The organism is Paenibacillus sp. FSL H8-0034, assembly GCF_038000305.1.
Lineage (GTDB): Bacteria > Bacillota > Bacilli > Paenibacillales > NBRC-103111 > Paenibacillus_S.
Map to the genome: position 1 here is coordinate 57,501 of NZ_JBBOBS010000001.1, position 115,343 is coordinate 172,843.

Sequence of the window (115,343 nt, forward strand, 5' to 3'; positions counted from 1 at the left end):
TGATTTTGATCACGATTCCGTCGATCAGAAAGTCATAGGTATGGCGCATGGCTGTGATGCTGTCCAGTTCGCCTGCTGCGGCTTCAATAGAATCAAACACCTGTATCAGCGGGCTGACCTTGAAGCGATTGTTACGCAAAAATTCAACCATGGCTTCATGGTTCTCAAAGCGGAGTCCATCTGTGTAGCCAACCTGGTAAAAATAGGCGTTAAGCTTACGGCTGTCTGTCACCTTTGGATTCAGGTTGCGCAGAGCACCTGCCGCGGCATTCCGGGCATTTTTCAATGGTTCTATCGCTGTCTTGTTGTATTCCTCCAGTACGGACAGGTTCATAATGCCTTCGCCCTGAACCTCGATAATTCCATCACGGTATGAAATTTCTGATGGTATGGACCGAATTGTTTTGACCTGCGCCAGAATCCCCTCGCCAATGACGCCATTACCGCGCGTTGAAGCCTGAACCAACTCCCCATGATCATAGGTTAAATTCAACGTCAGTCCGTCAAACTTTAACTCCATGACAAAGCTAAGCGGCGGCAGCGGATCCTCGTCATTCTGATCGTTGTATTCATTGACCAGCTTGGAGGCTCTTGTATACCAGATCATGAGTTCGTCTTTATTTTGTGCCTTATCCAGACTCCACAAACGTGATTTGTGCCGATGCGGGTCAAAACCTTTTAATATCTGGTCTCCTACGCGCTGAGTAGGCGAATTGGGCAGGGTAATGCCCGTAGCCTTTTCCATTGCGACCAAACGGTCGTAGAGGAGGTCGTAATCCGCATCACTGATGCTCGGTTGATCCATGGTGTAATAGAGGTGATTGTGGCTGTAGATTTCTTCAATGAGAGCCTTCATCGTCTCCAGAGAATCCGTCATATAAGTAAAACCATCCTTTCAAGGTTCGACTATGTAAAAATCGGCGCCTCATTGTTGCGAAGCGCCTTGATGTAAATACTTTTATTCATTATGCCTGGTGATAGGTGCAAACTTGGCAAGGAGACGCTTCAAACCCGTAGGTGCCGGAAAAGCAATCTGCAGTTCTGTATCATCACCTGAACCTTTGATCGTCACGACGGTGCCAATTCCCCATTTGCCATGTGCTACCTTGTCGCCTGTTTTGTAATCAGTCACCTGAGCACCACTGCCCGCTCCCGTTTGATCGCCCGGAATGGTTGAACGAACGGTAACGCCGGAAGAAGGGGTGCCTGTTCCTGTGCGGAAAGTAACGCTTTTACCTGCTCCAGGGGCGGCCGCTCCGCCACCATAACTGCTGCTTGAGGAGCCGAAGCCTCCGCCAGTGCTTCCATAACGACCTTCTTTATTCCCCCAGGAGGGACTGCTTGAACGACCGCCAATTACACCGGCAGGCGCCGCCATTTCCAGCAATTCCTCAGGAATCTCTTTGAGAAAACGTGAGGGTGCATTCATATTGGTCCGTCCGAACAATGTACGCATTCTCGCACACGTTAAGAACAGCTCCTGCTCAGCCCGAGTAATGCCCACATAAGCAAGTCTGCGCTCCTCCTCCAGCTCCTCGTAATCGTTAGCCGCACGGCTGTGAGGGAAGACACCTTCTTCCATACCAACAATGAACACAACAGGGAATTCCAATCCCTTGGCACTGTGCATGGTCATGAGTACAACGGCATTGCCGGAATCGGCTTTTTCCTCCTCAGTTTCGTTCATTGTATCGATGTCGGCAATTAAGGCGAGGTCCGTCAGAAAAGCAATCAGGGTTTTATCTTCATTGCGCTTTTCGAATTCCATGGTTACGGATAAAAACTCATCGATATTTTCCAGCCTTGCGGTGGACTCGATCGTTTTTTCACGCTGCAGCTCGATTCGGTACTGCGTCAGCTCGAGCAGCTTTTCTGTAAGCTCGGTAACGGATAAATAATCAACCATCCGATGCATATTGTCGATCATTTCGCGAAAATCGGTTAACGCATGCTTGGCTTTGGCACCAATTTCCATGCCATCGATGTCCTCCAGCTGTGCAAACAAGGAAATCCCCCGGCGAGCGGCTGCTTCCGTCAATCGTTCTACTGTTGTGTCTCCGATACCACGCTTGGGCACATTAACAACACGGACAAAGGAAATATCATCATTTGGATTGGAAATCAACCGCAAATAGGCGAGAATATCTTTGATTTCTTTACGGTCATAGAACTTGATGCCGCCGATGATCTGGTAAGGAATATCGGATTTAATCAGTATTTCCTCAATGACCCGCGATTGTGCATTGGTACGGTACAAGATCGCATGATCCTGATATCTTTTGCCCTTATCCACACGTTTCTTGACTTCACTTGTAATGAAGTAGCCTTCCTCATGCTCGGAATCAGCCTGATAAAAACGGATTAGGGCGCCACCGTCCTTGCTCGTCCACAGGTTCTTCGCTTTGCGTCCTGCATTGTTGGCAATGACTTTATTGGCCGCATTCAGTATGTTCGAGGTGGAACGGTAATTTTGCTCAAGCAGGATCGTTGTGGCATTTGGATAATCGTTCTCAAAGTTCATAATATTGCTAATATCGGCACCACGCCACCGATAAATCGATTGGTCACTGTCACCTACAACACAAATACGCTTATGCTTGTCCGCCAGCATTAAACAAAGCATATACTGCGCTTTGTTCGTATCCTGATATTCATCCACGTGAATATATTGAAATTTATTTTGATAAAAATCGAGTACATCCGGCTCTTCCTTGAACAGTTGGATCGTTACCATTATCAAATCGTCGAAATCGAGCGAGTTGTTATGCTTAAGCTTTTTTTGGTACAGCTTGTATACCTTGGCCACGACACCGTCAAAATAATCGCCGATTGTATTTTCGACCATCTCTGGTGTTTTCAATTCATTTTTGAAAGCTCCCATTGCAGCCTGAACCGCTTTGGGCTCGAACTTTTTGGGATCAAAGTTAAGTTCCTTCATGCATGCTTTAATGACAGACAACTGGTCGCCGGAATCCAGAATCGTGAAATTGGACGTAAAACCAATTCGGGAAATATCCTTGCGCAGCATCCGCACACACATGGAGTGGAACGTCGACACCCAAATATCGCGACCACTTGGGCCGACCAGCTTGCTGACCCGATCCTGCATTTCGCGAGCTGCTTTATTCGTAAATGTAAGGGCAAGAATGCTCCATGGAGCCGCTTTGCGAGTTGCAATTAAATAAGCAATCCGGTGCGTCAGCACACGGGTCTTGCCGCTGCCGGCTCCAGCCATTATCAGAAGAGGTCCATCAACCGTCTCAACGGCTTGCTTTTGCGGGGGATTCAAGGTTTGTATCGAAGCAAAAACATCAATCGTTTCATTCATTTCGTATCTACTCCTTTATTACGGCTAGCTGCTGCTGTTAACGGTCTTTAACCGCCTGTACGGTAGCCAGCGCCTGTTCAAATGCATCATACACCGCGTTGCCTACAACTATGGTATCCGCAGCCTTAGCGGCCTCACGGGCCCGATCCGGGCCATCAATTCCCCCGCCGTAGAACAACCGTGCATGTTTAATAACCTCGCGTGCTTTAGACACAAGCCTCATATCGCCGAACATTCCACTGTACTCCATATATACAATTGGGCACCGGAACAGCTGATCTGCCATTCGCGCAAAAGCCTCTACATCTTTGACATCCAAATCAGTGTCGGCTTGTGTGACCTGTGCAGCCGTTGATTCCTTATTCATCATAATGTAGCCTTCCGTCACAACCTGCTTCCAATCCAGCAGTGCACCGTATTCACGCAGAGCCTGATGATGATGCCCAACAATCCAATTCGTATCCCGGGTATTCAGAACAATAGGAATAAAAAATAAATCAAAGCCAGGTACAATCGCTTCCTGAGTGGAAATTTCCAGTACACAAGGCACTTCATATCTGCGAATTCGCGCCAGCAGATCGACTGTGTTATCAAAGGTAACACCTGAAGAACCGCCTACCAAGATGCCATCTGTTCCGGACAAGCACAAACGATCCAGCTGTTCGTCCGACAGCTCCCGATCCGGGTCCAGCTTGAAAGTATGCTTCCACTGCTTCATATCTACTAGCAAAAGGCCGTGCCCCCTAAGCATTCGTTCTATAATTAGCTGCGCTATCATACTCGATTATGACGCTATAAAAATTAGTCTATGCTACACAACCACAGGTGTCAAATGGCTATTACCGGATCACCAACTGATCCCAGGCCATCCTGAAGACTACTCATGCTGCGATAAAAATTACATGGAGAGGTGTGAACATAATAGGAAAAGAAATCGAAACATATACGCAAAAAGAGTAAGCGTTAAGTGTGATATAGATTTCATTATACAGGAGCGATCATATGTTCTCAATGAAAAAAAGACCCCGCTAGCTCATAGCCGGAGTCTGCCTTGTTATTAAGTAAATTACAATATATATTTGCCGCTCGAATCGTTTGTCCGATTGGCCGTTGACTGCGACGTTGATCCCTGTAAGGAGCTGTCACCTTCCTGATTATCTGTCCAATTAAAGCTATTGCCCCCGCGTGTGGCTTCATGACTCTCAGAGCCTGCAAACTTGGCGCTGGAAGCTCCTGTGACCGAGGAAGCGGTTGAATAAGAAGTCTGGTTCTGCCCGTAGCCAGACCCGCTGCTTTGCGTTGGGTTCATACCCGAATTGGAGTTGATATTCGAGTACCCGGACGAATAACCTTGTCCATAGCTACTTGAACCAGAAGAGCTGTTCGTCCCCTGAGATCCGTAAGAACCTTGATTCCCTTGATTGCCCGAATATGCGGAATTGGACGGGTACGAGTAGGCCTGCGTCTGTTGGTAAGGCTGATAGGATTGATAGGCCTGCTGCTCTGCTTGCTGCTGGTATAAGCCGGACCCAGAAGTATTTGCTTGCTGCAAGGCTTGCTGTACATTGGAGTGCAGCTGCTCCACTTTATTGCTTTGCTGCTGCAGCTGCTGCTGGACTTCTTGCTGCGGGGCCATTTGGACAGAACCGTAGCCGTTCATTTGTGAAAGCACACCGAACAGCTGGGCTTGATCCTGCATCGTTTCATTCGCAAGCTTTTGAAAGGTTTGACATAGAACTGGATTGACCGCTTCCAAAGCCGCTGTCGTATACTCGCGCGCGCATCGCTTCAGCTCGGATAATAACAGGTTACCCCAATCCAATTCCTCCAGTACATTACCCTGTTGATTTTGTTGGCCTTGTTGATTTTGTTGAGCTTGTTGGCCTTGTTGATTAAACACCTGTTGGTTCCCATAGTTTGATTGGTACATGGATTCTAACACCTCCTATCGGTTTAGTGGGTCAAATACGTTTGCTGCTGCAGGGCACTCAGCAATTGGTCGGAATGATTGAGGCGGTCTTGAGCGATCTGCATAAATTGCTGCTTCAGCTGCGGCGTAAAGGCTTCAGTAGCTGCTTGTGCAGCCAATTTGGCCAGCAAGTCCTCGTTCTTCAAGCAATCTGTTACGTATAACAGCTCCTTGGTGCTAATCTTTCCAGCCCCGGATTGTTGTTGGTTGTTCTGCTGTTGTGTGTACACAGGCATTCCCTCCTTTCATAGGTTACAAAAGGTAGGTTGTCCAGTATGTGGAAATGTTATGTATGTCTATTTAAAAAGTAGTCACCCCCAGCCATTCCTGTAACCGGTACATCCATTCTTTGATCCACACACTCTTGTCCTTGAAGGCCTCATAGTCCAATGTGTAAGGAGCACCTTCGTTGTTCCACAGGCGATTAAAGTATTGACGAAGCTGAAGGGCCAGCTTGCTGTCTCCGGGCGCGTTAATCCCCAGATTGGTCTCCAAATTCAAATCATCGAGATTACGTTCCGTGAAATTGGCGGAGCCGTTATTGACCACAATTCGATTCGTTTTATCAATAAATAGCAGCTTGGTATGGTACTGCTCGTTTGTGCCATTATACCAACGAATTTGGATTCGATTGTCTGAAGCGTTCAACAGCTCTTGAGCCACAGGCCGATTGGGTACTCCGATTTTATCTCGACCAAAAGCATTCTGGTTCGAGTCCAGGATGAGACGAAGCTCAGCTCCGCGTTTGGATGCTTCAATCATTGCCTTGATCACCTGGCGATCTGCCAAATAAAACATACCCATCCATACCTGATCACCAACTCCCGCTTCGGACAACGACTGTATTACATGCTTATATATTTTCCCTTCGGTCAATAACTGAACTTCAATGTCTCCCTCCTCCAGGCCATTAGGCGTGTATTGAGGAAAAGGAATCTCTTTCCCGCCGCTCGAAAAATTAATTACGGCCTGTTCGCTTGCCAAGGCATCCCCGATGATATCCCCACGAACTAAAAAGGCTGAGTTGGAATTATAGGCACTGGCATCATGGGCGTTGGCTGATGGAACTATGAGTGCTCGTTCCGTAGCAATCACCTTTCGATGGTTTGCTTTGACGTTGATAAGCTTCAAATAGGAACGCAGCGACATGGAAGGTGCTGTATCCACCATTGGGTTCGGCAGCCAGCCCTTGCCAGTTTGACCAAACCATTGAACGAATGTACGCCAGACGGCTGAATAGGAAGGGATCGAATCACGCAGCGGATTAACATCACTGATCACAACTTCTATCCCCCCTGCCTTTAATCGCGCCAGCTCCGGAGGCATAGCAGAGCCATACATCGTATTGACCTCATCCGTGATAAAAATAATCGGCATCGTAGGATGTCGCTTTTTCTGCTCAAGCAGCTTCTCGGTCATCAAACCGCTAAGAGGCGTATATAAGGTTCCCTCCTTGTAGTAGCTGTTAAATAAAAACATATCGATCACAATAAACTGCTCCGCTTCGTCTATAACCTGGAACACTCTATCAAAAATCATCGTTTCCTGCACGGGCAGCACTGTTTTTTTGTAGGTCAGGTCGTAGAGAAACTCCACATCCTTCACATAATGCACAGGACCTTCCATTGAAAGGCCCGGAGGAAGCTGTTTATGTGTCTGATAAATCATGACGATGGTTAGCCATAGAATGAGTACACAAAGTAGAACAAGATACAATCTTCGTTTATTACGTATTCTCCGGGATCTTGGTGGAACTGGCTCCAAGGAGGCGATGTTCAGATCATGATGAGTAGTTGATTGCTGCTGGCTATTATCCTCTTCCATCGAGCCTCTCTCCTTCAGTTATGATACTTTCTAAAATATTGAGCTCCACTGATCAGGAGGGCAGTATTCATACTTACATACCTTTCTAAGCATCCTTCTGAAACATACGTAAATCCTCGATAACCAAGCAAGTCCTCTTCCAGTCGGTCTGCCATACGCATACAAAAAGCAAGGTTTCATTTCCAGAAGAGCGGGTAAATACATAGTGCAACGAGCGTTACAAAGCACAACAAGGTATTCAAATGCAGCATATTGAATACCGGTTAAGAGACCCTCTAGTAGGAACTTAAGCAATGAAGTGAACGGGTTTAACCGATTCAGCAACCATAATCCAGGGAGGTAATAATCATGAATAACGAAAAGAAAATTATTGGTGTTTTCAAGTCGGAGCAGGAAGCTGTGAAAGCGATCGAATCTTTGAAACGTCAGGGCTATACATCGGACGATATTTCAATTATTGCCAGAAATAAGGATGATATTGCTGCTGTAACGGATCAAACCGGAACAAAAGCTCCAGAAGGTCTGGCGACTGGTGCGGCTACTGGAGGTTTGTTAGGCGGAGCTGCTGGCTTACTGGCAGGTCTTGGATTGCTGGCTATTCCCGGAATCGGACCGATTCTTGCAGCGGGTCCTATAGCAGCTACACTTACAGGTGCAGCCGTGGGAGCAGGAGCAGGAGGACTGGTTGGCGGATTAATCGGTTTGGGCATTCCTGAGGATGAGGCTCGGCAGTATAACAATTATGTCGATGAGGGCAATATCCTCGTGCTGGTCGATTCTGATGCCAATCGTGATAACTATACGTACGACACATTCCGTGAAAATAATTCTTTGAACTCCAATACTTATGATCGATCCATGAATACGACAGGCAACCGATACAATTAACTGTAAGCCTGAAGTTACTATTCGTAGTTTCAACACTAAGCTGTACTCATCTACTGGGTACAGCTTTTGGGTTGAGCAAGTATACAGCGTCTGATCCTGTTTCCAGCAGAGTATTTCTTTAATCGAACAAGCTTGATCTAAACAGAAAGAACCCGTATACGACCCTGATGGGCGATACGGGTTCTATTCAGGTTTTTATTTGGATTCGTCAAGATTCCTATTGAGCCGCTTTGGGCTGCTCTGCCGTCGGCTGTCCCTCTGTCTGTGCTGGCGGATTGCCTTTGTCTGCGAGCTCCTGGATGGAAGCCGCTGGAAGGGCATAAGCCCACTCACTGCCTTCCTTACTGAACCATACGGTGTCCTGCTGCTGCTTGCCAACATAGACCTCTGTCGTTTCCTTCTTCGCTGAATCAACCAGCTTGACCTCTACACGAAGCTCAGGCGTATCCAGCTTAATCTCTGCTGTGTGTTTGGCCGGTTGCTCGGTACTGATCATCTGCAGCTTGTCGATAACCTGAGTCGCATCTGCAGCCTTAAGCGTCTGTTCACCAAGCTTCCAGTCGGACTCGTACGATTTTTTGTCAGCATCGACCTTGGTCAAGGTCCATTTCTGTTCTTTCCAATCCACAGTCATGGCTCGCAGCTGCTCATAATCAAGTTTAACCGGATTTTTATCCATAAAGTCGATTTGGCTCAGGGTAAGCGGCTGTGTCTTCGTATCACTGAGCTGGAATACCTCTGGTGAGCCGCTGAACATCGCATAGTGGAAACCTTGAATCGCTACAGGATCACCTACACTAAGCGTATGGACAGTACCATTTTGCAGCGTGACCTTGAACTCCTGCGCTGGCTTGGCAAGTCCGAATGGCGCCAAATCGGCCGCATTTGCATCTACTGTTTTATCTTTGCTGAGGGAAATGAAAGATTCAACCCAACCATCTGCGCTAAACTTATCGAGTGGCAGAGGGGATGGCTTCGTCATCGTCCAATTCCCGTCTTTACGCTGCATTTCAATCTCGTTATCGCCATTTTTTATTGAATAGCTTGCTACTTCGTCCTTATTGATTGTGGCAAGTGCTACTGATGGTTCCGGCTTCTCCTTGAAAAAATCCTTGCTCTGAGCATACCAGAAGCCACCAATACACAAGATCACAAGTATAAGCGTCGGAATGAGTCGCTTCATCCTTTTCTCCTCCTCAACCAAATCGTTCCGCCAACGACCAGGAAGAGTAATGGGAATGCAAATAAAGTACCGTACAAAATCGTATTCGCCTGACTTCCTGTTATCAGTGCTTGCTGCAGCGCATCACCTTCACGAGGACGAATCGTTACTTGATCCTTCTGCTCCTGCAGCCAGCCTACGCTGTTCAGTGCAAAATCACGATTGCCCTGCTGCTGAAGAACCTCATCAACGAAGAATGAGGAACCGCCCAGTACGACAGCCTTAGGCTTTTGCTCCTTCGTTTCAACAACGTATCCCAGATTAAGCGGGCCCTTAATGTCCTTATCGTCCTTGGCCGTACGATTGCTCATGAGCTGAACGATATCGGTTTCCCCATAAGCCGCATCCGTCGTCTTAAGAATCGCCGTAACTGGAAAATCAGCTACAGGTTGGTCCGCATTGATTGATACAGCCAAATTCATCATCGTTAACAAATTGTAATCCTGCAGCTTCTTGGTAATTGCATGGAAGCCATATTCAGGTATGATCGTGAGTGGATCGTACAACTGGCTCTGCTTCGGTTCAATCGCTATCGCATGCTGATCCTTGATTCCGTATTGCGACAGCAAGCCGTCGATATTTTTCCATTGGGTTGCCATATCCTTGTTGAAGCCAAGCGCGATATACAGCTTGCCCTTGCCCTTCAAGTATTCATTGATAACACTCGTTTCTTTATCACTGATATCCGTTGTCGGACCGATGACGAACAGCACCTCGGCATCGTCGGGAATTTTGCCCTCACGCAGCAAATTCAGATCAGCGATCTCGTAATTCTCGCCTTCCAGTCCGTTTTTCCACAAATTCATTTGATTAAGCGGAATTTCATTATGACCAGACAAGAAATAAATTTTGCTTTTGGTCTTGGCATTCAAATTAACCAACGCTTGAGTCAGCTTCTCTTCTCCGCTAAATTTATACTCACCCTGCTGCTGTCCAGGCAGAAACATGTCGGAATAATACAAGACTTTCTTCTGCGTACCGCTTTCCAACACGAGTGTTCCCCCCGGGTCAACGTCGTACTGCTTGGCCATTGCTGGCTGCTTTACGATATCGTAATCATCGGAGACGATTTTGGCATTGCGTTTCTTGTATTCTTGAATCAGCTCATCCACCTGGCGTTTGATATACGGATTGGTCTGATCACTCGTCAAGGTGATGAAATGAACGTCACTATCAAGTGATTTTAACGTTTCCGTCGTTTTATCGGATAGGGTGAACTTTTTATTTTGCGTTAAATCAACCTGCAAATTTTTCGTGGAGTTGAGAAAAATGGTCAGGATGATGAAAATACCAATTACCGCAAGCGATAATACGACGGCATTCGTACCGCGAATCCACTTATTCACTTAGACTTTCCCCCTTCGAGTTTCGTTTTAGCGAAACAAACTTCGTAAGCATGAGCTGAATTTTGCATAGCAAAATGATGCATGTAGAGACTGCTTGTTTCACTGATTATCTCCAGCGTTTTCTCTCCAGCACTTGGATGCTGAGCACGATAAACACGATAATCAAGGTAACATAAAACAAAATATCAGCGAAATTCAGTACACCCTTCTGCAAGTTCATACCACGGCCGATTATGGAAAAGAGACCGAGATAGTCCTTAAGCTTACCTCCAAGCAAATCACCTAACCATTCCACCGTCCAAAACATCAACAGTATGGCAAAAGCGACAATTCCGGTAACCATCTGATGAGCAGACAAGGAGGAAGCGAACAGTCCTACGGACATCATAGCCGCTCCTATCAGGAACATGCTCAGGTAAGATAGCCAAAATATAGGCTGATCCAGCGTTCCGTAAGCGCTCATAATCCAAGGGTAAATCAGGCAGCCTACCACCAGCATTAATTGGACAACAGCAGCAGCCAAGTACTTACCAATGACAATTTCAGTGATGCTCGCTGGTGATGTCAGCAGCAGCTCATCCGTCCCTTGACGCAGTTCGTCTGACATCAGTCTCATCGTCAGCAGCGGAATAATCAGCAGAAAGACAAACGTAACCGTACCAACCACCGGGCGAACATCAACAATATTAGGCGGGTTTAGGAAATTGGCGCTAAAGAAATAGCCTGAAATCAGAAAAAAGAAAGCAAACGCTGCGTACGCTGTTGGTGAGTAAAAGTATAGCTGCAGCTCTTTTTTGCAAATGGCCCCTATTCTACGCATTTGGATTCCCCCTCTTATCCTCACTTGAAGAAGCTGTGATACCGCTCTCGTTCTTCAAATGGGATGTAGTAGAAGAAAGGCTATCTGATACACCGTTACTTGAAGCGGTGGGATCAATCGTTTCATTCGTTGTGAGCTTGAGGAAAATATCCTCCAAGCTCAAGCTTTCCTTGCGCATTGCAAGGATGGGATACCGCCGCTCGGCCATGCGGTAAAAGATCGCTTCGCGAACGTCCACACGGTCCGTGGCGGACACAAGTACCCGCACGGTCGGCTCCGCCGCGACCGTGGAAGACAATGCCTGCCCTGCCGCAGGCTCGGCTGGCACAGCTTCCGCGCCCACACCGTGCTCGGGCGCGTCTGGATTCGGCTGCGGGGCAAGCGCAGCCGAATCGGTTGCTGCCGATCCTCCGGCAGCGAGCACATCCGCCAGCGGCTTTACGCTGGCGATCTGCGGCAGGCTGCGCAGCTCGGCCAATACCGCGTCGCGCGGCCCTTTTACTTCAAGCGAGACCTCAAATGTCTCGCCCATCGATTGCGCCAGCTGATCAGGATGTCCATCCAATACGATGCGCCCTTGATTGATAATCAACACCCGATTGCATAACGTATTGATCTCGGGCAGGATATGAGTACTGAGCAGCACCGTATGATTTTCACCCAACTCGCGAATGAGCTGACGAATTTCAATAATCTGCTTGGGGTCCAATCCCGATGTTGGTTCATCCAAAATCAATAAATCGGGATTATGCAGAATCGCTTGTGCCAGTCCCATCCGTTGTTTGTAGCCTTTGGACAAGCTGCGCATAATCTGACGCTCCCGTCCCTGTAAGCCAAGACGTTCGATGACCTCACCAATCCGGTGTTTTTGCTGCTTCACAGGAATTCCGCGCAGATCGGCAATAAATTGCAAGTACGACTGTACCGACATTTCCGGATACAGCGGTGGCGTTTCCGGCAAATATCCGATCTTCTGCCGGGCCTTCCGTGGATGATCGGACATCGATAAGCCATCAATTGCAATGGACCCATGGGTCGGATTCAAATAGCCGGTAATCATCCGCATGGTCGTGGTTTTACCCGCCCCGTTTGGTCCCAAAAACCCGACAATTTCACCGCGGCTCATGGAAAAATCGATGCTGTGGACCCCTCTTTGGTTCTCGTACAATTTGCTAACCTGTTTTACCTCAAGCACCTCAAAACCTCCATTCAAAACGAATTATACCTTCTTCAAGCCATGTCCACTTTTCTGTCTGCTTAACCAAAGCAACCATAATATACAAGCCCAACAATAAGCCCAGCTTAAACGAATCTGAAAATTCGCTTAAAAAAATGTGTCTAAAATGTGAACAAACAGGTTTGATCCCTAAAAAACAAATAAAAGCTGTAAAATGGGGTCCGCTCTGCGCAAACCTCATTTCACAGCTTTCTTTAATACTTTATATCCGTTCATTCAGCAGCTTCCTTAAGCCTCTGCATGATGGTATATTCATCAGGATATACCATCGCATATTGTGTTAAGCCAACGATTCGAAACAATCGTTCCAGATACGTAGATAAACCGCACATAAAAGTGTAGAGATTACCTATTGCCCGTTCACGAATAAGCCGTAGCAGTACAGCTATCCCTCCGCCACTACTGGAGCTAACACGGTAAAAATTCAAAATTAATGCCCGCTGCTCAGTCTCCAAGCCTCGTGGGGAATCGCGGAATCTAGACAACAAAACGTCAAACTGAATCGTCAAATCCCCATTCAGCTCCAATATTATCACTGAACCTGAATATCTGACCTTCATCGATAAAGTTTCCGCTATCGGAAGTACCATCTCGTTCGTTCCCCCTGTCGGTTCACTTAGTTAATACTTATCGGAAAGGCTATTTACATCGTTTCAGCTTCCTCATCACCTGTGGAGCTTCCCCCAGAAACCATTTTACTCATTGCTGAAAAAGGTACCCAACCCAACTCTTTGCGGCATACCTGCTCCCATTTACCATACCAGCGTCGAGCTTCAGGTTCTCGACCAGTTGAAATCAAAAACTCGATAAATGCCTGGTATCCTTCTTCTTCTAGTGGCCGGATCTCAATCCAATGGCCATAGTAAACTTCCGCAAGTTCACGCTTATCTTGGGTACTATAATACAGTGCCATTTTCCGCAAAATACCGACCTGTTTGTCAACTAAAGATTCCCGGTAAGCCTCAAGCCAATCTACATAGTGCAGCTCGGGAATCAGATCTCCATACAACTGCTTTGCTTGATTGTAGAAATCGATTGCAAGCTCATAATCCGTTCCCCAGGCCTGATCCCCCATCCGTATCAGGTTGTGATAATTGACTAAATCGACCTGGCCCAGCAATTGTTTATTAAAGCTGAGTGTCCCGTCCTTGATGACAATAGCCGACTCCATCCGCAGTTCTTGTTTCAAGGTTTGCTTTAGCTGATGAATGATGACATACAGTTGATTACTCATTTTATCTGCGTCGACTTGCTGCAGCAGCACTTCCATCGCCCGTTCCTTTGGCGCTGACAGATCGGGCTGTATGAGCAAATAAACAAAAAGCTCCAGCGCCTTTTTCCGCTTCCATTTCACATTTTTAACTTCTATATCGGCATTGTTGAATGTCAATGTTCCAAAGCAGCTAATATTCCAGCTTCGCTCTGTATTAGGCTTAGTTACGTTCTGTACCCGCTGCCGCGACTCCCATCTGCGCTCCCACTGCGCTATCCAAGCCGAATAAGAAGAGTTATTGACCAGTTCCAGCCATGCCTGGAGCTTAATATGCAAGTGATCTGCGTCTATGCGGCCTCCCCGCCATTTGGCTTGCAAGTATCGAATACCACATACCTGAAGCTGAATAGGCATATCACTGCTCAAAGCAGCCTCCAGACGATTCAGTTGGTTCCACAAGCTATCACCGATCTCACGCTCCGCCAGTAGCGCCGCTTCCATTCTCCGTATCCAATACAAAGCAGCGTATTCATACGACAGCTCATCGCTTTTCACGGTAGAGAATGCACTAAACGCTTGCTCCCATTGCTCACGTCGGCTATGTATAAGGCCTTTAATGAATTGTCCCCATGTATACAGCGCTGGATCGAGCCTCGATTTCTGCTCTGCATGTATACCCATTCGCTCCAGTTCCAATTCGCTTACATCCGATATCGGATCCAACAGACGGTCAGCATATAACTGCATACAGCACAGGTTGGCACCTGCTTGTATAAAAAGTGCCTCCGCCTCCTTGTATGCAGAGACTTCGCCCTCTAGTGTATCAATTAAATATGAGCCCCGAGCCAGTACATGAAGAACCTTCCCCCCCACGAACGACTCTTTCCTTTCCCACTCCATATGTAAAAATCTCAGTAATGTCTGAGCATCCTGCCATTCTCCGATCCGTAAACAAACAGCAGCCAACTGCGCCATCGAATCCAACATCATGAGCTGTAAACCCATCCTGGCAAAGCCTTGAACAGCTTGTTTCAATAAAGCATAGGCTTCAGCCAGCTCACCCTTGTGTGCACATTGCTCACCTTGAAGCTGCAGCAGCAACGCAGATTTGCAGATCCATGTATTTGGTAGCTGATCAACCAGTTCCAAGCTTACGCTGCCACCGTCCATAAGAATCCTTTCCATACTCCAAACCGTTTCCTCGTACCGCTGCTCATTCATGAGTTGAACTATTGTTTGAGCTGTCGTAATCAATTATTCACCCACTTACTGGCTATTTTTTTGAAATTCTGAATGAGCATTTCTATAAACCTGAGAGATTGCTTCTATACTATCAAAACCTGATTAAAACAAATTAATTAGAACATTAAGCGTTTATTTGATGGATGACACTTGAGTTTGCATGGCAGCAGCCACTTGTTCGACTTCAGTACGGCCCTTCGTATTCTGAGGTGTTTTTTGCAAATATACTTGCAGTTGTTCGACCGCTTGATCATACTTTTGCTGCTCCCGAAGACATAGTCCCACAAATCGATAGGCCTCAACATAATTAGGGTCACTGCTGAGCGGCTGTAAAACTGCAATCGCCTGCGCGTAATCCTTCTTTACATAAAGTAGCTGCCCTTTTTTGAATAGCAGATCTTGAAATGCAGGATTATGTTGAAGTCCCAACTCAATAGTCGCCAACGCCTCATCCGGTTTATTTTGCAGCATCAAAATTCCGGCTTTGTTGTTATAGGCTTCTGTTGTCCCAGGCGTCTTTTGAATGGTTTGATTATATTGAGACAACGCTTCTTCCAGCTTATTTTGCTGCCGGGCAATGTTGCCAAGCGCAAAATGGTATTTACCTTCCCCAGGTTCTTTGTTGATTCCTTTCATTAACAGCGGCTTGGCCTCTTCCAGCTTGCCTTCTTTGATCAGCTTCGTTGCCTGCACATATTCTTGACTCGTACTTTCCACCTGCTTCGGAAAAAGAATCGGATATATATACCAGATCGCCGCTACAAGGATGATGCCGATTAGACCCAGGACCCATTTGTTTTCTTTCATCTCCAGCCTCCAATCGGCAAATTCTTCCTTTATTTTCGCCGCAAATAGAAAAAGAGTCAACCCTAAGGTTGACTCTGGCTTGGTAAAACTAGTCTTGATACACGTAAATGGTTACTGTAGGTATTATGCTGCTGTCCGAACTTTTCTTAAGACCAGCAATTTGTATTTCATATACACTGCCTGATACCCTTGGACTTGAATACCGGAATCCAAAGTATGTGCTATTAATTACAGAATAAGTATTAGCAGTAGCAGATGGATTGGAAGTAACCGTTACCCCAAGAAGATCATTTGAATCAGCCGACAATGCATCACTAAATCCAACGATTAAGAAGTCAGATGCATTAGCTCCTGCCACATGGAGTGCAAGATTTGTATCATTAACATTATTAGCACCGCTCACGCCACTATAAACCGAATTCGTAACCGAAGCCGTCGTGTTGTAAGTTAGATAAGTTACCGTAGTTACTGAAGTTGAAGCTTTAACAGTAACTTCGAAAGCTTTAGTACCAGAGTTGCTGCCGCTGCTAACAGTAGCTGTTAATGTTACTACGGTGTCAACTGCTGGACGTACTACAACACCTGTATTGCTAACCACAGCCGTGTTCGAGGAAGACCATGTAATGGTTGTTCCATTTGCTGCGTCTGTTGTTGCGAGAGTAAGGTTTTGTGTAACCGAAGTAGCTGAATCACCAATTGCATAATCAATTGCTAGCGCATTGATACTTGCAGCCACAGCTGTTTCTGAATTTCCAGTAGCTTTAACAACTGTTACTGTAAAAGTTTTTGTAGCAGTGGATGTACCTTTACTGATTGTCGCCGTCAACGTTACTGATGTGTCAGCCGTCGGACGTGTAACAGTACCGTCGTTGTCGACTACAGAAGTGTCCGAAGATGACCATGTAACGGTTGTTCCATTAGCACCTGTTGTTGGCAAGTTAAGACTGCTTTTAACGGATGTGGCTGAATCACCATTTGCATAACCAATTGTCAATGCGCTTTGAGCTGCATTTACATCTGCAATATCAGGTGATACCTCTACTGTACCGCCTCCAGCTTCGATGGTTATAGTGATGCGCGCAACTGCACCTGTATCCCCAGTCAATTTGACTGTGAACGTTACTGTGATCTTTACAATATTGACAGTCGAAGTTACATCTAATGCAAGGCTTGTTACTGTCGAAGCAACGGATACATCAGAAATAGCACCCGCCCCATCCAACGATACCTTGATATTTGCTGTAACTACCAAAGATTTTAATGTAGAGCCTGTCTGCGTTTTTACATTCGTGTTTGCACCCAGGTTCAATGCTGCCACGGAAGTGCTGCCACCACCGGTTGTTGGAGCATTTACATTAATAGTTACACCAACTGCAAGACTAGTCACGTAGACTGCATCTGTAATCGTACCTCTAAGCTGAACTTCTTTGCCTGCAGCTCCCGCTCCGATATTGATATTACCAAAGCTACCTTTAGTCGCTTCAATAATGGCACCGGAACCTACATAAGTGCTAGCTATTACTGTAGTTCCCTCTGTTACAACACGAACCAATGCTGTTTGGGACGCATTAGTATCAATTTTCAATTCTACTACAATAACAATATTAACTAATTTAATAGAATTAGGGCTACCTGAAGCAACAACGATATTGTCCGCTTCAATATTTCTGAGCGTAATTTCGCCTGTCTCACCAGGATCAAGCGTCAAAGTCCCTTTAACTATGGTCTTGGAACCATCAGCAGGACCATAAGTATCACTTGCAGTTAATCTGATATCTTTATACGTGATACCGCCGTTTGCAAGCAACTGTTTATCTGTTACTGAATTATTGGAGCTACCATTGCTGCTGCTTCCACTTCCTCCAGTTGCTGCACCAGTTACCGTAATGCCTGTGTCTTTGCCTAAGTAGCTGAGCTTATACACAGTTCCACCTGCTTGCACGCTAGTTGTTAAAACAACTACCGTTGTGCTTCCGGATTTCAACTCTGCTTTGGTAACTGTCAAGTTGTTATCAAATGTGAAATCGGATGCAGACACGGTACCTACTGCTTGATTGAAGGTCACTTCTACTGTTGTATTGTTCGTTACGACAGCAGAGCTAACAGCCAATGTTCCAACAGCAAGTGCTTTTGCCTTATTGATGATAGAGTCCTTGTTGTTCTTGAACTCATAGGCCAGACGAGCAACCGCTTGTCTTTCCGAATTGTCTTTAGGACTGAATTTGACAGAGCCTGCTCCATCGTCAATACCTTGCAAGAAGCCTACTTTGAAAGCAAGCGATACATCCGCTTTAGCCCAATCGGAAATCGTATTCAGATCGGATACGTTGGCATCAGCAGCAACCTTGGTTGCTGTTTCTTCAAGACCTAGTGCGCGTATAAAAAATACGGCTAGCTCTTCTCTTGTTACTTTCGCGTCAGGAGCAAAAGTAGTAGCTGAATTTCCTTGTGTGATTTTGGATTGAACCAAAGCTCCGACAAAACCTCTGTACCAGCTGTTTTTGTCCACGTCTGTGAAGGCAGCCGCTTGGTCAGGATCTTCTTTCAACCCCAGGGACAACACAAGAATTTTGGCCAATTCGGCGCGGGTGATCGATTTACGCGGTTGAAAGCTTCCATCCTCGTAACCACTGATTATCCCACTATCGACCAAGCTTTGAATTTCCTTTTGCGCGTAGGAATCCGCGATGTCCTTCAGTGGCACTGCTGCAGCGCCCCAAGCTAATGCAGGCAAAAGCAAACTGAACAACAGCGTGAACACAAGAACAGAGCTGATCTTACTGCGTGCTTCTTTCAAAAACATTGTTTCTCCTCCTCTTATTCTGTTGTCAATGAACATGGATCATCCAGTAAATGTGCAGCCTCCGAACAAACAAGGATTTACACATATTTACATGAATACATACATTATCTGTATCATACAATATTGAACCTTACAAAATTCTTACAAAAATCAACAAAAAAGCAGTCAGGACCTAGTACCAAGGGCCTAAACTGCTTCATATTAAACGTGATTTAATTGTTATTTTTTTAAAAGCTGTCCTCTAGTGACACCCAGTTGATTGGTTGCCTTCAACGTTTTCCATACTTGAGTCCCACTGATTTCGCCGTTCAAGGCACGCTCGTACAAAGAAATAACCTCTTTGACCTTATCCCCGGTCTCTTCCAAAAACTCAATACGGAAGGAGGAAATTCCTAAATCCATGAAGTTCCGCACATACTCAGCTCCAGATTGATCTACCGCATTATACACCGTATTCCGACAGCCTTCGTCAACCCGTACCGGATGTGACATGCCGACACGATCCTGAAGGGAAATACTGTGGTCCTCGCAGGGACGTCCGCAGTTCGTATAATCCGTTCCTTCACTGAGGAATGTACAATATACACAATGCTCCGTATGGAACATCGGCATATGCTGGTGAATAACGACCTCCAGCTTGGAGGTATCAGTCGCATGCAGCAGATCGACCATTTGCTGAATATTCAAATCATAGGATGGTGTCACTTTATTCAAACCAGCTTCGAGGAACAGAGCCGCTGTTTTATGATTGGAGATATTAAGGGAAAAATCTCCGATCAGCTCAGGATGCTGCTCATTCGGCTGTTCGAGACGCTGCTTTAAATAGAAATAAACAGCTCCTGTATTGCGAACCAGAATCGCATCCGGCTTCAGCTTCGAAATATTACGGAAATATCCCGTTTCCCCTGGCATATGAATACGCGGAGTAGCAAGCGCAATACGCTTGCCTGCGCGACGAGCTGCTTCTACAGCTGCGGGAAATTGCTTAATAAACTCAAAATCGGCGATCACCATATCGACATTGGTAGCAAGCGCCGCTTCAACCTGCTCCAGACTGCGACATAAAGCGGTCATGCGTACCTGTGGAATCGCAGAAGAAATCTGCTTCTGCTGAGCAGCGTGCTCAGGAACGTCTGCATAAGCATCAACACTGCGCTTCACGTATGCCCGCGGACGCTGACGCTCAGTCTCCAGCAGCTCTACAGCACTACGGCGCATGCTGTTAAGCTCGCGCATCGGTACGATGAGTTCCCCTTCCAGCTGTACATCAAGCTCTCCAAGCTCTAGAATCGTTCCGCCCAATCGACCCAGCTGCTCTGCGAATAACGCTTCATCCATCGGCCGCTTTTGTGCTTGTACCAGCGGCAGCTCCGACTCTACGTAGGCAGTATGCCCGGTTCGCGTATCGGTCCACCAGCTGCGAAGCGGTTCGCCCAGCGTTCCAGTTACTTTAATATTCACCGGAAAAGTACGGTAAGGCCGATCATTTTCGAACGATTGGCGCAGCCTTTTATCCAGATGCGGATCATTCGTTTTCCATATCCGGTCCCCTACATGCAGGCGCTTCAAGTCAACATCATTGCGTCCGGCAATAATTTCGATCAGTCCACCTGCCGCTTCACCCTCCAGCTTCACACCTCTGCGGCGAATATCGTAGACACGACCGCCTTCTTCTTTTTTGGTCGGATCCCCCGCGTCAAAGCAGATGCCATCACCACGTTTAACAGGAGCTTCAAGCTCACAGACCACGCCATCACGCAAAATTTGCTTTACACGACCCAGATAAATACCGCGGCTTTTCGGATAGGTGCCTTCTACGAGCTGCTTGTTATTCGTACCCTTCAGAAACCCGTACGTAAACCCGCGGGAAAAGCTTTGCTCCAATTCACGCAGCTCCTCCTTGCTCGGTCTTACATCGCCACCGTCAAAGTAGCGGTCGATCGCTAGCCGATACTTGCTAACTACGTTGGCCACATACTCAGGGCTTTTTAAGCGGCCTTCGATTTTAAAGGAAGTCACACCCGCTTCGATCAGCTCCGGAACCAGCTCAAGCGCCGCTAAGTCCTTTGGTGACAGCAGGTAGGCGATATCGCCCATCGGCTTTTGCTCCCCATCGACCATCAAATCATAGGGTAAACGGCAAGCCTGCGCGCATTCTCCACGATTGGCCGAACGGCCGCCCCACATTTCCGAGGTCAGACATTGTCCCGAATACGATACGCATAAAGCGCCATGCACGAACACTTCCATCGGCAGCTTGGCCTGATCACCGATTTGCTTGATCTGCTTAAGATTGTTTTCACGCCCCAATACGACCCGTTCGATATCCCATGGCTTCGTAAACTCGACCGCCTCTGGCGAGGTGATCGTCATTTGCGTCGAACCATGAATAGGAAAATCCGGTGAAATCTCGCGGATCATCTTCACGAGGCCAAGGTCCTGCACGATAACCGCGTCCACGCCCGCCTCGATACAGGCTTCAATCAGCTCTTGTGCTTCTCTCAGCTCTTCCTCAAATACCAATATATTAAATGTCAAAAATCCCTTCACGCCATACAAATGAAGAAAGGACATAATATCCGGCAAATCATCCATTAAAAAATTGTTCGCTCTTGCCCGCGCATTGAACTTCTCCACACCGAAAAATACAGCATCAGCCCCATTGGCCACTGCTGCCCGTAAACAATCCCAGTCTCCGGCGGGTGCCAGTAATTCAATATCCGATCGTTTAATTGTTGTCATGCTTATATGCCTCCGAATGTTGTTCCATTTGCAAGTACCGGTAAACGGAGTACCTGCAGTGATCTTTCTAAAATAAACATGCTCCCATATGCGTGCAGCTCAATACGAGCTTCTATATATACAGTGTAACAGAATTGTCAAGTCTAAAGCCACTGGAATTGCCTTCATAAACGGCAAAATTCATATAAAAATGCTGTGAATCTACTCTTTTATTCAACTTTGACGCATCTTCACCCAAGTCTCTCATAAGTTAACAAAGGTCTGCATCCATGATATACTATTTGAGTAGTTTAACCGAATGAAAATTGAGGGGTTTTTTTGAAGTTAACCAAAGTCCGGATTACAGGTGCCGCTGTCGGTCTCCTGCTAATCCTTGTCGCGTTTGTTTGGCTGTTTGTTTCCAATAAGGATTTGTCGATTCGCATGGTCTATGTCACAAAGGGCGACAGCTTCGATACCGCGGCATTCGGACAGCTGAACCAGTCGTTAATTGCCAATTTACAGCTGGATCGACAGCCCCTTGAGAAGCTAAGCTTAAGGCAGTTAAAAGCTTTTCATACTGTATATGTAGATCCTTCTTTACATGGAGCTTTATCCGTACAGCAGGTCGATATGCTGCAAAGCTATGTATCCCAAGGCGGACATTTGTTTCTTGAAAATGGGTTGGCATCCGATTTTCCATTAGATTTTATAGGTGCCAAACAATTGGTCGGACTCACTCCACCAGATAAGATGAAGGCAAGTACACAGCCTCAAGAGGCGGGCTGGTCATCCTTCCAGTATCCCGAGGTCGAGCTGAATTTGCAGGCTATCCAGCAGTTATTCCGTCAGTTTACTGATAACTACCTGCAGCATGACGGATTGGCTGATCTCGGTCGTTTTTCATGGGGACAAGGCTTGCTCGTATCTACGGCTGAACCGATCGTGACACTGAACGATACGACATTGTTTGCCTTGAACCGATATGGACAAGGGACCGTATTGGTCAGCAGCGCCCTGCTGCCTAATCGCTATTATATTACAGGTTATGATTTGGCTGGCGGTATGGACGCAGCACTGGGTTTTACCAAGCTTGCCGAGACGATGAACAACAGCAGTAAGCCTGTTCCTGGCGCCTTATATTTTGATCGCAGCCAGTTGCCCTTAGCGCCTTACTTTCATTTCACCTTCTCTACAGGCAGTGCGCTGCTTCGCAGTGAATATGCTGCGTTTGTGTCCAAGGAAACGTTCGGCTACAGTGTAAAAAAAGTGCTCGGTCCTTATGGCCGGCCTGCGATGGCCCATCAAAATCATTTTGAAGCCATTGAAGCGATTCGGGATGGTGAAGGCATTCAATGGGCGGAATTATTGAAGAAATACAATCAGCTTCCGTCGTTTTCACTCGTTCGCTCCTCTTTCCACTGGGGGCTATGGCAGGAATCCGTAGCCGTTCATTTAAATGCAGGCACGAACGAAAAGCCTGCCTTTGTTGGTGAAACGGTGAATTCGTTTTATTCCAGCGGCACGCGTCTCATCAGCGAAGGACGTCCCATTCAGCTGGCACGTGATCCCAATTATCACTCGCTGGGCGATGCCTTCCAAGAACCGTATCGCGCCTACCCGGCGCTTGCCGATCTTAAAGGCAATGGGCTTCCGGATCTAATAGTCGGATCATCCGATGGATCGATCTATGTCTACCCTAACTTAGGCGCGCAGCCTGCGGCTTATGCCGGGCAGGTGCTGCCGGAAAACACAGGCGCGGGTGAAGTGCAAAAGGGCAGCAGCATCGCGGCGCCAGATGCCTTCGGCAAGCGGGAGCCACTTCGGCTGCTGAATGGGCAGCCGCTGCAGACCGGGTCCAACGCAAGTGTAACCGCGTATGACCTGAATGCCGACGGTAGGCCGGATCTGATCCTCGGCCTATCGGACGGCACGCTTGCCGTCGCCTATGGCGCAGCCGGCGGCGCGTTTACACCGCCTGCCCCGCTGCTTGCAGGCGGGCAGGTCATTCGCGCCGCAGCCACGGGTGCTGCGGCTGTCGGTGACACCACCGGCGACGGCGTACCCGACCTCGTAGTCGGGGATGCCGCAGGCGGTGTAACGCTCTATCGCGGCCATCGCGAAGCGGGCCGCGAGGGCGCCGCAGGCGCAGGCGGCGTCAACGCCGGCACAGCCGGGCAGCCGCTTGCCTTTGAACCCGGCAGCCTGTTGTTCAGGCTGCCTGCGGCTTACGCTGCACCATCGCTGCACGACGTCAATGGCGATGGCCGACTTGAGCTTGTCGTCGGCAGCTCGGAAGGCGATCTGCGTGTGTATACGCAGCAAGCAAACGGTCAATGGCAGGCTGACGGCGTGCTGGAAGGCTCTACGCTGAACCAGCTTGGCAATCATGCGCTCGTCGGAGGGCATAATTCCGTGCCGCTATGGTATGATCTGAATCACGACGGCAAAGATGATCTGATCGTCGGACAGCTCGAATTCGGGATGCCGACAACGGTAGATGATCCCAAGTTCCCTTACGCGGAGCAACTGCAAGCTTTTATTCAATATAGTAAGGATCATCATCTCGAACTGTACCCGCATCTATTTGTCCATAATTTCACAAGCGATGCGCAGGAAAAAGAGGAGCTCGCACTGCATCGGCAGGCCTTTGATCGACTCGGTATTCCCTGGAAGATGCCGGGAACCAACCAGCATACTTGGCGGATCAATAATCCTGATCCTACACAGACGCTGCGCAACGAGCGGGATGCCGGAATATGGTTTAACTTCGGCTTTAGACCTGCCAACATTCCTAATGAGCCGCGGCTGGGCGTGCAGTACAATTGGGGAATGCCTTTTTTGATGACAGATTCCACATCCGGTCTGCCAAGCCAGCCACCTATGCTGCTGAGCACACCTGCACCTGTACTTCGTCTTGATCCGCAGTACACGACGGAGGATTTGTTCGCTTCCTATATTGCCCAGGATATGCCGATTGATTATTTCGAGCATATCGAATATCATTTTCCAAGCCGAGTCGGCGAGCTGCTCGAATTTGTCAAATTTTTGGATCAGATTCGTAATCAGCACAGCTACAACTTTATGTCGGAGACGCAAATGGCTCGTTCAGTCCTTAATACCTTGACAACACAGGTAACCGTTTATCGTCCTTGGAGTGAAGTCGTTTTTGATCGAATCAAGCATATGTTCGGTATGCATACAGAACCTTCAATTCGCATCAAACCGCTAACGCAAGGGGTGCCTGTACAGGCCGCCGAATACAAAGGAACACTAGGTGTTTCCATTGAGCGTGGTCAAGCCTATGCAGACCGTCCGTTGTCAACAGAATCGGATGTTTCCGATTGGCGCAATGGCAAGCTATATGTAGGTGTTCCGTTAACGACACTCGTTCGCTTTGAGAATTTGACGCCAACTGGTGGCAATACCGTCCCTATTGCTGACTATTCATTATCGACTTCCAGTCCGCATTTATTGCGCAGCAATGTGCCGTATACACTGCACAAGTCACCCCATGAGTGGAAGCTTGAGCTTCAATCGGACGGTATGCAGCAAATACAGCTGAGAAGCGCAGTTCCCCTGAATATCGAAGGAGATCAGCTTCAGGTCGTGCAGCAGGATGGTAGCGATCTGTATACCGTAACCCATTTTGGCGCAGCAACGACGATTCTTATTCATTATTAATCGGTACCTGCCGCCTTTATACTTAGTTATCAGAATTGCCCAAACAAGGAGGAAATCCACATGCAAGACCTGCTTTCCCAGTTAGAAGCGCATATCCGCAGTCGCTACGAAATAGAAGCGGATGACGATGAGTTTACCCCAGATGTCCATCTGTTCGATTACGGCTATGTGGACTCCATCGGCGCTACGGCGTTAATTGCCCATATCGAGCAAACGTATGGCATTCAGGTGACGAATCAGGACCTGATGCTGTATTCTATGAATACCGTGCGTGAAATCGCCGACTTCATCCAAAAAAAGACTGCGAGGTAATGACCTATGGAATGCGTCGTTTCTCTCGAAGGGCTGGCACTAAGCCAGCATGGCCAGCTGAAATACGCGGCCGCCTTCATCGACGAGCAAATTCGCGATATCCGGCTTGAAAATAATCATATTCATATTGTCCATGAATCACCCAAAGGCGATGCTGCGATTGAAGCACAAGTACGCCGCTTGATCGAACGCTTTTCACATGGTGATTTTGGCTTCAAAGAAAATATTTTGTTCGAGCAAAAGGTGAACACGCCCTATGAAGGCGATATTATTGCCGAGCTCGTAGACCGCAAAATCATCAAGGTTCTGGAGGAAGGCCTGTTCATTTTCCGTGAACCGTTTTCCAGTCTGATGCGCTTTTTTGACTATTCGTTCGTCACTAAGGTCGGCAATCGCTTCGAAGGCATCAAGGAAGAGTCCTATCCGGCCGTTATTCATTGCGAAACACTGAATAAAACGAACCATTTTACTTCGTTTCCCGAGCATATCCATTTCTTGACACACCTGCGTGAGGATTTGGACATTATTGAAGCCTTTTCGCAATCCATTCGTGAGTCCGGTGGCTGGAAGTCAGATGCTCCGCTCGATATGAATACTACAATGCCGTCACCAAAGTTCACGATGAACCCTTCAACCTGCTATCACTGTTATGAGGGCTTGCAAAATGAAACGCTGGAGGGCGACGGTCTTATCGTTTCCGCTATTTCCAAATGCCATCGCTTTGAATCTCGTAACCACAGCGATTTTGGACGTTTGCTGGATTTCAGTATGCGCGAAATTATTTTTGTCGGTAAGCCTGAGTTTGTTAAGGAAAACCGCCTGCGTGCTATCGAATATATGAAAGAATTAGCTATCGAGTGGAATGTTGACTGTATGCTGGAAATTGCCAATGATCCTTTTTTCACCAATGATTTTCAAACAAAAGCTTCGTTTCAACGCAATCAGGAGATGAAATATGAGCTGCGTCTGACGATACCCCACATTAAAAAATCGATTGCCTGCGGGTCGATTAATTTCCACAGCAACACGTTCGGCAATGCCTTTCAAATTAAAATGGGTAAGCGTCCCGCTGTTACTGGCTGTGTAGGCTTTGGGATTGAACGTTGGACCTTTGCCTTCCTGGCTCAGTTTGGATTGAATGAAGCTGATTGGCCGGCAACGTTCCGCGAGCAGTATCACGCTTGGCAGCAAAAGTCTCTGTAGGTTTTCACTCGTTATGCACTATGATGCACAAGCTCAATGACGTGATCTTTAAATACTTACTAACGCAGTCTAAATTTTTATCACTAAACAAAGATGTGGGTTCCTTATGAAACTGATCGCCTTTTTCCGTAAAAACAGCTTCGTGCTGCTGCTGCTCGCCGCTTTTGTGCTATCGGACGTTCTGATCTCGATGTGGGACCCGATGGTCACCTCGCGGCGTTTTTACAAAAATGACTTTACCAAAACCTTATATCATCACGGCTGGCTGGATCATGGACCGGTTTTCTTCGGAAATTCTTCGGTCACAGGTGCCTATATCGAAGAGCAATCCAAATCGGGACTCATTGAGCTGGGACTGTCCTACGGGAAGCTAACCGACCTGCAGGCTCTGCTGGAGCAAAAGCTTTTTCATGTCGAGGACCAGCTTGTGATTGCCATCGATGTACATACGATGATCGACAGTCTGGAAACGGACCCGACTTATCAGTGGTTTAAGCCTTGGTACCAGCCCTATGTATATACATATCGCGACTATTTTCGGGATTCCGGCGGTGAAGCCGTTCGGCAGCTATATGAGGGTACAATGGAGCTGAACCGCTCCAAGCTGTTCGCTTACGTGCCTCGCTGGATTGATAAGGAGCTTTACTTTGGCAAAAAAACCGATGATGAGCTAAAGACCAAATGGGATGATTACGAGCGCCGCTTCGGCTGGATGTCACAGCCTGATTATAAGGATAATTTACAGGCACTCGATTCTATTTTGCGATATGCCGATGATCATAAGCTGCCTGTACGTGTGATCTGGATGCCCTGGAATCCGGCGTATCCGGTTCCCAAATATATGACAGGCTTACAAACCACAGTGAATCAAAAGCTTGCTCAGCATCAGGTTCCTGTGCTGGATCTGCTCAGCACCTACAAGCCTGCACAGTTTCATGATCTCGTCCATTTGAGCCGTGAAGTCGGGGCTCCGGTATTTACCAAGGAGGTTGACGCATGGCTCCAATCCCTCGCAAAATCGTCGAAGTAATTGTATATACGGTAATGCTCATTATTGTTTTGATCTATTTTACAGGTAAAGGATTGTTTATATACGAGGGGTTCTGAGCCTCTTCAAGGCTCGGCCATCTTTCATTCAAGGGAGTCAGGTTATGTGGTATTTGAACATGAACGCAGTCATGGCCATGTGTGGAATGATTCTCATTCTGGCGCTTACCCGCTGGTGGCCCCACAATAAACGCATATTACTGCTGGCGTTCAACCTCAGCTTCCTGCTGGTGTTCAGCAAGAAGCTTTTTGTCTTTTACATCATCTATACGATTGTGAATTATATCGCCTTTCGATTCTTGTGTCAGACCACCTCCTGGCGAAGAGGCTGGTTTATAACATTCATTACTCTTAATATCGTCGGCGTTTGCGGAATGCGTATGTACGGAATGCAAATATTTGAAAACCCGTTGTTCGATACGGTGATGCTGCTTGGTCTGATCTACAACGTGCTGAAGGTTATCGATGCGCATTATTTTGCTTATTTTATCGGTAAAGATGCTCGTGCCGGGCTGATGGATTACGCTAACTATATTCTTTTCGTGCCGACCTTTACTTCAGGGCCTATTCTTAAATTCCGTGATTTTATGGCGGATACGAAGCAGCCCTACAAGCTGACCTCGTCGCAGGTTGAGGACAATATCAAACGAATTATTATGGGGTTATTCAAAAAAATTGTAATCGTCACCTGGATGACCGACGTGTTCAACCATATGCAGCAGGGTGAGCTCCACACACATCAATCGCTGTTTCTGATGGTCTGGTTTTACGCGCTCATTTTCTTTGATTTCTCAGGTTATTCCGATATCGCCATCGGCTTTGGTCGCTTAATGGGCTATAATATTCCGGAAAACTTCAAGAAACCGTTCCAGTCTCCAACCTTGACTCAATTTTGGCGCAATTGGCATGCAACACTGGGGGATTGGTTTCGCGAGCATATCTTTATGTTTTTTTCACGTCAAGCTCCAAGCAAAATGACAGCAGCAGGCTTGTCCATCCTGATTATGGTGCTGATCGGTCTCTGGCATGGCTTTAGCTGGCTCTACTTTTTCTACGGGCTTTATCACGGAATCGTAATCGCATTGGAAAATTTGCTTGGCAAATCGACAGTCAATAAGAAAAAGGTATCACGCACCTATTTCCTCGCCCGCTGTGCACTCACCCAAGCTATTGTAACCTTCTCCGTCATTATCTACAGTGGTAACACCGAAACTGTATGGAAAATATACCGCGGACTGTTTAATTGGCCTTTTTAACTGAATGGCGAATAAAACTGACAGTCCGCTTGCTTGTTTTCAACCGGAAGAGAACTTGCCCCGGTTGTACTCGACCTTTTCAAGTACCCAGAGTCTCTATCCGGCTATCCCGGATAAGAGACTCTTTTCATGAGACGCTGAGCTCGAACTTCTCCAAGCTGTGGGTACTCCGTCTGAACAGAAAAAGTGAACTTTGAACCGCCACGTTATCATCGGCCTGAGTGTTCCACAAAGTGGCAGCCAGAAAGAAGTATCACTGATTACTTTTTCAGCTTAGTGCGCGATACCTTTGCTCTGGCGCCGCCTGCGTCCCGTTTCTTCATATTCCGGCTGCTCACTGTACATACTTCATCTTTGACAGTGCAGGATACAAAATGATGTGGAACTGGAACACAATGATGTCGATTAATCACTTCAACAGGATGAATAACCGGTACCGGTTGTGGATAGTAAAAATTGCGGATCACCTGGGTTGGATCTGTAAAAACCGGGTCAGCCTGCGGACATTGGAAATTGTTATTGTAAGCCAAATGGATCATCTCCTTCTCTGTGAATGGTACAGTATATGTGGGTCTTTCATTCGCGCTTGTTCATTCGCCTAGTCGGCAACTAAATGTATACCCAATGCAAATAGGAATGTCCTCATCTTGCACTTTGAGTTAACAAGCAAACAATGTTATAATTTGCTATAGTGCGTACACGCGTACATTTCTTATTTTTCCGGAGGTGTCTTATGAAGTTAGGCGTATTTGCCGTATTATTTGCCCAGAAATCTCTTGAAGAAACCCTCGATTACATTGCTGCTAAAGGCTTGGAAGCGATTGAAATTGGGACAGGTGGCTATCCCGGAAATGCACATTGCAATCCTGAAGTATTACTGGCCGATGAAAGCAAGCTAAAAGCTTTTAAGAAGGCAGTAGAATCCCGTGGGCTCACTATTAGCGCACTTAGCTGCCATGGTAATCCACTTCACCCGCAGCATCCTATTGCATCAGATCATCATAATACGATTATCAAAACGATAGAGCTGGCTGAAAAGCTTGAGGTTCCTGTCGTCAATACATTCTCTGGCTGCCCGGGCGACCATGAGGGTGCCAAATACCCGAACTGGCCGGTAGCACCATGGCCAAATGATTACCAGGAAATTTTGGACTGGCAGTGGACGAACAAAGTTATTCCTTATTGGACTGAAACAGGTAAATTCGCTTCTGACCGCAACGTAAAAATCGGTCTTGAGCTGCACGGTGGCTTCTCTGTACATACACCAGCTACATTACTTCGTCTTCGTGAAGCTGCAGGCGACGTTATCGGCGCTAACCTTGATCCAAGCCATATGTGGTGGCAGGGTATTGATCCGGTACAAGCGGTGCAAATATTAGGCCGTGCCAACGCTATCCATCATTTCCATGCCAAGGATACGACCATTGATCCGATTAATGTTAACAAGCATGGTGTTACCGACATGCAATCCTACACCTTGATGCTGGACCGTGCATGGCAGTTCCGTACTGTTGGCTACGGTCATGACTTGAAAACATGGGCCGATATTATCAGCGCTCTTCGTCTAGTCGGCTATGACTATGTGGTTAGTATTGAGCACGAGGATGGCTTGATGTCCGTAGATGAAGGCTTTACCAAAGCCGTACAAAACCTGCAGCAAATTTTGATTAAAGATCCCGTTGGTGAGATGTGGTGGGTATAATCGCAGTATAAGGCTCTGCTTGGATAGAGGGCCCTGCCGATGATTATTGAAGGATATGTGTTCTGAAAAGCTGAGGGCTCATGTTCCTCGGCTTTTTCAAGCCATATCCGAATGTTCCAGTCGTACCATAGATTGGTTTAACTGGTAGACATACAAAAAGCCCTTGGACTCGGGTCCAAGGGCTTCTCTTCGTTATAGGGTAAGATTCATAGTAGGTGAAGCCTATGCTGCAATACCTAGATTTTACCCATCCAGCTCATAACCATTACAGCATCCATCACTAAAAAAACGACCAAGCTAATTCCGCCAAACCCGATGGCAAAAATATTTTTCTTAGGAGATGCCAGTAAACGTACTACACCAATAGCGATTACAATCGTGAACAAGATCACGAATACGTCAAACCCGTTAAAAGTTGATGCGGCTTGCGCTGCTTGTGCTGCCTCTTCGGCCAAAAACATCGAGAGACCTCCTCATGGTTACAAAATTGCTTATATTCTATCTTAGCTTGACTAGCTGCGAAGTGCAAGTGATTTGCTGAAGTGTAACAACTTTGTCAACATTTCTTACTCTTACGCAGCTGCTTTTTTAAAAACAGCTTTGCATCTATACATTGTCCATTGCTTCTAACAATTATTACTCCAGACATGCTAAATGTTAAGCCAACTGCTCTATATATTCGGCTGATCTTGCTTTATCACGTTCCAGAATAGGTTTGAGATACTTCCCTGTATAGGAGCCTTTTACTTTAATGACCTCCTCAGGTGTTCCCGTAGCCACTATCGTACCACCTTTGCTGCCGCCCTCAGGCCCCAAATCAATCATATAATCTGCTGTCTTGATGACATCCAGATTGTGCTCAATGACAAGAACACTATCCCCATTATCCACCAGCTTGTGCAGCACCTTAAGCAATCGATCAATATCGTGAATATGCAATCCTGTTGTTGGCTCATCAAGAATATAGATTGTTTTGCCTGTGCTTCTGCGATACAGCTCAGCCGCCAGCTTCACCCGCTGCGCCTCTCCACCCGACAAGGTTGTCGCTGGTTGTCCCAGGTCCATATAGCCAAGACCTACCTCAAGAAGCGTATGCAGCTTACGGTGAATCCGGGGTACATTTTTGAAAAATTCGCATGAATCCTCAATAGTCATGCCCAATACGTCGGAAATGCTTTTGCCTTTGTAATGAATTTCAAGTGTTTCCCGGTTGTACCTTTTGCCTTTGCAAATCTCACACGGTACGTACACATCCGGCAAGAAATGCATCTCAATCTTGATGATTCCGTCCCCGCTGCACGCCTCACAGCGTCCGCCCTTCACATTAAAGCTGAAGCGCCCTTTCTTGTAGCCACGCACTTTAGCCTCATTCGTAGTAGCAAACAAATCACGTATATCGTCAAATACCCCTGTATAGGTGGCTGGATTGGAGCGTGGTGTTCGTCCTATTGGCGATTGGTCGATCTCGATCACCTTGTCCACATGCTCAAGTCCGATAAATTCTTTATGCTCACCTGGGCGTACCTTGGCTCTATTTAATTCCTTGGCCAAGGTTTTGTACAAGATTTCATTGATTAATGTACTTTTGCCTGATCCGGAGACACCCGTTACACAGGTGAACACACCTAACGGCAGCTTAACGTTCACATTACGCAGGTTATTTTCCTTAGCTCCCTTGATTTCCAGCCATTTCCCATTCGGTTCCCGCCGGGAGGCAGCAATCGGGATAAATTTCTTGCCGCTTAAATATTGGCCAGTCAACGAATGGGGATCATCCATAATCTCCTGTGGTGTTCCTTGGGACACGACCATTCCGCCATGCACACCAGCGCCAGGACCGATATCGATAATGTAGTCAGCTGCCATCATCGTGTCTTCATCATGCTCGACCACGATCAGGGTGTTGCCGAGATCACGCATATGCTCAAGTGTCTGTATTAAGCGCTCATTATCACGCTGATGCAGCCCAATGCTGGGCTCATCCAAAATGTAGAGCACACCCATCAGGCTCGACCCGATCTGAGTCGCCAACCGAATCCGCTGCGCCTCACCACCGGATAGTGTCCCCGCGGCGCGATGCATCGTAAGGTAATCCAGCCCTACATTAACAAGGAAGCCCAGACGCGCATTGATTTCCTTGAGAATCAATTGAGCTATCTGCATTTCTCTGTCCGTCAATGACAAGGAATCGAACCATGCTGCTGAGTCACCGATGGACAACGATGTGACAAAAGCAATATTTTTGCCATTGATGGTGACAGCCAGCGATTCCGCCTTCAAACGCTGACCTTTACATTTGCCGCACGGCTTCGAGCTCATGTAGCTCTCGATATGCTCACGAATGCCTTCCGAGAATGTATCGCGGTAACGGCGCTCCAGATTATGAATAATACCCTCAAATGGAACCATTGCTTCTTTCCTGTGGCCCATATCATTCTCATACCGGAACCGTACCTTCTCACCGCCTGTACCCAGCAGCAGCTTTTTCATTTGCTCGGGCGTCAAATCAGCTACAGGTGTCGTCCGTGAAATCCCGTAATGCTCACATACGGCAGCCAGAAACTGCGGATAATAGTTCGATGTACTGCCTGCCCAAGCCTCGAAAGCTCCTTGCTCAATCGATAGCTGGGGGTTCGGTACGAGCAGATCCGGATCGATAACCATTTTACTGCCTAATCCATCGCAATCCGGGCAAGCGCCGAACGGACTGTTGAAGGAAAACATTCTGGGAGCCAGCTCTTCAATGCTGAATCCGCATACCGGACACGCCAGATTTTGGCTGAACAGCAGCTCTTCCTGATCGATAATATCTACGAGTACTCTGCCTTCACCGAGCTTAAGTGCCGTTTCCAAGGAATCGGCCAATCGGCTCTGCACATCGTCTTTAACGACAATACGGTCAACAACTACTTCGATATTATGCTTTTTATTTTTATCAAGCTCGATTTTCTCGGACAAATCCATCGTTTCGCCATTCACGCGCACACGTACAAAGCCTTGCTTGTTGATGTCAGCCAACAGCTTGGTATGTTCGCCCTTGCGACCCGATATAATCGGAGCCAATATCTGCAGACGTGTACGCTCTGGATACTCCATAATCCTATCTACCATCTGCTCAATGGTCTGGGATGTTATCTCGATCTTATGATCAGGGCAATGCGGACGCCCGATACGAGCAAATAACAAACGAAGATAATCGTAAATCTCCGTGACCGTCCCAACGGTAGAACGCGGGTTACGGCTTGTCGTTTTCTGATCAATGGAAATCGCCGGAGACAGTCCCTCAATGGAATCCACATCCGGTTTGTCCATTTGCCCTAAAAATTGCCGCGCATATGCAGACAGCGATTCTACATAACGGCGCTGCCCTTCAGCATAAATGGTATCAAAAGCAAGCGACGATTTGCCTGAGCCGCTTAAGCCTGTAAGTACAACAAAACGATCCCGTGGAATCGTAACATCTATATTTTTTAAATTATGCGCTCGCGCGCCCTTGATCACAATATTGTCTCTGATCACGTGCATAACACCATCCTTTTGATTTCAACGGATTGTCAAGCGTCTGCCTTCTTATCCATTATAAACGATTCAGCCGATTACTCCTATCCACTACAAATCGGCTTTTAATTCCATGACGGCATCACGAAGCTCAGCCGCTCGTTCAAATTGCAGGTTTTTGGCGGCATCCTTCATTTCCTTCTCCAACCGTTCGATCAAGGACATTTTATCCTTTTTGGACATTTTGGCGCCCTTAATATCGGTCAAATAGTCAGCCTTCTGCTCGGCTACCTTGACGGCCTCGATCACATCACGGACTTTTTTCTGAATCGTTTGTGGTGTTATACCGTGCTGCTCATTGTGGGCTAGCTGAATTTCACGACGGCGGCTCGTTTCTCCCATCGCTTTAGCCATCGAATCCGTAATTTTATCCCCATACATGATGACACGTCCGTTGGAGTTCCGGGCTGCCCGGCCAATTGTTTGAATCAACGAACGCTCAGAGCGCAGGAACCCTTCCTTATCGGCATCCAGGATGGCAACAAGCGATACCTCCGGCAAATCAAGACCTTCCCGCAGCAGGTTAATACCGACGAGTACATGAAACACACCGAGCCGCAGATCACGTAAAATTTGCATCCGCTCCAATGTCTTGATATCGGAATGCAGGTAACGCACTTTAATGCCGATTTCCTTGAAATAATCCGTCAAGTCCTCCGACATTTTCTTCGTTAACGTGGTAACAAGCACACGCTCATCCTTGCGGATACGGTCATTGATTTCTCCCAACAGGTCATCAATCTGACCCTTGGTTTTCCGCACTTCTATAATCGGATCGATCAGACCGGTAGGTCTAATAATCTGCTCCACCATGACCGGACAATGCTCCAATTCATACGGTCCCGGAGTAGCTGATATAAATACAGCCTGGGTGACCTTATCCTCAAATTCCTCAAACCGCAGCGGCCGGTTATCCATCGCCGATGGCAGCCGGAAGCCATGCTCCACAAGCACTTCCTTCCGTGCACGGTCACCGTTGTACATTCCGCGAATTTGCGGCAGGGTCACGTGAGATTCATCGACCATGATCAGCATATCATCCGGAAAGTAGTCAAACAGCGTATAGGGCGTTGCACCTGACTCACGAAAGGTTAACGGCCCCGAGTAGTTCTCGATCCCTGAGCAAAACCCCATTTCCTGCATCATCTCGATATCGTAGCGGGTCCGCTGCTCCAGCCGCTGAGCTTCAAGCAGCTTGCCCTTGGCATTAAGCTCCGCCAGTCGTTCCTCCAGCTCCCGTTCGATATTGACAAGAGCTCGTTTCATCGTATCCTCATGGGTTACGAAGTGGGAGGCCGGGAAGATTGCGATATGATCCCTCTCACCAAGGATTTCACCCGTTAATACATCGATCTCTGTTATACGTTCAATCTCATCCCCAAACAGCTCCACCCGAACCGCATGCTCACTATGGGAGGCCGGGAAAATTTCCACAACATCACCGCGAACACGAAACGTGCCGCGCACAAAATTCAAATCATTTCGTTGGTACTGAATGTCGATTAAGCGATGCAGCAGCTCGTTACGGGAGCGCTCCATGCCTACTCGCAGCGAAAGAACCAAATTGCGGTATTCAACTGGTGAACCCAAACCGTAAATACACGATACGCTGGCAACGACTATCACATCACGCCGTTCAAATAAAGAGCTGGTCGCGGAGTGCCGCAGCTTGTCGATTTCTTCGTTAATGCTGGAGTCTTTCTCAATAAAAGTATCTGAAGAAGCAATATAAGCCTCTGGTTGGTAGTAGTCATAGTAGCTGACGAAATAGGAAACTGCGTTGTTAGGGAAAAATTCCTTCAGCTCACTGCATAGCTGAGCGGCGAGCGTTTTATTATGAGCAATCAACAGCGTTGGCCGATTGAGCTTGGCAATGACTTGGGCTGCCGTGAACGTTTTACCTGTACCTGTCGCACCGAGTAGGGTTTGATGCTTTTGTCCGGATTGGATACTTTGCAGCAGCTGTTCTATAGCTCGCGGCTGATCGCCTTGAGGCGTATAATCCGAAATCAATTCAAAGGGTTTGTTGCTCATCGTCACTTCGTTCATTCCATCACCGTCCATCGAATGATCAATTTTTCTAAACTTTTGACCGCTTGCTTCCGATAAATAATATGCAACTCTCGACGAAGTCTTACATCCATCGACAATGAGCTGCATAGGAATACCTGTTCCCATGTATTATACCTTTTTTCATCTTTTGTTGCAAACTGAGAATGCTTCCAACTTTAACAAGTTGACCCTGGAAGCAAGACATAATTGATCCATAGAAGGCCAGCATTTTACTCATTGTAAGGGTGGTAGGAAAAGTGGATTTAACAACGATTTTAGGTCTTGTTATCGGTCTGGGTGCTTTGATAGGGGGATATATGTGGGATGGTGGTCATCTCGATGCGCTTATCGTCCCTAGCGCCATGCTCATCATTTTTGGTGGTACGGCGGGTGCCGTTGCTATCAGCTTTCCGATGTCGCGTTTAAAAGAAATTCCGAAGGCGCTCGGTATGGCTTTCAAGGAAAAGAAACGGGATCCGAACCTGATTATTGAAGAGCTTGTGGATATGGCTACTGTCGCCAGACGGGAAGGTGTTCTCGCACTGGAGCAGCGCGCTCAGGAAAACCCGAACGATTTTCTGCGTGATGGGCTGATGATGGTTGTTGATGGTACCGATCCTGAATTAACCAGGCAAATCCTAGAGCTGGAAATGGACGCTCTGGAGCATCATCATGAGGGCTGGGCCAAAATCTTTGAAACTGCGGGTGGCTATGCACCAGCCATGGGTATTATCGGGACCGTTATGGGTTTGATTCATGTCTTGGGCAATCTATCCGATCCAGGTACATTAGGTCCTGCTATCGCAGTTGCATTTACTGCTACGTTGTACGGGGTTTCCTCAGCCAACGTGATATATCTTCCGCTAGCTACTAAGATCAAGATCCGCAGTAAGGAACAAATTTCCGAAATGGAATTGATGCTGGAAGGCATACTGGCTCTGCAAGCCGGTGAAAATCCACAATTGATCAAGAAAAAGCTGAAATCGTTCCAGCATCAGAGCCATAAGAAAGCTGAAGGCGCAGGTGATCCAGGTGGCGAGGAATAGGAAAAAGCATCCTGAACATGAAAATCATGAACGATGGTTAATCACATATGCGGACTTGATTACACTGCTCTTAATCTTCTTTGTGATCATGTATGCGATGAGTAAAATCGATATTGAAAAGTACTCAGTGCTTGCCCAATCGCTGAATTTTCAATATACCAAAGCAGAGTCGGTGCTGCCTGGCGGCGATGGCGTGCTCGGTCGTGTCAATATTTCCAAGGCAGATGAAGGCAATAAGAATCAGAGCGCCGACAAGGATAAGAAGGATAAAGAAGATAAGGAACAAAAAGAACTTCGCGAAAAACAGCTTCAGGATCTGATGGAAAAAATCCAGCAGTACATACAGCAGCAAAACCTGCAGTCCCAGGTATTTGTCGCTAATACACCAAGAGGCATTACCGTAACCTTGAACGATCTGTTTGTATTTGACCTGGGTAAAGCCGATTTGAAGAAAGAAGCTTATCCGATTCTGAATCAGTTAACGAGCTTGTTCCCTACCTTGGACTCAACCATCAGTATTGAGGGACATACGGATGATCTGCCGTTAGCCACGGGATCGCTATTCAAGGATAACTGGAGACTTTCATCAGAACGTTCACTCTCTGTACTGCGCTATTTTACAGATACGATGGGTCTGGACTCCAAAAAATTCATGTCCAGTGCATTTGCCGATACCCATCCGGTTGTCAATAATGATTCTCCTGAGAATCGCTCCAAAAACCGTCGGGTTGAAATCATTGTGCTGCGCGAGCCGACAAAACCTTAATACCATCTATAGAGAGAAAAGGTATCAGTCATTCTGCTTTAATCATAACTGTGAGCCATCCATAGTCACTATCCAAATCAGAGCTTGCACGTTGGACAGCAAGCCCTCAGTATAGATAGTAAAAAAAGCTAGCGGAATTTATTTCCGGTAGCTTTTTGTTCCTTGTGGAACAATTTTCATTTTATATGTTCTACATAATCGAATGAATCCATACAAAGAACCCTATATGTTCCCATCACTTGCTTATCGTACCCGGTAGCTTTCTGCTTAAATATCGCCAAAAATGTACCGGTTTCTCCTCTACGTAGTAAGGTGCATCCTGATCTGGAACGAGGAGAATACCCAACTGATGATGCTCTCCAGAAAACATAGGTCGCTTCAAAAATTTACTCTCTCCAGCCAGGTTCAGTACCTCAAGCTTGCAAAAGGCCGAATTCAACTGCATCGCATGGTGTAATTCATGTTTGGACCTAATTGGCAGGCCGTTGACTTTGTGGATAATCTCACCTGCTTGTATACCCATCTCATCGCCTGCACTTCCAGGCAAGACTCCCAATATTTTTAATCCACGCGGATCTTCCACAAAATACGGCTTTCGATTCGATTCGTCCCAACGGCTGTACATTCTTAGTCCTTCGTGAAGCAATATGCAGCCCAGACATGCAATCAGGGTCGCCACAGGCCCTAAATAAGCGAGAGCCGCCAGCAGCAGCACCGCACCCGCATACATGAACAACAGATTGGAGCTGAGCCTGGCTTTCTCTTCCGGCAGCCGCGATAAGGTTATATCAGCAAACCCGATCATCATCGGAAACCCGATAATTGTCCAGCCTCCGCCCCATAGTCCTGCACCCAGCAGTGGTGTCCAGGGCAGCAACGTGCCTCCACCTTGAAAAGGGACCACAAGGAATAACACAACGGGCCAAAAACCCTGTAATTGGTAGCCTCCGACGATTTTCCCGCGTTTGCTCTCGTAGAACATGGGTGTCCCTGTACGAGCCCCCCTCGTGCGAACCAGTACGGCTTCCACTATGTGCAAGATCGCAATCAATGCCAGTAAGGATGGCATATTTAATGCAAGCAAAAGCTCCGTCAACCAAGACAGACCAGCTACTGTATGTAGGGCGGGGATGAATATCCATATCGATTGCAGGATGCCGATAAGTCCAATCGCATAAGCCCAGCATAAAAATCGCACCCGAATAAAGAGCAGCAGCAAAGCGATAACCCATAATATAAGTACAGCCTCGACTTGTATCGTTGCGCCAATAAACGCCATCAGAATAGAAGCTGCGATACCCCCAATCAAGCCCCACAGCAGCGTCTGCCACGTTTGCGACAGTATCGAATGCAGCTTGGTATGAAACAATTTACGCTCCAGACTTATTTGTCTACGGTATTGTAAAATGACAAAGCATATGCCCACATAATAAAAAGGATTGATCAGTAATTGAAGCAGGGCCTGCAGCCCTTTAAGTGCGATTTCCATAAACACGTTCATGCGGAAAGCTCCCTCTGCAACAATAAAATAGGAAGGCGGACGTATCCACCCTCCTCACTATGATTCGACGCAGAGTAGGCCGATTCCTGCCCACCTCTTTATATAAACCTTACGCATTCAACGGAGCAAGTTTCCTGCCGCTGTTACTTTTATACTGTTACTTCGGCATGATGGACTGCAAATGCTGCGTTGCCGCCTTGAGCTGCAGATCATTTTTGGGATCTTTAATTTCTGCCAAAATCATCTTTTCCAGACGTGTCGCTGTCTCGGTATCAACTTCTCCGGTAATCGGTAGATTTTGCATCCGCTGGAAGGCTTTGACCGCCAGAGCTGTTTTTTCACTGAAATAGCCATCCGCGCGTTCCGGATTCAAGCCAAGTCCCTTTAGCATCGTCTGCAGATTTTTAACGTCCTCGCTGCTCGTGTCCTGCACCAGGGTTGTCTTCTTCGTTAACGGAGCTACTTTAAAATAAGCAGGTTGATCAATAGCAATATCAGGCGCGATCCCTTTTTTGTGAATCCAGGTACCGCTTGGTGTCAGCCATTTATACACCGTCATTTTGATATTGCTGCCATCGCCCATCTCCTTTTCGAACGTAACCTGCACCGTACCTTTACCGTATGTGGTTTCTCCTATCAGCTTGCTGTCGGAGGAATCATGCAGGGCGCCTGCCAATATTTCCGATGCGCTGGCACTGCCTTTATTGATCAGTACCGTCACGGGATAATTTTTACCTGTACCCTGGGAGGTGGTGTCCTCCTGCTCACCCTTGCGGTTCTCAATCTTCACAATGGGTTTACCCTTCGGTACGAACGGCTCAACAATTTCAACAACCGCCGATAGCAGACCGCCCGGGTCGTTCCGAACATCAATAATCAAGCCTTTCATCCCTTTGGCCTCGAGACCTGCTAACTCATCCTTGAACCTTTTGGATGTATTGCTGGAAAACTGACGAATTTCAATTTTACCGATATTGTTCGGAAGCATCTCCGCATACACTGTTTCCACGTCGATATCATCCCGCACAACCGTCATTTGAATCGGGTCGGAGGAACCGGAACGCACAATTTCCAGCTTGGCTTGTGTGCCCTTGGGTCCGCGGATTTTCATGATCGCCTGATTCAGCGTTAAGCCATCCAGCTTCTCGCCGTTGACCGACAAAATGACATCATTGGCATGCAATCCCGCCTTTTCCGCTGGTGAGCCCTTGATAGGAGAAACGATCGTCACCTTGCCTTCCTCGGAGGATACCTCTGCGCCAATCCCCTGAAAGGAGGAAGTGATGCTCTCATCGAATTGCTTGGCTTCCTTTTGATCCATATAGACAGTGAAAGGGTCCTCCAACGAGGACAGCATGCCATTGATCGCACCTGTCATGACCTTATCATGATCGACCTGGGACAAAAATTTGCCTTCAATCAGCTGATAGGTAGTTGACAGCTTATTCATGTCTTTCGTGCTTAGTCCGGAAGTCACCGTGGAGCCTACGGCCCCACCCTTCAAACCTGCCGCCAATGTCGAAGGGTTCACGATCATGAGCGTCATGATGCTGCTGGCGAACATGGCCAACAAAACAAATAATATAACCGTACGTCCCTTGAAGTTCATACTATTAAATACACCGCCTTTATGACTACCTTTATTGGACTCGTCTTTGTAGTGTATGACAAGCCTCTAGAAATTATTAACAGCGGTTTAGCGAAGATATGGCTTAGGATCTACAGGATCCTCGTTAATGCGAACCTCAAAGTGAAGATGATTGCCCGTTGACTCCCCGGTTGAACCCACCTCAGCTACCTTTTGGCCTCGTTTGACGTTATCTCCCTTCTCCACAACCGTCCCCCCGTTACGGATATGTCCATACAACGTCCAATAACCATTTCCATGATCTATAATAACCGTATTTCCGTATCCGCTCCACCAGGAAGCGACAATCACGACACCATCGCCGGCAGCTAAAATGCTCGTTCCGTTGGGAGCTCCGAGGTCAATGCCCTTATGCATCGTTTTCTTCCCATTAAACGGATCGGAGCGATAGCCAAAATCGGAGGTCATTGGAGCCACTTTAGCTAATGGATAAGCAAATTTGCCTCCTGTGAATGGTGCTGCCGGAGCTGGGGTCGTGCTGTTGCCAGGGGTAGCGCTATTGCCCGCCTTTGCTTTGGCCTTAGCCGCCGCGGCGGCAGCAGCAGCCTCAGCATCTTTGCGCTTCGCTTCAGCGAGCGCCGACTGCTTGCGTGCCTCTTCAACCAGCTTTTTTTCCGAGTCTTCACTAATATCCTCGAGCGTATGTTTCTCTTCCTTTTCCTTTTGCGAGAGACTGGCGATCATAACTTGCTTTTCTTTCTCTTTATTATCCAGATCCGATTTGTGAACAGCCTGCTGGGTATACAAATCCCCAACCTGACTCAGCTCCTGCTTAATCTGCTTTTCTTTGCCCTCTTTCTCCGTTCTGTCCTTGCGATTATCCTCCAATATATGCTTATCTTGATTTACTATAGCATTTAAAGCGTTCAAACGATCCAGAAAATCACCGAAGCTCGTAGAGCTCAGCAGCACATCCGCATACGAAACCACACCGTTCATATACATCAATCGAAGACGCGACTTCAATAGCTTGTCCCGAGAATCAATACGCTCCTCAACCTCTTCCAGCTCTTTGCCGTTAATAGCCAGCTTTTCCTTGCCCTCACTAATCTGATTATTCAGATCATTCAGCTTCAGATTGGCCGTCACGATCTCCGCTAGCAGCGTGTTCAGATCCTTAGTAACAGCCTGCTTCTCCTGCGCGATTTTATCAATTGTGGATTTTGACTCAGCAGCCTTTTTCTGATTATCAGAAAGCCCTTTTCTTAGCTGGTTAAGCTCCTGCTCAATTCGCTGAGTGGCAGAAGAAGCAGCGCCTGCCAACTGCGGCACTATTAACGTACTGACCAATCCTGCCGATATGATGAAAGTTAACACATATTTCTTCAAACTGCGGTTCCCCCCATAATTAGACTAGACTGGTATGGACGTTAAATGATTACCAGCAACCGGTTTAGACCCGTAAAAATTTGCGAACGGACAGCGTACTTCCCCAAATGCCTATTAAGATTCCAATCCCGAGCAATAAGCATGACATCGTCATGTAGATCTGTTGAAATGGCAGCAATTTAATCATCAATAAATTTAAATCCAATTGGGTGGACTCCATCATCTGCCAATAGCCATACAGCAGGACCCCGACCGGTATGACTGAACCTACCACGCCAAGCAATGCGCCCTCTATAAAAAATGGCCAGCGAATAAAGGAATTGGTGGCTCCCACCAGCTTCATAATAGCTATTTCACGCCGCCTTGCGATAATCGTCAGCTTAATCGTATTCGCGATCAGGAACATCGCCGTAAGCGCCAATCCCGCAACCATCGCAAGACCTACATAACGGACAATTTTCGTGACCTTGAACATCGTTTCTACCGTTCCTTGCCCGTAGCTGACACGATATATCGGTTTAGTCGGCTTTTTATTATTGATTTCCGTAATTTTTTGGGCAACACTCGCCACCTCGCGCGGTGCCAGAACCTCGACGGTAAACGAATCGTTCAGCGGATTGTTCTCACCCTCAAAGCCTTCCAGCAGCTGTTTACCGCTTTCACCAAGCTTTTCGCGCAAATAAACAATGCCTTCTTCCTTGGACACAAATTTCACCTTGTCGACCTGAGGAATCTCGCTAATTTCATTTTGTAAAGGTTGTATTTGATCTTTAGGAATTTCCACATCCAGATATACACGAATTTCAACCTGTGATTCAATTTGCTCTGCCAAAAAGTTGACATTCAAGGTCAGCAGCAAAAAGACGCCGAGAATAAACAATGAAATCGAAATCGAGCTGATCGAGGCAAATGACATCCAGCCATTGCGGATCACATTTTTACCGCCCTCGCGAATATGGCGGAACCCTGTGCTAATCCTCATAGCCGTATTCACCCCTGACCTGATCTCGGGCAATTTGACCATCTTCAATCGCAAGCACACGTTTACGCATCGTATTCACAATTTCTTTATTATGGGTTGCCATAATGATGGTCGTACCGCGAAAATTAATTTCTTCCATTAGCTTCATAATGCCCCACGACGTATCGGGATCCAGGTTACCTGTCGGCTCATCCGCAATAATAACCGTCGGGTTGTTCACGATAGCCCGGGCAATCGCGATCCGCTGCTGCTCGCCACCGGACATCTGTGTCGGCAATGAGCTCGCCTTATCCCGCAGCTTGACCAATTCCAGCACCTCAAGCACACGCTTTTTGATGATTTTCTTCGGCGCTTCGATAACCTCCATCGCAAATGCGATATTCTCAAAGGCGGTCAACTTGGGCAGCAAGCGGTAATCCTGGAAAATAACGCCGATATTGCGCCTCACATAGGGTATTTTACGCTGCTTAAGCTTTTCCAGGTTAAAACCGTTTACGAAAATACTCCCCTTGGTGGGCCGTTCTTCTCTATAAATCAATTTCATAAATGTCGATTTTCCTGCGCCGGACGGTCCAACGACATACAGAAATTCGTTGCGATTCACTTTGACGGTGATCCCTTTCAATGCTTGACTGCCGTCTGGGTACGTTTTCCACACATCTTGCATTTCTATCACGGTATCACATCCTGATTGTTTAAGTAGATAAGAACGTATAAATGTGCTTATACGCGCTCGCTACCTGAGTAAACGATAGCCATCCTGTTCGAATCATCACGCTGATTAACCTCGCTAGCTTATATGGTTTCGACACTAACAGTCAAATTCCTTCGTATGGAAATGATTTTCAGCATTTTTTCAGTTTTCTTGCTGGAACAGAGAACTAGTCAAGTTCCCCCAGAGGATCGCATATACATCTAGTGTACGAGCAGAACCTCTTTAACGGCAAAGGTACTTTCAAAAAAGGGAGTGCATCCTATAGTGAAATACCGGAACCCTTATCTACGTCTTTTTGTTTATATGTTGATGATAGCTGCTATCGCTTGTGTGGGAATTGCTCTATACGGCCTGCAGAATCGAATGCCTGCAGGATATACAATAGATGATTGGCATGTGGGCGAGATTACTTACACGGAATTCGAGCAGCAGCTTACCGCACACACACAGCTTGTGCGGCAGCAGCCCCTTCGCTTGGTCAGCACGCTGCCCGACATGAAGCTGCCTGCCTTCACTGCTACGATGGAGCAGTTAGGCCTTCGCGTGTCCGTAGAAGATGCACTTGTGCCACTCACGCAGCTGCGTACGGGGTCACCCTGGACTCGTGCGGCATCCCGTTGGCAGCTGCGTGAGCGGCATCTGGCACTTCATTACGAATTTGATCCCGCTGTACTACATGGAGCACTTCTCCAGCAATTGCCCGCTCTGTATGGACAACAACCAAGTCCTGCTCAGCGCATTGTGGGACCTACCGATGAGATCAGCTATATCCCTGATAGGCCAGTAAATCGTGTAGACGAGGCAGCTTTGCTCCAGTACTTGCAAAAGGAGATTCATCCACTTGGGGCCACGAATCGGATATCTTCCCAATCAGAGGAAAGCGCGGTACCTATCGATATTCCTCTATCCTTTGTGACCCAAAAGCCAGACCTTACGATTTCCGTTCTCCAGGCTCAGGGGGTGGATCGCAAAATCAGCGAGTTCTCTACACCACTCATGCAAACAAGCGAAGGTCGCCTGCACAACGTTCGCTCGACGGCATCGACGATCCATGACCTGTTGATGAAACCGGGGGATATCTTTGATTACGCAACCTATATAGCGCAAACTGAGGCTCGGTTCGGCTTTCAGGAGGCTCCTGTTATCGTAAATGGCAAGCTTGTCCCCGGGATCGGCGGCGGCATCTGTCAGGTATCCTCCACCCTTTACAATGCCGTACTGCGTGCTGGACTTACGATAGTCGAAAGACGCCATCATTCCTTGCCAGTTAGCTATGTTGCACTTGGACAAGATGCAACCTTTGCAGCTGGGCACATTAATTTTCAATTTCGCAATAGCACAGACAAGTACTTGCTCATCCGAACGTCGGTAGATGATCGGCAAATGACTGTTAAACTATTTGGTCAAATTCCCATCGATACGACATACGCCATCGAATCCCATACGATTCGCACGCTTCATCCCGAAATCCGCTATGTGGCTAATCCTACTTTATCACCAGGCAAGAAGCAGCTTATTAGTGAAGGTAAACCAGGGTATGTGGTCGATACTGTACGCTATAAAAAACAAGCAGACCGGATCATTTCCCAAGAGCGTATCTCGCTGGATACTTATGCCGCACAGCCGACGATTATCGCGGTATACCCGACCACTCCCTCGGGTCAGCCTGATCCCAAGCTTCAGCCAGCCAAGCCTTATGAAGCACCCTTGGTCGAGGATGGGATTAAGGGACCTGTGTATAGATAAGAGAAGCATCCTTTTTCAAAGTTTATTCAATGAAGAACCATTCAGCTTGACACCGATTCCATATTAGACCATGCATGGCCGGCCCTTAAGCCGGCTTTTTGTTTTCACGGATATGCTAGTTCAATTAACGGATTTCGTGTATATAGCGATAACAAGCGGCTTGATACAATGAACCATATCATCGATCCATACAAAATGATGTCAGGAGGATACCATCGTGAAACAAGGGGGAGTGTACATGAAATCCATTTCGCTAGCCATGATAGCGGTACTGCTTGGAGGAATCACTGCAGGATGTTCGGCAGGCGGTTCTCAAAGCGCTGAGAAGCATACGGAGACAACCGCATCCGACAAGGTTGCAGAAAAGCCAGTGCGGATCGAAGTGTTAAAGCCAGGGGCAGGACTGCCCAAACACGAGGAGGATGCGCTTAAGCAAGCGATCGACAAGAAGCTGAATATTGATCTGGATATGGTAATGGTGGGCGCAAGTGATTACAAAAATAAAGTCAACGTCAGGCTCGCTGCCGGAAACTATCCGGATGTGTTCGAGCTCGACCCAGGCGAAATTAAAGCTTTTGCCGATAAAGGACTCCTGCTCGATTTGACACCGTATATCCCGAAGCTGAAGACACTAATCGACTTCCAAGGAGAGGATCATTTCAAGAGCGGTTGGATCACTGGGAAGCAGTTGGCTATCGGATCAATCAGCCGAGACGGCAACATTCCTTTCAATACGTTCTGGATTCGTAAGGATTGGCTCGATAAACTTGGACTTCAGCCACCAAGTACTCTCGACGAATTCAAAGCGGTCGCGCGTGCGTTCACGGAGCAGGACCCTGACGGCAATGGCAAGAAGGACACATTTGGATTGACAGGCTTTGAGTTCGGTGCATTTTCTCCCTTATTTGGTTCGTTTGGCGTAGGCTCTCCGGGCACCTTATATCTGAAAAACGGGAAGTTGACCGATGCATTGTTCGACCCCGGTATGAAGGAGGCGTTGACTTATCTTAAGAGCCTGATCGAATCGGGCGGTGTCGATATGGAGTTTATTACAAACAAAAACGGGCTCGCGATGGAAAAAGCCTATCAGGGCAAAGCAGGTATTATATATGCGGGCTGGCAGTCCATACTCAGAAAGGATAACGAGGAGAAATGGAAGAGCGTCAACCCTAACGCAGAGTGGATTCAGCTGGCTTCGCCGGGCGGGCTAAGCGATGCATCGTTTGATTACGGCAAGGCATCCCATTTATACGTCATATCCAAAGCGGCAGAGAAGGACCCGGTCAAGCTGCAAAAAATATTGGATTTCTTCAATTACATCGCTTCCCCAGAAGGATTAAACCTGGTTTCTTACGGTATTGATGGAAGACATTATAAAAATATAGGCGGCAAGATACAGCCTAACGAGCTGATGGATAAGGAAGGCGGATATTTTTCGCTTTATCAAATGGCGGGGCGTAAGGAAATCGAATACTTATCAATTCGTTTTCCTTATGCGGATAAGGCGCTTCAATTTACAAAGGACCAGCGGCGCATTAACGAACTCAACAGCAATCTATACAGTTATCCCGACGGGTTTAATAAAAACGACCTGGAGCGCTTTACGAAGGATGAGCTGATCAAATTTATATTCGGGAAACGCCCGATCTCCGAATACGATCAGTTCCTGGCAGCGCTAAAGCAAAATTTTAAATATGATGCTTACATGGAGCACGCCGCCGCATTACTGAAGGAGCAAAACATGCTGAAATAATTGGTAGTCCATTTGTAAATCTGACCATATACAAGGAGGAATTGAGATGAGCATTCCGCAAAAGCCGACAACACGAACTGCGATGATCGTCGTATTGCTGTTTACGATACTTTGGTCGCTACTTGGTCATGATCTGCGTTCAGTGAAAGCGACCGAATGGACCGAACAGACATTGGTTGAGGAAAATTTTGATGGGTATGCGAGTAGAAGTGAGCTGCCGACAACGTCGATGCTGCCGGTATGGTGGAATTTCAGCACACCTGCCAACACAAGCGTAACGCTTGACGCTTATGCGCTATCATCGCCAAACAAGTATCTTAAAATTAACGACACGGGTACGAATACCGCATATGCGCAACTCAATTTCGGCAGCCTGTCGAGCGGAAAAGCCATCGTACAATTTAATATCAAAACCGAGGCGGATCCAGATCCGACACTCAAACATGAGTATTTCGGCGCCACGCTGTACAGCAGCCAGAACGAGGTTATTACGCAAATTCAAAACAGCACTCTGGCGAGTGGTTACATCTTCAAAATGCTGCAAAAAAACGCCGCAGGCCAAACTGTATCCACGCCGATGCTGCCAACCGGCTCCTATACGGATGGCGCTTGGTATCAGATCAGACTGGAGGTCGATTTTGCCCAAAAAAAAGTAAAGGGCTACTGCTACGACCTAACCGGGACCACGCTGCTTGGAACGGTGGATTACGAAGGATTTCAAATCCCTGAAGCCACCCATATATCGGCGATTAAATTTGTATCTACTTCCTCTGGAAGAGGTGTTCTCGGTATAGATAACGTGAAGGTGACTTCGTTCACGACGGATGAGAACCCTGGCACGCCGTCCGTGGAACATATTACGGTTGATGTAGCGACCGTGCTTAGCGACGTGTACAATAAGCCGCTCGGTGTTGTCGCCAATCATACCGTTGATTCGGACGTTTATCACCCAAATCGGGGGAACACGTTTGTGGAATCGCTGCAGGCGCTCGGAGCGGGAACGGTCCGTTTCGGTGAAGGCGAGGCTAGTGACCGCTATTTGTGGACAGGAGCGCCTTATCCGACAACAAGCGAAAGTCCACTTCATCCGCAGCTCTCATACTATTATTCGACAGGGCACGTGCTGAGTAATAGTGAGAGAGCGCTACTGAACCCGGACGGAACGTACAAGGAAACGCAGGATTTTAATGAATTTATGCACGCAGTAAACGAAACGGGAGTACAGCCTTTCGTCATTGTCGGCCTAGATGCAATGAAAGCAACAGGTGCGGACTGGGCGAAGACGAAGGAAGAGCTGAAGACAGCGGCAGTCGAGTGGGTCCGATATGCCAATGTAATTAATTCATGGAACGTAAAATATTGGGAAATCGGGAACGAGCCCTTCTACACCTCGCAATCAGGCTATATCTGGTCGCCGCAGGATTACGCCGACGTGTTTAACGAATTTACCGCGGCCATGAAAGCAGTGGACCCTTCCATTCAGGTCGGCGTTCCTGTATATGATTCGGTGTCGTGGAATAGCGTCGTGATGCCTGCCGTTTCAAGCCAGGCCGATTTTGTCGCGGTACATCTGTATGGAACGACCAATGTCAGTCCCATCGATACGGTGATCAACCATATCAATCAATATTTCAATTCGTCAGATCGTGACCGAATTAAAATATCAATTACCGAAACGAATACGTACACGGCGGGCAGTCCATTGCCAAATGATATAAGCCGGGCTACGCTACTTGCGATAAAAATTGGAAAAATTTTGCAATACGATAAAGTGGATTATATTCATTTTTGGGTGACACGTAAAGGTTTGAACAACGAACCGACTGATGAACGATCAGCGATTGACGAAGATGGAAAGTTGCTTCCGATGGGCAAGGCGATTCAAGTGTGGAACCGATTTTTGCTGGAAAAAATGGTATCCACCACCGGAGCCAGCCAATTGTCAACTTTTTCCAGCTACTCGCCTTCTAGCCAGAAGCTTTCCGTATATTTAATGAACTCGAATACCAATTCGATCACCGTCAATTTAAATTTGCAAAACTATACCGTAGGAGCGGATACCGAAAGATGGGTACTGAAAGGCACGAGCGCGACGGATACAAATCCAATACTCGCCGAAGCCGAGCCAATCACATACGCTGACGGAAGCGCAAGCTTCGTACTCGATCCCAGCTCGGTTACGGTGATTACCTTTGCGCCTTCCACCTCGAAGTAACGGTAAGCAGAAACAATATGTTCGGCCGCGTTGTTAAACAGTTCGGATGAATAATAACAAATAGCTATGATCGCATCTAATGCGATCATAGCTATTTGTTGTTTAGGACTCGGCAACAATCCCTGTAGCCAACTATCAGCCTTGTCCAACTTTTATCCATTTCGCCGGTAATTGTCGTCAAAGCCCTTCCGAATTGGCACTATTTTGGAACCGGCTATCATTAAATGGGACCGCCTACTTGCTCTTGTTATAAAACTGCTCGAACCACTCATCCGTCTGCAGCTTCACAGCCTCAGCGCGGCTAATGGCAGCACTAACTTGTCCAGTTGCCGTTCCACCATACACATTACGTGCATTGACTACTTGCTCTGGCTGCAGCACTGCATAAATATCGGACTCGAACAGCTCGGAAAATTGATGATACTCCTCAATCTTCAAATCGAGTAAAAACTTCCCGTTTTGAATGCAATACAGCACTGTTTTGCCAATCACTTCATGCGCTTGACGGAAAGGCAAGCCTTTATTCACGAGATAATCAGCAATATCGGTCGCATTTGAGAAGTCCTGATTGACCGCTTGGCGCATCCGTTCCTTGTTGACCTTCATTGTGCTGACCATTGGAGCGTACAATTGAAGCGCGCCCTGGAGTGTCCGTACCGTGTCGAACATACCTTCCTTGTCTTCCTGCATATCCTTGTTATAAGCCAGCGGCAATGATTTCAGCACCGTAAGCAGACCAAACAAATTACCGTACACACGGCCCGTTTTGCCGCGAACCAGCTCAGGCACATCAGGATTTTTCTTCTGAGGCATGATACTGCTGCCCGTACAGAATGCGTCGTCCAGCTCGACAAATCGGAACTCCGTTGACGACCACAAGATCATTTCCTCAGATAAGCGTGACAAATGCATCATGATCATCGAAGCATTGGACAGAAACTCGATAATAAAGTCACGATCACTCACCGCATCCAGCGAATTTTCGTACACACCGTCAAAGCCCAACTGCTGAGCTACAAAATGACGGTCAATTGGAAAGGTTGTTCCCGCCAATGCACCTGCACCAAGCGGCAGTACATTAATCCGCTTGTAGCTATCCTGCAGGCGCTCGATATCACGTTGGAACATCGACACATAAGCCATCAGATGATGAGCAAACAGAATCGGTTGGGCACGCTGCAAATGGGTATACCCCGGCACAATCGTATCCAGGTTTTGACTGGCTTGTCCCAGAAGTGCCTCTTGTAATTTGTTCAACAGCCCGACAAACTCGACAACGCGCTTACGCAAATACAAATGCATATCGGTTGCGACCTGATCGTTACGACTGCGTCCGGTGTGCAGCTTCCCGCCTACGGGACCAACTTCCTCGATCAGCGCTTTCTCGATATTCATATGAATATCCTCGTCGCCTACTGTGAACTCTATTTCCCCTTGACGGATCTTGCTTTGTACCTTGAGCAAGCCGTTTTTGATCTTGTCGACATCCTCCAGAGGAACAATTCCGCAGGTTCCCAGCATGGTCACATGCGCCAAACTGCCCTGTATATCTTCTTCTGCCAGCTCTTTATCGAACAAAATGGAAGCCGTATATTCCTCTACCAATTGATCGGTTTTTTTCGTAAAACGTCCACCCCACAGCTTTGACACCGTTACAGCCCCTCTCTTACAGCTTTCTACGTGAAAGCCGTGTGTTCATAGTTGATTCTATCTTGAGTCTCTTATACACAATGCAAGGCTTTCCCAAGCTGCTTATGCGACAGCTCAGAAAAGCCTATGCCTTCTATTTGCTCACAACTTGGATTTTGCTTTCCTTGATACGTTACTTACGACTTCGCATTTTGCTCCACACCGGAGGAAACCTTCAAGCGTAAAGCGTTCAAACGAATAAAGCCAGTCGCATCACCTTGATTGTAAGCTTGAGTCGGATCAGCTTCCATCGTTGCAATGTTCGGGTTGTACAAGCTGACAGGACTTTGAACGCCCGCTCCGATGACATTGCCTTTGTACAGCTTCAAGCGCACCGTACCTGTTACATTCTTCTGGCTCTCATCCACTAAAGCCTGGACGGCCAACCGCTCCGGCGCAAACCAGAAGCCGTTATATACAAGTATGCTATAGCGGGAAATCAACGAATCACGCAGGCTCATAACCTCACGGTCCATCGTCAGCGACTCCATCTTGCGATGTGCAGTGAACAGGATCGTACCACCCGGTGTTTCATACACGCCGCGGCTCTTCATGCCTACAAAACGGTTCTCTACCATATCGACACGGCCCACTCCATGCTTGCCGCCCAATTCATTCAAATACTCCATCACGTGCAGCGGAGTCATCAGATCGCCATTAACCCCTACACAGTTACCCTTTTCAAAGTTCAATTCTACGTATTCTGCCTGATCCGGCGCATCCTCAGGGTCAACGCTCAAAACGAACATATCTTTGTTCGAGGTTGCGCTTGGATCAAACCAAGGATCCTCCAGCATGCCGCTCTCAAAGCTGATATGCAGCAGGTTACGGTCAGTGGAATAAGGCTTGGAGGCCGAAGCCGTTACCGGAATGTTATGTTTCTCGGCGTATGCGATCATTTCTGCACGGCCCGGGAAGGTTTCACGGAAAGAATCCAGACGCCATGGGGCAATAACCTCCAGCTCAGGCGCCAGGGCTGCCGCTGTAAGCTCGAAGCGCACCTGGTCATTACCTTTACCTGTTGCGCCGTGGGCAATCGCTGTAGCGCCTTCTTGACGGGCGATTTCAACCATCCGCTTGGCGATCAAGGGACGCGCAATGCTTGTTCCGAGCAAGTATTGGCCTTCATACAAGGCGCCTGCCTGAAACATCGGATAAATGAAGTCTTTGGCAAATTCATCGCGAAGGTCATCGATATAAATTTTGGAAGCACCTGTCGCAAGCGCCTTTTCTTCCAGACCGTCCAGCTCATCCTTTTGCCCGATATCTGCTGTAAAAGCGATAATTTCAGCATCGTACGTTTCTTTTAACCATTTTAAAATAACCGAAGTATCCAAACCGCCTGAATAGGCGAGAACTATTTTTTGTTTAGCCATGTTTGATTCCGCGCTCCTTTGATAATTACAATTAAAATGAACTTATAAGTTCCTTACATAATTGCTGCCATGATCGCTTTTTGGGCGTGCAGCCGGTTTTCGGCTTGATCAAAAATGATCGAGTTCGGTCCGTCAATAACACCCTCACTGACTTCTTCGCCACGGTGGGCAGGCAAGCAGTGCATGAACAGGTAATCCTTTTTCGCCAGACTAACAAGCGCCTCGTTCACCTGAAATTGTTTAAAGGCGATTTCACGTTCTTTTTGCTCTTCCTCAAAGCCCATGCTCGCCCACACATCGGTATAAATAACATCGGCATCCGATACCGCTTCTTTGACGTCGTTACCAACGTAAAGCTTCGCTCCAGTCTGGTTCGCTACATCTACGGCTGAGGTTACGATCTTCTCATTAGGCTCATAGCCCTTTGGCGAAGCGACCGCAAAATCGATTCCGAGCTTTGCTGCACCCATGATCAAGGAATGCACCATGTTGTTGCCATCTCCGATATAAGCAACCTTCAAGCCGCGAAGCTGCCCTTTGTGCTCCAATATCGTCTGATAATCGGCCAATGCCTGACACGGATGCGATCGGTCGGTCAGTCCGTTAATTACGGGAATCGTGGCTCCGCGAGCCAAATCAATAACCTTGCGGTGGGCATGAGTACGGATCATGATGCCATCCAGGTAGCGCGACATCGTTTGTGCTGTATCGGAGATCGTCTCGCCGCGTCCCAGCTGCAAATCGTTACTGCTCAAAAATAAGGCATGACCGCCCAATTGATACATCCCGACTTCAAAGGAAACTCTTGTGCGAGTGGATGACTTTTCAAAAATCATTCCCAGCGTCTTGCCTTTCAAGGGATGGAATACTTCCCCTGCGTTACGTTTCTTTTTCAAATCTATCGCCATATCCAGCAAATATTGAATTTCCTCGGTTGTAAAGTCAGATAGACCCAAAAAATCTCTGCCTTTTAAATCAACGGCTAGTTGTTGCTCTGTGATTGTCAAGGTTCTCTGCCCCTTTCAAAAATAAATTCAGCTTTTATTGTACCGCAGCGGCCGCCTGTTTGCTAAGTACCGAACGGATTACGGATATGCCCCGATCGACATCTTCCTTCGTGATCAACAGACTCGGTGCCAATCGGATTACGTTCGGGCCTGCCGAGATTACGAGAACAGCCTGCTCCTGAAGTGTTGTGACCAAGTCGGCAACCGGCTGCGTGCATTCGATCCCGATCAGCAATCCTAAACCACGCACTTCCTTTACCAATGGATTATCAGCTAATAGCTTCGACAATTCATTAACGATATAATCGCCCATTTCTGCCGCACGCTCGGACAGCTTTTCATTCAAAATCGTCTCCAGTGTTGCCACACCCGCCGTTGTAGACAAATAATTGCCGCCGAATGTAGAGCCGTGACTGCCTGCAGAGAATGCCTCACGAAGCTTCTCTTTGCCGACCATGGCACCAATCGGCATTCCACTGCCAAGACCTTTGGCCAATGTAAATATATCCGGCTGAATGCCATAATGCTCATAGGCGAACAGCTTGCCGGTACGACCGATTCCGGTCTGGATTTCGTCAATAATCAATAGCAGCCCATGCTGCTCACAAAGAGCTGTCACTTGCTTGATGAACTCCGGCTCAGCGCGGTTCACACCACCCTCACCTTGAACCATTTCCAGCATAATCGCGCAGGTTTTGGGACCGATTAGCTGCTTCAGTGCCTCTGCATCATTATAAGGCGCAAACACAAAGCCCTCCGGCAATGGTGCAAAGCCGTCTTTTACCTTATCCTGCCCGGTTGCCGTCAGCGTCGCTAACGTACGCCCATGAAAAGATTGCTGAAACGTAATAATCTCATATTGCTCCGGCTTGCCCAGAACTTTATTAAAATAGCGACGGGCCAGCTTGATCGCCGCTTCATTGGCCTCAGCACCACTGTTGCAAAAAAACACGGCATCGCCACAGCTGTTAGCGGTCAGCAATTGAGCCAGCTTTTCCTGATTCGGTATATGGAATAAATTGCTGGTATGCCAAAGCTGGTCGATTTGCGCTTTCAGACGCTCGGTAACCTGCTTAGGGACATGCCCCAGATTCGTAACAGCAATTCCGCTCATCAAGTCGAGGTATTCCTTGCCCTGCTCATCCCACAGTCGACTGCCTTCACCCTTCACAAACGTCAACCCGTACCTGCTGCCGTAATTCGGAAATAAAGAATTGGCTCCTTCTCCCATGCCAGCTCACTCCTTTTCCTGATTCATTGGTTTGTTGCATTGCGCTTGCTTGCTGCTCGAAAACTTATCTGACGATTCGTGTACCGATCTCTGCACCTTTAATGACTCTGCTCAACACTTCCGGCTCGGCTCCGTTCACGATAACCACTTCACTCACCTTGCCTTGGATGCATTGGATCGCCGCACGTACCTTCGGAATCATGCCCCCATAAATATCGCCGCTTGTAATCATTTCGTTGATTTCCTGCACGGTAACGAGCGGAAGCACCTTTTTCTCACCGTTGGTCGTTTTCATAATGCCCGGTACATCGGTCACGACAATCATTCTCTCCACACCCAGATGTGAAGCTACAGCACCCGCCGCTGTATCGGCATTAATATTGTAGCGCTTGCCTCCGTCTGCTCCCAGGCCAACCGGAGCGATTACCGGCATATAGCCAAGCTTGATGATGCCTTGCAGCAGCTCCGCATTCACATGGATCACATCACCTACCAAGCCAACCTCATCGGCATTGGCTACCGGCTCTGCCTGGATCAAATGGCCATCCACACCAGAGATTCCGAGTGCTTTTGCGCCCGCCAGCTGAATCTTGCGAACGATCTCTTTATTAATTTGCCCTGACAAAACCATCTCGACAACGTCGAGTACGGCTTCGTTCGTTTTGCGCAGCCCGTTGACAAATTCGGTTTCGATGCCCAGCTTACTGAGCGTATCCGAGATCGCAGGTCCGCCTCCGTGTACAATTACCGGAATGATCTGCTCATCCTGCAGTCGTTTCATATCTTCAAAAAAAGAACTAGGCAGCGCCGCCAGCGTACTTCCGCCGCATTTCATGACAAACATAATGGTGATTACCCTCCCAAACCCTCCCTGATAGGGAGGGCCCCAGAGGACTGTGCCCTCTGGACTCCCCCTATAAGCGAGGAATACTGATGCTGTTGGTGCTTGTTAATGGTATTGCATGGTTACAACGCTTTCGTCCCTTAAGGGACACGCTTTACTTGTGGCCGCGGAACGTTTGCGGACTTTGGTGATATTATCAGCGCTTTTCGTCCCTGTGGGACACGCTTTATTTGGGTGCTTGGAGTTGGTTTTAGTGATGGGTGCAATTGCTTCGCTCTGCACACGCTGTAACGATGTGAGACATCGTTACAGCAGGGAAAAGTTACTAGGGATTTAACATAGTAATAATGGCTGTTTACGATTCGTATAAAAATCCACTTTAGTTCGTTGAGTTCAATTAAATTGTTTGGTTCCTTACGTCCGGTAAGCGGCGTTAATTCTTACATAATCATAAGTAAGGTCGCAGCCCCAAGCGGTGGCAGTTTCATTGCCCATGTGCAGGTTGACATGGATGACAACCAGATCGCCTTTTAAATATTCAGCGGCGCGCTCTTCATCAAATTTAACGGGACGGGATTGCTCCAGTACGACAATATCGCCCAGGCTGATATCAACGGTTTCCGTTTGAACCGGTTGACCGGCGCGGCCGACAGCGGCAATAATACGTCCCCAGTTGGCGTCAGCGCCAAAGCAGGCTGATTTCACCAGGCTGGAGCCGATGACGGTTTTGGCGATCGCACGTGCAGCTTCCTGTGTGGCAGCTCCGGCCACTGTGACCTCGATCAGCTTGGTTGCGCCTTCTCCATCACGAGCAATCGCTTTGGCCAAATACTCGCCTACATATTTAAAGCCTGCTTCGAATGCAGCCCAATCTGGATGTTCCGGTGTTAACGTATCGTTACCAGCCAGACCACTCGCCATCACGACAACCATGTCGTTCGTGCTCGTGTCACCGTCTACCGTTATCATATTGAAAGTGGAATCCGTTACGGCGTTCAACAGCTTTTGCAGCTGTGCGCTTTCAATATTGGCGTCTGTCGTCATAAATCCAAGCATCGTTGCCATATTCGGATGAATCATACCCGATCCTTTGGCAGATCCTGCGATATGTATCGTCTTATCGCCAACGGTCAGTTGTACGCAGGTCATCTTTTGCACGAGGTCCGTCGTCAGAATCGCCTGGCAAAAGTCTTCTCCACCATCTGCTTTCACTTGTGCAGGCAGCTTTTCGATACCGCTAAGCACCTTCGGCATAGGAAGCAGCTCACCAATAACGCCTGTTGATGTGACGCCTACCAAATGCTCGACAACACCAAATGCTTCAGCCGCAGCTGAACGCATGCCGCGTGCATCCGTATCTCCCTGCTTGCCTGTGCAAGCATTCGCGTTGCCGCTATTAACCAGCATCACCTGCAGCTTGCCTTCAACAGCTACGCTCTCACGGGTTACATGCAGCGGTGCCGCTTGAAACGCATTCAGTGTATATACACCTGCAGCCTGTGCGGGAACCTCGCAGACGATAACACCAAGATCGAAGCGGCTCGTTTTTTTCAAACCGCAATGCAGACCACCAGCACGAAATCCTTGAGGCGTCGTAATTGAACCCTCGGGCACGACCGAATATAGTTCCTTTGTTTGCTTGCTCACCTGTTCATCTACTCCTTAATTTTACAAGTTACGGGTATACAGGAGTGAACGCCAAACCGGTCGCCTCGTCCCAGCCCATCATCAAATTCAAGTTTTGAACCGCTTGACCGCCGGCCCCTTTTACAATATTGTCAATGACTGAAATGATCGTCAACCGACCCGTCCGCTCATCCAGCGACAGTCCGATATCACAATAATTCGAGCCCCATACTTCCTTGGTCGCAGGCCACTTGCCCTTCTCGCGAATACGTACAAACCGACGTCCTTCGTAATACTGACGATAAAGATCGATAATTTCATCTTCCGTATGCTTCTGTTTCAGATTAACATAAATGGTCGATAAAATCCCGCGTGTCATCGGCACCAAATGTGTGGTAAAGGTAATGACAACCTCTTCCCCGGCAACACGACCGAGCACCTGCTCAATTTCCGGAGTATGCTGATGCTTATTCACTTTATAAGCCAGGAAATTTTCATTCATTTCCGAAAAATGCGCTGTCAAACCCAAGCCTCGACCTGCTCCGGATACACCGGATTTGGCATCAACTATAATAGAAGACGTGTCTGCCCAGCCCTGCTTCACGATCGGCACTAATCCGAGCAAGGTAGCGGTAGGATAGCAGCCTGGATTGGAAATAAATGTAGATCCTTTTACCTCTTCACCGAATACCTCGGCCAGTCCGTAGATCGCTTTTGCCAAATAAGCAGGATCAGCCGGCTTGTGCTTATACCAGCGCTCGTAGGTTTCTCCTGACTGCAGTCTGAAATCTCCTGACACATCAATAACTTTCAGTCCAACGTCGATCAGCTGCGGTGCCAATCCACTTGCAACTCCATGAGGTGCCGCCAGAAAGACAACATCGGATTTTTGCTTAATAAGCTCCACATCAATAGCATCCAATTTATCAAGTACAATCTGGTTCAAATGCGGGTATCCGTCGGCAAGTGGCGCACCGGCATTGGATGAAGAAATAACCGATGTTATTTCCACATGCGGATGCGTTAGCAGCAGGCGAATTAATTCAACCCCTCCGTATCCGGTTGCCCCGATTATAGCAGCTCTTAATTTCATAGACATAGCCGTATCCTCCAAACATTAAGTATGTATTATTATACATTTAAAAGAATAATAATTCAATGAATTATTCAAACCTCATCCACTGCAAATCATCCTCAACTGCAGGATCGTATATATAAATCTTGTTTCCCTGAAGATAGACATCAGCGATTCAGATGTTTTAGGCCCCTATGAATTTTACCATGTTACACTGTGCTCGTATATATTCAGCTTCTTACGATTATGTTACGTTTATGGAGTCATCCTGTGGCGGCTTTCCTCATATCCCTTTCATTTATACATGACCATTGAATTTGAAGCCTTCCCCAAGTACTTCATGTGTATCGCTCAATATGACAAAAGCTGTTGGGTCCGTCTTTTGTACTAATTCCTTCAGGCGGTTGACCTCGGTTTGCCCGACTACCACCATCAACACGATTCGATTGTGGCCCGTATAACCACCTGTAGCTTGCAGCTGTGTCAACCCGCGATCCATTTCCAGCAAAATCTGCTGACGGATCTCCTCTGATTTGTCTGAAATGATAAAGGCAACCTTGGAGTAGCTGAGTCCAATCTGCACAATATTAATGGTTTTGCTCGTCACGAACAGACCGATTAGCGCATACAGCGCCTTTTCCGGCGACAACACAATTCCCGCTGTCAATATGACACAGCCATCCAACAGCGCCATAGCCAATCCAAGACTCAGTCCTGTATACTTATGCAATATTTGTGCAGCCAAATCCAATCCACCCGTAGATCCTTTACCACGAAAAACAAGACCCACTCCGATCCCGAGCAAAATACCTCCATAGATGCTGGCCAGCAGCAGGTTATTAGTCAAAGCAGGCAAATTTCGGGTTAGCAAAATAATCAGCGGCAGCAGTACAGCACCAATTACTGTTTTAACACCGTGTTGACGACCCAGCAAATACGTTCCTAACATCACCAAAGGGATATTCAAAACCCATTGGGTTATTGCCGGCTCGAAGCCAAAAAGGGACTGCACAATAATACTGATACCCGAAGTCCCTCCGGATGCAACCTGATTCGGACTCAGAAACATATTAAATCCGGCTGCTATGATCATGGACCCCAACAACAGCAGCCCATATTCCACCACAATATCACGCCTGCTCTTGCGCCTGAGCTTCTCCACTCTCCGCTCTCGCCGCTGCACTCTCATCGCTCACACCCCCTGTCTGTCTTCATCTGAATGAAACAATAGAACCCTTGCCCATTTCAGCTGAAAGCACAAAAAATCCACACACGTCCCATACCTTGTTCATCAAGCTTTGTGTCCGGATTAGTTTCAGCTCTTCGTTAGCTGTACTGCCTTCAACCGTGCTTTCAGGTTTTGGTATGGGTTATGTGTAGGATTTACTGAACATACATGAATTATGAACCTGGTCGTTTGCTTACGCGGCCAGATGCTCTGGTTTTTCAAACTCTAATAATGATGATTACTGTTCAGCGGCCTTCGGTTTGATCTGCTGACGCAAATACGCATCGATAAAGGCATCCAAATCGCCATCCATGACCGCACCTATATTGCCGGACTCCTCCAATGTGCGATGATCCTTGACCATGCTGTAAGGATGAAACACATAGGAGCGGATTTGGCTGCCCCACGCAATATCGGACACCTCACCGCGAATCTCGGCCAGATGCTTCAACTGCTCTTCGATTTTTCTTTCGTATAATTTGGAGCGAAGCATTTTCATGGCTTTCTCACGGTTTTTAATCTGCGAGCGTTCCTGCTGACAGCTGACTACGACTCCGGTTGGCATATGCGTTATCCGCACCGCCGAATCCGTTGTATTAATATGCTGACCACCTGCGCCGCTCGCACGATACGTATCAATTTTCAGATCCTCGGTGCGAATCGTAATTTCCACATCGTCATCGATTTCCGGCATAATATCACAGGATACAAAAGAGGTATGGCGGCGTCCCGAAGCATCAAATGGTGAAATTCTAACCAATCGGTGAACACCTTTTTCAGCCTTCAGATAGCCATAGGCATTGTGCCCACTGATCAACAGTGTCACGCTTTTGACCCCCGCTTCATCGCCAGGCAAATAATCGAGCACTTCGACCTTGAAGTTACGCTTCTCCGCCCAACGCCGATACATACGCAGCAGCATTTCCGCCCAGTCCTGCGATTCTGTACCCCCTGCTCCCGGGTGGAGCTCAAGAATCGCATTTAGCCTATCATAGGGCTGGCTAAGCAGCAGCTGCAGCTGAAAGCTGTCGAGTTCCTTAACGAGTGATGTGATTCCCTTCACGATATCAGCTGCCATGCTGTCATCCTGCTCTTCCTGAAGCAGCTCTACCAGCATTTCCAAATCCTCAAACTCAGCGGCCATCCGCAGGAAATGATCCGTATCGCCTTTAATGGCATTCATCTCGGCAATCAGCTTCTGTGCCTGCTCATTATCATCCCAAAAATCAGGAGCCGACATTTTTTCCTCATAGTTGGCGATTTGCTCCAGCTTCAGATCTAAGTCAAAGAGACCCCCTAAGCTCAGCCAAACGCACCGCTGTTTCTCGTAAATCCTGCTTTATTTCTGGTTCCAACATAGGGTTGTCTCCTTTATAATTGTGATCATTTCAAAAAAAGGAGCCGGGTTCATTCCACCGGCATCCCTTTTCCTGCACCTTGTAGCTTATTGCAGCTGTTACTTAACTGTGCTTACGAAGCACCGTGACATTGTTTATATTTTTTGCCGCTGCCGCAAGGACAAAGGTCATTGCGACCAATCCTGTCAGCGTCATTAACGACCGGTTTTTTTAGGGAAATCTCCCCTTCCGTCGGTACCGCCTGAATTTCTACGACCTGCTGACGCTCCAGATTCATTTCCACATGCGCCTTCATGATGTAGGTAGCAACCTCTTCCTGAATGCTTTGAATCATCTCCTGGAACATTGCAAAGCCTTCAAACTGGTACTCACGCAAAGGATCGGTACCGCCATAGGCACGCAAATGAATCCCTTGACGCAGCTGGTCCATCGCATCGATATGATCCATCCACTTCGAATCCACCGCACGCAGCACAACCACTTTTTCAAACTCACGCATAAATTCTTCGCCAATCATCTGCTCGCGCTCTTCATAAATACGCTGAACCAGATCCTTGATGTACTGCGTGATTTCATCCTGTTCCTTGCCCCACAGCTCTTCAGCCGTCAGTTGACCTTCCTGAAGGAAGGTTCCGTTGCCGTAGTCAACAATAGCCTGCAAATCCCACTCCTCCGGCACCAGGTCCGAAGGGCAATGCGCTTCGACAATACGTTCCACAACCGGCAAAATCATCCCAAGCGCAATGTCGCGAATATTTTCCGATTCCAACACCTCGCGGCGCTGCTTATAAATAATTTCCCGTTGTTGATTCATTACATCATCGTACTGGAGAACGACCTTCCGAACGTCAAAGTTGTTACCCTCGACACGCTTCTGTGCGGATTCAACCGCACGGGAAATCAGCTTGCTCTCAATCGGCTGATCCTCTTCAAAACCAAGCTTATCCATCATGCCCATGATGTTCTCCGCACCGAAACGGCGCATTAGTTCATCTTCCATCGATAGATAGAACTGTGAGGAGCCCGGGTCGCCCTGACGCCCTGCACGACCGCGCAGCTGGTTGTCAATCCGGCGGCTTTCATGGCGCTCCGTACCTATAATATGCAATCCGCCTGCTTCTGGTACGCCGTCACCCAACATGATGTCCGTACCGCGTCCCGCCATATTGGTGGCGATTGTCACCGAACCCGGCTGACCCGCACGTGCAACGATTTCCGCTTCCTCTGCATGGAATTTGGCATTCAGTACCTTATGCTGAATTCCTTTACGCTTCAACATATCGGATAAGCGCTCGGAATTCTCAATGGATACCGTACCCACGAGCATCGGCTGATTGTTCTGATGCCTCTTCACAATTTCTTCTACAACGGCACGGAACTTGCTGTTCACTGATTTATATACAATATCCGCGTTATCCTGACGAATCATCGGACGGTTCGTAGGCACGATAATAACATCCAATCCGTAAATCTTTTTGAACTCTTCTTCCTCTGTCTTCGCCGTTCCTGTCATCCCGGACAGCTTGCGATACATCCGGAAGTAGTTCTGGAACGTGATCGTAGCCAGTGTCATCGATTCATTCTGTACTTTAAGTTGTTCCTTTGCCTCAATCGCTTGGTGCAAGCCTTCGCTGTAGCGGCGGCCAGTCATCATACGACCTGTAAATTCATCCACGATCACGACTTCTTCGTCCTGAACCACGTAATCGACATCGCGTTTCATAATGACACGAGCCTTCAAGGCTTGCGTAATGTGGTGATTAATCGTCACATTCGCATGATCGAATAAATTTTCGATGTTAAAGGTCTGTTCAGCCTTGGTAACACCCGCTTCTGTTAAGGTAACAGAGCGCATTTTCACATCAATAATATAATCATCTTCGTCCTTTAACCGACTCACGAAGCGATCCGCCATATAATACATATCTGTCGATTTGGCAGCTTGTCCCGAAATAATCAACGGCGTTCTCGCTTCATCGACCAGAATTGAATCCACTTCATCAATAACCGCAAAATATAATGGCCGCTGTACCATTTGTTCTTTATACAGCACCATGTTGTCACGCAGGTAATCGAACCCAAACTCATTATTCGTTCCATAGGTAATGTCCTGAGCATACGAAGCCTGTTTTTCATCATGCTCCAGCGTATTCAGGTTTACACCTACCGTCATACCGAGGAATTCGTAAATTCTACCCATTTCCGAGCTATCCCGTTGGGCAAGGTAATCATTTACCGTCACCACGTGGACGCCTTTGCCTAATAGAGCGTTCAAATACACCGGAAGGGTCCCAACAAGGGTTTTCCCTTCTCCGGTTCTCATTTCCGCGATACGGCCCTCATGAAGCACCATACCCCCGATTAACTGGACGTCATAGTGACGCTTGTTCAATACACGCTTGGACGCTTCACGCACGACGGCAAATGCTTCCGGCAGCAAATCATCCAGAGTTTCGTCCTTTTCCAGACGCTCCCTGAACTCTACAGTTTTATTTCTCAGCTCTTCATCGCTTAATACTTCGATACTCGGCTCCAGCTTGTTGATGACTTCGACAGTTTTCCACAGCCGCTTAACTTCGCGCTCGTTGGAATCGCCGAATATTTTTTTAACGAGTCCTAACATGGGCCCATCTCCCTTTTTATAAAACGGTTTGCCTTAAATTGTAGCAGTTTGCAGCGCGAGTCGCAAGGAAGCTTGAAAATTGACCTCGTTTCCTACGCAAAAAGGACCGCCAGAAGCTCCCCCTGACCATCCTTGGCAATATATGCTGGCATTCATTTATTCAAGCTCTATCAATCTAATAGGAGCCTGCCCTATTCAGGCAAGCTCCCGGTTCATTGTCTTATCTAGCCGGCTCGATCAAGCCGTATTTACCGTCATCCCGTTTGTAGACGACGTTCACTTGTTCAGTTTCCATATTGGAAAATACGAAGAAGCTATGTCCCACCATATTCATTTGCAGAATCGCTTCATCAATATCCATAGGTTTCATTAAAAAGCTCTTGGTTTTCACCAATTCGTAATCCTCGTCTTCTTCATCAACCAGTACAGGTGAATCCACCCGTAATGCATCCTGGAGGCCGCCCTCTTGACGGATCTTGCGGTTCACTCTGGTTTTGTGCTTGCGAATTTGTCTTTCCAGCTTGTCCGTTACCAGATCAATGGAAGCATACATATCGGCGTTTTTCACTTCAGCCCGCAGTACGACACCCGTTAATGGAATGGTCACCTCTACGGTTTGTAATCCTTTAATTACATTTAACGTTACTTTTACTTCTGAAGCAGGGGGAGTTTCAAAGTACCTTTCGAGCTTGGTCAGCTTTTTCTCAACATAGTCTTTCAGCGCTTCGGTTACCTCGATGTTTTGTCCACGGATGTTGAATTTCATTGTACTTCTCCTCCTTTCATGAACCCAGTATACTATAATCCCCGATATTCTTCAAAGAATCTTTACAATCCTCTTCCACTTTTAACCTTAATCCACAAAGTTCAAGCAAATCGGTCAAATAAAAAACACCCCGCGCAAAATCGCGAGATGTTGACTGATAAATGAATGCTCTACATCCAATCATGATCTATGCCACATTGGGCAAAAGAGACCGAAACCTACAATTTGGTAACGTTAGCAGCCTGTTGGCCGCGAGCGCCTTCGACAATATCAAATTCAACCGCCTGGCCTTCATCCAAAGATTTGAAACCTTCTGTTTGGATTGCAGAGAAATGCACGAATACATCCCCGCCATCTTCACGCTCGATGAAACCATATCCCTTTTCTGCATTGAACCATTTCACTTTACCCTGCATGCCAAACATTCCCCTCTATGATTGAATCAGTACGCATTGTACCCACAATTTGAATATATCACCCTCCCTTTCCAGGTGTCAATTCTATCCACGGTTTGTTAGCCAAATATTTAGAAAATTCACGTATTAACACTACGTTAATAACTAATTCACAGGCACAAATGCACTAGAAATAAGCTTACATGGCTATTTTCAATAAAGTTGTACACAGAGTTATCCACATTGTCCACAATTTCAGCTGTTAATTAGCTAAAAGTAGAAGTATCCTTTTCACAGTCGACTTTTATTAGAAGAAATAGCAAAAAACCGTACAATTATTTTGTACGGGGCTCTTGTGGGTAAGTACCTTACTTTTTTCTATTAAAAAATACACTATCTAACGTATATTCCTTATCATAAACCTGCTTATACTTCTCTGCCGCTTGAAACTTTTGAATTGCCTTTTGTGCTTCTTCTTTGAAATCTATCATCCTGGCACTAAAGAGCTTATCTTGCTCCAGAATTCTCAATATTCTCGACTCGTAAGGCACAAGGTCCTGAGATTCATGAACTGCCAGAAGTTCAGTTACCCATTGATCACGTTCGTCCACAAAGTCGGCTAAATCTATGTAGCTCGCTGATCCAAGGTCCGTAATCATTTGATTGGTAACACTCTCGATCCGATTCATGATTTCCTCAAGCTTACTCATGCCTGATTCCCCGTGCTGGGACGTAGTGCATTATTGGCTTTTGCTGCCTGAATCCAGGTTTCCTTCAGCTCCACAAAATATTGGATCACTTCTTCAATCGGTTCGACTTCTTTCTTGATGTTGGCTTGAACCAATCTGTACAGAAAATAATCATACAGCTTGAGTAATCCTTCAGCTACAGGAGAATTAGGATCGAGTGTGATGACAAATTCATTAATGATATCCTGGACCTTACCAATTTGGATGTTAGCGTCAATATAATCCTGTTTCTGTATAGCTTGTATAGCCAGCTTGCTAAACCGCATGGCACCATCACACAACATGATTAATAATTGAGCAGGTGATGCTGTCTGAATGGCATTTTCCAAATACTTATTTACTTGCAGATTATTAATCATGGATGCCTCCTAATGAAGCCTTATTTGCTACCAAGCTGGCTTAGCAGATTAGAACCTTGAGAGTTCAATTTATTCAGTGCCGTCTCCATAGCAGAGAACTGCTTATAATAGTTATCCTCTATCGTGCCCAATCGCTTAAGCTTAACACTCATTTCAACATCCATATCAGAAATTTGTTTGGACAGCAGACTATCGTCATATGAAATATTACCAAGACCCGCTTTCTTCGTTAATGAAGTAAGCCCATCATTTAAGTGAGTATACAGTCTTTCACCTACTCCAGCTTTTGAAGGATTATTATCGGTTGCGTCCCCTGTAAATATAGCTTTCACAGCCTCAGGATTAGCTTCAATAGCCGCACGTAGCTTGTCCTCGTTTATATTTAGCTTTCCATTTTCAAAGTATTGCCCCGTATCAATACCAATGGAGGCCAATGAATTGTATTTGCTGGAGCCCGAGTCGACCACAGCCGTAATATCCGATCTCAGAGTCCGAGTCATACTGTCCAAGATAGGGTCGTTCCTTAAAACACCGGCCTTTGCCTTGGTTTCCCAGCTTTCGATTTGCTTTTCTGATAATGCTTCTTTCTGTTCCTTTGTTAGTGGCTGGTAATCCCGATTTTTGGTTTCCGTTCTTTTATCATTTAAGGTTTTTAAGATATCGTTATAATCATTAATAAATCCCTTAATGGATTCCATTATCTTGTCCGTGTCGGATTTCGTGGAGATGGTTGATGCGACTCCGCCTTCCTTTTTGAGAGTCACCTCAATTCCATTTACGGTAAACGTATTGCTAGTTTTGGAAGTAGTTAAGCCATTAATCTTCACTGACGCGTTAGCACCTGCTGTACGGTCATCAGGTGCAGAAGAGTCTTGGTTGCCCACTTGGAACACCTTTTTAAGCAAGTCTCCCTCAAACGTGATATTGGCCTGGTCACCGCCAACTCCATTAGTTAAACCGCTATTATCCGACATAAAAGCAATTTTCTTCTGATCTGAGTCATAAAACGCGGTAACATTCGTATCTTTATTAATTTTGGCAAGGACATCATTCAAGGATTCCTTAGACGTATCAACTTGAATCTGTGTTCCGTTAATCTTGAACGTCACAGTACCTGTTACCGTACCCTCAGTAAGATTGGCGCTCTGGCTTGCGAGTGGTGCGGTGGGATCAAATGCAGCCGTCGCAATCTCCACCTTGCTTCGCTCCGATGCCGTAACCGCCAATCCAATTACCTGGACTTGCAGGTTCGTATTGGTTGCACTCGCTGTTCCCTTTGCGGAAACCGCATCAGTATTCCCTGTTATATTAACAGTTTTAGCGTTAAAAGTGCTTTCCATTTTGAAATTAAACAATTTCGTGTTACGAAACTCAGTCATTTTCAGGTTGATATCCCGATAGGCATCCCGCTGCCATTCAACTGTCTGTTTCTTCTGACCCAGCTTATCATAAGGGACTCTTTGCGCCTGCATCAGCTTGGCAACAGTTCCCTCTGTATCAAATCCGCTCGACAATCCGCTAATCCGCATCACCATAATCATTCACCAACCTTAACGTTATCTTCTTTCGTCTACAAGAATGCCAGCCATCTCCCACAGCTTCGCTACCATATCCATCGTTTTCTCGGGTGGGATTTCGCGAATAACTTTTCCGGTATCCTTCTCCAGCACCTTCACCATAATCCGATTGGTTTTGGTATGAATAGAGAATTCCAGAGATGTTGCACTTCCTTCTACGGCTTTGATGGCACGGTCAATCGTTTTGATCAATTGCTCATCGCTGATGGAGACATGCTCTCCTCTTGACTCGGCAGTTTTCATATCCTTGATCGATTGAATAGACGTCAATGATGAATCCACAATAACATCATCATTTGAGCTTTTGACTGGCGCCGGGGTGCTCACTGCTGTTCCGTAATTTGACATCCCTGTTGTAGTGAAATTTGCTTCCATGCTAATCCCTCCAACACACTTTATATTGTATATCGGCTTAAAAAGGAAATTATATTAGATAGAAATTGGTAGTTATCTAAAAAATCCAACTATTTTTTTCGTGGCTTCAATGACATCTGCTACGTCTTGGCTCGACATTTTTGGAAATAAGGGAAGCGTAATGGCCTCCTCGTAATAATTTTCGGCATTCAGACACTGTGCTTTAGCATAACCAAGCTGTTGATAATAAGGCTGGTTATATACAGGAATATAATGAACATGAACCCCAATATTTTCTGCACGATACGCTTGGAATATCTCTTTTCTACCCGCGGGGTATGCATTCGTATTGAAACGCAGGACATACAAATGCCAGCTCGAATGGGCTTCTGGATGCTGATAAGGTACAGTGATACCCGGAATATCGCGAAATGCTTCCGTATACAACGCCGCGATTTCTCTTCTTCTTGCAATAAACGCGTCCAACCTGCCCATTTGGGATGTACCGAGCGCTGCCTGTAAATCTGTCATTCGATAATGATAGCCCAGATCCTGCATTTCATAGTACCAAGGGCCTTCATTCTGCTGCAGCAGCTCCGGCTCCTTCGTAATGCCATGACTTCGGAAAAGCAGCAGCTTCTGATAATAAGCCTCATTATCTGTTACGATCATTCCGCCTTCTGCAGATGTTACATGCTTCAACGGATGAAAGCTGAACATCGTCATATCGGCAAGCGTGCCAATCTTCTTCCTTTCATAATTAGCGCCAAGTGAATGAGCCGCATCTTGAATAATAACCAAACCGTGACGATCGGCCAATTCTCGAAAACGATCCATTTGAACAGGTTGTCCAGAGAAATCAACAGGAATAATCGCCTTGGTACGGTCTGTAATTTTACGTTCCGTATCTTCTGGGCACAAATTATAGGTGTTCGGATCAATATCGGCAAATACAGGTGTGCCACCTTGATATAAAACGCAATTGCTGCTAGCAACGAAAGTAATCGGTGTTGTAATCACTTCGTCACCTGCACCTATACCGGCAGCATAGCAAGCCCCATGCAGTGCCGCAGTTCCACTGGAGAACGCAACTGCATACTTGACACCGACATAATCGGCTACCGCCCGTTCAAACTTCGGGATTTCAGGCCCCTGCGTGATATAACCACTTGTCAGACTGCTGACTACGGCTTGTATATCGTCTTCATTAATCCACTGCTGACCGTAAAATAGCATTTGACTGCGCACCGGTTGACCTCCATACAGCGCCAGCTTTTCCATGCGACCTGCCTCCGTTCATCGTAATGTTCCTGATAAGCACAGTGAATTTAATAGCCGTTCACCAGGCAACATATATACCTAGACTTCTTTTTACATTAAATAGCTCGTCCGAATCCAATTCTCGGTCAAAGCAATTCCCTCTTCCAACGATACTTGCGGCTCCCAGCCTAATAATTGCTTAGCTTTGCTGGAGTTACACAACAGTTTCTGAATCTCGCTTTGCGGATGGATATGCTCAACGTGTTTAATACGCGACTTATCTCCAACTATCAGCATTGCTAAATCATTCACCGAAATATCTCGACCTAATCCAGCATTAACAATATGTCCGTCCACTTGATCCGTGAAACCGGCTTGAACAACGAATCGCGCGCAATCCTCTACATATAATAAATCGCGGGTTTGAGTACCTTCTCCATATATATTCACGTCTAAGCCTGCAAGCTTGTTTTTGATAAAAATGGCAACAACTCCGCCTTCACCACCTGTTTTCTGAAACGGACCATATGTATTAAACGGACGAATGACAACCGTCGGCAGTCCGTACGCGTAATAATAGGAGAGCACCATATTCTCCGCGGCAATTTTGGCCCCAGCATAAGGAGAGGCAGGTTTGATAGGATGCAGCTCCGTTATGCCAGTTTCTTCCACACAACGGTCATAGACCATACATGTACTCATAAAAACAACTTTTGTATTATGCTTGCGGCATTGTTCCATCACAGAAAATGTACCAATTGTATCGTTATTGAAGGTGGTTCGCGGGTCATCGATAGAATCCTGAACGTTGATGGAAGCACCAAGATGGTAGCAAATATCGAATGCTGTTTCGTCAAAAAGCTCAGCTAATAGAGTCTCGTTTTTGATATCCCCCACGATAAATTGTTTAAGTCCTGAGTGATTGCTGAATTCGTCCAGGTTTTCCTTACGCCCGTTGGACAAGTCGTCCAGAATCGTCAGGCTATGCCCTTCTTCGAGCAGGCGCTTGGCAACCCATCTGCCAATAAATCCAGCACCGCCAGTGAGTAAAATGTTCATGGCCAATATCCCCTTTAAATTACAATAGTAAATCCCATGAAAGTGGTGTACCTTTTTTGACATCAACCTTAACTGGTTTTCCTAGAAGCTCCGTCAAATGTTTAGGAGGCAGCCCAAATCCTGGACGTATAGCACGAAGATTGTCCGGTGTGAGTAGTTCACCAGCTCGTATATCCTTGGCTATATACAACGAACGCCGAAATTGCAGCGAAGGCTTCTCGCGTTCGGAAGGTCCATAGCTGATCGCACCTAGGGCTTGCCAAGCTCGCTCCGATTCGATAACAAGCGAATTCAACTCCTCTGGCTCCAGTGAGAAGGTTGAATCCACACCTCCGTCTGCTCGTCTTAAAGTGAAATGCTTCTCAATTACAGTAGCTCCAAGAGCAACAGCTGCGACGGAAGCACCTACACCCATTGTATGATCAGATAAACCGACTTCACAATGAAATAGCTGACGTAAATGAGGAATCGTCGCCAGATTGGAATACTCCGGAGTTGCTGGGTAGGTGCTTGTACATTTCAAGAGCACGAGGTCCTTACACCCTGCTTCACGTGCAGCCCGTACTGTTTCATCCAATTCCGCAACAGTTGCCATCCCGGTAGAAATGATCATCGGTTTGCCAGTAGCTGCGACCTTACGAATGAGCGGAATATCCGTGTTCTCAAAGGAAGCAATTTTATATAAAGGCACATCCAACTGCTCCAGGAAATCAATAGCGGTCTCGTCGAACGGTGTACTGAACCCGATCATTCCAAGCTCGGTGCACCTATCAAAAATAGGCTTATGCCATTCCCACGGTGTATAAGCCTCCTGATAAAGCTTGTGAAGTGACGTCCCTGTCCATAAAGAAATAGGATCTGTAATCGAAAATTCGTTGCCCTCGACATCAAGTGTCATCGTATCCGCCGTATATGTCTGCAGTTTCAAGGCATGAGCACCAGACTTGGCCGCTGCCTCGACAATCAACAAGGCTCGTTCTAGAGACTGGTTGTGGTTGCCTGACATTTCAGCTATTATAAAAGGTTTGTGCTGCAGACCAATATGAGTGTTGCCTACTTTAAATGATTTCATTTAAGATTCCTCTCCTCGAATTGATCCCGAAATAGTGCGAAACAACGTATATCATGCCATTGTTCACCCTTGAAGATATGACTATGAAACAATCCTTCTTGAGCAAATCCCAGTTTAAGATGAAATCGAATACTCACTTCATTACTATCAAACACTTCTGCGTTTATTTTGTCAATCGGATACTGCGCAAATGCATACTGCAATGCCAAGCTTCCCATTATGTATCCTGTCCCTGGTGGCAGCCCTTCAGGTCCCAGATAAAATCCCCATGTACAACGGCGATGCTCTGGCACAATTTGGGTAAAATTAACTATCCCAACGGACCTGCCTTCGCTTGTATATACTAGAGTCTTCCTGTCACTCGCGGTTTGTAGCCTTGTAAACCATTGAAGATGCTCTTCCCAAGTAATGATATGATCAGTATACATCCATTGACGAATTCGCTCAGCATTTCTCCACTCCAATACAATTGGGAGATCCTCCATCTCAATAGGGCGAACACAGGAACTTGCTCCAACTGTCATGGGATCTTGCCCCCTTTCAGGAATTCGATTATCGGCGAAACATCACTTTCCTTAACTAAGGGCATATGTACCAGAGCGCTCCTACTCATTACCAGTGATTCCCTAGGATCATCAAGTTGGGTCTTCACCCAGGAACGAATTCCATCTGCTGTAACATTTACGCTATTTCCTAACGACCAGCAGAGCTGATGTTTGGCAGCCTCTTCGGTCATTGTTAACTGGTTGTCGGCTACCACAATGACTGCACAAGGCAGCCCTAAGTACAATCGCTCCCATGTTGAGGAGCCTCCGGCACCGATAGCCAAGTCCGATTGAGCCATAAACGATGACATCCGGTCAGTGAATCGATGTACTTTAATATGAGCAGTTGCCTGCGCTTGTGATATTAGCCATTCCGTATCCGGATTAAGGGCACCCGCGATCAAATCCACTTGGAAATCAGGATTGGACCATTCCCTTAAAGCACATAAAGCCTTTCTCGACTCTCCGGTTGGATCACTTCCACCAAACGAAATCAAGATGCGGCGTATTGGACCTGTTCGATTACGAAGCTGAACACGTTCTTTGTAAAACTCTTCTCTGAGCAGTGCGTAACTGGGTCCAAGAAACAGCTTGCTGCCATTAGGAATCAAATCTATATAGCGAGACTCCATATTCGGTTGCAGATTTTGATCCAGCAGCCCAGTGCAATCGTGCTTTCTATTGGCTAAATCATCAATAATGAACAAGTTGCCTATCTGTTTCCGTATAGGAGCCTCCCATGTATAGTCGATGCCATAATGGTCCACAATTAGCCAATCGGGTGATGTGTGATTTGCCAGATACTCCAACATTTCGTGTGGAGTCTCAATCCTATTATCGGCTAATGGGGGGAGGGAATGAAGTTGAAATCCTTCCTTAACAATAAAAGAAAACAGATTTCCCACTGTCTGCCTACAAAAAAAATGGACATCGGCTCCATGTGCCCGACATTGTTTGGCTAAAGTCAAACAACGCATTACATGGCCGCTGCCCGTCTGTATAGAAGCATCTGCACGAAACCATATCATCTTCCCTTTTAGTACCTGAGCCCGCTGTTCCACTAGCTGTCACCTGCTTTATTTATTTCTTTCATATTTCATCAATTCCCGTAATTTACCTTACTTCTTTTGTTCTACATGCTCATTCCATGTCGATATTTCGGGATGAGCGTTGACATAGTGCAATGCATCCAGCCAACCAAAAAGTGGTTTCAGTGGATGTAGCCCGTCGTATATAGCACGAATGACTCGCCAATCTTCTTCCGTATCCAACGTCCAGCGATGAACCGAGAAATCCTGTTCATGGCATACATGTTCTATATGATATTGTTCGGGGTGCTGATATATATAAGGAGTCACATGCTCTCGTTGGAGTATTGAATCTGCAAGCTCATTGGATTCCTTCAACGCCCGCATCGTAAATACCTCAACATCAAGCCCACGTGGATATGTACGCTTATGTGTATTCGAAGTGTAGTCTGCCCCACTTAATAAGTGCGCTGCGATAATGTCTTCAACCACTCGCGGATCCATCAAGGGACAATCCGATGTAATACGTACGATATGATCTGCCTGTGCTTGAACGGCAGCCTCATAGTAACGAGACAGAACATCGCTCTCGCTACCACGACTAGTCAAAGCATCATACTTCAATGCTTCAGCAGCAATGATATTGTCGGCAACGAGGTCAGACGTGGCCACGTAAACAGCGGTTGCATTAATAACCGCGCTCGCTCTTTGGATCACATGAGATAATACCGACTGCTCCTGCAGAGGAAGCATTACTTTACCTGGCAACCTTGTAGAGCCCATGCGGGCTTGAATAATGATTACTATGTTCATAGTTAATCCCCTATTCATAAGAATCCAATAACTGATGACTAGTAAGCAATGTCTCAAGATCCTGTTTGGAGATTGGCTTAGTAGAGTGCGAAGAATAAGTATGCCTTTCAGCTGGCCTAGCATCTTCATACTGAGGCACGAAATCAAGGAAAGTGTTAGGAATCACGAACATATCCCTCAATTCAATTGCATTGGCAGACTCATCATCTGTCATCAGCTCTTCATACATTTTCTCTCCGGGCCGTAAACCGATCTCTTTAATAGCAATCGACTCCGGGTCTATCTGCAATTTGCGACTGGAGTGTGCAATGATAACATCTGCTAATTCACGAAGACGAATTATCGGCATTTTGAGCACGAATATTTCACCGCCCTGCGCCTGCTGAAGTGACTGAATAGTTAAATCCGTAGCTTGCCTAAGGGTCATCATGAAACGGCTCATCGCCATGTCCGTAACCGTAATTTCACGTTTATTCATAATTTGCCACTGGAATAGCGGAATAACCGACCCACGCGAACCCATCACGTTGCCAAAGCGAACCCCACAGAAAACCGTCGACTTGGGTCCAGTTTGAAATTGGGCAGAAGCAATCAATCTTTCAGCCATCAGTTTGGATGCACCATAAGTATTGGTAGGGGCTATTGCCTTATCTGTACTTGTGAACACAACCTTCTTCACACCCGCGTTAAGCGATGCTTGAATGACGTTCTGAGTTCCAATAATGTTGGTTTGTACCGCTTCGAACGGATTATATTCACATGAAGGCACGTGCTTCATAGCTGCGGTATGAAACACATAGTCGATACCTTGCATCGCCCTCTCCACACGAATCGGGTCTCGAATGTCACCAATTAAATATCTAATATTTTGATAGCCGGACATACGCTGTTGGAGTTCAAATTGCTTGTGTTCGTCTCTGCTGAATATACGTACTACTGCTGGATTGTCCAACAAAATCGTTCGAAGCAAGCTCGAACCAATCGTTCCCGTACCTCCAATTAGCAATACTTTTTTATCTGTAAAAAAGCCTTTCATCATGTATCCCCCTCTCTCTGATTACCTGACTTTTTTTTGTGTAATATGTTGGTTTACTTTGGTTAATTGGCGATTATTATCTAGATATCGAATAATATCATAAAGTGTAAAATTCGGATTTGCCGGATACAGCTGTTCAAACACCTGCTTGATCAGTTCATAATCATCTCGTGTATCCAAAGTTAATCTATACTCAGGATGTCTTAAAAAATATGGCGCTTCCACATTAGATAACCGGTAAACCTCAGGGTGCTCGTACATATAAAGCGAAACATGCTCGCGGTCAGCAGGGTCATTCGTAATCGTAGCTATTTCCGCTAATGTGGTTGTTCTAAAAACTTCTACACTGAAACCAAGCGGATAAGTCCTAACAAGATGATTACCAACATAATCCAAATAAGGATTTTCTAGCATTCTAGCAATCGCTGTGTCTATTGTTTCCGCGTCAATTAAAGGACAATCACTAGTAACCTGCACGATGAAGTCCGTATCTGTTGCTTGCGCCGCCTGAACCGTTCTAAGCAGAACATCCTCTTCGCTTCCCCTGAAGTATTCAACCTCTTGCTCCACTGCAGTCGCTACTACCTTATCATCTTGTATATTCGTTGTTGTAGCGATAACTATATTATGAATATACTTGGACTGCTTGAGGCGTTCGATCAGACAAACCAGCGCAGGTCTTCCTCCAAGCTCCATTAAAATTTTGCCCGGCAATCGAGATGAAGTCATTCTAGCTGCAACAATGACATTAACTTTGCCCATTACGATTCACGTCCTCTATAAATAAAGCAACTCTTTCCGCTGATTGTCCATCGAACCACAGATAAGCTTTATTATGGATTTGTATGTCAGTTTCCTTGTTATCCAATAATAACGGTAATGTTTGCAAATAAGCTATCAACTGCGAATAGGTACTAATCAACGGTGTTAAACCCAGCTTGGTAGTTATGCATACGTCTGGAATTTGTAGCTGCGGCTGATAGCTTACTGCACGGACTCCCATGATAACTGCATGTAGAAGAGCCATGGAATTCATACCAATAACCAAATCATACTGAGGCATTAGTTCAATCAGGTCACCTGTAACCGATATCGATCCATATTGCTCTTTAAAGGATGAGTTGTCTTTAGGATGAAACTTTACATCCAGTTGAATAGGAACCTGCTCACATGCACGAAGCAAATCCTGTAGCACGGATTGTTCGGTATACCCCCATGAATCTCCATATAGTTGAGATAAGGGTTGAGATAAAAATAATAGCTTGGGCACATCGCTGATCGGCTTGCTCTGTAGAGACCGATAGCCTACGTAACGGTCCAAGCCTGGATGGCCAAGAACACGAATCACCGACTGTGGCACACCCGCCAACACCGCTTCATTCTTGGCGAGCTCGTCCATTACTACATAGTGATCTGGACAAATTGAAGTACAAGAAGGATCTGCTGTCCTCATGGTGTAATTACTCCAGTAATCCAATATGGCCACCGTTGGAATATGGAAGTCCTGACATAAGCGGATTGCCCGGGGCTCCAGATCGGTTCCCCAGCTCCTACCCGTCACCAAGACACTTATGGTCCCTGCTCGCAAATATGCATGTAGTTCTGCTAAAAAATCGTGTTCAGAAGCTGCATACTGTGGATTTAAGGAAGCTGCAGGCCCCACACAGTAATATTTAGCAGTATGATTCCTATCAAACAATTTTGTATAAACAGGATTTGTTACATCATAACTACCAGGGTCATGCGCTAGAAACACCATGAGTTTCGTATTCATGGAGGCGGCCTCTTTCTGACCTTATTTTCTCGATAGCTTCCAACACGTCGTCGATATCGGTTTCAGTATATGGAAGCCTACATACATCGGCAACGATCATTTTTTCCTCGTACATCAGTTCTGTAACCGGACAAATTCCCTTAACATACTGCTGAATCGGATTGTCGATTAACGAGAAAGGAATTTGGGTTTGATTGTATACCCTTTTGTGCTGGTACATAGGCAGCCAATAGATCGGTTTCACATATCCAGTACCCATTGGAAAACCCTCTGCTTTTAACGCTTGTACAAAAGTATCCCGAGAAATGCCCCATGCTTCCTTACTATATTGAATAGGATACACATAATACGAGTGCTCGTAGCCTTCTGGAATCGTCACACCTTTTAATCCGTCAATCTGTTTTAATCCAGCTGTAAGTCTCTCAGCCAAAGCCCGCCTTTGCAGCAGGAAAGGATCGAGCTTCTTAAGCTGTTCGATACCGATTGCGGCATGCAGCTCCGTCATCCGATAGTTGGAGCCTAGTACCACGGTTTCGTGGTCATTTAAGTCATCGACTACAGCTTCTCCATGGTTGCGGATAAGCTGGCATTTGTGTGCCAAGTCTGGATTATCTGTTAGAAGAATACCGCCTTCGCCACTGTGAATAACCTTGTGGTAATTCAGGCTGATGATTCCAATATCGCCAATCGTTCCAGCTTGCTTGCCATTGATGGACGCCCCCGGAGACTGTGCATTGTCTTCAATGACATAAAGTCCGTGCTTCCTGGCAATAACCATAATCTCATTCAGTGCCGCTGGCAAACCAAAAATATTGGCTACAATAATCGCGCGGGTTCTCGAAGTTATCCATTTCTCAATTTGGCACGGGTCCAAATTATACGTCTCAGGATCGATGTCTACAAATACAGGTACTGCATTGTTCATAACAATTACGGTAGCCGAGGCAACCATCGAATACGGGGTTACCAATACTTCATCGCCAGGGCCGATCCCACAAGCAGCAACAGCAGTATGAAGTGCAGTCGTCGCAGAGTTAACGGATATTGCAAATCGGGAACCGAACTTCTGCGAAAAATCGCGTTCTATCTCAAGAACCTTAGGACCTCCCAGAAATCTGTCTCCGGCACGACCGTAATAGGCTGATATACAACCAGAATTCATGACCTCAACAACTGCTGCGGTCTCTTCTGGCCCCATAGTATTCACCCATGGGAGAGCTTCTTTCCTGACGGGCTGACCGCCTAGTAGAGCTAATCGACTCATCTTCAGCACTTCCTTACATTTGAATTCCTGACAGGTATTCCGTGTTTGGCCATATAAGTTTTGGAAGCCCGTGGAGTCTGCTCGGTAAAGTGAAATATACTTGCAGCTGCAACGGCTGCTGCCTTACCATCTTGAACTGCCTCTACAAAGTCATCGTAGCTGCCTGCTCCTCCCGAAGCAATTACTGGAACCTTTACATTTTTTGTTATTAATTGAATGAGCTCTATGTCATATCCCTCCATAGTACCATCTTTATCGATGGAGGTGAGCAAAATTTCCCCTACTCCCAAACTCTCTAACCTTTGAGCCCATTCAACGATACCAAGTCCGGTAGGTACGGTGCCGTTATGGCTATAACATTCATAAGAACCATCAGCATGTTTTTTCACATCAATACTTCCAACCACACATTGCGAACCAAAGGCTTGGGAAATTTCGGTTATCAGCCCAGGGTTCAAATAAGCTGCTGTGTTAATACTTACTTTATCGGCTCCTGATCGAAGAAGCCCTTTTACATGCTTGATATCGGTTATCCCTCCACCCACTGTTAGAGGAACAAAACAGTTTGACGAGAAGTCCGTAATGGAATCATAGTCAGGCTCTCTTTGCTCTTGGGTAGCAGTAATATCGACTAATATTAATTCATCTACTTCTCTAGTGTTATACACAGTAATAGCAGGAAGTACGGTACCCACTCTTCTCCAGCTATTGAAAGCCACACCTTTAACAAGACCTACGTTCTTCCACAATAATGTCGGTATAACTCGAACTTTAAGCAAGTGGTTCTCTCCTTATAAGCCAAGAAAATTTCGGATGATCTTAAATCCACTTTGTTGACTCTTCTCAGGATGAAACTGGACACCATAAATATTATTTTTTCTTACCATAGATACAAAATTCCCACAGTAAGGCGTAGTCGCAATAATATCACTATCGTTCTCAGGGATAAAATGGTAGCTATGAACAAAGTAAAAATCCGAACCATCTGGAAGGTCATTAAAGATCGGGTCATGTTGAACAAATGACAACTCATTCCACCCAACGTGTGGAATTCTATCATTCTCATCCAGAGGTTGTAGCCGCTCGACCTTGCCGGGAATCAAGTTCAATCCTTCAGTTTGGCTACCTTCAAAACCAACAGTAGCCAGCAGCTGCATGCCAAGACAAATTCCCAATATTTCGCAAGACGCATTCTGCAAAGCAGCTAGAATCGCTTGATCCAAACCTCTTGATCGTAGCTCAGCCATCCCATCTGGAAATGCACCCACTCCGGGCAAAACAAGGCGTCCTGCTGCCTCCACAACCGATAGATCGCTGCTGATTGTTACATCTGCTCCGCATTCTTCCAAAGCACGCTTTACTGAAATCAAATTGCCCATTCCGTAATCTATGATGACAACATTCATTCGTTATCATACCTTACTTTAGTCAAATTACCGTGGCGATCCTTGATCAAATTCCCTTGTTGATCCCTGAGAAACAATTTTTTATTGGTAAATCGGTCACAAATTTTAATAAATTCATCCACACTCATATTTAAAGGTTCAAGGATTTGTTCTAATGGCTTGCCAAGATAAGTCCAAGGGAAATTCCCATCATGCATTCTTACTATATCAATGGCGTCTTTTCTAGTCATTCTCCCTCTACGAACATGTAAACTTGCAATATCCGAAGCACGACCAAAACCAAATTTTAAGAACTTGAAATAATCATGAATTCCCGTATGGTGATTATCTAAATTTTCATAATTTACAATAGAGCCTTCAACAGTTGTTGGATATGAAGTGAACCCATGTGCTTGGGCCAGCAAAGCATTCGAATAGCCATCCCAAGGAATATAATAGCCCAGAAAGATACCAGTTACTCCAACTCGTTGCAGCTCTGAATCGGAAGGATAGGTGTAAGCAATCAAATGTTTTTCTTCAACACCTTCCAGGCCAACCAAATCGGAGGTCCTCAGCCCCAGCAATCCACCGAATTCCTCAAGCCATCTTCGGTTTAATACATTGTTTTCACTGGCCGCTGCCGGCCCACCGTATTCATCCTGAGAATTTTCTCCCCAGACAATCAAAGGGACATTATATTGAACTGCAGCTCTAACGGGAATGGTAAATATCCCGACATGCTCAGGCCAAGATATATCACCCACTTGCTGTAGGCCGATTCTATTTAATTTACTACGAAGAATAGGGTTTGGCGAGAACTCGACATAATCGACCCCCAATCTTTTAATATTCTCAATATTTTTTCTGCCAATATCGGATAAATCGCAGGTTGTAGATGTCACGCACAGTGGGTTCATTCCCAGTTGGAGCATGCGGATGACTTGATAAGTGCTGTCTTTTCCACCGCTAACAGGAATTATGCAATCCCAGTTGCTGCCATCCTTTGAACGATAACGCTCTAAAATCTGGCCTAGCTGTACACTGCGATCTTCCCAATCGACTTGCTTCCTATCCTCGTAGCTTCGGCAAGCATTACATACCCCTTCTTCATCTATTAGAAGATCTGGCTTTGTATCGGGCATCACACATCTTACACAATAGGTTATCATATTAAGTCTCCCGTTCTCATTGCAGACTATTTACAGATACTTCTTGATTAGCCGAATCCGCTGATTGTATGATGGATTGCGCTACATTTATCGGATATATACCGTCCTTTAATGTACACATGGGTTTTCTCTCAAGCTTCATAATTTCTATTAGGTGCTTCACCGCATTGGCCATATTAGATTCTGACAGTAAGTGATCAAATCTCTCGATTTCATACAAATGCGAGAATCCGGTAAACAATGGATGCTGATCTGTTCCGAAAACCGTGATCGAGTCACCACTCATTCGGAATTCTATTTTCCCACATTCAAAATAAAGGTCAATCTCAAACATGTAATAGTGCTGATCATTAAACCCTTCCACATGACCTTGGACATTCTGGTCCGTGTTAAATATGAAGCTGTAAGTCGGATCGTGATCCAAATCGGCGGAGGTATTAACCTGGTGGATAACTTTGACCCATTCCATATTCCCTGCGAATAGCTTCAGTAAATCAAAAAGGTGGGATCCTGTATTGTGGATACCCCTCGTATACCTTGCATGTACCTTTAGCAGTTGACCATAAGTTTTCTGTTGAATGTTGTGGCGTATAATATCCGTTCCCCGACTCCATCGTCGTGATAAATTAGGTACCAGCACGATTTTCCGATCGTACAATAGCGACTCTAATTCTTTGAATTCATTGAAGTCAGCAATGATAGGCTTCTCACAAAAAATAACTTTGGGATTCCCATACTTCAAAACCTCTTTAATGTTATCCAAATGATATTGGGGAGGCGTACATATACTAACCACATCAACAGGGGACTGCTCAAACAAAGCTTTCATACTTTGAGAAAACACTGCTTCGGGTACCATTTGATTCAAAAGCGTCTTTTGCTCAATTCTTGTATCGAATGCTGATACGTAACCAATATTTGCATTCATCGCATAAGCTATTACATGAGTTGAGGGCTTAACACGATTAGAATCAAGGTCATACATTAAACCAATATTTCCAAGACCTATCACCGCTGCATGGAACAATTCACTTAGTCCTCCATTTAATTCGTTCTGGATTTAATAGACTTAGAGGGAACTCCCACATTTATGGAGTACGCAGGCACGGATCGGTTAACGACGGCACCAGCTCCAATAACAGAGCCTTTACCAATAGTAACGTTCTTAAGTATCGTTACACCATTGGCAATCCACACATCATCTTCAATAACCGTTGTACCAACAATTCCCTCTTGCTGATTAATGGGGATGCTAGTATCTAAAAAGCCATGATCCTCATCATTCACGAAAACATTAGGTCCGAAGGTTACATCCTGTCCCACCTTAATGCCTCCATCCAGGATACAGCCTTGGGAAATGACACTTCGACTCCCGATGACTAAATCGGCGTTCTCCGGGGCTTTTAAAGTGGCACCCTTAACGATTCTCACATGGTCTTGAATATCGATCATGCGACCGCCTCGTATTTCGACAAATCGATCAATAGAACTATAATCTCCAATTCGAATATTGCCCTTTGGATAAGCATAGAGTTGGCAACCTTGTCCCAAAAAAACATGATCGCCTAACTTAATTTGCTTTCCATTGACGACATGAATCGGTCCAGGTGCATAGAAGTGTGACCCGACCTCTCTAAATCTTTTTTTATTCCACCACGTATACCAGTGTCCCTTTAAATATAAAAACCAGCGGTATATTTGATTGCCATTCGTTTCTGATTCGGCCGGGATATGAGTCCCATCGTTACGCACACAATCACCTTTTTTCCAAAAGGTACATTTGGTCTACATTATCGTTATATACATATTTGTACTTTTGCTCTTTGACCAGCTTCAAGTCCGGGTAACGATCTATAAAAAGTTGCGCGAAATTAGCCTTCCACATTTTATCGCTATTGCCGCGGTAAGGAATTTCCATATGCTGCTCTGCGAAATATTCAAATCCCCAAATATATTGCGACGACACACGATAAGTTTCATCAATGATTCTATTGATATCTTCTGGAGAAATATGAATAAGTACTCCACTGGTAAATGCTAGATCGAAATATCCATCTCTGAAGGGGATATCAAACCCTGATCCTTGAATGATATTAATCCCTTTAGAAAGTTCTTTTGCTTTCTCTACAGCATACGATTGTATTTCAATTCCATACAGATTGTTATAGCCGCCATACTGCAAACATCTAAGCTGGTTGCCTACATTACAGCCTACCTCTAATATTCTTTGTAGAGTAAGACCTTCCAGAAACTCCCGATTCATCGTCTCGCGATCGACACCATACTCATCTATATATAGTTGATTCGTTTCTTTGACCGTTAACGTGTTACGCTCTGTATAGTCTGCACCGAAATCGCTTTGCCAGAAATCAGTTTGCTTGGTTTGCATATTCAGCGTTCTCCTTTGGTTTCTCATCTGTAGTTGTTTTCTCATCATTGGTCATCAATATAATTTGTTGCAGCATAGTGAAAAAATCGTTAGTTTGAAGCAAATTATTTTGTACTTCCGTAATAAACTTGCCAAACACTTCAATCACTTTTTCCGCACGCTTGACAGGGTCACCGATTTTGCGAATTGGAATGATCTCTTTGTTCAACATCTCGTGCTGAATTCTCAGCATAGATTTTGTGTAAATCTGATAAAATCCATTTTTAGTCAAATCCTTAAACGCTTGATCTAATTTTGCGAATTCCTTCTGGCATTGCTTAGGTTCGTTATATTGAACCAATGTATCCATTTTCCGTAACACTTTAATAAGGGCATCAATCTGATCCGGCATTTTCTTGTGCTCTTCTTGTATTGCCTTTGCTTTCTCGTGCATGTATTCATAATTATACTTGGTCTTACCACCTTCATACCAATCAGGCACTACTACTTCTTCAGTTAAAAGTTCAGACATAATATCTTCAAGAAAACGAAATGTCGTACCCTGAATTTTGGCTCCGCCTTTAGTACTGTTATATACAGTTACATCTTTAAAGTTAGTTAGGTAACCCTCCATTTGCCTTCGACCATAATTATGACCTTCCATAGTCTCTACTTGGCCACCGTCCACGCTCTCAGTGAACACCATTCTAGATTTATCGTTATCACTCAGCTTACTAGGACGAAATACGTGCTCAATGCCGGAAGCATAGTATTGCTCGTTCTTAAACGCAAAGTTTTGACCTACCAAAATAATAGGGTCACAGCCCAGCTTGTACAGCAGTTCCAGGGTTAGTACGGCAATAGAAGGAGCATCTGAAACCACTTCTTGATTGATATTAATTTCCTCCCCCAAATAATAAGGAGCAATAGGGTCCTGATTTGTAATCATATGAAGCAAGGGACCCGTATACAGCTGCGTTGTCTTAAAACCAACGCTTGTGCCGAAGATTAGCGGAATATCAGATATCCGGTTATTAATTATATCCTCGAATACCATAACGTTAAAGGTAACCGGGTCATAAGAAGTGACCGCATGCGGGTGTATACCGTTAGCCAACAATGCTTTAATCGCAGACCCTACGGAAAAAATGTAGGCTAAGCCATTATCCTTAATATAACGAATGTTTTCAATTTCTTCCTCCAAGGAAGGTCCCGCCGCTACCAGCAATACGGGTTTTTTACGAAATAATGTTTTCTTGTCTCTAATTACATTAGGAGTCTCTAGCACCTTGATAAAGTTGTACATACTATTTAAAGTCCATAATTTTTCGAATTCGTTAGTTGTCGCCAGTTGCTCTTTCTTGCCGCCTACAGCAGCTCGAAAGGCATTGATAAAAGTCTGAGTCTTTTCCTTATGGTAACGTTCGTATACAGGATGAATAATCAATAATACTTTCGATTTAATCGTGTTAACGAACCCTTGCACCGATGCACTCGTAAAACCTGGTATAAATTCAACATACAAATCAAGCAATTTTTTAGACTCCAAAAATTCAAGATCTCTTGTGGAGAGGGCTTGGAAAAACAATTCTGTATCTGGTTCATATACAGAAAAATCCGTCTTAGGACATAATTTTGTAAAATAATCAATATGATAGCCAAGCCCGCATCCGTAGAACAACACATGGTCATATTCTGTCAATGAATCCTCATACTGACCAATCCATGATTGTGCCTCCTTATAAGGATCGTACTTACTGTTCAAGTAGAGTTCGGTATCGTCTTTCTTAAGCACAAAGGTTGGATCCCCTGACCTTGCATATTCCAGTCGTATATGCTCCAGTTGAAGCTTATCTTCAATAGCTTTATAGTACGTATAGATGTCCGAATAACGCTGCTTAATAACCTGTAAGTTATCGATTTTTATCATTTGCATTATCCTCCAGAATCAAAGTCTTGATGATTGCAGCGATGTCACTATAGATTTCCATCACCTCATACTCCAAAATATCGGCCAACAATACATAGTCTTTATTATTGACGGCTGTTTCCAGATCGGAAGCCATAGCTGAAAGCATATTCACTTGTGCGTTGATATCGTTAATCACGTTAGCGTGTTCTATATGTTGAGAAAGCAATGTCATGCTTTGAATCGTCCAAACCATACCTTCAAAGAAGCTTCCCAACTTCGTCCATGTATCCTCTGTAGGATTCGAGTTAAAGCCACTAGCTAGCTGCGGCAAGGCTTGTATGGAACCATTTAGATAAGAATACGTCGAAGTTGAAGTCTCGTACACAAGCTGCTCCAACGTTTGGGTCACAATTTCTACATGTTCAACCTGAAAAAAGTGCTCAGTAAGGTAAAGCCCAAAATCGTCATACAGCGTTTCTCCATTTACGATGATACCACTGCAATACAGCTTGTTATTGTTTAACTCCAGTTTAATAGCTTCTATGCATTGCTCTGCAGTAGAGTTTGAATCGAATTCCATGGTGCGTTCCAGTAGTCTGATTTGCATGTTAGGCCCTCCGAGAGATAGCGTTCTTACTACTATATCGGTTTGAACTGAGGATATAATTAGCGGTTAAAGCAAAAAAAGTCCCGGAATTATCCGGGACTTTTTTCCAATAGATCGAATTAACGAAGCAGTTGAAGCACGCCTTGCGGTTGTTGGTTCGCTTGAGCCAACATCGCTTGAGCAGCTTGGGACAAGATGTTGTTCTTGGTGAACTCCATCATTTCCTTAGCCATGTCTACATCACGGATACGCGATTCAGATGCAGTCAGGTTCTCGGAAGATGTACCCAAGTTATTGATCGTGTATTCTAAACGGTTTTGGATCGCACCAAGCTTGGAACGTTCGGAGGAAACAGATTCAAGCGCATTGTTTACAACGCTGATTGCAGATTGAGCGCCCGCTTGGGAACTAACATCAATGTTGCTAACTTTCAATGTGTCTGCATTCACGTTGTTGATATCAAGGCTAACGGTTTGTCCTTGGTTCGCCCCGATTTGCATAGTAAGTGAAGAATCGGTTGCAGCATCAGATGCTGTTTGCGTTGTGGTAAATTGTTCAAATGTACGGTTGAAATTACCAACAGCCGTTTGATTAGTAGACGATTGCTGAGCAGTTAATTTCAAGTTGCTTAGGTCGAATTTCTCTCCTGCTTTACCAGTAACATTAAACTTACCGTTTGCAATATCAAGAGAAATCGAAGCTCCGGCAAATGCATCCTGCGCACGGATCTTACCTAGCAAGTCACCGACAGTGGTATCAGCCGAAACCGTAAGCTTGGTTGTGAACTCTTTACCGTTCTGTGTACCAGCAAATGTAAGGACATTTCCCGATTGCAGATTCAAATTGTTACCGTCTTTGTCGATCAAATCAGTTAACTTGGTGTTAATTCCAAGTGTGTTGTCAATAGCGTCTGCTCCTGAAAGCGTAGTATTAGATACAGAAGAAGTCAGTTGACCAGATAAATTACCAAGAGCTTGAGTGTTCAAAGCTGCATTGAACAACAATCCAACACCACTGCCTGCTGCCGAGATGCTAAATTGTTTAGATTCAGCGGTTGCAGTCAGTTTCAGATACTCGTTCGAACCCGAAACGATAGTGTCCACACGAACTGCACCTGATCCAAACGCTTTGTCCAACTCGGTTTGGAAAGCATTAACGATAGCGTCTCGAGATGTAACTCCAGTTGCGGCTGCACTGTCAACCACACCCTTGTTACCCAATAAATTAATTGTTTGGGTTGAATTTCCAAGTACAACAGTAAATTTAAAATTGTCAGGAGAGTTGCTGCCACCACTCAAGTTAATTCCGCTTGCGATATTGACAGAGCCGGAAATGGCACCTCTCTCATTTCCATAACCAAGTGCCCCAAGAGCCGATTGATTCGAGGTAGTAGGATCTGAGACGATAACCGAAGAAGAAGAACCCGTCGACACGGAAGTGAATTTCAACTTGCCATCATCACCAACTGAGGCGACTGCCTTACCTTCTAAAGCAGAGTTACTACCGATTTGGTTATTAATTTCGTCAACGAGCGCCTGACGAGTAGCGTAAGTCTTAGCCGTAAGTGTAAGTGTTACATCAGCACCACCATCTACGGAGATACGGAACTGATCATTTACTCCACTTGCAATCATAATACCATCTTTTTGGCCGATTACCGAATTAGAACCGGATATCGTTGTAGCAGCACCAGATCCGATAATTCCACCTGAAACTGAGGCACCAGCAGCTACACCAAATAATTTATTAGCACCAGAACCGGCGCCTGAACTAATAAAGAACGTATTTGTTTTAATAGTTGTTGACAATTCCAATTTACCGTCATCATTTGAATCACCAATCGTCACCAAACCTTGACCAACCTTAGCATCCAATTGGGATTGATAATGTGCAATTACCTGATCTTTTGTGTAGATAGCACCGGAAGCCAGACCGCTAATTGTGTAAACACCCGAACCGATCTGTAAATCGAACTCTCCTGATATCCCACCACCCGCTGCACCGGAAACTTCAAAACCGTTCGACAGATCAACTGTACTTTCAATTTTTGTTTGAGTACCACGGAAACCCATTGCCGCAAGAGCTGAGTTCTGACCTGATCCAGTACCACCAGCACCACTTCCTGAGAGAAGCGTGAATGTTGATTGAACTCCAGCGGCAGCATTAGTGATTTGAAGCTTGTTTTCGGACGTAATCGTTACGTTAACTTGGTTATTTTCAATTTTAGTACCGCTACCGCTCAACGCAGTATTAACAGCATCTTCAATCGCCTTGGCAAATTCAGCCCGTGTGTAACCGGAGCCTGCGCTGGCTGCTATAGTCAAGCCTGAATGAGTTACTCCATTAATGCTAATAGAAAATCCATCGTTCACACCTGCCATAATTACTGTTTTTTCTGCAACTGCAGAAATACCAATTTCTGTATAACCTTTACCTGTTTGACCTGCAATAGCTCCACGAGTTGTGATCGTTTCGCCAGCGACTGTAGCTGCAGCAGTGGCTGCGATGTCTTGAACATCGAAGTTGGCAGTATTAGCTTTAGTACCTTGCAGAAGCTTGGTTGTAGTTAATGAACCATTCAATAATTTCTTTGTATTGAACTCTGTTGTATAAGCAACGCGGTCAATCTCAGACTTAAGTTGCTCAACTTCTTTTTGAAGTTGTTGACGGTCAGAGTCAGTGGAAGTATCATTCGCGGATTGTACGGACAATTCACGCATACGCTGCAAGATGTTGTGAGTAGTGCTCATTGCACCCTCAGCTGTTTGGATCAAAGAAATTGCATCTTGAGAATTACGGGAAGCTTGATCCAAACCACGGATTTGTCCACGCATTTTTTCAGAAATCGCCAAACCTGCAGCATCATCGCCAGCACGGTTAATACGGTAACCTGAGGACAATTTCTCCAAAGATTTGTTCGCGCCCGCTGTATTACCTGTTAATTGACGGTGCGTGTTCAATGCAGCTAGATTGTGATTAATTCTCATTGGTTTCACTCCTTGAAAGGTTTACCCACATCCATGTGGGGTTGTCTGACATCCGATCTGATCAGGTCGGCCGTTCCTGATCAGATAGCGCCTATACAGTATATCGAACTTTCTCTGCCAAATATTAATAGTAATTTTTAAATTTCCTGAATTTATTATTGTAGCAAGTACAATACATTCCTGCTCTGCAGATTTGCCTGAACCAGCATAGCTTGTGAAGCCTGAGATAAGATCGTATTTTTAGTGTATACCATCGTTTCCTTCGCCATATCGACATCCCGAATCCGGGATTCGGATGCTGTCAGGTTTTCCGAGAATACACTTAAATTATAGATCGTATTCTCAAGTCTGTTCTGAACGGCACCCAGCTTGGCCCGCTCATCAGATACACGATCCATTGCGTTATCGATAATCGAAAGCGAGGAAGAAGCATCCTTCTGCGAGCTGATGTTAATATTCCTAAGCTTTAGGGAGAATGTGTTCATGTTGCTTATGCTTAATGAATCGGAGATACCTTGATTGGCTCCGACCTGCAAGGTCAGAGAATTATCACTGGAGGCATCCTGTGCTTGTTGAATCACTTTAAAATCACCCATCGGGCGATTAAATTTACCGATCACTGTTGAATCAGTCTCAGACTTTTGGGCTGATAGCTTGAGATTACTTATATCGTAGCTGCTTCCCGCTTTTCCGGCGATCCGGATGTTTCCATTTAACAAATCGAGACCAATGGTTGCCCCTTCAAACGCTTTCACTGAGCGCATAATGGCCATTAAATCTCCGATGGTCGAATCCCTCTTAACCTGTAATGACGTGGAGAAGCTGGCACCATTCTGGCTTCCTTCAAAGGTGAGTATATTCCCGCTCTCAAGACCAAATGCATTCTCGTCCTGATCTCCAAGCGACGTTAACAGCGTATCCGTAGCTAAGAGTTTATGAATCGGGTCTTTTCCCGCTATCGATGTATTTGTGGGAGAACTGCTCAGTGTGCCGCTTAGACCTTGGCCAGAGGATAGTCCATTGTTGAAAAGAATCGACGCACCCGAATATCCTGCCACAGAGCTAATGCTGAATTGGGAAACAGACGTTATTGCCGAAACTCTTAACGACTCTTCGCTCCCACTTACAACTGTAGCCACATTTAAAGTATTGACACCAAATGCCTTGTCCAACTCAGCCTGAAGACTTTTTACAATCGCATCCCTTGTAGTCAAGCCACCATTAGCACCGCTAAAGACAATATCAGGTTGCTGTAACAAATCGATAATAACCGACTCGTTGCCAAGGGTTACAAGCATTTTATACTCGTTCTGATCGTGTAAAATACCGCTCAAGCTAAGACCGCTGGCGATATTAACATTGCCATTAATACTACCCGCTTTAGAACCGAGTCCCAACACTCCCAACGCACTCCGTTCTTTAGACAAAGGCTGAGCTATTCTTACACTCGATTCGTTACCTTTGAGTACCGAGGTGAATTCAAGCTCTCCGGCAGCATTCAATCTAGCAATGACCTTTCCATTAAGGGCCGTACTGCTACCTATATGGGAGTTAATTTCACTTACTAGATCTGCTTTACTGCTATGTAGTTTGTCGGTTAATGTTATGGTGACAAAATCGTCTCCATTTACGGATAAGCTGAACTGATCGTTCACACCAGAGGCAATCCGTATCCCATTATCGTATCCAAGAATTGTGTTGGTTCCAGATTGTATGTAGCTTTGTCCCGATTTGATGATGCCCCCTGAACTTATGGCTGAGCCAAAGATATTACTGATTCCCGAGCTAGTTCCTGACACAAAGAAATGAGAAGTGTTTACTGCACTCTTGAGCTCCAGCTTGCCATCTCCATTTACATCAGAAACTCGAACTATGTTTATACCCAGTTGAGTGTCTAACTGAGACTGTATGGACGAAATAAATTCATCCTTCGTGTATGTATATCCGCTCGCAAAGGAAAGCGTTGCTATTCCGTTTCCTGTAGCTCCACTATTCAACGATACAACAAACGACCCTGAGGAAGCGTTCGTGAAGGTAATACCATTGGTTAAAGAAATCGCTCCTTCTATCCCGTCCTGATATCCACGAAAGCCCATTGAACTCAAGGCTGAGGCACCCGTAGTCCCTGAGCCAATTGTTAACGAGGTCCAAGAACTTGCTTCCATTGTTGTGAACTTCAATCTATTCTCACTATCTACATCGACGCTAATTTGGTGGCCTTCCAGAAACACTCCTGAAGCCACTAGCACATTATTAATTGCTGCTTCTACTGCATTAGCGAACTCGCTCCTCGTGTAGCCGGAACCCGCACTGGCCGCAATTTGTCCTGAGTTATGTACAATTCCATTGACCGTGAAGGAGAACGTATCATTTACTCCATTAATTATACTGATACGATCTGATAGGGCATTGAACCCGGTTTCTGAATAACCTTGGCCTGCTATGCCTTGTACAGTTCCTCTTTCGATAAGTGCGTTACCAGCTGTAAGCGAACCTGCAGAGGCAGTGAAATCAGCTATTCGAAGCTGTGAAGAGGCAGCTTTTGTACCTTGAAGCTGGCTTGCCCCTTGAAAACTTCCATTAAGCAGCTTTTTCGAATTGAACTCCGTTGTATAGGCAATACGATCAATTTCTGTTTTTAACTGATCAATTTCCAACTGCAGCTTTCCCCGATCATCGTTGGTAAACGAATCATTAGAAGATTGAACTGCTAGTTCTCTCATTCGCTGAAGTATGCTATGTGTGGTACTCAGTGCCGCTTCCGCCGTCTGTATTAAGGATATTGAGTCCTGCGAGTTTCTAGCTGCTTGATCCAAACCACGTATCTGCCCACGCATTTTCTCAGATATAGCCAACCCAGCTGCGTCATCTCCTGCTCGATTAATACGCAATCCAGAAGACAATTTTTCGATTGATTTATGTGCCATCCACTGATTATCAGTTAATTGACGATGCGTATTCATAGCTGATAAATTGTGATTGATTCTCACAGGAAACACTCCTTATATCATAGTTCTCTGCAGAAAATTGTACCATAAATTGCTAGTCGACAAACAGATCTTAAGGCCCTATTAAGACAATTTCACACCTATATAGCTACTTCTGCTTTCCGTAGAGCTTATTAAGTCTTTCCATGTCAAGCATTTTAAAGGACGCTTCTCGATTATTCTGTTTAATCGCCTCATACACTTCCTTACGATTTACCTGAACATTCTTAGGCGCTTGAATACCCAACTTGACTACGTCACCCTCTACACCTAACACAACGACTTCAATCTGATCACCGATGATGATCGATTCACCTTTTTTTCTGGCGAGGACGAGCATTATGCGTCTCCCCCTTCCACCACTGACTGATGAATGGCGATCAGTTTATGTTTAATGGCATAATTTGTACCTTGCAGGATGAGTTGCTTAGCAAGACAGTCTCTGTTGTTTAATACAATGGGCGCAAGCAGATTGATCGTGGCGTCTTCCAAGCTATCACGAATTGATATGATATTCCATACCATAACGTCGGTTTCTTCCATAATCGCCAATTCTCGTTTAGTATCCTCAGATATTTCGAATTCATAGTCGGGGTAAAAAATAAATGGGCTTACCACTATAAAAGCAATCTCACCATCCTCAACGGATTGTAAGAAAGAAAAAGGTAATTCCAGATTGGGTTTAATAATTACGAATTGCTTCAGCTGTTCAAACCCTGGTAGCCCCTGCGGAAAAGAAATGATCTCCGTATCCTGGACCTCGATCTCTCCAAAACGTACCGTACCTACTTCCATTGATTGTTGTCCCTCCCAAAAATAAAAAACTATAGATGCTCTCATCTATAGTCTAGTATCAATCTGCGGTGGTGTAAACTCAATCTTCGCGTAACTCAGCATTTGGAAGTCGAATTTACCCCGATCATAGCTGACCTCTGGAGCATTCACTCTTGCCGTAATCTTGGCTCCGCCCTCCTGGACTTGAATATCAGGGTCGCCAGCCTGATAATGAATGTCCACATTGTCGTAGGAGGCCTCTCCTGGGAAATCCAGTTCTGGAAAGCTGACCCTGAAATCCTGGCCTATCTCTTTTATTGCATTTCCCCCCTCATGGATCGCCCACATCCGATTGCCATCCTCTACCCTTTTGGCTATACCCTGTAACCAAACATCACGCGCACCTGAATAAATGCGCAGCATAACCTCCGTGTTCTTAGCCAACCCCAAGGCATCCCATGCCTTCTTTTGATCGATCTCCAGCGTGCCTTTGGGTTGCTTGATATCCATTTGTGCCGGCACTTGCTCAATCTCCTGCGTTGGACGAGGCTGTTTGATTTGCTGCTGTCCCAGATCCGTATCTAGACTATAACTTGCATTTTCCGTCCGAATTTGAAGCTGAGGAATAGGAAACATTTCAATCGGCCTCCTTTATCATTACCTCAAGAAATCGACTAAGCTCGGTTGAATAATCTTGGCTCCAGTTGATAAGGACGCCTGATAAATATTTTCTGCAACCTTTAGATTCGTAATCACGCCAGCCATATCGGCGTCCTCCGTCTTGGATTGCAGGCTTTCTACGTTTAAGCTAATATCCTTCAATCTCTCGTCAGTAAGTTCAATTCGATTCATTTTGGCTCCGATATCGGCACGTACATCCAGAAATTTGTTCATTCGTGAATCGAAGTCCCCGATGGCCTTATTGATTGCCGTGAAGTCACCATCACCGAGTGCTTTTATAAAATCCTGCGTAATTTTAAACATATTGTCCGTATCGGTTTGCTCGCCAAACACACGATTACCTGGAACATTCACAGCTATTTTAACCCCAGCACCGATCTCGAAATCAATCAACCCTGTATCGGCTTGTTCGGTTACTGCATTTTCCAATGTGTAGGGTTTTAAATTGGTCAACTCACCGTTAAAAACATACTTGCCATTGAATTGACTGTTTCCGATATCCACCATTTGCTCATATAGCTGAGAGGATTCTGCCTTCATCGTATCTAGAGCTGCTTGTGGATTCGTTCCATTCGAAGCCTTAACTGCCATTTCACGAAGCTTCTGGACTACTTCTCCTGCCTGACCCATTACGGTATCTGTAAACGACATCCATGAGGTAGCCGAATTAGTATTAGACTGGAACTGTTCATTAGTAGATAACTCGCTGCGATAACGCATTGAGAAGCTGATGCCTACAGGATCATCGGATGGCTTGTTCAACCGCCGTCCTGTTGACAGCTGATTTTGCAAATTGTCCATACCTTTGAGATTATTATTTAAATTACGCAGGAATTGAGTACTCATCATCCCTTGGGTAACTCTTTGCATCTGAACATCTCCTTTCTTTCAAGAAACTAACATCTATTATCTGCCTACAACACCCATGCTGTTAATGACTTTATCGAGCGCTTCATCGTAGACGGTCATCGCTCTGGCTGCTGCATTATAAGCATGCTGGAATTTAATCATGTTTGCCATTTCTTCATCCATGGAAACGCCGCTTACCGATTGTCTTCTGGCATCCACCTGCTCAACCAGCACCTTTTGATTCGCAGCCTGCCGATCAGCCTCTTGCCCCTGCACACCCAATTGCCCAACTACAGCTCGGAAAAATTCATCCAGCGTGCCATCCTTCAAAACGACAGTCCCCGTACCCGTTGGATCGAAGTTGAATGATTGCTGACGCAGCCCTGCTATGAGCAGTGACATATCGTTATTGCCTCGAACCACTTTCTCCACATTATCTACCGGATCTACATAGGTTCTGAGTGCTGCAGCAATATTGGAAACATTGTGTTCAATAGTAGGGTTCACGATAATGTTAGCTGCAGTGATAGCACCACCATCACTGCTTTTAAAGAAATCCTCACCCGTGGCAAACGTACCATTATTGAGTACGTAACCAAGCTTGTGCAGTCCATTAAAGCCCTTAACGGTAATATTCCTATCATCCGATTCCTTGAGCGTTCTATCTGCTACTGAGCCCGAATAAGTTTTCGCGCCTACAACGGTTCCTTCCGGCACAACGGACCCTGCTGGCAATGTAACTGTCACATCACCCTCGACCATCGTTTTAACCATGGTGTCGATTTCGTTCTGATAGGAAGTTACCAAGACATCTCGTGATTGGATCATGCCATATACTTCTCCGCTGCTTAAATCGCCACCATAGCTTCCCTGAAGCGAGGCTGCAGTAACCGTAGACGCCACGTTAAAACCATCTACCAGAACCTGAGCACCCATGGAAACCGTATAGCCGGTATCATCCTCTTTAACGGTGATATTAATGGTTTTCGATAAATCATCCAGCAATACATCACGTTGATCCCGAAGATCATTCGCATTATTACCCAGACCCTCAATACGATAGATTTCATTATTAAGCTTAGCAATTTGATCTGTTGTTGAATTGATATAGGTCGTTTTTACATTAATATTATCTGTCAAATCTCGGGAAAGATCGGACAATTGTTTAGAGGTAAAATTGAATGCATCAGCCATTGCCAAGGCACTCTCCTTAACAACAGCACGGCCTGTCAAATTATCCGGCGCTTTACTTAGCTCCTGCCATGCATTCCAAAAATTTTGAATGACTTGACGAACCCCTGTATCCGATGGCTCATTAATAATACCCTGGAGCTTATCAAGCGTATCTTGACGTACCGTCCACTCGCCGGATGATTTATTTTCATTATAAAACTGGGAATCCAGATACTTTTCCCTAATTCGTGTAATGGAGGAAAATTCAACCCCTTGCCCCATCTGACCAGGCACTGTGCTTCTCTGAAGTCCAATGGCCTCCGTTGGCTTTGCTGCAACCATATTGACTACTTGACGAGTATATCCCCGTGTGTTGGCATTGGCAACGTTATGACCGGTTGTATTCAACGCCTCTTGTTGTGTAAATAAAGCACGCTTCGATATTTCTATTCCACCAAATGTTGACCGCATAGCGCGAGGTCTCCTTCCAATTGATCGTGCTCGTGTATAGTGTAAGGCTTGTGCCTGTTATGCTCTGGTATCAAAAATGCCGAGTCGCTTGTTATTGCCACGAGCATTGTGCTGAGGCTTATGATAAAAGGCTTCATCATCGGGTGGTCCCACGATAAGATCCAAAGAATAATCGATGAAAGATAACGAATGTTCGATTAGTTGTTGATTCAATTGATTCATTTCCCTAAGCTTTCGTATCGTACCCAGAAGCTGCTTTTGCAGCGTTAGCAATGTTTTCTTTTCTTCCATATTAAAAATAATTTTCGTTAAATCGCTCACAGTTACTTTGGGATTAGGCTTGTAGCCCTTTTCCATTAAAAATTCCCCAATCACTTTCAAACGCTGCTGATCCAACTCACCAAGCTGCTTGATCAGTTTGTTTTCCTTGGCCACGATTTGTGTCAGCCTCTCCACATTGTTGTGGATGAGCACCTGCTTCTTCTCTTCAGCCAACTCGCACAAGGCATCGTGTACATCGTTGAATGCCGTCATTGTTTGAATCAAAGCCTGAAATGCCATACGACTCATCCACCTAGTTGTTTAGATTCAGTATTAATTTATAAAAGGAAAAAGCTTTTCTGCAAGAGTCCTGGCATCCAATTTGTATGTTCCTGCTGCGACTGAATTTTTTAATGATTCAATCTTTTCTTTTGAGTGTTCCACCTTTGAAGGATTCAATGAACCTAACAGCTCCTTGGCCTCACTCGATATCTCCACTTGATCTTTCTTCTTACCGGATTTACCGGTTGTGGAGACAGATAGAGCATCATGGTTCTTTTGATATTGATTAACGGCACCGATCCGATTAGTTCCATTTATCTTCATGAAAAACACCTTCTTTCAATTAAAATAACTTCACCGATAAAGCGTTATACCTTTTATCGGTGAAGTTACAGCAAAAGTTTATATTAAGTTTTGAGAATGCCTTGTTTTAGAAACGATCCTTTAAACGGTCCTGGATTTTAAATGTGTTGTGGTTCTCCTGTGCTTCCCGCAGCTTTTTGCGATTTTCATCCTCATGCATCTGGTTGGTTTCTTTAGCCAGCTTGGAGCGACATGGTTCGCACATCGTATTTTCACGAATTGCGGTACCGCATACTTCACAATCATAGGTCATATTCGGGTTGCCTTTGATGGAGATGCGCCCTTCACGAATAAATTTGGTGATGAGCTGATGAGATACCCCGGTGGCTTCGCTTAATTCAGTGATTGAGCAGGAACGAAACTCTCTTAAATACTTCAGGCACTTATCATACTGCAAATCGATTTCCTTGATACAATTCCCACACATGCCATACATATTCTTTAAATAGACTTTCCCACAACGTTGACAATTAGCCACATTTAAAGTCATTATTTTATCCCCTTCCAAAACATCAAAAAATAGCATCATGTTACATCTAGTGTAGCTTACAAGTCAAACGCTTGTACACTATATTTTGGAACGTTTATGTAAATAATTATTTATCTTGCCCAGCTAATCCCGTATATGGCTACATCGAGCTCCATTGTAATCACTTTTGCACATTCGCTCAAGGTACTTCCGGTCGTATATACATCATCAACCACGTACAGTCTTACGGCCTTGCGCGCCGTCAACATTTTCAGACTGCTGTGGGCAGCTGGATTAAGCGCAAATACCCCTTGTAAATCGGCCAGTCGATCCCCGCGCGTCTTGAAGCTTTGTTTATCCGTATGGCGCACTCTTTCGAGTAGTCCAATTACCGGAATACCGGTTAGCCGACCAAGCTCCTCGGTTAGCTGCTCAGCTTGATTAAAGCCACGCTCGGCTAATCGTCTTTCACTTAAAGGCACGTAGGTCAACAGCTCAACATATGAACCTGCAGCGCTTTGAGGATCGGCTTGTCTATGATGCATATGATAGGCGTGCAACAGCATTTTGCCGAGCAAGGCTCGCAGCTTTTCATGCCCTCGGTATTTAAAAATCCCCAGCCATTCCTTCATGAGAGGATTGTAGCTGACAGCACTGCGATTTTGCACAAAATAGGACTCTCGGCGCCGACTGCAATCTCCGCAGATTTCGGGACGACCGCAGCATTCGCATTCAACATGCAAGATCCATGGAATCGAGGCGCTGCAAGCATGACAGAGTGGCAGCTCCCCGCGTTTGGTATACGAACCACTGCATGCGATGCACGAATAACGGCTCGGCGACAACAGGCGCTCTGCTTCCTTCAGACGCTCTGATAGCCATTCACTAATACGAGCCCCTGTACTTTTAGTCGAAACCTGACCTTGCTTACGCGGCGGGCTATATGGACTTTCTTCTGTTTGGTTACCGCCATGCTTTCCTAAGTGCCGCCCCGTTAATCTTCCTCCCGGTGTATTCATGGGCTCTGTTCTCCCTTCGAACGTAAATATCCCTTCTTTCTGGCTAAGGCGTTCATCGCCTTGATTTGTCGAACGGCTTCCACTTGCTCACGTGTTCGTTCCTTGGCTGCAAAGAATACCAGACCTGCCGGGTCATCTGCAGAACGACCAGCGCGACCGGCCATTTGCACGAGTGACGCGGAATCAAATAGCTGGGCATCGGCATCCATAATATATACATCCGATTTGGCTATCGTCACCCCACGCTCCAGAATCGTCGTTGTCACCAGCATCCGGATGCTCGTATTGCGAAAATCGATGACCTTTTGCGCACGTTGCTCGTCCTTGGAGGAGGTGCCTTGTATGACGATACCCGGGAATATCCGTCTCAGGAGCCGCACGAACGGCTCTATAAGCTGGATTTTGGGTACAAAAATAAAAATTTGTGCGCCTCTGTTTAACGAAATGCTGAGTTTATCATGAAGGCTGTGCGGAATAGCGGCACGTTTTTGCTGCTGAGACAAGGAAGGCGTGGGCAGCAGGACGGGTACTGGCAGCGGATGACGATGATATCTTGCTGCCACCTTCACATGAGGAAGTCTACCGCGCTCAGCGGCTCTCTGAAGCTGTCTGGGAGGTGTTGCTGACAGCAGCAGGGTTACGCCACCGATCGTGCAGACCTTACGTGCCGCATATTCAAGCATAGGGCTATTGTGATAAGGGAACGCATCGATCTCATCAATAATAACCAGATCAAAAGCCCGTTCGAATCGCAGTAGTTGGTGGGTGGTGGCTATCGTCAGAGTTCCCGTATCCCAACGCTGCTCGCTTCCCCCATACAATGTGACTACAGGCAGCGGAGCAAAAGCTTTTTCCAGTCTTGGCCTGAGCTCCAGCACCACGTCACGTCTGGGAGTAGCGATCACGACGCATTTGCCACGGCTCAGCATATATTGAATCATCGGAAATATCATTTCGGTTTTACCCGCACCAGTAACAGCCCATATCAAAAATTGCTGTGGCTTATTATGGTATTTGAATTCAGCTCCCCGTTCCCATTCATTTCCTTTCAAAAATGTTAATGCTAAATAAGAGGCTTCTGCCTGCACATTACTCAATCCCCAAGGCTCGATGTATCGTTGGAGATCATGCTCTTCTTCCTTCGAACCCATCTCCTGATCCATATGTTGGTTAGCAGGTACACTGACCAGAACAGAACAAAATCGTGAGCGGCCCATCGTCAGACACTGCTCGCAATAAGGACAAGAGGTCCCGCAAAACAAACAATCCGTCATCACCATCTGCTTCGCATCCGCTCCACAGCGTCGGCATTCGTAGACCGGCTTGTGGTTGAGGGATGGAAAGGTTCGCTTATAGTGCAAGCTGATGCCTTGACTCAACTGCAGCTTACCCTGCAAATAACCCATTTGCACATAGAGCAACGGGTCCTTCATAGCCTCCTGCAGCGCATGGTGCTCCATCAATTGATTCGTTTCCTCTACAAGTAAGCTGCGACCTTGCAGGATGCTGATAAGCCCATCCAGCTCATCCTGGCGAACTGTGACACTTCCTTCCGCCGTCTGCCTGTACCCTTCCCATTGCAGGGAGTCACACTCCAACAGAAGCCCCTGATGGCTGCCAGCTCGTCTCGCTAACGGTATGTCCAAGCGTTCTGCCTGTTGGTATATCGTCTTCAGCAGAAGTTCCGGAGAGCAGTCCTTGGCATGCTTGGTGCTTTTCTGCATTTCCTTCAGCTTGGCAGTCAACATAAGAGCTTGTCCAAATGAAACAGCAGGTTCAAGCACCCAAATTTTCAGAGAATTCGGATGCTCGCCGAACCAATAGGCCATATCAGCCCTTACATCCAAAGTTAAATGCCACGTATAGGCTTTATCGTTTATTAATGCATAAATGACCGTCTTCATCTCTCACCCTTGCCACCTGAATTTTCACAGCATTTTGTAAGCGGTTTCTAAAATTTCTTGATGCCCGAGCCGAATTACCATAACCTGCTGATCATCGTGTCGTGCTATCCATTCATCCAACGTATTTTGTTCGTCAAAGCTTTGTATCTCAATTTGATAGGTAACCCGTAGCCGTTCGGCAATCGCCAAAGTTTCATCCGTTGAGCCTTGATCTGCTACAATCATCTGAATATCTCTACCCTTTAGCTTGGAGAAGAACTGCAAGGATCGAATGAACCATTCCACCTGTGTTTGATTATTATACGTGATCAACCAGACATATACTTTTTTCGGGCTTGCCTGCAGCTCTCGCCGATAATACCAATGCATCAAGACGATACTGGCAGCATAACTGCCCACAATCCATAATAACCCTACCATCATCGCGGCTCCCTCCTTAAGCCATTATATGCCGCGACGAGTTGGTTGGTTCCTAGGGCTACAACGTGACCCAGCCGTTTTTGATCGCAACGATAACTGCTTGCGTACGATCATCAACTTCCATTTTTTGTAAAATGCTGCTCACATGGTTTTTGACTGTTTTTTCACTAATAAACAAAAATTCACCGATCATCTTATTGCTTTTGCCTTCAGCCATTAAACGCAATACTTCCGCTTCTCTTCTTGTCAGTGGACTGCTGTCGCTATGTATGTACTTGACCCCTGCTTCTTTGGAGACGATGCCCGCGCCTGCTACACCAACCTCATCCAGATAAGTCATACGCCGCAGCTGATTGATCAGCTTTCCAGTCACTTTAGGATGGATATAAGCATGTCCTGCTACTACAGAGCGAATCGCGTTAATTAAAGACTCGGCCTCCATGTCCTTCAGCAAATAGCCGGACGCGCCTTTGCGCAGCGTTTCAAACACATAGCTCTCATCATCATGAATCGACAAAATGATCACCTTGATGTCCGGAAAAATTTCCTTCAGCTTGCCAGTCGCTACGACACCATTTTCAATAGGCATATTAATATCCATAAGGACGATATCCGGATTGAGCGTGTTGCACAGTTCGATGACTTGAATCCCATCACCGCATTCGCCTACAACCTCAAGGTCGTTTTCCATGTTTAAGATCCGCTTGACACCTTCGCGAAATAACTGATGGTCATCGGCAAGAACTAATCGAATATTGCGTTTCGTACTCCCTGCTGTTAACTCCATAATTACCCCTCCTTCGATTCTAGTTTGATGGGAATTAGCATTGAGACCTTGGCCCCTGCACCTACATCTGATTCCACTTCCATTCTGCCTTCCAGCAGTTCAACACGTTCACGCATTCCCATCAGTCCGTAATGACTGCCCTTATCGATTTTTTTGTCGATCTGCTCGACGACAAAACCAATCCCGTTATCCTTGACGGTTACTTTCACCATCTGCTGTTGATAGGTGAGCTCCAAAGTTACATGGGAAGCTTGCGAATGTTTTAATACATTGGAGAAAGCCTCCTGCACAACTCGAAAAATGGCAACTTCCATTCCCGAAGGCAACCGTGCTTCTTTCCCAGCCAGTTCGATTTTGGTGCGTATTTTTGTTTTTTCTTCATAATCCTGAATGAACTTTCGGAGTGCCGGGACAAGGCCCAAATCATCCAGAGCCATCGGACGAAGATTGAAAATGATTTTACGAACCTCTTCGATCCCACTTCTTACCTGAATCTTTAAATCGACAAGCTCTTCCTTGGCGGAGCTAATCGTATCCCTGTTCAGCATACGTTCAACTATTTCGGTACGAAGCACGACATTAGCCAGGGTTTGCGCCAATCCATCGTGGATTTCCCGCGCAATCCGCTTTCGTTCCTCTTCTTGTGCCAAAATAATTTTTAACCCAATTAATTGGCGATTTTTGGCTGATTCCAATAAACGTGTAACCTGATCCAAATCACCATCCAAATATTCCAGCACCACATTAACCTGGGACACGACCGACTCGGCACGCTCAAGCTGCTTATCTACATTTTTGATTCGCTTCTGCAGATCATCCCGTCTTGCCTTCAAATGCAGCTCTTTTTCTCTGAGCATGGCCAGCTGAGTCTGCATTTGAGTCGCAAGCTCATAAGCTGCACGAATATCGTCTTCCTTAAACCGCTTAAAATCACGGCTGACTTCGGTTAGACGCACGCGTGCCCGGCGGTACTCCATTTCAAATCGGTCAACTTTATTAATCGTGTTTGTTGTTTCTTCCATAACCTGCTGTAATTCGCTGTTCAGAGCTTGTCGTTCTGACCGAACGCTTTCACAGATTTCGAAAATTTGATATTTGCTACTTTCCATGACATCAATCGCATTTTTGATAACGCGATCCAAAGCATCCACTTGCATGCCAGTCAGACTCCTTCCAGCGATTCCATACACAAAAGTCTGCTCGTCAAAATGTGCAGTCCCGAACAGACTCCTATGCAATATAGTACCATATTTCGACGCGTTTGTAAGAAGTTATAACGAACTAATTATTGTAAGGTGATTTGCTGCGTTTTCTCATCCCAAGTCACCTTCCAACCCATATTCTCGGACAGAATACGGAGTGGAACGACGGTCACATTATTCATGATTTTGGGCGCAACCTCAGCCGTAACTCTTTGGCCGTTAATAATAAGCTCTGGGTTATCAATCCATAAATCAATAAGCTTATCTCCACGGATCACCGTCACTTTACGCTCTTTCTCATCCCACTTTACCGTACCGCCCAAAGCATCTGCGACAAAACGAATCGGAATCAGCGTATTTCCACTTACAATGATGGGTGCCTGCTCGAGCGTCATATTTTTCTTATTCACAGCTACGGTTGTTTTATTAATGGTCAGATTCACCTGATTGTTAGAAGGCGTTACAATATCACCCTTATACGTAAATGTAATGTCATCCAGTTCAATCTTCCCTTTAGCCGCTCGCTCATCCTGTCCGATTTCTTCATTGACCACATAAACGCTTCTTACTGTGATCGGATATTTAAAATTGTAGCTGCTCAAATCCTCAGTTACAACCTGCCAACCTTTCCAATTCAAGATCGGTGCCAGCTCCACATAAAATACGCCGCCCGCGCTATCCCGAATTTCTGTCTTCAAAGCATTGAGACTTTCATCCCCATTTACTTTAAGCTTCATAAATTGAGGCTGACCATCGACTTGAATTCCGGCATCAAAATCGGCAAAAGCCCATTTGGTACCTTTACCTTGCGTGAAGTCATAGTTTATTTCCAAATAGTGATTTTTACTCGTGTCCTCTTTAATATACACAGAGGATGTTACGCCCTCAGGCTTACTCCGCGACATCGTCATGACCGCATTTTTCTCCAGATCGTACCAAACCTTGTCCTTGCCTACGGCGATTGTCAGCATGGTGCTAAATCCATCGTATCGAGCAATGAGCTGAGCCTGATTCGTTCCTGCCAAATCAATGACATTCAGGACACCATTCTTAACCTCTGCCTTCATACCCAGCACTTCCCACTGAATGGATTCAGCAGGCACCTCTCGGGTTTTACCGGATTTCGTTTTGGCTATAACCGGCAGTTTGTAGCTGCCCCCTTGAGACAGTACCATATTAGGGGTATTGATTTTCAAACTGGCAATTTGATCTCTCCCGACGACCTCGATGGCAATCGACTGCTTACCTGTTCCTGACGACGCGTTAATTTGCGCAGTTCCAGGCTTGCTCGGTGTGAAAATATTATCTTTAAAAGTACCCACATCATTGCTAATAGACCATGTAGCCGGTATTTTATCGGTATCCACCAATGGATTATAATATTCATCATAGCCTTTAAAGCCCAATGCTGCCTGCTCATTCACAAACAAAAAGCTTGGTGCTTGTATAACCAGACCTTTTACCGCACCTTTAGGCGCTGTTGAGTAGACGCCTACGCCATTCACAACCTTGCGTTGAATACCTGTTTCTGTTTTATTGGTAAGAACCGGTGTCGTTTCGCCGAGAGGACGTGTGGCCAGCTGTGTAGATCCGCCGCCATCCAAGTTCATACCTTTCCATACGCCTACTTTGATCATAAATTGCTGGAGCTCGGTCATCGACAACCCTTTACTATCACCTGCATTGTCAACGGTAATAAGGTAAGCTGTTTTTTGATCCTTCGAATAACCAATGGCTGTTCTTGATCGGTTGCAGCATAAACTGTCGACTTCCCGCGAAAATTCTGCCGGCTTGCCCTCGTCGACCATAATCGTGTGCCCGCCAATCATCATTTTAAAATTTTTCGTGTCGTAGGTTTTGCTTGCATCCTGTGGAAGTATTTGATAATCGACAGTGAGTGGATCCCCAACCTTCATATGCTGTTTAACAAAATCCGCGGCCAAGCCGGATGATCTCAATACATAACCATCCTTCGGCGCTATAACATTAATGATCGTATTTTCTGCAATTTGCTTAATAATCCCGTTCTCAACCAAAACCTCGGTAGGAACAGTCGTTCCATCATTGGAACGGTCAGCCTGTCCCCACGCATTGGTATACATAAACATCGCATCAATATGGCTGTGCTCACCACCTGGCTCGAACCAGTAATACGTTTTGTTAATACCGCCCAAAGTAAATTTAGCTCCATCCTTGGCGGTTACACTGCCTTGAAACGTAAACAAATCGACGATAGGCTCATTATTTTTGGATAACGCAAATGTATAGAAACCCGGTAAATACGGCGGGGTTGCCATCAATTGTCCATTCGCTATTTCAGGGCCCATCGGGACACCTTCAGCTTGCGTGTTGTAAAAATCGCCATTAATACCGGCAACGGCCCCGGTTTCCGTCGTCATGCCAAGTACACTTTGTTTCTTCGTGAATTGATTGTTTGTACCACTCATGACATCAAGCTTTACAAGCGGATTCGTCAAATCCACCTCAACGACATTTCCGTTCACAGTTACTTCCTTTTTATTGCGAATCGATTTCCAAACATATTTTTTCATAATGGCACCCGAAGTTAATATCTCTTGACTAACCTCTGTAACCGTTGGCTCATCTGCAAAAACCTTTTCAGTTGTTATAATTGGTGATAAAAGAATCATAGCGGATAGTGCGATTGTTATGGCTTTCATTGCTAATTTATTGTGCTTAACCACGCTGCGTTCTCCCTTCTTATTCCCGTTCTACTCATTATAGACTCTATAAACAACCAAAAAGTTACGTTATTCGCATCGTAAAATATATAAAGGTGTCCAAATATGTAATAATGTTAGTCCTTGACAAACAAAAAGCAGATGGGAATTATCCCACCTGCCTTTTCTTCTACAGCTTATTCAGAGCTTGTCTCAAAAAATTTTATGCAAGTGCATCGCGTTTTAGCAACTCAGCCTTATCCGTACGCTCCCAAGGAAGATCGACGTCTGTGCGACCAAAATGTCCGTATGCTGCAGTTTGCTTGTAAATAGGCTGACGAAGTTCAAGCTGCTTAATGATACCAGCCGGACGCAGGTCAAAATGTGCACGAACCACTTCAACCAGCTTTTCTTCGCTAACTTTCCCTGTGCCGAATGTATCAACAGCAATTGAAACTGGACGCGCAACACCAATAGCATAAGCCAATTGAACTTCGCATTTATCAGCTAAACCTGCTGCAACAATGTTCTTGGCAACATAACGTGCAGCATAAGCGCCTGAGCGGTCTACTTTTGTCGGATCTTTACCGGAGAAAGCTCCGCCGCCATGACGTGCATATCCACCGTATGTATCTACGATAATTTTACGTCCTGTTAGACCAGCATCCCCTTGTGGTCCACCGATTACAAAGCGGCCTGTTGGGTTAATGAAATATTTAGTATCTGCATCAAGGAATTTCTCAGGTACGATCGGCTTGATAACATGCTCTTTGATATCTGCTTGGATTTGCTCCAACGTTGTATCTTCACTGTGCTGGGTAGATACTACAATAGCATCTACACGTACAGGTGTATCTCCATCGTACTCAACCGTTACTTGAGTTTTACCATCAGGACGTAAGTAAGGCAAAGTGCCATTTTTACGAACTTCTGTTAATCTACGTGAAAGTTGATGGGCAATAGAAATAGGAAGCGGCATTAACTCAGGAGTTTCATTGACCGCGAATCCGAACATCATTCCTTGGTCTCCTGCTCCGATTGCTTCAATCTCATCATCGGACATTAAACCTTCACGAGCTTCAAGAGCACGGTCAACACCTTGTGCGATATCCGCAGATTGTTCATTCAAAGAAACCAACACAGCGCATGTCTGGGAATCGAAACCAAATTTAGCGCGAGTGTAACCAATATCCTTGATCGTTTGACGAGCAATAGATTGAATATCTACATATTCGGATTGACTTGAGATTTCTCCAATAACTAACACTAAGCCTGTTGCAACCGAAACTTCGCAAGCAACACGGGCATTGGGGTCGTTAGCCAAAAAAGCGTCAAGTACAGCATCAGAAATTTGATCACAAATTTTATCTGGATGTCCTTCTGTTACTGATTCTGATGTAAATAAGCGTCGACCGCGTGGTGTTGATGACATATACTATCGACCTCCTTAAATTTTTCGTAGAAAATTGTTTCTTCTTAATCCTATGATGAGATAAAGCCTGGACAAAAAAATCAACCCTTTCCTATCGGAAAAGGTTACATTCAATATGACCTTCTTTAGTTATGTTACTGGATTTGCAGGGTACTGTCAATAAAATTGCATGAGTTCTAATTAATCTTAATATAAGTCATTATAAACTAAACATCGTTTCTTCGGCTTTCCTAATTAACCTGCTTGTAATCGCTCCGCCTACAGCTCCAGCATCTCTGGATGTAATATGTCCCCAGTAATCTTCCTTGACTGAACTTGAGGATATGGCACCCAGTTCCGTTGCAAACTCAACATTCATGTCAGCCAAAGATTTACCAACCGGCAATCCCATTTCAGCTGCGATTTCGTACTTAAGTAAATCAAGGGCTTGATGGCTTTCCGGCACGATTTTCTTACGACTAGCCACAGTCATTCACCTCCCGATCCGTGATAATCGTAGTATGGCCATTACACCGATCAGCACTCGTATAAACTATTGTCATATAGGGCAAAATTTATGTAGTTGCTTTACTGCCATCTGCATTGGTGATCAAATACGAACCACGTACCATCACATAAATATCTTGCTTAAGTTTAGGATCTGATTTAATACCTCGTCCATCACGAGGAACAATAAGCAGATGATTTAAATCAACAACTGCTCCTGCAGCGATATCTTTACCCGAGGTTACATCGGGAATTCCGTTATCATCCGAGCTAACAATTGTTACTTTTCCGGTTCGAACGATAATTTCTGTTCCTGCTCCACCGTAGATGGATTGGCCTGGGTCCAGTTTAATTACCGATAAGTTTGAAGTGTCCGTTTGACTGGGAATGTCCAGTACAGGAGCAGGTGTCGTCTTACCACTGTCCCCTGGATTTGGCTTAAATGACGAAAGTTCACTTGCAATAATCTGTTTAACTTTTTCTTCCGTGATCGTTTGCTTGTTCAGTTCCTCAGCAACTTTTAATTTAATGTTTTGCTCAAAATAGCTCTTGGTAATGACGGGGTCGTCAATGGTGCCCGCTTGAGGGTTGGTTGAAACTCCATCGGCGTTAGTAGTAGCCATGGTCGCCGCCCATAAAAGTAATATACCGATAAAGATTTTATTCCGCTTAGTAAACATACTTCACCTCTTTAATTGTATAGAGAACATTTTAAATACAACTTCGACAAAATAATCAGCATTCCTTCAAATAAATAGGCAAATAAAAAAGACCCCGAAGGGTCCTCTTTATTTGTTTAAGTTAGTACTATTAATTAGTTATTGACAGTAATTGCAGCAGATGCTTGAACACCACTTGGTGCAATTACATTCAATGTGAATTCTTTTACATTTGCACCAAGTTCAGTAATTTGACCATTGCTGCCAATAGTAACAGTACCGGTACCAGCTGTACCATCAGTTACAACATCAGAAGCATAGAATGTCAAGTTAAGAATGCTTGCGTGTTTTTGAACGAATTGGTCAGTTTCAGCTGTACCATTGTCGTCTTTATGAGTTCCTGGTGTACGATCAGATACAAACTCGTTACCGAACTGATCTTTAATGGTAATCTTTTTGAACAACTTAGTATCCCACGCATACAGTTTACCAGCAAGAATTTTGTTAGTTATACCCGGTACTACTACTCCATTCTCAGTAACATCATTTCTATTAATCGTGTTACCCGATTTAGTTATAGCAATACTTGCAACAGCTGGACCTTCATTTTTAGTCGTAAGATCCAAAGATGTAGTGTATACATCTTTCTTGTTGTCTGTGTACAATACGCTTAATTTAGCTGTGCCTGCATCCAAACCAACAATAAATTTGTTAGCTTGATTTGTGGATGTAGCACTGTCAGGAACAACACTTACAACCGATGGGTTCGAGCTTGTTACAGAAGAAACAGTACTTGGTACAGCAACAGCTTCACCACTGCTTGTGAAAGCTCTCACCTTAACTTCTTTAGTCAATTTTGAATAAGTTGATCTTGTTACTGTGCCATTAATTCCATTGTTCAGGTAATCTTCAACCGCAAGAATTGTGTTGTTAACACCCTTATCAACAAATGCTTCATATTTCAATTTGTTTTTGCTAGCTGAAGAATCAAGCACTTCAAGAGTAGTTGTTACTGTATTAATCTCTTTAAATGTGCTTGTGCTTACATCAAACAATCTAGCTGTAAATGTGTAAGAAGCAGGTTTTGCAGCAGCTGTTGTAAAGAATTTGAATGATTTATCAAAAACTCTGGACAAAGGCAGATATTCCCTATCTGTGTAAGCACCAGTTGCACCATTTACAACATACTCTTGTGCATATACAGTTCTTGATACAGTTGTAGGAGCAAGTTGATATCTTCTTGTTGTTGCTCCAGCAGTACCAGTAGGTACTAATGCAGAGTCATCGGCAAGAGCAACTTCATTACTTCTCAGAGCTAAACCATAATCACCATCCAGTGCAGTATTAGCTTGTAATTCCAACTTAACTGCATAATTGGTGTTGTCCAGCTTCAGTTCTCCACCGTGTTGGTCATAAATCTTCAATTTCAATTCATTATCAGTGCTGTTTACTTGATATTTCTTAGGTGCTGCAGAGAAAGCAATTTTGTCTGCTTTACGTTTTTCACCAACAGAGAACGACTGAGTAGCTTTAACAGTGTAGTCATCTGTCAATTGAACTACGATACTTGCACTACCTTTGGAATTAGCTGTTGTAATTGCAATTTTACCTTTATGCTCACCGGATTGTACGATTGGTGTTGATCTTGTTCCGTTGTTGTCATCGGCTACATTGTAAGAACCCAAGCCAATGCTACCAGTAGAGTAAATAGTAAATTTGTAAGCTTTATCAGCAATTTCCTGAGGAGTCAACAATTCACCTTTAGCATCTTTAACGATGATTGGAACATATAATTTCTTGTCAAGATCGCTATCATTAGTAACTACATCACCTTCAGCCAAAGTATAGCTGTAAGCGCCAAATTCTACAGTAGCAGGTGTTTTAGTAGCTGTTACTTTGATAGTTTTTGTTACTGCTTGACCGGAACCATTAGCAATAATGTTCAAAGTGATAGCATCTTTGGATTCATTTTTGTCATAACGGAATTTCAGATCCGCTGCATCGTCACCGATTTCGCTGGAAGTTGTAAACCATACATCGTTGTTGTTGCTGTCTTTAACAACTTTTTTAACATTACCTTCAGTTGAGTAGAATGTTACACCTTTGCTCAGTGTATCATAATCTGATACTTGGATACCGTATTGGTCAAGCGCTTTGATATCAAGGTATACATCTTTTTGAGCTTCTACTTCATCAATTTTTACGTTAGAGCTGTTTTTCAAGTCTCCAACTTCAATTTTAGCTACGTTTTGGGCTTCACCAACTGCGAATACTTTGTTAGCAGTTGTGCCGGAATCTTCATGGATAATAGTAACCGAGATACGGTCATTTCTTTCCAAGATGCTCTCAGCTGTAACGCCATTAACGCCAGTATTTGCTTTAGTATTTTGTTTGATGTAGAAAGCTTGCTCGCCACTAATACCTTTGACAGTAACGTCACTACCAGTGTTGATAGAGAAGTTGTTATAAGTCAAGCTGGATTTTGCACCATATTGGTTAGTTGCTTTGAAATCAATTCTCAAATCATTAACCGTTCTTGGCAATGTTTCTGAAGCTGTCAAGAATTCGATCTTAGCAATTCTTTCTTTAGTAACTGCAACTGTTTGAGTTTTTGCAGTATCGTCAATGTTGGACAAACCACTGATTGTAGCTACAAAAGATCCATCTTGGAACTTCGTATCAAAAGTCAACGTTGCAGTTGTTTTGTCGTCGCTCCATTTAGTTGTATAGTTAGTAACCACTTGACCGCTACCGTTTTTGATTTCAATCTTCAGGTTTTTTGCAGCATCGTCAGTCAAAGCACCATTCAATTGAACAGCCAATTTGTCAGCATCAGTTGCTTTGAAAGAAGCGATTGAATACTTACCGTTGAAAACTGGTTTGTATTGTGCTTTAGCTTCGGAAGCGCTCAGAACCAACAAATCACGAGTTGCATTGGAAGTACCAGCAAATTTACCGTCAGTACCATTGCTCAGCAATTTCAATTGAAGAGCCAATGCTACATAACCTTTAGCCCAATCGGATACAGTAGTATCAGTAACACCTGGAGTTGCTTTTGCTGCAGCGTCTTTACCAAGACCACGAAGCAAGAAAGTTGCCAGTTGTTCTTTAGTTACATTACCAGCTGGGTTGTATTCACCAGGTGCATAACCATCAGTGATACCTGCTGCTTTAACTGCTTCGATATAAGGAAGCGCGTAGCCGTTAGCTGGATCATCCGATTTTACATCAGTGAAAGATGAAGTTTTCAAAGTAGTGTCAACTTTCAATCCAAAGATCAAAGCTGCTACTTTAGCGAATTGAGCACGGTTCATTTCGTCTTTAAGACCAAAAGTACCTTCTTTTACGCCGTCAAACACACCAGCAGAAATCAATGCATCAAATTTTAATTTTGTAGCTGCGTCCAGATCTTTAAGATCCGTAAAATCAGCGGATGTTTTAGTAGCGTCTGCTTCTGCAGCAAGTGCTACAGATGAAAACATCGAGAATGCCATAGCAAGGGATAAAATAGTAGATAAACTTTTCTTCATAACCTTTTGTTCTCCTCCTCGAATATCTTTCGGTTTTTTAGAGTTCTGTTTAGATGGATTATAGCTCGATGCACTCATTAGCCGTTTCACCCCCTTCCCAGAGTTGAGCGAAATGAATTTTTATTTATTAAGGTCTGCAACGTATAAGTTTGCAGAAACTAGTAAACAATAGAATGAAAAGATAGCCAATCGTACACCCTTGTACATTATACACTGCAATCCTAGTAAGGTAAAGAGGTGCGTTGCAAAATATATCCAACCCTTTGCTTACCAAGCTGCTGTTTTGTGTTTCAATGTATTAAACGCGGCGTTGTATAAAAAGTTGCGCTGTTCTAAAAAAACTTTTTATTTTGTGATCAACTCATTTCATCTGATTTCGTATATCAGGTTGTCTATCAACTTCGTATTGCCTCTCTTACGAAACTTAGTATACAACGAACTATACGCTTACGTCATCACGTATTATTTTCCATGTATATATCTTGATTTGGCCAGAACTGTTATATATGCAAAAGCCCCGAACCTAATGGGTTCGAGGCTTCTTTTTCATTTTATTTGGTCATACGTGAACGTGCGCTTAACAGTACTCTGATTTTTTGCAGTGATCGTAAAACCGGCTTTTTCGTTTGGCTGATGATTCCGATCGCTTCCGCACCCAGTACGAGAATGGCAATCAACACAACGATCAGCAAAACCATTCCCCAGATAACTTCTTGCTCTGACATATAAGATAGAAGAACCGCTGATGCACCAAATATCGAGGCAATCCCATAGATGATCAATACAGTAAGCCGATGGCTAAAACCCAATTGAAGCAGACAGTGGTGAAGATGGCTTTTGTCCGGCTTGGAGATTGGTGTCTTATTGACCCAACGTCTTAATATCGCAAATAGCGTATCCGAAATCGGAACCCCGAGTATCATAATAGGAACTAGCAGAGATAGCACGATCGATTGCTTAAACCCTAGAATGGATAAGGTGGCCAGCGCAAATCCCAAAAACAGTGCGCCCGAATCCCCCATAAAAATTTTGGCCGGATGAAAATTATAAAATAAGAAACCAATAATACTGCCAAGCAGAATGACACTGAGTAGCACTACGGTCACATTCCCCATCATTAAAGCAAGCACAAGAATCGTAGTTATCGCAATGCCGGAGACACCGGCTGATAAACCATCTAAGCCATCAATTAAGTTGATTGCATTCGTTACGCCAACAATCCAGAAGATCGTAAGTGGTACAGACAGCCACGTCAAGGAAATCATCGTATCTCCGAAAGGCACATTAACCAAATCAATAACGACCCCTGAGTACACAACGACACAGGCTGCAATAATCTGTCCAAGCAGCTTGATTCTTGGGGAGAGGTCGAACCGGTCATCCAAGGCTCCCACCAGCACGACAATCGCTCCACCTACCAACAGACCCAATGCTACATCGGATTGAACCGCAGGTGAAACCACGAAATACGCTCCTACAAATGCAATGAAAATAGCAAGTCCACCTAGCCTAGGCATGATCCGACTATGTACCTTCCGGTGATTGGGTGCATCCACAGCCCCTACCCAAAATGCAAAGCGCTTCACCAAAGGCGTCATCAGCAAGGCAATCAAGCAGGCCACTACAAAGCCAATTCCGTACAATACGTTCATTCTATTTACACAGCCCCTTTGTATCTATAAAAGCCCAGAAAGCAATTTAAATTATACTCCGTCCGGGCGCATATTACTACCTTCATTTTAAATGAAAGTTGTTGATTTCCAGTCTTAATTACGCTATTTTCCAATGTTTTGCACATTTTTCTTTTCACGGATCACTTTCATTGCGAATTTCGGCAGTACGAGCATTCTTTTGTAACGCCACGGCTCTTGTAGAAGACGATAAAACCACTCCAAACGGAGCCTTTGAAATAATACCGGCGCACGCTTCAGCTTGCCCGACAGCACATCAAAGCTTCCTCCTACGCCCATAATAACCGGTACTCGCAGCTGCTGTTTGTATTGTGCAATCCACGGCTCCTGCTTATCGGCTGATCGACCTATCAATAGGATGTCCGGATCATGCTCCCGAATATTCGCAATAACAGCAGCATCCTCATCTGCTTGAAAGTAACCATCACGGTAACCAACAAGCTGCAATGCAGGATATTGTCGTTTTAAACTGCTGGCAGCCGCTTCTATCATTTCCGGAGAAGCGCCCAGCAAATACACTTTCCAGCCTTTCGGCTCTCCAAGCTGCATCATCCGATGAAGTAAATCAAATCCGGTTACCCGCTCAGCAACGGGGTTCCCCACATAATTGGCAGCCCATACGATACCAGCTCCATCCGGCACAACCAAATCAGCCGCTTGAAGAAGCTGCATATAGGCAGAACTGTCCACAGCCGACATGACCATAATCGGATTGGCCGTAATAATTTGATGAGGTTCCCGGGATTCAATCATATGTGTAATCAAATCGACGGTCTCATTCATACTTAATTTGGAGAAGGGAACACCGAATATCGATACTTTAGGTATAGTCAATGATGATCCCTTCCTTTATTAAAAAATAAAGCGATCTGCTTTGCTGGAGTTTGTGCTTCATTTTTCAAACGTTCGATGAGCGGCTGCTTATCTGCCTGCCACTTCGTTCGCCGCTCCAACAGCTTAACAGCCTCAGCAGCTATGCGGGTACCCGTCTCATTATGAATCGAAGTCGTATGTGCCACTGCCTGCATATCCAAACGATTTAAAAATTGATCTATCTTAGGATCGTAGGAAATCCCCAACATTGGCACTTGCTGTGACGCAGCATATATCAAGGAATGCAGTCGCATGCCGATCAACAAATCGCAGCGACCTACCTCGGCCAGCATCTGCTGGGGATGTGCAGCTCCGTGAGAAATCGAAATCCGATCCTCATGCTGGCTGCCCAGCTGAGCCTTTATAACGTTGGATGCCTCTTCATCCGAAGGCAGGTGAAAGGGTAAAAAGCGAATACGCGCGTCCGTCTGCTTCAAAATCGTGGAGACAGCTTCTGCAAGCGCCTTTAACTCTGATTGATCCTGATTCCAATATCGAACCGATATACCTATGATTGGCTTATCCGTTGGCACAGGTTCGATTTGGCCCTGTTCACCATCACTAAGCGGCATCCCCATTACCGGATCCGGTACAACGATAATTTCACTTGAAACCTTCATATTTAACAGCAGCTGCTTCGATTCTGTATCCCGTACGGATATGAGTCTACAGCGATTAAATACAGAACGTATCCAGCCAAAGAACATGCCGCGATAAACGGGCCCAATACCTTGCGAGTAAATAAATGTCGGCTTCCCAAGCCACTGTGCTAACTTTAAAACTCCTAGATAATACGGAATCGTCTTCGCTCCCGTGGCGTCCTGCAGCAGGCTGCCACCTCCGCTAATTAAACCATCGGCACTGCGAATCGCTCGAAGCATCGCACCCGGACTCATCCGGTGCACAGCTTCGACACCATAGGTTTGACTCGTTTTGGCCGGATCGGCAGACAACACCACAGGAATAAAACGAATACCCTGTTGGCGACCCTGCTCCTCCAAAGCGAGCAAAATCGATTGCAATACCGCTTCATCCCCACTGTTGTCGAAGCCGTAGTACCCTGATATTACGATCTTTTTAGCAGCAAGGGTGTCCAACGACGCCAACTCCTTATGACAATTTCCCAAACTGCAATATAACCGATCCCAATCAATATACCAAATGCTAAACCGTACACAATACGGACGGATGAAATGAGCAGCGGCGTATGCAGGTGGGCAAAGGTATCTACAATGGATGCCTGACCAATGACCCCAATCAAGACCAGCAATACCGCATTACGATATTTGACCGCTAGGTAAGCACCCAAAATAAACAACGGATGAGCAATTAAAAATTCCTTCGTGCGCGGGCGAATGCCCAATGTATTTTCAAGGAAGGAGCGGAACAGCTTTTCAAAGGCTGAGGCCTGTCCCTCGTTACCTGTTCGTGATAAATAATAGAACCCGGCAGCAGCGATGGCAGCAGCTCCGATAATCCATAGGACGCTGATATAAGAAGCAAGCAGCTTTTTAGCCTTGTTCAGCTTATCCTTGTGAGAAAGACTATCATTGAATAGCAGCCAGTAGAAGGCGATCGCTACTATTGGAAGCACATGCAGCAGGCTAACACCCCGGAATTGCTCAAGTACAAGCGAATACGTAATCTGGTTCAGCAGACCCACAATAAAAAAGATCCCAATGACGGATATTGCCGAAGTTTTCAGCAGCAGCCAAATCGCATATCCCAACTGCGAAGATCCCATGCGTGACTGATATTTGCTGCGAACAGATCTTACAGCCATAATCATGGCCACGATCGGTGCACATGTGCCTGCTCCTAAAGCGAGTCCCTGGGCGAATAAACTGGATGATAGTACAAATAATCCGGCAGAGCCTA

94 protein-coding genes (2 of these 94 cut by a window edge) are annotated in these 115,343 nt (G+C 45.6%); 12 read left to right on the forward strand and 82 right to left on the reverse strand.

The features are described 5' to 3' along the window. From ligA to NST47_RS00290, 6 genes are all read right to left on the reverse strand, one after another. Positions 1 to 877: the beginning of an NAD-dependent DNA ligase LigA gene (gene ligA, locus NST47_RS00265; RefSeq protein ID WP_341153454.1), read on the reverse strand. 1,142 nt of this gene lie to the left of the window's left edge; the window shows 877 of its 2,019 coding nt (coding positions 1–877); the start codon lies at positions 875 to 877; the stop codon falls past the left edge of the window. A gap of 81 nt (positions 878 to 958) precedes the next feature. Further along, positions 959 to 3,328: a DNA helicase PcrA gene (gene pcrA, locus NST47_RS00270; protein WP_341153455.1), complete on the reverse strand. Its 2,370-nt coding sequence runs from the start codon at positions 3,326 to 3,328 to the stop codon at positions 959 to 961. A gap of 37 nt (positions 3,329 to 3,365) precedes the next feature. Further along, positions 3,366 to 4,046, reverse strand: a complete 681-nt coding sequence (locus NST47_RS00275) for a heptaprenylglyceryl phosphate synthase (RefSeq protein ID WP_445667434.1) — start codon at positions 4,044 to 4,046, stop codon at positions 3,366 to 3,368. Positions 4,047 to 4,394: 348 nt separating this feature from the next. Further along, the gene (locus NST47_RS00280; RefSeq protein ID WP_341153457.1) at positions 4,395 to 5,258 is read right to left on the reverse strand and encodes a spore coat protein; all 864 of its coding nucleotides are present in this window, start codon (positions 5,256 to 5,258) and stop codon (positions 4,395 to 4,397) included. Positions 5,259 to 5,281: 23 nt separating this feature from the next. After that, positions 5,282 to 5,527, reverse strand: a complete 246-nt coding sequence (locus tag NST47_RS00285) for a spore coat protein (RefSeq protein WP_341153458.1) — start codon at positions 5,525 to 5,527, stop codon at positions 5,282 to 5,284. Between the two features lie 70 nt (positions 5,528 to 5,597). After that, complete coding sequence (locus NST47_RS00290; protein ID WP_341153459.1) at positions 5,598 to 7,121, reverse strand: phospholipase D family protein; 1,524 nt, start codon at positions 7,119 to 7,121, stop codon at positions 5,598 to 5,600. Between the two features lie 348 nt (positions 7,122 to 7,469). On the opposite strand from NST47_RS00290, the gene NST47_RS00295 reads away from it, so the two are divergent. Further along, entirely contained in the window at positions 7,470 to 8,009 is a 540-nt protein-coding gene (locus NST47_RS00295; protein WP_341153460.1) for a general stress protein, read from the forward strand. Between the two features lie 217 nt (positions 8,010 to 8,226). On the opposite strand, the gene NST47_RS00300 is transcribed toward NST47_RS00295, so the two are convergent. From NST47_RS00300 to NST47_RS00340, 9 genes are all read right to left on the reverse strand, one after another. Then, a complete protein-coding gene (locus NST47_RS00300; protein WP_341153461.1) occupies positions 8,227 to 9,192 on the reverse strand; it encodes a DUF4340 domain-containing protein in 966 nt (321 codons plus the stop codon). Next, positions 9,189 to 10,577, reverse strand: coding sequence for a GldG family protein (locus NST47_RS00305; protein WP_341153462.1), 1,389 nt, complete (start codon positions 10,575 to 10,577; stop codon positions 9,189 to 9,191). The genes NST47_RS00300 and NST47_RS00305 overlap by 4 nt, the downstream gene beginning before the upstream one ends. A 106-nt stretch (positions 10,578 to 10,683) precedes the next feature. Then, positions 10,684 to 11,397, reverse strand: a complete 714-nt coding sequence (locus NST47_RS00310; protein WP_341153463.1) for an ABC transporter permease — start codon at positions 11,395 to 11,397, stop codon at positions 10,684 to 10,686. Continuing rightward, on the reverse strand, positions 11,390 to 12,592 hold the full coding sequence (locus tag NST47_RS00315) for an ABC transporter ATP-binding protein (protein WP_341153464.1): 1,203 nt from the start codon (positions 12,590 to 12,592) through the stop codon (positions 11,390 to 11,392). Before NST47_RS00315 ends, NST47_RS00310 begins: the two co-directional genes overlap by 8 nt. A gap of 254 nt (positions 12,593 to 12,846) precedes the next feature. After that, positions 12,847 to 13,224, reverse strand: a complete 378-nt coding sequence (locus tag NST47_RS00320; protein WP_341153465.1) for a hypothetical protein — start codon at positions 13,222 to 13,224, stop codon at positions 12,847 to 12,849. A gap of 53 nt (positions 13,225 to 13,277) precedes the next feature. Beyond that, complete coding sequence (locus NST47_RS00325; RefSeq protein WP_341153466.1) at positions 13,278 to 15,101, reverse strand: bacterial transcriptional activator domain-containing protein; 1,824 nt, start codon at positions 15,099 to 15,101, stop codon at positions 13,278 to 13,280. 120 nt (positions 15,102 to 15,221) lie between these two features. After that, complete coding sequence (locus NST47_RS00330) at positions 15,222 to 15,896, reverse strand: tetratricopeptide repeat protein (protein ID WP_341153467.1); 675 nt, start codon at positions 15,894 to 15,896, stop codon at positions 15,222 to 15,224. 88 nt (positions 15,897 to 15,984) lie between these two features. After that, positions 15,985 to 18,699 carry an immunoglobulin-like domain-containing protein gene (locus NST47_RS00335; protein ID WP_341153468.1) on the reverse strand — a complete coding sequence of 905 codons (2,715 nt, stop codon included), beginning with the start codon at positions 18,697 to 18,699 and terminating at the stop codon, positions 15,985 to 15,987. Positions 18,700 to 18,918: 219 nt separating this feature from the next. Next, positions 18,919 to 21,441, reverse strand: a complete 2,523-nt coding sequence (locus NST47_RS00340; protein ID WP_341153469.1) for a DUF3656 domain-containing U32 family peptidase — start codon at positions 21,439 to 21,441, stop codon at positions 18,919 to 18,921. A 318-nt stretch (positions 21,442 to 21,759) separates the two neighbouring features. Between NST47_RS00340 and NST47_RS00345 the strand changes: the two genes are divergently transcribed. From NST47_RS00345 to NST47_RS00365, 5 genes are all read left to right on the forward strand, one after another. Further along, positions 21,760 to 25,104: an FG-GAP repeat domain-containing protein gene (locus NST47_RS00345; protein ID WP_341153470.1), complete on the forward strand. Its 3,345-nt coding sequence runs from the start codon at positions 21,760 to 21,762 to the stop codon at positions 25,102 to 25,104. Positions 25,105 to 25,164: 60 nt separating this feature from the next. Beyond that, entirely contained in the window at positions 25,165 to 25,416 is a 252-nt protein-coding gene (locus tag NST47_RS00350; RefSeq protein WP_341153471.1) for an acyl carrier protein, read from the forward strand. A gap of 6 nt (positions 25,417 to 25,422) precedes the next feature. After that, the gene (locus NST47_RS00355; protein WP_341153472.1) at positions 25,423 to 26,619 is read left to right on the forward strand and encodes a hypothetical protein; all 1,197 of its coding nucleotides are present in this window, start codon (positions 25,423 to 25,425) and stop codon (positions 26,617 to 26,619) included. Positions 26,620 to 26,731: 112 nt separating this feature from the next. Then, the gene (locus NST47_RS00360; RefSeq protein WP_341159569.1) at positions 26,732 to 27,649 is read left to right on the forward strand and encodes a hypothetical protein; all 918 of its coding nucleotides are present in this window, start codon (positions 26,732 to 26,734) and stop codon (positions 27,647 to 27,649) included. A gap of 121 nt (positions 27,650 to 27,770) precedes the next feature. Next, entirely contained in the window at positions 27,771 to 28,922 is a 1,152-nt protein-coding gene (locus NST47_RS00365) for an MBOAT family O-acyltransferase (protein WP_341153473.1), read from the forward strand. 260 nt (positions 28,923 to 29,182) lie between these two features. On the opposite strand, the gene NST47_RS00370 is transcribed toward NST47_RS00365, so the two are convergent. Next, the gene (locus tag NST47_RS00370; RefSeq protein ID WP_341153474.1) at positions 29,183 to 29,452 is read right to left on the reverse strand and encodes a hypothetical protein; all 270 of its coding nucleotides are present in this window, start codon (positions 29,450 to 29,452) and stop codon (positions 29,183 to 29,185) included. A gap of 203 nt (positions 29,453 to 29,655) precedes the next feature. On the opposite strand from NST47_RS00370, the gene NST47_RS00375 reads away from it, so the two are divergent. Next, on the forward strand, positions 29,656 to 30,624 hold the full coding sequence (locus tag NST47_RS00375) for a sugar phosphate isomerase/epimerase family protein (RefSeq protein ID WP_341153475.1): 969 nt from the start codon (positions 29,656 to 29,658) through the stop codon (positions 30,622 to 30,624). 236 nt (positions 30,625 to 30,860) lie between these two features. Here NST47_RS00375 and NST47_RS00380 read toward each other — a convergent pair whose 3' ends face one another. The 3 genes from NST47_RS00380 to uvrB form a co-directional block, all read right to left on the reverse strand. Then, entirely contained in the window at positions 30,861 to 31,085 is a 225-nt protein-coding gene (locus NST47_RS00380; protein ID WP_341153476.1) for a hypothetical protein, read from the reverse strand. A gap of 196 nt (positions 31,086 to 31,281) precedes the next feature. Further along, on the reverse strand, positions 31,282 to 34,143 hold the full coding sequence (gene uvrA / locus NST47_RS00385; protein WP_341159570.1) for an excinuclease ABC subunit UvrA: 2,862 nt from the start codon (positions 34,141 to 34,143) through the stop codon (positions 31,282 to 31,284). Positions 34,144 to 34,233: 90 nt separating this feature from the next. Continuing rightward, positions 34,234 to 36,231 carry an excinuclease ABC subunit UvrB gene (uvrB, locus tag NST47_RS00390; protein WP_341159571.1) on the reverse strand — a complete coding sequence of 666 codons (1,998 nt, stop codon included), beginning with the start codon at positions 36,229 to 36,231 and terminating at the stop codon, positions 34,234 to 34,236. A 260-nt stretch (positions 36,232 to 36,491) separates the two neighbouring features. Here uvrB and NST47_RS00395 point away from each other — a divergent pair, with 260 nt between their 5' ends. Further along, positions 36,492 to 37,280, forward strand: a complete 789-nt coding sequence (locus tag NST47_RS00395) for a flagellar motor protein (protein ID WP_240419884.1) — start codon at positions 36,492 to 36,494, stop codon at positions 37,278 to 37,280. Next, positions 37,267 to 38,046 (forward strand): flagellar motor protein MotB, encoded by a 780-nt coding sequence (locus NST47_RS00400; protein WP_341153477.1) that lies wholly within the window; start codon positions 37,267 to 37,269, stop codon positions 38,044 to 38,046. Before NST47_RS00395 ends, NST47_RS00400 begins: the two co-directional genes overlap by 14 nt. 235 nt (positions 38,047 to 38,281) lie before the next feature. Here NST47_RS00400 and NST47_RS00405 read toward each other — a convergent pair whose 3' ends face one another. The 5 genes from NST47_RS00405 to ftsE all read right to left on the reverse strand — a co-directional run bounded on the left by NST47_RS00405 (position 38,282) and on the right by ftsE (position 44,182). Continuing rightward, entirely contained in the window at positions 38,282 to 39,547 is a 1,266-nt protein-coding gene (locus tag NST47_RS00405) for a PDZ domain-containing protein (protein ID WP_341153478.1), read from the reverse strand. 157 nt (positions 39,548 to 39,704) lie between these two features. After that, positions 39,705 to 41,156 carry a S41 family peptidase gene (locus NST47_RS00410; protein WP_341153479.1) on the reverse strand — a complete coding sequence of 484 codons (1,452 nt, stop codon included), beginning with the start codon at positions 41,154 to 41,156 and terminating at the stop codon, positions 39,705 to 39,707. An 87-nt stretch (positions 41,157 to 41,243) separates the two neighbouring features. After that, the gene (locus tag NST47_RS00415; protein WP_341153480.1) at positions 41,244 to 42,524 is read right to left on the reverse strand and encodes a murein hydrolase activator EnvC family protein; all 1,281 of its coding nucleotides are present in this window, start codon (positions 42,522 to 42,524) and stop codon (positions 41,244 to 41,246) included. 64 nt (positions 42,525 to 42,588) lie between these two features. After that, positions 42,589 to 43,506 carry a permease-like cell division protein FtsX gene (gene ftsX, locus NST47_RS00420; protein WP_341153481.1) on the reverse strand — a complete coding sequence of 306 codons (918 nt, stop codon included), beginning with the start codon at positions 43,504 to 43,506 and terminating at the stop codon, positions 42,589 to 42,591. Beyond that, positions 43,496 to 44,182, reverse strand: a complete 687-nt coding sequence (ftsE, locus tag NST47_RS00425) for a cell division ATP-binding protein FtsE (RefSeq protein WP_076233466.1) — start codon at positions 44,180 to 44,182, stop codon at positions 43,496 to 43,498. The genes ftsX and ftsE overlap by 11 nt, the downstream gene beginning before the upstream one ends. Positions 44,183 to 44,485: 303 nt before the next feature. Between ftsE and NST47_RS00430 the strand changes: the two genes are divergently transcribed. The 3 genes from NST47_RS00430 to NST47_RS00440 all read left to right on the forward strand — a co-directional run bounded on the left by NST47_RS00430 (position 44,486) and on the right by NST47_RS00440 (position 49,935). Then, the gene (locus tag NST47_RS00430) at positions 44,486 to 45,967 is read left to right on the forward strand and encodes a VanW family protein (protein ID WP_341153482.1); all 1,482 of its coding nucleotides are present in this window, start codon (positions 44,486 to 44,488) and stop codon (positions 45,965 to 45,967) included. 238 nt (positions 45,968 to 46,205) lie between these two features. Continuing rightward, positions 46,206 to 47,720, forward strand: coding sequence for an extracellular solute-binding protein (locus tag NST47_RS00435; protein ID WP_341153483.1), 1,515 nt, complete (start codon positions 46,206 to 46,208; stop codon positions 47,718 to 47,720). 46 nt (positions 47,721 to 47,766) lie between these two features. Next, positions 47,767 to 49,935, forward strand: coding sequence for a hypothetical protein (locus NST47_RS00440; RefSeq protein WP_341153484.1), 2,169 nt, complete (start codon positions 47,767 to 47,769; stop codon positions 49,933 to 49,935). Between the two features lie 234 nt (positions 49,936 to 50,169). Here the strand turns inward: NST47_RS00440 and argH are convergent, their stop codons facing one another. From argH to NST47_RS00730, 58 genes are all read right to left on the reverse strand, one after another. Then, positions 50,170 to 51,585, reverse strand: coding sequence for an argininosuccinate lyase (gene argH, locus NST47_RS00445; protein WP_341153485.1), 1,416 nt, complete (start codon positions 51,583 to 51,585; stop codon positions 50,170 to 50,172). A gap of 176 nt (positions 51,586 to 51,761) precedes the next feature. Continuing rightward, positions 51,762 to 53,000 (reverse strand): argininosuccinate synthase, encoded by a 1,239-nt coding sequence (locus NST47_RS00450; protein ID WP_240419874.1) that lies wholly within the window; start codon positions 52,998 to 53,000, stop codon positions 51,762 to 51,764. A gap of 53 nt (positions 53,001 to 53,053) precedes the next feature. Further along, on the reverse strand, positions 53,054 to 54,007 hold the full coding sequence (gene argF / locus NST47_RS00455; protein ID WP_341153486.1) for an ornithine carbamoyltransferase: 954 nt from the start codon (positions 54,005 to 54,007) through the stop codon (positions 53,054 to 53,056). A gap of 34 nt (positions 54,008 to 54,041) precedes the next feature. Further along, a complete protein-coding gene (locus NST47_RS00460) occupies positions 54,042 to 55,238 on the reverse strand; it encodes an acetylornithine transaminase (RefSeq protein WP_341153487.1) in 1,197 nt (398 codons plus the stop codon). Between the two features lie 64 nt (positions 55,239 to 55,302). Beyond that, entirely contained in the window at positions 55,303 to 56,082 is a 780-nt protein-coding gene (gene argB, locus NST47_RS00465) for an acetylglutamate kinase (protein ID WP_445667342.1), read from the reverse strand. A gap of 414 nt (positions 56,083 to 56,496) precedes the next feature. Next, complete coding sequence (gene argJ / locus NST47_RS00470) at positions 56,497 to 57,729, reverse strand: bifunctional glutamate N-acetyltransferase/amino-acid acetyltransferase ArgJ (protein ID WP_341153488.1); 1,233 nt, start codon at positions 57,727 to 57,729, stop codon at positions 56,497 to 56,499. Between the two features lie 28 nt (positions 57,730 to 57,757). After that, positions 57,758 to 58,807 (reverse strand): N-acetyl-gamma-glutamyl-phosphate reductase, encoded by a 1,050-nt coding sequence (argC, locus tag NST47_RS00475; RefSeq protein WP_262684279.1) that lies wholly within the window; start codon positions 58,805 to 58,807, stop codon positions 57,758 to 57,760. 274 nt (positions 58,808 to 59,081) lie between these two features. Beyond that, positions 59,082 to 59,972 carry a YitT family protein gene (locus tag NST47_RS00480; protein WP_341153489.1) on the reverse strand — a complete coding sequence of 297 codons (891 nt, stop codon included), beginning with the start codon at positions 59,970 to 59,972 and terminating at the stop codon, positions 59,082 to 59,084. Positions 59,973 to 60,249: 277 nt separating this feature from the next. Beyond that, a protein-coding gene (gene prfB / locus NST47_RS00485) for a peptide chain release factor 2 (protein ID WP_144026519.1) occupies positions 60,250 to 61,369 on the reverse strand; the annotation gives its coding sequence in 2 pieces (ribosomal slippage) (positions 60,250 to 61,296 and positions 61,298 to 61,369; 1,119 coding nt in all). A 112-nt stretch (positions 61,370 to 61,481) separates the two neighbouring features. Further along, the gene (gene secA / locus NST47_RS00490) at positions 61,482 to 63,992 is read right to left on the reverse strand and encodes a preprotein translocase subunit SecA (protein ID WP_341153490.1); all 2,511 of its coding nucleotides are present in this window, start codon (positions 63,990 to 63,992) and stop codon (positions 61,482 to 61,484) included. Between the two features lie 220 nt (positions 63,993 to 64,212). Beyond that, positions 64,213 to 64,758 (reverse strand): ribosome hibernation-promoting factor, HPF/YfiA family, encoded by a 546-nt coding sequence (hpf, locus tag NST47_RS00495; protein ID WP_076233478.1) that lies wholly within the window; start codon positions 64,756 to 64,758, stop codon positions 64,213 to 64,215. A 218-nt stretch (positions 64,759 to 64,976) separates the two neighbouring features. After that, positions 64,977 to 65,174: a cold shock domain-containing protein gene (locus NST47_RS00500; protein WP_076233479.1), complete on the reverse strand. Its 198-nt coding sequence runs from the start codon at positions 65,172 to 65,174 to the stop codon at positions 64,977 to 64,979. 347 nt (positions 65,175 to 65,521) lie between these two features. Then, complete coding sequence (locus tag NST47_RS00505; protein WP_341153491.1) at positions 65,522 to 65,863, reverse strand: hypothetical protein; 342 nt, start codon at positions 65,861 to 65,863, stop codon at positions 65,522 to 65,524. Next, positions 65,860 to 66,261: a flagellar export chaperone FliS gene (gene fliS, locus NST47_RS00510; RefSeq protein ID WP_341153492.1), complete on the reverse strand. Its 402-nt coding sequence runs from the start codon at positions 66,259 to 66,261 to the stop codon at positions 65,860 to 65,862. The genes NST47_RS00505 and fliS overlap by 4 nt, the downstream gene beginning before the upstream one ends. 20 nt (positions 66,262 to 66,281) lie before the next feature. Then, positions 66,282 to 67,802: a flagellar filament capping protein FliD gene (gene fliD / locus NST47_RS00515; RefSeq protein WP_341153493.1), complete on the reverse strand. Its 1,521-nt coding sequence runs from the start codon at positions 67,800 to 67,802 to the stop codon at positions 66,282 to 66,284. Between the two features lie 15 nt (positions 67,803 to 67,817). Then, positions 67,818 to 68,213 (reverse strand): flagellar protein FlaG, encoded by a 396-nt coding sequence (locus NST47_RS00520; protein WP_341153494.1) that lies wholly within the window; start codon positions 68,211 to 68,213, stop codon positions 67,818 to 67,820. 72 nt (positions 68,214 to 68,285) lie between these two features. Beyond that, entirely contained in the window at positions 68,286 to 69,473 is a 1,188-nt protein-coding gene (pseC, locus tag NST47_RS00525; protein WP_341153495.1) for a UDP-4-amino-4,6-dideoxy-N-acetyl-beta-L-altrosamine transaminase, read from the reverse strand. Positions 69,474 to 69,563: 90 nt separating this feature from the next. Next, positions 69,564 to 70,511: a dTDP-glucose 4,6-dehydratase gene (locus tag NST47_RS00530; protein ID WP_341153496.1), complete on the reverse strand. Its 948-nt coding sequence runs from the start codon at positions 70,509 to 70,511 to the stop codon at positions 69,564 to 69,566. Positions 70,512 to 70,530: 19 nt separating this feature from the next. Next, positions 70,531 to 71,583: a pseudaminic acid synthase gene (gene pseI, locus NST47_RS00535; RefSeq protein WP_341153497.1), complete on the reverse strand. Its 1,053-nt coding sequence runs from the start codon at positions 71,581 to 71,583 to the stop codon at positions 70,531 to 70,533. Continuing rightward, positions 71,580 to 72,107, reverse strand: coding sequence for a UDP-4-amino-4,6-dideoxy-N-acetyl-beta-L-altrosamine N-acetyltransferase (pseH, locus tag NST47_RS00540; protein WP_341153498.1), 528 nt, complete (start codon positions 72,105 to 72,107; stop codon positions 71,580 to 71,582). The genes pseI and pseH overlap by 4 nt, the downstream gene beginning before the upstream one ends. Further along, positions 72,104 to 73,189: a UDP-2,4-diacetamido-2,4,6-trideoxy-beta-L-altropyranose hydrolase gene (gene pseG / locus NST47_RS00545; protein WP_341153499.1), complete on the reverse strand. Its 1,086-nt coding sequence runs from the start codon at positions 73,187 to 73,189 to the stop codon at positions 72,104 to 72,106. The genes pseH and pseG overlap by 4 nt, the downstream gene beginning before the upstream one ends. A 57-nt stretch (positions 73,190 to 73,246) precedes the next feature. Continuing rightward, the gene (locus NST47_RS00550; RefSeq protein WP_341153500.1) at positions 73,247 to 73,969 is read right to left on the reverse strand and encodes a glycosyltransferase family protein; all 723 of its coding nucleotides are present in this window, start codon (positions 73,967 to 73,969) and stop codon (positions 73,247 to 73,249) included. A 10-nt stretch (positions 73,970 to 73,979) separates the two neighbouring features. After that, entirely contained in the window at positions 73,980 to 75,005 is a 1,026-nt protein-coding gene (locus tag NST47_RS00555) for a UDP-N-acetylglucosamine 4,6-dehydratase family protein (RefSeq protein WP_341159573.1), read from the reverse strand. 21 nt (positions 75,006 to 75,026) lie between these two features. Further along, on the reverse strand, positions 75,027 to 75,767 hold the full coding sequence (locus NST47_RS00560; protein WP_341153501.1) for a glycosyltransferase family protein: 741 nt from the start codon (positions 75,765 to 75,767) through the stop codon (positions 75,027 to 75,029). Then, positions 75,754 to 76,569 (reverse strand): hypothetical protein, encoded by an 816-nt coding sequence (locus NST47_RS00565; RefSeq protein WP_341153502.1) that lies wholly within the window; start codon positions 76,567 to 76,569, stop codon positions 75,754 to 75,756. The genes NST47_RS00560 and NST47_RS00565 overlap by 14 nt, the downstream gene beginning before the upstream one ends. A 175-nt stretch (positions 76,570 to 76,744) precedes the next feature. After that, on the reverse strand, positions 76,745 to 78,043 hold the full coding sequence (locus tag NST47_RS00570; protein ID WP_341153503.1) for a DegT/DnrJ/EryC1/StrS family aminotransferase: 1,299 nt from the start codon (positions 78,041 to 78,043) through the stop codon (positions 76,745 to 76,747). 2 nt (positions 78,044 to 78,045) lie between these two features. Continuing rightward, complete coding sequence (wbuZ, locus tag NST47_RS00575; RefSeq protein ID WP_341153504.1) at positions 78,046 to 78,822, reverse strand: glycosyl amidation-associated protein WbuZ; 777 nt, start codon at positions 78,820 to 78,822, stop codon at positions 78,046 to 78,048. 12 nt (positions 78,823 to 78,834) lie between these two features. Then, positions 78,835 to 79,449: an imidazole glycerol phosphate synthase subunit HisH gene (hisH, locus tag NST47_RS00580; RefSeq protein WP_341153505.1), complete on the reverse strand. Its 615-nt coding sequence runs from the start codon at positions 79,447 to 79,449 to the stop codon at positions 78,835 to 78,837. Continuing rightward, positions 79,446 to 80,597, reverse strand: a complete 1,152-nt coding sequence (locus NST47_RS00585; protein WP_341153506.1) for an N-acetyl sugar amidotransferase — start codon at positions 80,595 to 80,597, stop codon at positions 79,446 to 79,448. Before NST47_RS00585 ends, hisH begins: the two co-directional genes overlap by 4 nt. A 16-nt stretch (positions 80,598 to 80,613) precedes the next feature. Then, the gene (locus NST47_RS00590; RefSeq protein WP_341159574.1) at positions 80,614 to 81,609 is read right to left on the reverse strand and encodes a Gfo/Idh/MocA family protein; all 996 of its coding nucleotides are present in this window, start codon (positions 81,607 to 81,609) and stop codon (positions 80,614 to 80,616) included. A gap of 32 nt (positions 81,610 to 81,641) precedes the next feature. After that, positions 81,642 to 82,349 carry an acyltransferase gene (locus NST47_RS00595; protein WP_341153507.1) on the reverse strand — a complete coding sequence of 236 codons (708 nt, stop codon included), beginning with the start codon at positions 82,347 to 82,349 and terminating at the stop codon, positions 81,642 to 81,644. Between the two features lie 4 nt (positions 82,350 to 82,353). Then, the gene (locus NST47_RS00600) at positions 82,354 to 82,986 is read right to left on the reverse strand and encodes a pseudaminic acid biosynthesis-associated methylase (RefSeq protein ID WP_341153508.1); all 633 of its coding nucleotides are present in this window, start codon (positions 82,984 to 82,986) and stop codon (positions 82,354 to 82,356) included. Next, a complete protein-coding gene (locus NST47_RS00605) occupies positions 82,967 to 84,895 on the reverse strand; it encodes a motility associated factor glycosyltransferase family protein (RefSeq protein ID WP_341153509.1) in 1,929 nt (642 codons plus the stop codon). The genes NST47_RS00600 and NST47_RS00605 overlap by 20 nt, the downstream gene beginning before the upstream one ends. After that, positions 84,879 to 85,484 carry a hypothetical protein gene (locus tag NST47_RS00610; protein ID WP_341153510.1) on the reverse strand — a complete coding sequence of 202 codons (606 nt, stop codon included), beginning with the start codon at positions 85,482 to 85,484 and terminating at the stop codon, positions 84,879 to 84,881. The genes NST47_RS00605 and NST47_RS00610 overlap by 17 nt, the downstream gene beginning before the upstream one ends. Before the next feature lie 119 nt (positions 85,485 to 85,603). Then, positions 85,604 to 88,471 (reverse strand): flagellin N-terminal helical domain-containing protein, encoded by a 2,868-nt coding sequence (locus tag NST47_RS00615; RefSeq protein ID WP_341153511.1) that lies wholly within the window; start codon positions 88,469 to 88,471, stop codon positions 85,604 to 85,606. Between the two features lie 155 nt (positions 88,472 to 88,626). After that, on the reverse strand, positions 88,627 to 91,461 hold the full coding sequence (locus NST47_RS00620) for a flagellin N-terminal helical domain-containing protein (RefSeq protein ID WP_341153512.1): 2,835 nt from the start codon (positions 91,459 to 91,461) through the stop codon (positions 88,627 to 88,629). Between the two features lie 106 nt (positions 91,462 to 91,567). Continuing rightward, entirely contained in the window at positions 91,568 to 91,798 is a 231-nt protein-coding gene (csrA, locus tag NST47_RS00625) for a carbon storage regulator CsrA (protein WP_341153513.1), read from the reverse strand. After that, a complete protein-coding gene (fliW, locus tag NST47_RS00630; protein ID WP_341153514.1) occupies positions 91,798 to 92,253 on the reverse strand; it encodes a flagellar assembly protein FliW in 456 nt (151 codons plus the stop codon). Before fliW ends, csrA begins: the two co-directional genes overlap by 1 nt. A 45-nt stretch (positions 92,254 to 92,298) precedes the next feature. Beyond that, entirely contained in the window at positions 92,299 to 92,868 is a 570-nt protein-coding gene (locus tag NST47_RS00635) for a DUF6470 family protein (RefSeq protein ID WP_341153515.1), read from the reverse strand. Between the two features lie 21 nt (positions 92,869 to 92,889). Next, on the reverse strand, positions 92,890 to 93,783 hold the full coding sequence (flgL, locus tag NST47_RS00640) for a flagellar hook-associated protein FlgL (RefSeq protein WP_341153516.1): 894 nt from the start codon (positions 93,781 to 93,783) through the stop codon (positions 92,890 to 92,892). A gap of 36 nt (positions 93,784 to 93,819) precedes the next feature. After that, a complete protein-coding gene (gene flgK, locus NST47_RS00645; RefSeq protein ID WP_341153517.1) occupies positions 93,820 to 95,406 on the reverse strand; it encodes a flagellar hook-associated protein FlgK in 1,587 nt (528 codons plus the stop codon). A gap of 57 nt (positions 95,407 to 95,463) precedes the next feature. Further along, a complete protein-coding gene (locus NST47_RS00650) occupies positions 95,464 to 95,967 on the reverse strand; it encodes a flagellar protein FlgN (protein ID WP_341153518.1) in 504 nt (167 codons plus the stop codon). A gap of 33 nt (positions 95,968 to 96,000) precedes the next feature. Beyond that, positions 96,001 to 96,273: a flagellar biosynthesis anti-sigma factor FlgM gene (gene flgM / locus NST47_RS00655; RefSeq protein WP_341153519.1), complete on the reverse strand. Its 273-nt coding sequence runs from the start codon at positions 96,271 to 96,273 to the stop codon at positions 96,001 to 96,003. A gap of 106 nt (positions 96,274 to 96,379) precedes the next feature. Then, the gene (locus NST47_RS00660) at positions 96,380 to 96,790 is read right to left on the reverse strand and encodes a flagellar protein (RefSeq protein ID WP_305954315.1); all 411 of its coding nucleotides are present in this window, start codon (positions 96,788 to 96,790) and stop codon (positions 96,380 to 96,382) included. Positions 96,791 to 96,912: 122 nt separating this feature from the next. After that, positions 96,913 to 97,800: a ComF family protein gene (locus NST47_RS00665; protein ID WP_341153520.1), complete on the reverse strand. Its 888-nt coding sequence runs from the start codon at positions 97,798 to 97,800 to the stop codon at positions 96,913 to 96,915. Beyond that, positions 97,797 to 99,704, reverse strand: coding sequence for a DEAD/DEAH box helicase (locus NST47_RS00670; RefSeq protein ID WP_341153521.1), 1,908 nt, complete (start codon positions 99,702 to 99,704; stop codon positions 97,797 to 97,799). The genes NST47_RS00665 and NST47_RS00670 overlap by 4 nt, the downstream gene beginning before the upstream one ends. A gap of 24 nt (positions 99,705 to 99,728) precedes the next feature. Beyond that, positions 99,729 to 100,127 (reverse strand): hypothetical protein, encoded by a 399-nt coding sequence (locus NST47_RS00675; protein ID WP_341153522.1) that lies wholly within the window; start codon positions 100,125 to 100,127, stop codon positions 99,729 to 99,731. A 55-nt stretch (positions 100,128 to 100,182) separates the two neighbouring features. Beyond that, positions 100,183 to 100,911: a response regulator gene (locus tag NST47_RS00680; protein ID WP_076233509.1), complete on the reverse strand. Its 729-nt coding sequence runs from the start codon at positions 100,909 to 100,911 to the stop codon at positions 100,183 to 100,185. A gap of 2 nt (positions 100,912 to 100,913) precedes the next feature. Then, positions 100,914 to 102,068, reverse strand: a complete 1,155-nt coding sequence (locus tag NST47_RS00685; RefSeq protein WP_076233510.1) for a sensor histidine kinase — start codon at positions 102,066 to 102,068, stop codon at positions 100,914 to 100,916. A 128-nt stretch (positions 102,069 to 102,196) separates the two neighbouring features. Beyond that, entirely contained in the window at positions 102,197 to 104,818 is a 2,622-nt protein-coding gene (locus tag NST47_RS00690) for a stalk domain-containing protein (protein ID WP_341153523.1), read from the reverse strand. 199 nt (positions 104,819 to 105,017) lie between these two features. Further along, positions 105,018 to 106,226 (reverse strand): methionine adenosyltransferase, encoded by a 1,209-nt coding sequence (metK, locus tag NST47_RS00695; protein ID WP_076233511.1) that lies wholly within the window; start codon positions 106,224 to 106,226, stop codon positions 105,018 to 105,020. 199 nt (positions 106,227 to 106,425) lie between these two features. Next, entirely contained in the window at positions 106,426 to 106,698 is a 273-nt protein-coding gene (locus tag NST47_RS00700; RefSeq protein WP_076233512.1) for an alpha/beta-type small acid-soluble spore protein, read from the reverse strand. An 82-nt stretch (positions 106,699 to 106,780) separates the two neighbouring features. Next, entirely contained in the window at positions 106,781 to 107,392 is a 612-nt protein-coding gene (locus tag NST47_RS00705) for a hypothetical protein (RefSeq protein WP_341153524.1), read from the reverse strand. Between the two features lie 134 nt (positions 107,393 to 107,526). After that, on the reverse strand, positions 107,527 to 110,979 hold the full coding sequence (locus NST47_RS00710) for an S-layer homology domain-containing protein (protein ID WP_341153525.1): 3,453 nt from the start codon (positions 110,977 to 110,979) through the stop codon (positions 107,527 to 107,529). A 473-nt stretch (positions 110,980 to 111,452) separates the two neighbouring features. Beyond that, entirely contained in the window at positions 111,453 to 112,553 is a 1,101-nt protein-coding gene (locus tag NST47_RS00715) for a glycosyltransferase family 4 protein (protein ID WP_076233515.1), read from the reverse strand. A gap of 123 nt (positions 112,554 to 112,676) precedes the next feature. After that, entirely contained in the window at positions 112,677 to 113,375 is a 699-nt protein-coding gene (locus NST47_RS00720; RefSeq protein WP_341159575.1) for a WecB/TagA/CpsF family glycosyltransferase, read from the reverse strand. A gap of 47 nt (positions 113,376 to 113,422) precedes the next feature. Beyond that, positions 113,423 to 114,562 carry a polysaccharide pyruvyl transferase CsaB gene (gene csaB, locus NST47_RS00725; RefSeq protein WP_341153526.1) on the reverse strand — a complete coding sequence of 380 codons (1,140 nt, stop codon included), beginning with the start codon at positions 114,560 to 114,562 and terminating at the stop codon, positions 113,423 to 113,425. Next, on the reverse strand, positions 114,532 to 115,343 hold the end of the coding sequence (locus NST47_RS00730) for a DUF5693 family protein (RefSeq protein WP_341153527.1). The gene runs 1,282 nt beyond the window's last position; the window shows 812 of its 2,094 coding nt (coding positions 1,283–2,094); the start codon falls outside the window, past its right edge; it ends in the stop codon at positions 114,532 to 114,534. The genes csaB and NST47_RS00730 overlap by 31 nt, the downstream gene beginning before the upstream one ends.

Coding starts and splice junctions, on each gene's coding strand:
- flgK (WP_341153517.1), bottom strand. CDS start 95,406: ATGCGGTCAACATTTGGTGGAATAGAAATATCGAAGCGTGCTTTATTT.
- NST47_RS00335 (WP_341153468.1), bottom strand. CDS start 18,699: ATGTTTTTGAAAGAAGCACGCAGTAAGATCAGCTCTGTTCTTGTGTTC.
- NST47_RS00330 (WP_341153467.1), bottom strand. CDS start 15,896: ATGAAAGAAAACAAATGGGTCCTGGGTCTAATCGGCATCATCCTTGTA.
- hisH (WP_341153505.1), bottom strand. CDS start 79,449: ATGAATGTTGTCATCATAGATTACGGAATGGGCAATTTGATTTCAGTA.
- NST47_RS00555 (WP_341159573.1), bottom strand. CDS start 75,005: ATGAAAGGCTTTTTTACAGATAAAAAAGTATTGCTAATTGGAGGTACG.
- NST47_RS00435 (WP_341153483.1), top strand. CDS start 46,206: ATGAAATCCATTTCGCTAGCCATGATAGCGGTACTGCTTGGAGGAATC.
- NST47_RS00290 (WP_341153459.1), bottom strand. CDS start 7,121: ATGGAAGAGGATAATAGCCAGCAGCAATCAACTACTCATCATGATCTG.
- NST47_RS00560 (WP_341153501.1), bottom strand. CDS start 75,767: ATGGGCAAAGTTAATGTCATTGTTGCAGCTAGAATGACTTCATCTCGA.
- NST47_RS00585 (WP_341153506.1), bottom strand. CDS start 80,597: ATGATAACCTATTGTGTAAGATGTGTGATGCCCGATACAAAGCCAGAT.
- argB (WP_445667342.1), bottom strand. CDS start 56,082: ATGTTTGTCATGAAATGCGGCGGAAGTACGCTGGCGGCGCTGCCTAGT.
- argC (WP_262684279.1), bottom strand. CDS start 58,807: ATGTCTATGAAATTAAGAGCTGCTATAATCGGGGCAACCGGATACGGA.
- NST47_RS00505 (WP_341153491.1), bottom strand. CDS start 65,863: ATGAGTAAGCTTGAGGAAATCATGAATCGGATCGAGAGTGTTACCAAT.
- hpf (WP_076233478.1), bottom strand. CDS start 64,758: ATGAAATTCAACATCCGTGGACAAAACATCGAGGTAACCGAAGCGCTG.
- NST47_RS00350 (WP_341153471.1), top strand. CDS start 25,165: ATGCAAGACCTGCTTTCCCAGTTAGAAGCGCATATCCGCAGTCGCTAC.
- NST47_RS00500 (WP_076233479.1), bottom strand. CDS start 65,174: ATGCAGGGTAAAGTGAAATGGTTCAATGCAGAAAAGGGATATGGTTTC.
- uvrB (WP_341159571.1), bottom strand. CDS start 36,231: ATGAACGAAGTGACGATGAGCAACAAACCCTTTGAATTGATTTCGGAT.
- NST47_RS00610 (WP_341153510.1), bottom strand. CDS start 85,484: ATGCAAATCAGACTACTGGAACGCACCATGGAATTCGATTCAAACTCT.
- flgM (WP_341153519.1), bottom strand. CDS start 96,273: ATGAAGATAAATGGAACTAATCGGATCGGTGCCGTTAATCAATATCAA.
- ftsX (WP_341153481.1), bottom strand. CDS start 43,506: ATGAGGATTAGCACAGGGTTCCGCCATATTCGCGAGGGCGGTAAAAAT.
- NST47_RS00280 (WP_341153457.1), bottom strand. CDS start 5,258: ATGTACCAATCAAACTATGGGAACCAACAGGTGTTTAATCAACAAGGC.
- metK (WP_076233511.1), bottom strand. CDS start 106,226: ATGTCATCAACACCACGCGGTCGACGCTTATTTACATCAGAATCAGTA.
- pseC (WP_341153495.1), bottom strand. CDS start 69,473: ATGGAAAAGCTGGCGCTGTATGGAGGTCAACCGGTGCGCAGTCAAATG.
- NST47_RS00665 (WP_341153520.1), bottom strand. CDS start 97,800: ATGAATACACCGGGAGGAAGATTAACGGGGCGGCACTTAGGAAAGCAT.
- NST47_RS00605 (WP_341153509.1), bottom strand. CDS start 84,895: ATGATAAAAATCGATAACTTACAGGTTATTAAGCAGCGTTATTCGGAC.
- flgL (WP_341153516.1), bottom strand. CDS start 93,783: ATGCAAAGAGTTACCCAAGGGATGATGAGTACTCAATTCCTGCGTAAT.
- NST47_RS00700 (WP_076233512.1), bottom strand. CDS start 106,698: ATGACTGTGGCTAGTCGTAAGAAAATCGTGCCGGAAAGCCATCAAGCC.
- NST47_RS00320 (WP_341153465.1), bottom strand. CDS start 13,224: ATGGTACTTCCGATAGCGGAAACTTTATCGATGAAGGTCAGATATTCA.
- NST47_RS00710 (WP_341153525.1), bottom strand. CDS start 110,979: ATGAGTGCATCGAGCTATAATCCATCTAAACAGAACTCTAAAAAACCG.
- fliW (WP_341153514.1), bottom strand. CDS start 92,253: ATGGAAGTAGGTACGGTACGTTTTGGAGAGATCGAGGTCCAGGATACG.
- NST47_RS00405 (WP_341153478.1), bottom strand. CDS start 39,547: ATGAACGTGTTTATGGAAATCGCACTTAAAGGGCTGCAGGCCCTGCTT.
- NST47_RS00450 (WP_240419874.1), bottom strand. CDS start 53,000: ATGGCTAAACAAAAAATAGTTCTCGCCTATTCAGGCGGTTTGGATACT.
- NST47_RS00440 (WP_341153484.1), top strand. CDS start 47,767: ATGAGCATTCCGCAAAAGCCGACAACACGAACTGCGATGATCGTCGTA.
- NST47_RS00380 (WP_341153476.1), bottom strand. CDS start 31,085: ATGTTTTTGGCCGAAGAGGCAGCACAAGCAGCGCAAGCCGCATCAACT.
- NST47_RS00530 (WP_341153496.1), bottom strand. CDS start 70,511: ATGAACATTTTACTCACTGGCGGTGCTGGATTTATTGGCAGATGGGTT.
- NST47_RS00295 (WP_341153460.1), top strand. CDS start 7,470: ATGAATAACGAAAAGAAAATTATTGGTGTTTTCAAGTCGGAGCAGGAA.
- NST47_RS00365 (WP_341153473.1), top strand. CDS start 27,771: ATGTGGTATTTGAACATGAACGCAGTCATGGCCATGTGTGGAATGATT.
- csrA (WP_341153513.1), bottom strand. CDS start 91,798: ATGCTCGTCCTCGCCAGAAAAAAAGGTGAATCGATCATCATCGGTGAT.
- NST47_RS00680 (WP_076233509.1), bottom strand. CDS start 100,911: ATGGAGTTAACAGCAGGGAGTACGAAACGCAATATTCGATTAGTTCTT.
- NST47_RS00705 (WP_341153524.1), bottom strand. CDS start 107,392: ATGTTTACTAAGCGGAATAAAATCTTTATCGGTATATTACTTTTATGG.
- NST47_RS00675 (WP_341153522.1), bottom strand. CDS start 100,127: ATGATGGTAGGGTTATTATGGATTGTGGGCAGTTATGCTGCCAGTATC.
- NST47_RS00685 (WP_076233510.1), bottom strand. CDS start 102,068: ATGCAAGTGGATGCTTTGGATCGCGTTATCAAAAATGCGATTGATGTC.
- NST47_RS00570 (WP_341153503.1), bottom strand. CDS start 78,043: ATGAGTCGATTAGCTCTACTAGGCGGTCAGCCCGTCAGGAAAGAAGCT.
- fliS (WP_341153492.1), bottom strand. CDS start 66,261: ATGATTAATAATCTGCAAGTAAATAAGTATTTGGAAAATGCCATTCAG.
- NST47_RS00635 (WP_341153515.1), bottom strand. CDS start 92,868: ATGTTTCCTATTCCTCAGCTTCAAATTCGGACGGAAAATGCAAGTTAT.
- NST47_RS00275 (WP_445667434.1), bottom strand. CDS start 4,046: ATGAAGCAGTGGAAGCATACTTTCAAGCTGGACCCGGATCGGGAGCTG.
- NST47_RS00720 (WP_341159575.1), bottom strand. CDS start 113,375: ATGAATGAGACCGTCGATTTGATTACACATATGATTGAATCCCGGGAA.
- NST47_RS00300 (WP_341153461.1), bottom strand. CDS start 9,192: ATGAAGCGACTCATTCCGACGCTTATACTTGTGATCTTGTGTATTGGT.
- secA (WP_341153490.1), bottom strand. CDS start 63,992: ATGTTAGGACTCGTTAAAAAAATATTCGGCGATTCCAACGAGCGCGAA.
- NST47_RS00310 (WP_341153463.1), bottom strand. CDS start 11,397: ATGCGTAGAATAGGGGCCATTTGCAAAAAAGAGCTGCAGCTATACTTT.
- NST47_RS00650 (WP_341153518.1), bottom strand. CDS start 95,967: ATGGCATTTCAGGCTTTGATTCAAACAATGACGGCATTCAACGATGTA.
- NST47_RS00460 (WP_341153487.1), bottom strand. CDS start 55,238: ATGGGAGAAGGAGCCAATTCTTTATTTCCGAATTACGGCAGCAGGTAC.
- NST47_RS00615 (WP_341153511.1), bottom strand. CDS start 88,471: ATGAGAATTAATCACAATCTAGCTGCATTGAACACGCACCGTCAATTA.
- NST47_RS00355 (WP_341153472.1), top strand. CDS start 25,423: ATGGAATGCGTCGTTTCTCTCGAAGGGCTGGCACTAAGCCAGCATGGC.
- NST47_RS00375 (WP_341153475.1), top strand. CDS start 29,656: ATGAAGTTAGGCGTATTTGCCGTATTATTTGCCCAGAAATCTCTTGAA.
- NST47_RS00715 (WP_076233515.1), bottom strand. CDS start 112,553: ATGAACGTATTGTACGGAATTGGCTTTGTAGTGGCCTGCTTGATTGCC.
- NST47_RS00340 (WP_341153469.1), bottom strand. CDS start 21,441: ATGACAACAATTAAACGATCGGATATTGAATTACTGGCACCCGCCGGA.
- pcrA (WP_341153455.1), bottom strand. CDS start 3,328: ATGAATGAAACGATTGATGTTTTTGCTTCGATACAAACCTTGAATCCC.
- NST47_RS00600 (WP_341153508.1), bottom strand. CDS start 82,986: ATGCAAACCAAGCAAACTGATTTCTGGCAAAGCGATTTCGGTGCAGAC.
- NST47_RS00480 (WP_341153489.1), bottom strand. CDS start 59,972: ATGAGAGTGCAGCGGCGAGAGCGGAGAGTGGAGAAGCTCAGGCGCAAG.
- NST47_RS00520 (WP_341153494.1), bottom strand. CDS start 68,213: ATGGAAGCAAATTTCACTACAACAGGGATGTCAAATTACGGAACAGCA.
- pseI (WP_341153497.1), bottom strand. CDS start 71,583: ATGAAATCATTTAAAGTAGGCAACACTCATATTGGTCTGCAGCACAAA.
- NST47_RS00410 (WP_341153479.1), bottom strand. CDS start 41,156: ATGAACTTCAAGGGACGTACGGTTATATTATTTGTTTTGTTGGCCATG.
- pseH (WP_341153498.1), bottom strand. CDS start 72,107: ATGACAGTTGGAGCAAGTTCCTGTGTTCGCCCTATTGAGATGGAGGAT.
- fliD (WP_341153493.1), bottom strand. CDS start 67,802: ATGATTATGGTGATGCGGATTAGCGGATTGTCGAGCGGATTTGATACA.
- NST47_RS00670 (WP_341153521.1), bottom strand. CDS start 99,704: ATGAAGACGGTCATTTATGCATTAATAAACGATAAAGCCTATACGTGG.
- NST47_RS00550 (WP_341153500.1), bottom strand. CDS start 73,969: ATGAACATAGTAATCATTATTCAAGCCCGCATGGGCTCTACAAGGTTG.